Annotated in this window: 89 protein-coding genes, 1 tRNA gene and 2 pseudogenes (2 of these 92 cut by a window edge); 38 read left to right on the forward strand and 54 right to left on the reverse strand. The window is 38.5% G+C overall.

Going from position 1 to position 115,343, the window contains the following annotated elements:
- The 4 genes from pepT to PHO71_RS05660 all read left to right on the forward strand — a co-directional run.
- Positions 1-904 carry the 3' portion of a peptidase T gene (gene pepT / locus PHO71_RS05645; RefSeq protein WP_300200168.1) on the forward strand. It extends 320 nt beyond the left edge of the window, so only the last 904 of its 1,224 coding nucleotides appear in the window; its start codon lies beyond the left edge, outside the window; its stop codon occupies positions 902-904.
- Positions 905-950: 46 nt separating this feature from the next.
- A complete protein-coding gene (gcvT, locus tag PHO71_RS05650) occupies positions 951-2,036 on the forward strand; it encodes a glycine cleavage system aminomethyltransferase GcvT (RefSeq protein WP_300200171.1) in 1,086 nt (361 codons plus the stop codon).
- Positions 2,037-2,263: 227 nt separating this feature from the next.
- Positions 2,264-4,525: a cation:proton antiporter gene (locus PHO71_RS05655; protein ID WP_300200173.1), complete on the forward strand. Its 2,262-nt coding sequence runs from the start codon at positions 2,264-2,266 to the stop codon at positions 4,523-4,525.
- 55 nt (positions 4,526-4,580) lie between these two features.
- Positions 4,581-5,006 carry an HIT family protein gene (locus PHO71_RS05660; RefSeq protein WP_300200176.1) on the forward strand — a complete coding sequence of 142 codons (426 nt, stop codon included), beginning with the start codon at positions 4,581-4,583 and terminating at the stop codon, positions 5,004-5,006.
- A gap of 146 nt (positions 5,007-5,152) precedes the next feature.
- Here the strand turns inward: PHO71_RS05660 and PHO71_RS05665 are convergent, their stop codons facing one another.
- The 4 genes from PHO71_RS05665 to PHO71_RS05680 form a co-directional block, all read right to left on the reverse strand.
- Entirely contained in the window at positions 5,153-5,575 is a 423-nt protein-coding gene (locus tag PHO71_RS05665) for an RNA-binding S4 domain-containing protein (RefSeq protein WP_300200178.1), read from the reverse strand.
- Positions 5,576-5,614: 39 nt separating this feature from the next.
- On the reverse strand, positions 5,615-6,181 hold the full coding sequence (gene pth, locus PHO71_RS05670; RefSeq protein ID WP_300200509.1) for an aminoacyl-tRNA hydrolase: 567 nt from the start codon (positions 6,179-6,181) through the stop codon (positions 5,615-5,617).
- Positions 6,182-6,318: 137 nt separating this feature from the next.
- Positions 6,319-6,909: a 50S ribosomal protein L25/general stress protein Ctc gene (locus PHO71_RS05675; protein ID WP_300200181.1), complete on the reverse strand. Its 591-nt coding sequence runs from the start codon at positions 6,907-6,909 to the stop codon at positions 6,319-6,321.
- A 136-nt stretch (positions 6,910-7,045) separates the two neighbouring features.
- Positions 7,046-7,438: a PUR family DNA/RNA-binding protein gene (locus PHO71_RS05680; protein ID WP_300200184.1), complete on the reverse strand. Its 393-nt coding sequence runs from the start codon at positions 7,436-7,438 to the stop codon at positions 7,046-7,048.
- Between the two features lie 168 nt (positions 7,439-7,606).
- Between PHO71_RS05680 and nusB the strand changes: the two genes are divergently transcribed.
- From nusB to PHO71_RS05710, 6 genes are all read left to right on the forward strand, one after another.
- The gene (gene nusB / locus PHO71_RS05685; RefSeq protein ID WP_300200187.1) at positions 7,607-8,533 is read left to right on the forward strand and encodes a transcription antitermination factor NusB; all 927 of its coding nucleotides are present in this window, start codon (positions 7,607-7,609) and stop codon (positions 8,531-8,533) included.
- A 41-nt stretch (positions 8,534-8,574) separates the two neighbouring features.
- The gene (gene yajC / locus PHO71_RS05690) at positions 8,575-8,895 is read left to right on the forward strand and encodes a preprotein translocase subunit YajC (protein WP_300200190.1); all 321 of its coding nucleotides are present in this window, start codon (positions 8,575-8,577) and stop codon (positions 8,893-8,895) included.
- Positions 8,896-8,916: 21 nt separating this feature from the next.
- Complete coding sequence (locus PHO71_RS05695) at positions 8,917-9,930, forward strand: YbbR-like domain-containing protein (protein ID WP_300200193.1); 1,014 nt, start codon at positions 8,917-8,919, stop codon at positions 9,928-9,930.
- The gene (gene coaE, locus PHO71_RS05700; RefSeq protein ID WP_300200196.1) at positions 9,920-10,537 is read left to right on the forward strand and encodes a dephospho-CoA kinase; all 618 of its coding nucleotides are present in this window, start codon (positions 9,920-9,922) and stop codon (positions 10,535-10,537) included. The genes PHO71_RS05695 and coaE overlap by 11 nt, the downstream gene beginning before the upstream one ends.
- Before the next feature lie 20 nt (positions 10,538-10,557).
- A complete protein-coding gene (locus tag PHO71_RS05705) occupies positions 10,558-10,989 on the forward strand; it encodes a DUF5606 domain-containing protein (protein WP_300200197.1) in 432 nt (143 codons plus the stop codon).
- 476 nt (positions 10,990-11,465) lie between these two features.
- The gene (locus PHO71_RS05710; RefSeq protein ID WP_300200200.1) at positions 11,466-11,708 is read left to right on the forward strand and encodes a hypothetical protein; all 243 of its coding nucleotides are present in this window, start codon (positions 11,466-11,468) and stop codon (positions 11,706-11,708) included.
- A gap of 59 nt (positions 11,709-11,767) precedes the next feature.
- Here PHO71_RS05710 and clpB read toward each other — a convergent pair whose 3' ends face one another.
- Entirely contained in the window at positions 11,768-14,356 is a 2,589-nt protein-coding gene (gene clpB, locus PHO71_RS05715; protein ID WP_300200203.1) for an ATP-dependent chaperone ClpB, read from the reverse strand.
- Positions 14,357-14,739: 383 nt separating this feature from the next.
- Between clpB and PHO71_RS05720 the strand changes: the two genes are divergently transcribed.
- From PHO71_RS05720 to PHO71_RS05735, 4 genes and pseudogenes are all read left to right on the forward strand, one after another.
- Positions 14,740-15,327: a DUF6621 family protein gene (locus tag PHO71_RS05720; RefSeq protein WP_300200206.1), complete on the forward strand. Its 588-nt coding sequence runs from the start codon at positions 14,740-14,742 to the stop codon at positions 15,325-15,327.
- A gap of 18 nt (positions 15,328-15,345) precedes the next feature.
- Positions 15,346-16,242: a LysR family transcriptional regulator gene (locus PHO71_RS05725; RefSeq protein ID WP_300200209.1), complete on the forward strand. Its 897-nt coding sequence runs from the start codon at positions 15,346-15,348 to the stop codon at positions 16,240-16,242.
- Between the two features lie 167 nt (positions 16,243-16,409).
- Positions 16,410-16,784: pseudogene (locus PHO71_RS05730) on the forward strand (YccF domain-containing protein).
- A 121-nt stretch (positions 16,785-16,905) separates the two neighbouring features.
- Positions 16,906-17,898 carry a putative sulfate exporter family transporter gene (locus tag PHO71_RS05735; protein WP_300200212.1) on the forward strand — a complete coding sequence of 331 codons (993 nt, stop codon included), beginning with the start codon at positions 16,906-16,908 and terminating at the stop codon, positions 17,896-17,898.
- A 66-nt stretch (positions 17,899-17,964) separates the two neighbouring features.
- Here the strand turns inward: PHO71_RS05735 and PHO71_RS05740 are convergent, their stop codons facing one another.
- From PHO71_RS05740 to PHO71_RS05760, 5 genes are all read right to left on the reverse strand, one after another.
- Positions 17,965-19,761 carry a helix-turn-helix domain-containing protein gene (locus PHO71_RS05740; protein ID WP_300200215.1) on the reverse strand — a complete coding sequence of 599 codons (1,797 nt, stop codon included), beginning with the start codon at positions 19,759-19,761 and terminating at the stop codon, positions 17,965-17,967.
- A 515-nt stretch (positions 19,762-20,276) separates the two neighbouring features.
- Positions 20,277-21,311: a recombinase RecA gene (gene recA, locus PHO71_RS05745; RefSeq protein ID WP_300200218.1), complete on the reverse strand. Its 1,035-nt coding sequence runs from the start codon at positions 21,309-21,311 to the stop codon at positions 20,277-20,279.
- A gap of 25 nt (positions 21,312-21,336) precedes the next feature.
- Positions 21,337-21,789, reverse strand: coding sequence for a thioredoxin-dependent thiol peroxidase (gene bcp / locus PHO71_RS05750; protein WP_300200221.1), 453 nt, complete (start codon positions 21,787-21,789; stop codon positions 21,337-21,339).
- A 70-nt stretch (positions 21,790-21,859) separates the two neighbouring features.
- A complete protein-coding gene (locus PHO71_RS05755) occupies positions 21,860-23,053 on the reverse strand; it encodes a saccharopine dehydrogenase family protein (RefSeq protein ID WP_300200224.1) in 1,194 nt (397 codons plus the stop codon).
- 95 nt (positions 23,054-23,148) lie between these two features.
- Entirely contained in the window at positions 23,149-24,435 is a 1,287-nt protein-coding gene (locus PHO71_RS05760) for a hypothetical protein (RefSeq protein WP_300200227.1), read from the reverse strand.
- A 143-nt stretch (positions 24,436-24,578) separates the two neighbouring features.
- Between PHO71_RS05760 and PHO71_RS05765 the strand changes: the two genes are divergently transcribed.
- Positions 24,579-25,367, forward strand: coding sequence for an META domain-containing protein (locus PHO71_RS05765; RefSeq protein ID WP_300200230.1), 789 nt, complete (start codon positions 24,579-24,581; stop codon positions 25,365-25,367).
- Between the two features lie 85 nt (positions 25,368-25,452).
- Here PHO71_RS05765 and PHO71_RS05770 read toward each other — a convergent pair whose 3' ends face one another.
- Positions 25,453-26,709, reverse strand: a complete 1,257-nt coding sequence (locus PHO71_RS05770) for a DUF3472 domain-containing protein (RefSeq protein WP_300200233.1) — start codon at positions 26,707-26,709, stop codon at positions 25,453-25,455.
- Positions 26,710-27,006: 297 nt separating this feature from the next.
- Between PHO71_RS05770 and dnaK the strand changes: the two genes are divergently transcribed.
- Positions 27,007-28,917, forward strand: coding sequence for a molecular chaperone DnaK (gene dnaK, locus PHO71_RS05775; RefSeq protein WP_300200236.1), 1,911 nt, complete (start codon positions 27,007-27,009; stop codon positions 28,915-28,917).
- 580 nt (positions 28,918-29,497) lie between these two features.
- Here the strand turns inward: dnaK and PHO71_RS05780 are convergent.
- Genes PHO71_RS05780 through PHO71_RS05800 form a run of 5 tightly spaced genes read right to left on the reverse strand, consistent with a single transcriptional unit; the run spans position 29,498 to position 37,209 of the window.
- Positions 29,498-31,597: a hypothetical protein gene (locus tag PHO71_RS05780; protein ID WP_300200239.1), complete on the reverse strand. Its 2,100-nt coding sequence runs from the start codon at positions 31,595-31,597 to the stop codon at positions 29,498-29,500.
- 17 nt (positions 31,598-31,614) lie between these two features.
- A complete protein-coding gene (locus PHO71_RS05785; protein WP_300200242.1) occupies positions 31,615-33,456 on the reverse strand; it encodes a hypothetical protein in 1,842 nt (613 codons plus the stop codon).
- A 9-nt stretch (positions 33,457-33,465) separates the two neighbouring features.
- Complete coding sequence (locus tag PHO71_RS05790) at positions 33,466-34,899, reverse strand: hypothetical protein (RefSeq protein ID WP_300200244.1); 1,434 nt, start codon at positions 34,897-34,899, stop codon at positions 33,466-33,468.
- A 44-nt stretch (positions 34,900-34,943) separates the two neighbouring features.
- Positions 34,944-35,903, reverse strand: coding sequence for a FimB/Mfa2 family fimbrial subunit (locus tag PHO71_RS05795; RefSeq protein WP_300200247.1), 960 nt, complete (start codon positions 35,901-35,903; stop codon positions 34,944-34,946).
- Between the two features lie 58 nt (positions 35,904-35,961).
- Positions 35,962-37,209: a hypothetical protein gene (locus tag PHO71_RS05800; RefSeq protein ID WP_300200250.1), complete on the reverse strand. Its 1,248-nt coding sequence runs from the start codon at positions 37,207-37,209 to the stop codon at positions 35,962-35,964.
- A gap of 415 nt (positions 37,210-37,624) precedes the next feature.
- Between PHO71_RS05800 and PHO71_RS05805 the strand changes: the two genes are divergently transcribed.
- From PHO71_RS05805 to PHO71_RS05815, 3 genes are all read left to right on the forward strand, one after another.
- Positions 37,625-38,179, forward strand: coding sequence for a DUF4402 domain-containing protein (locus tag PHO71_RS05805; RefSeq protein WP_300200253.1), 555 nt, complete (start codon positions 37,625-37,627; stop codon positions 38,177-38,179).
- 65 nt (positions 38,180-38,244) lie between these two features.
- The gene (locus PHO71_RS05810) at positions 38,245-39,078 is read left to right on the forward strand and encodes a hypothetical protein (protein WP_300200256.1); all 834 of its coding nucleotides are present in this window, start codon (positions 38,245-38,247) and stop codon (positions 39,076-39,078) included.
- Positions 39,057-41,546, forward strand: coding sequence for a hypothetical protein (locus PHO71_RS05815; RefSeq protein WP_300200259.1), 2,490 nt, complete (start codon positions 39,057-39,059; stop codon positions 41,544-41,546). Before PHO71_RS05810 ends, PHO71_RS05815 begins: the two co-directional genes overlap by 22 nt.
- A gap of 155 nt (positions 41,547-41,701) precedes the next feature.
- Here the strand turns inward: PHO71_RS05815 and PHO71_RS05820 are convergent, their stop codons facing one another.
- From PHO71_RS05820 to PHO71_RS05835, 4 genes are all read right to left on the reverse strand, one after another.
- The gene (locus PHO71_RS05820; protein WP_300200262.1) at positions 41,702-42,715 is read right to left on the reverse strand and encodes an inorganic phosphate transporter; all 1,014 of its coding nucleotides are present in this window, start codon (positions 42,713-42,715) and stop codon (positions 41,702-41,704) included.
- Positions 42,716-42,730: 15 nt separating this feature from the next.
- Entirely contained in the window at positions 42,731-43,378 is a 648-nt protein-coding gene (locus tag PHO71_RS05825) for a DUF47 domain-containing protein (RefSeq protein ID WP_300200264.1), read from the reverse strand.
- An 84-nt stretch (positions 43,379-43,462) separates the two neighbouring features.
- On the reverse strand, positions 43,463-44,104 hold the full coding sequence (locus PHO71_RS05830; protein ID WP_300200267.1) for a DedA family protein: 642 nt from the start codon (positions 44,102-44,104) through the stop codon (positions 43,463-43,465).
- Between the two features lie 82 nt (positions 44,105-44,186).
- Positions 44,187-44,624 carry a hypothetical protein gene (locus PHO71_RS05835; protein ID WP_300200270.1) on the reverse strand — a complete coding sequence of 146 codons (438 nt, stop codon included), beginning with the start codon at positions 44,622-44,624 and terminating at the stop codon, positions 44,187-44,189.
- A gap of 176 nt (positions 44,625-44,800) precedes the next feature.
- On the opposite strand from PHO71_RS05835, the gene PHO71_RS05840 reads away from it, so the two are divergent.
- From PHO71_RS05840 to PHO71_RS05870, 7 genes are all read left to right on the forward strand, one after another.
- On the forward strand, positions 44,801-44,977 hold the full coding sequence (locus PHO71_RS05840; protein ID WP_300200273.1) for a DUF4250 domain-containing protein: 177 nt from the start codon (positions 44,801-44,803) through the stop codon (positions 44,975-44,977).
- A gap of 320 nt (positions 44,978-45,297) precedes the next feature.
- Complete coding sequence (locus tag PHO71_RS05845) at positions 45,298-45,834, forward strand: RNA polymerase sigma factor (protein WP_300200276.1); 537 nt, start codon at positions 45,298-45,300, stop codon at positions 45,832-45,834.
- A gap of 4 nt (positions 45,835-45,838) precedes the next feature.
- Complete coding sequence (locus PHO71_RS05850; RefSeq protein ID WP_300200278.1) at positions 45,839-46,198, forward strand: hypothetical protein; 360 nt, start codon at positions 45,839-45,841, stop codon at positions 46,196-46,198.
- 26 nt (positions 46,199-46,224) lie between these two features.
- Positions 46,225-46,800 carry a hypothetical protein gene (locus tag PHO71_RS05855; protein WP_300200512.1) on the forward strand — a complete coding sequence of 192 codons (576 nt, stop codon included), beginning with the start codon at positions 46,225-46,227 and terminating at the stop codon, positions 46,798-46,800.
- Between the two features lie 44 nt (positions 46,801-46,844).
- The gene (locus tag PHO71_RS05860; RefSeq protein WP_300200281.1) at positions 46,845-49,616 is read left to right on the forward strand and encodes an outer membrane beta-barrel protein; all 2,772 of its coding nucleotides are present in this window, start codon (positions 46,845-46,847) and stop codon (positions 49,614-49,616) included.
- Positions 49,617-49,745: 129 nt separating this feature from the next.
- Positions 49,746-51,317 (forward strand): ClC family H(+)/Cl(-) exchange transporter, encoded by a 1,572-nt coding sequence (locus PHO71_RS05865; protein ID WP_300200284.1) that lies wholly within the window; start codon positions 49,746-49,748, stop codon positions 51,315-51,317.
- A gap of 207 nt (positions 51,318-51,524) precedes the next feature.
- Complete coding sequence (locus PHO71_RS05870) at positions 51,525-53,015, forward strand: sulfatase (protein ID WP_300200287.1); 1,491 nt, start codon at positions 51,525-51,527, stop codon at positions 53,013-53,015.
- A gap of 311 nt (positions 53,016-53,326) precedes the next feature.
- On the opposite strand, the gene PHO71_RS05875 is transcribed toward PHO71_RS05870, so the two are convergent.
- The 3 genes from PHO71_RS05875 to PHO71_RS05885 form a co-directional block, all read right to left on the reverse strand.
- Positions 53,327-53,983, reverse strand: coding sequence for a hypothetical protein (locus PHO71_RS05875; RefSeq protein ID WP_300200289.1), 657 nt, complete (start codon positions 53,981-53,983; stop codon positions 53,327-53,329).
- 544 nt (positions 53,984-54,527) lie between these two features.
- Positions 54,528-55,367 (reverse strand): deoxyribonuclease IV, encoded by an 840-nt coding sequence (nfo, locus tag PHO71_RS05880; RefSeq protein WP_300200514.1) that lies wholly within the window; start codon positions 55,365-55,367, stop codon positions 54,528-54,530.
- 620 nt (positions 55,368-55,987) lie between these two features.
- On the reverse strand, positions 55,988-58,606 hold the full coding sequence (locus PHO71_RS05885; RefSeq protein ID WP_300200292.1) for a DUF4962 domain-containing protein: 2,619 nt from the start codon (positions 58,604-58,606) through the stop codon (positions 55,988-55,990).
- A 55-nt stretch (positions 58,607-58,661) separates the two neighbouring features.
- Here PHO71_RS05885 and PHO71_RS05890 point away from each other — a divergent pair, with 55 nt between their 5' ends.
- Positions 58,662-58,871: a hypothetical protein gene (locus PHO71_RS05890; RefSeq protein WP_300200295.1), complete on the forward strand. Its 210-nt coding sequence runs from the start codon at positions 58,662-58,664 to the stop codon at positions 58,869-58,871.
- A gap of 52 nt (positions 58,872-58,923) precedes the next feature.
- Here PHO71_RS05890 and PHO71_RS05895 read toward each other — a convergent pair whose 3' ends face one another.
- The 14 genes from PHO71_RS05895 to PHO71_RS05960 form a co-directional block, all read right to left on the reverse strand.
- The gene (locus PHO71_RS05895) at positions 58,924-59,877 is read right to left on the reverse strand and encodes an ROK family protein (RefSeq protein ID WP_300200298.1); all 954 of its coding nucleotides are present in this window, start codon (positions 59,875-59,877) and stop codon (positions 58,924-58,926) included.
- Between the two features lie 68 nt (positions 59,878-59,945).
- Positions 59,946-61,574, reverse strand: coding sequence for a Tat pathway signal sequence (locus PHO71_RS05900; protein WP_300200300.1), 1,629 nt, complete (start codon positions 61,572-61,574; stop codon positions 59,946-59,948).
- 138 nt (positions 61,575-61,712) lie between these two features.
- On the reverse strand, positions 61,713-63,332 hold the full coding sequence (locus PHO71_RS05905) for a sulfatase (protein ID WP_300200303.1): 1,620 nt from the start codon (positions 63,330-63,332) through the stop codon (positions 61,713-61,715).
- Positions 63,333-63,411: 79 nt separating this feature from the next.
- Positions 63,412-65,412 carry a heparin-sulfate lyase HepC gene (hepC, locus tag PHO71_RS05910; protein WP_300200306.1) on the reverse strand — a complete coding sequence of 667 codons (2,001 nt, stop codon included), beginning with the start codon at positions 65,410-65,412 and terminating at the stop codon, positions 63,412-63,414.
- A gap of 26 nt (positions 65,413-65,438) precedes the next feature.
- On the reverse strand, positions 65,439-66,725 hold the full coding sequence (locus PHO71_RS05915; protein ID WP_300200309.1) for a DUF4995 domain-containing protein: 1,287 nt from the start codon (positions 66,723-66,725) through the stop codon (positions 65,439-65,441).
- Positions 66,726-66,909: 184 nt separating this feature from the next.
- Positions 66,910-68,592 (reverse strand): RagB/SusD family nutrient uptake outer membrane protein, encoded by a 1,683-nt coding sequence (locus tag PHO71_RS05920; RefSeq protein WP_300200312.1) that lies wholly within the window; start codon positions 68,590-68,592, stop codon positions 66,910-66,912.
- 16 nt (positions 68,593-68,608) lie between these two features.
- Positions 68,609-71,758: a TonB-dependent receptor gene (locus PHO71_RS05925; protein WP_300200315.1), complete on the reverse strand. Its 3,150-nt coding sequence runs from the start codon at positions 71,756-71,758 to the stop codon at positions 68,609-68,611.
- Between the two features lie 21 nt (positions 71,759-71,779).
- The gene (locus PHO71_RS05930) at positions 71,780-74,065 is read right to left on the reverse strand and encodes a surface glycan-binding family protein (protein WP_300200318.1); all 2,286 of its coding nucleotides are present in this window, start codon (positions 74,063-74,065) and stop codon (positions 71,780-71,782) included.
- Positions 74,066-74,077: 12 nt separating this feature from the next.
- A complete protein-coding gene (hepC, locus tag PHO71_RS05935) occupies positions 74,078-76,186 on the reverse strand; it encodes a heparin-sulfate lyase HepC (protein WP_300200321.1) in 2,109 nt (702 codons plus the stop codon).
- A gap of 828 nt (positions 76,187-77,014) precedes the next feature.
- Positions 77,015-81,073, reverse strand: a complete 4,059-nt coding sequence (locus tag PHO71_RS05940) for a two-component regulator propeller domain-containing protein (protein WP_300200324.1) — start codon at positions 81,071-81,073, stop codon at positions 77,015-77,017.
- 98 nt (positions 81,074-81,171) lie between these two features.
- Positions 81,172-81,615 (reverse strand): ATP-binding protein, encoded by a 444-nt coding sequence (locus PHO71_RS05945; protein WP_300200326.1) that lies wholly within the window; start codon positions 81,613-81,615, stop codon positions 81,172-81,174.
- A complete protein-coding gene (locus PHO71_RS05950) occupies positions 81,599-83,527 on the reverse strand; it encodes a SpoIIE family protein phosphatase (RefSeq protein ID WP_300200329.1) in 1,929 nt (642 codons plus the stop codon). Before PHO71_RS05950 ends, PHO71_RS05945 begins: the two co-directional genes overlap by 17 nt.
- Positions 83,528-83,536: 9 nt before the next feature.
- Positions 83,537-84,490, reverse strand: a complete 954-nt coding sequence (locus PHO71_RS05955) for an ABC transporter substrate-binding protein (protein ID WP_300200331.1) — start codon at positions 84,488-84,490, stop codon at positions 83,537-83,539.
- A gap of 14 nt (positions 84,491-84,504) precedes the next feature.
- The gene (locus PHO71_RS05960) at positions 84,505-85,239 is read right to left on the reverse strand and encodes an anti-sigma factor antagonist (RefSeq protein WP_300200333.1); all 735 of its coding nucleotides are present in this window, start codon (positions 85,237-85,239) and stop codon (positions 84,505-84,507) included.
- Between the two features lie 227 nt (positions 85,240-85,466).
- On the opposite strand from PHO71_RS05960, the gene PHO71_RS05965 reads away from it, so the two are divergent.
- Positions 85,467-86,609: a helix-turn-helix domain-containing protein gene (locus PHO71_RS05965; RefSeq protein WP_300200336.1), complete on the forward strand. Its 1,143-nt coding sequence runs from the start codon at positions 85,467-85,469 to the stop codon at positions 86,607-86,609.
- Positions 86,610-86,790: 181 nt separating this feature from the next.
- On the opposite strand, the gene PHO71_RS05970 is transcribed toward PHO71_RS05965, so the two are convergent.
- Positions 86,791-88,161, reverse strand: coding sequence for a TrpB-like pyridoxal phosphate-dependent enzyme (locus tag PHO71_RS05970; protein WP_300200339.1), 1,371 nt, complete (start codon positions 88,159-88,161; stop codon positions 86,791-86,793).
- Positions 88,162-88,293: 132 nt separating this feature from the next.
- Between PHO71_RS05970 and PHO71_RS05975 the strand changes: the two genes are divergently transcribed.
- Positions 88,294-90,123: a TrkH family potassium uptake protein gene (locus PHO71_RS05975; RefSeq protein WP_300200342.1), complete on the forward strand. Its 1,830-nt coding sequence runs from the start codon at positions 88,294-88,296 to the stop codon at positions 90,121-90,123.
- Between the two features lie 4 nt (positions 90,124-90,127).
- Complete coding sequence (locus tag PHO71_RS05980; RefSeq protein ID WP_300200345.1) at positions 90,128-90,814, forward strand: TrkA family potassium uptake protein; 687 nt, start codon at positions 90,128-90,130, stop codon at positions 90,812-90,814.
- A gap of 88 nt (positions 90,815-90,902) precedes the next feature.
- Here the strand turns inward: PHO71_RS05980 and PHO71_RS05985 are convergent.
- Positions 90,903-91,034, reverse strand: a pseudogene (locus PHO71_RS05985) (CapA family protein); the annotation flags it as partial.
- A gap of 280 nt (positions 91,035-91,314) precedes the next feature.
- A complete protein-coding gene (locus PHO71_RS05990) occupies positions 91,315-93,753 on the reverse strand; it encodes a DUF4982 domain-containing protein (RefSeq protein ID WP_300200348.1) in 2,439 nt (812 codons plus the stop codon).
- Positions 93,754-93,861: 108 nt separating this feature from the next.
- Here PHO71_RS05990 and PHO71_RS05995 point away from each other — a divergent pair, with 108 nt between their 5' ends.
- The 4 genes from PHO71_RS05995 (at position 93,862) to PHO71_RS06010 (ending at position 96,917) form a co-directional block, all read left to right on the forward strand.
- Complete coding sequence (locus PHO71_RS05995; protein ID WP_300200351.1) at positions 93,862-94,416, forward strand: DUF4738 domain-containing protein; 555 nt, start codon at positions 93,862-93,864, stop codon at positions 94,414-94,416.
- A 123-nt stretch (positions 94,417-94,539) separates the two neighbouring features.
- Positions 94,540-95,718: a heparin lyase I family protein gene (locus PHO71_RS06000; RefSeq protein ID WP_300200354.1), complete on the forward strand. Its 1,179-nt coding sequence runs from the start codon at positions 94,540-94,542 to the stop codon at positions 95,716-95,718.
- Between the two features lie 204 nt (positions 95,719-95,922).
- Complete coding sequence (locus tag PHO71_RS06005) at positions 95,923-96,366, forward strand: PepSY-like domain-containing protein (protein WP_300200357.1); 444 nt, start codon at positions 95,923-95,925, stop codon at positions 96,364-96,366.
- Positions 96,367-96,401: 35 nt separating this feature from the next.
- On the forward strand, positions 96,402-96,917 hold the full coding sequence (locus PHO71_RS06010; protein ID WP_300200360.1) for a PepSY-like domain-containing protein: 516 nt from the start codon (positions 96,402-96,404) through the stop codon (positions 96,915-96,917).
- A gap of 197 nt (positions 96,918-97,114) precedes the next feature.
- Here PHO71_RS06010 and PHO71_RS06015 read toward each other — a convergent pair whose 3' ends face one another.
- Positions 97,115-98,323, reverse strand: a complete 1,209-nt coding sequence (locus tag PHO71_RS06015) for a hexokinase (protein ID WP_300200362.1) — start codon at positions 98,321-98,323, stop codon at positions 97,115-97,117.
- 291 nt (positions 98,324-98,614) lie between these two features.
- Between PHO71_RS06015 and PHO71_RS06020 the strand changes: the two genes are divergently transcribed.
- Positions 98,615-99,493 (forward strand): pirin family protein, encoded by an 879-nt coding sequence (locus PHO71_RS06020; protein WP_300200365.1) that lies wholly within the window; start codon positions 98,615-98,617, stop codon positions 99,491-99,493.
- A 380-nt stretch (positions 99,494-99,873) separates the two neighbouring features.
- Here the strand turns inward: PHO71_RS06020 and PHO71_RS06025 are convergent, their stop codons facing one another.
- The 4 genes from PHO71_RS06025 to PHO71_RS06040 form a co-directional block, all read right to left on the reverse strand.
- Entirely contained in the window at positions 99,874-100,518 is a 645-nt protein-coding gene (locus PHO71_RS06025; RefSeq protein WP_300200368.1) for a hypothetical protein, read from the reverse strand.
- A 660-nt stretch (positions 100,519-101,178) separates the two neighbouring features.
- Positions 101,179-102,387: an L-serine ammonia-lyase gene (locus tag PHO71_RS06030; protein ID WP_300200370.1), complete on the reverse strand. Its 1,209-nt coding sequence runs from the start codon at positions 102,385-102,387 to the stop codon at positions 101,179-101,181.
- A 16-nt stretch (positions 102,388-102,403) separates the two neighbouring features.
- Positions 102,404-103,456: a magnesium/cobalt transporter CorA gene (corA, locus tag PHO71_RS06035; protein ID WP_300200373.1), complete on the reverse strand. Its 1,053-nt coding sequence runs from the start codon at positions 103,454-103,456 to the stop codon at positions 102,404-102,406.
- 84 nt (positions 103,457-103,540) lie between these two features.
- Complete coding sequence (locus PHO71_RS06040; protein WP_300200376.1) at positions 103,541-106,039, reverse strand: Smr/MutS family protein; 2,499 nt, start codon at positions 106,037-106,039, stop codon at positions 103,541-103,543.
- Positions 106,040-106,173: 134 nt separating this feature from the next.
- On the opposite strand from PHO71_RS06040, the gene PHO71_RS06045 reads away from it, so the two are divergent.
- Positions 106,174-106,258, forward strand: a tRNA-Ser gene (locus tag PHO71_RS06045).
- A gap of 422 nt (positions 106,259-106,680) precedes the next feature.
- On the opposite strand, the gene PHO71_RS06050 is transcribed toward PHO71_RS06045, so the two are convergent.
- The gene (locus PHO71_RS06050; RefSeq protein ID WP_300200379.1) at positions 106,681-106,827 is read right to left on the reverse strand and encodes a hypothetical protein; all 147 of its coding nucleotides are present in this window, start codon (positions 106,825-106,827) and stop codon (positions 106,681-106,683) included.
- 19 nt (positions 106,828-106,846) lie between these two features.
- Positions 106,847-108,277 (reverse strand): SDR family oxidoreductase, encoded by a 1,431-nt coding sequence (locus tag PHO71_RS06055; protein WP_300200382.1) that lies wholly within the window; start codon positions 108,275-108,277, stop codon positions 106,847-106,849.
- A gap of 577 nt (positions 108,278-108,854) precedes the next feature.
- Here PHO71_RS06055 and PHO71_RS06060 point away from each other — a divergent pair.
- On the forward strand, positions 108,855-108,989 hold the full coding sequence (locus PHO71_RS06060) for a hypothetical protein (RefSeq protein ID WP_300200385.1): 135 nt from the start codon (positions 108,855-108,857) through the stop codon (positions 108,987-108,989).
- 634 nt (positions 108,990-109,623) lie between these two features.
- Here PHO71_RS06060 and PHO71_RS06065 read toward each other — a convergent pair.
- The 7 genes from PHO71_RS06065 to PHO71_RS06095 all read right to left on the reverse strand — a co-directional run bounded on the left by PHO71_RS06065 (position 109,624) and on the right by PHO71_RS06095 (position 113,826).
- The gene (locus PHO71_RS06065) at positions 109,624-110,592 is read right to left on the reverse strand and encodes a permease (RefSeq protein WP_300200388.1); all 969 of its coding nucleotides are present in this window, start codon (positions 110,590-110,592) and stop codon (positions 109,624-109,626) included.
- Between the two features lie 4 nt (positions 110,593-110,596).
- On the reverse strand, positions 110,597-111,619 hold the full coding sequence (gene arsB, locus PHO71_RS06070; RefSeq protein WP_300200390.1) for an ACR3 family arsenite efflux transporter: 1,023 nt from the start codon (positions 111,617-111,619) through the stop codon (positions 110,597-110,599).
- A gap of 3 nt (positions 111,620-111,622) precedes the next feature.
- Positions 111,623-112,087 carry an arsenate reductase ArsC gene (locus PHO71_RS06075; RefSeq protein WP_300200517.1) on the reverse strand — a complete coding sequence of 155 codons (465 nt, stop codon included), beginning with the start codon at positions 112,085-112,087 and terminating at the stop codon, positions 111,623-111,625.
- Positions 112,084-112,791, reverse strand: coding sequence for an aromatic aminobenezylarsenical efflux permease ArsG family transporter (locus tag PHO71_RS06080; RefSeq protein WP_300200393.1), 708 nt, complete (start codon positions 112,789-112,791; stop codon positions 112,084-112,086). The genes PHO71_RS06075 and PHO71_RS06080 overlap by 4 nt, the downstream gene beginning before the upstream one ends.
- The gene (locus tag PHO71_RS06085; protein ID WP_300200395.1) at positions 112,791-113,195 is read right to left on the reverse strand and encodes a nitrophenyl compound nitroreductase subunit ArsF family protein; all 405 of its coding nucleotides are present in this window, start codon (positions 113,193-113,195) and stop codon (positions 112,791-112,793) included. The genes PHO71_RS06080 and PHO71_RS06085 overlap by 1 nt, the downstream gene beginning before the upstream one ends.
- Before the next feature lie 8 nt (positions 113,196-113,203).
- Entirely contained in the window at positions 113,204-113,437 is a 234-nt protein-coding gene (locus PHO71_RS06090) for a thioredoxin family protein (protein ID WP_300200398.1), read from the reverse strand.
- Positions 113,438-113,505: 68 nt separating this feature from the next.
- Positions 113,506-113,826 carry a helix-turn-helix transcriptional regulator gene (locus PHO71_RS06095; RefSeq protein ID WP_300200400.1) on the reverse strand — a complete coding sequence of 107 codons (321 nt, stop codon included), beginning with the start codon at positions 113,824-113,826 and terminating at the stop codon, positions 113,506-113,508.
- 1,246 nt (positions 113,827-115,072) lie between these two features.
- Here PHO71_RS06095 and PHO71_RS06100 point away from each other — a divergent pair.
- Positions 115,073-115,343, forward strand: the beginning of a protein-coding gene (locus PHO71_RS06100; protein ID WP_300200403.1) for an Sb-PDE family phosphodiesterase. The gene runs 821 nt beyond the window's last position; 271 of the gene's 1,092 nt are visible here — the first part of the coding sequence; it begins with the start codon at positions 115,073-115,075; its stop codon lies off the right edge, out of view.

Raw genomic sequence — 115,343 nt, forward strand, 5'->3', positions numbered from 1 at the left:
AGAAAACATTGTTCTTTCTCCTGAACAGTTTCCCGAACTGCTTGATCATAAAGGAGAAGATTTGATTGTAACCAATGGTAAGACTCTGTTGGGTGCTGACGATAAAGCAGGCATTGCGGAAATTGTATCGGCAATGGTTTACCTGAAAAATCATCCTCAAATCAAGCACGGGAAGATCCGAATCGGTTTCAATCCGGACGAAGAGATAGGTGAAGGAGCTCATAAATTTGATGTAGAAAAATTCGGTTGCGAATGGGCTTATACCATGGATGGCGGTGAAGTAGGAGAGCTTGAATTTGAAAACTTCAATGCTGCTGCGGCTAAGATAATCTTCAAGGGACGTAATGTTCATCCGGGATATGCGAAAAACAAAATGATCAACTCTATTCGTGTTGCCAACAAATTTATTGCAATGTTGCCTTCACAGGAAGTTCCCGAACAGACTTCGGGATACGAAGGATTTTATCACCTTATAGGTATTCAAGGAGAAGTGGAGCAGACAACTGTTACTTATATTATCCGTGATCACAATCGTGAAAAGTTTGAAGACCGTAAAAAGGAAATGAAACGTACGGTTGAACAAATTAATGCGGAATATGGAGAAGGTATAGCTACGCTTGAATTGCGCGATCAATACTATAATATGCGTGAAAAGATTGAACCTGTAATGCATATTATCGACGTCGCATTTGCTGCAATGGAAGCCGTTGGTGTGAAGCCGAATGTGAAACCGATTCGTGGTGGTACGGATGGAGCGCAATTATCATTCAAAGGTTTGCCTTGTCCGAATATCTTTGCCGGCGGGTTGAATTTCCACGGACGTTATGAATTTGTTCCTATCCGAAATATGGAAAGGGCAATGAGCGTTATTGTGAAAATAGCCGAACTGGTAGCTTCTAAATAAATATCAATACGAATATTGAAAATACCTAATTCTTAAAATAATATCCATGAAAACCACTCCGTTTACAGAGAAACATATTGCACTTGGTGCTAAAATGCATGAATTTGCAGGTTATAATATGCCTATCGAATATTCCGGCATCATTGACGAACATTTGGCTGTTTGCAATGCTATCGGTGTATTTGATGTATCCCATATGGGAGAATTTTGGGTGAAAGGTCCTCATGCGTTGGCTTTTCTTCAGAAAGTGACTTCAAATAATGTGGCGACACTTACTCCGGGTAAAATACAATATACCTGTTTTCCAAACGAGGAAGGAGGAATTGTAGATGACTTGTTGGTATATCATTACGAACCCGAAAAATACTTGTTGGTAGTGAATGCAGCCAATATTGAAAAGGATTGGAATTGGTGTGTTTCTCATAACACGGAAGGAGCAGAATTGGAAAATTCATCGGACCACATGGCACAGCTTGCCGTGCAAGGTCCAAAGGCTATCCTTGCTTTGCAGAAACTGACTGATATTGATTTGTCTGCTATACCTTACTATACCTTTGCAGTAGGTAAATTTGCAGGAGAAGATAATGTGATTATTTCCAATACTGGATATACCGGTGCAGGTGGTTTCGAACTTTATTTTTATCCGGAAGTAGCTGATAAAATATGGAAAGCTGTTTTCGAAGCCGGTGAAGAATTAGGTATTAAACCTGTGGGGTTGGGTGCGCGTGATACTCTTCGTCTAGAAATGGGATTCTGTCTTTATGGTAATGATTTGGACGATACAACTTCTCCAATAGAAGCCGGCTTAGGATGGATAACCAAGTTTGTGGATGGCAAGGATTTTATCAATCGTCCGATGTTGGAGAAACAAAAAGCAGAAGGAGTTACCCGCAAATTGGTCGGTTTTGAGATGGTCGATCGTGGAATTCCCCGTCACGGCTATGAATTGATCGATGAAGAGGGAGAGAAGATAGGAGTGGTAACTTCCGGAACGATGTCACCTATCCGTAAGATTGGTATCGGTATGGGATATGTAAAACCGGAATATGGTAAAGCCGGAACCGAAATTTATATTGATATGCGTGGACGTAAATTGAAAGCAATAGTAGTGAAGCCACCATTTAGAAAATAAACATTATAGCTGATATAATAAAGAGTAGACGCAGGTGACGTAAATGATACGGATTTATTAGATTTAAGAAATTTATATAAAAGCCTGTTATTTGCGTCATTTGCATTTTGATGTATATGATTCTATATTCTGTTTTACATTCTAATATTCATTAATACTAAATATCTCCTTAAATGTTGTTTATACCATAGATTTATTTTAATTTTGTCAGCAAATAAGATAAATCGATGTCTCAATTACCTACACTTATAGCTGATCTGGCACTGATATTAATCTGTGCGGGTATCATGACCTTACTATTCAAAAAGTTAAAGCAACCTTTGGTGTTGGGGTATGTAGTGGCTGGCTTTCTGGCAAGTCCTCATATGCCATATACGCCTTCGGTAATGGATACTGCTAACATCAAGATTTGGGCGGATATAGGTGTTATCTTCTTATTGTTTGCACTCGGATTGGAGTTTAGTTTTAAAAAAATCGTTAAAGTAGGAGGTTCTGCTATCATTGCTGCTTGTACTATCATCTTTTGCATGATTTTAGTGGGCATAGGTGTCGGTATGGGCTTTGGCTGGCATCGTATGGATTGCCTGTTTTTGGGCGGTATGATTGCTATGTCCTCTACTACAATTATTTATAAAGCCTTTGATGATCTGGGATTAAGAAAAAAACAGTTTACCGGACTTGTCCTAAGTATTTTGATTCTGGAAGATATTCTTGCCATTGTATTAATGGTGATGCTTTCTACTATGGCTGTAAGTCATAACTTTGAAGGGACTGAAATGCTCGAAAGTATTGGTAAATTATTGTTCTTTCTCATCTTATGGTTTGTTGTTGGCATCTACCTGATTCCTGAATTTCTGAAACGTTGCCGGAAATTGATGGGAGAGGAGACATTATTGATTGTGTCCTTGGCACTTTGTTTCGGAATGGTTGTAATGGCTGCTCATACAGGATTCTCAGCTGCATTTGGGGCATTCATTATGGGGTCAATTTTGGCTGAAACGATTGAAGCTGAATCCATAGATCGTTTAGTAAAACCGGTGAAAGATCTTTTCGGAGCTATTTTCTTTGTGTCGGTAGGTATGATGGTGAATCCTGCAATGATTGTGGAGTATGCCATTCCAATTATAGTAATAACGATTGCCGTAATTCTTGGACAGGCTACGTTTGGCACATTTGGAGTGGTCCTTTCCGGAAAACCTTTGAAGACAGCTATGCAGTGCGGTTTTAGTTTAACACAGATTGGTGAGTTTGCTTTTATTATCGCTTCTTTAGGAGTGTCACTTCATGTGACGAGTGAATTTCTGTATCCTATAGTTGTAGCTGTTTCTGTTATTACTACTTTCCTTACTCCCTATATGATTCGTTTGGCAGAACCGGCTTCTACTTTTGTGGATGCTCATCTTCCCGCTTCCTGGAGGAAGATGTTGTTACGTTATTCTAACGGTTCTCAGACGGCAATGAATCATGAGAATCTTTGGAAGAAATTATTATTGGCAATGGTACGAATCACTGTAGTTTATTCAATTGTCAGTATATCTATTATTGCTCTTTCTTTCCGTTTTGTAGTGCCATTCTTTAGAGAGAATTTACCTCCATTATGGGCTTCATTGCTTGGTGCGGCATTTATAATTCTTTTTATTTCACCTTTTTTGCGTGCAATTATGGTGAAGAAAAACCATTCTGTAGAATTTATGACTTTATGGCATGATAGTCGGGCAAATCGCGCACCATTAGTCTCTACAATAGTTATCCGAATTATGATAGCGGCATTATTTGTCATCTTTGTCATATCAGGATTATTCAAGGCTTCCATCGGATTAGTAATCGGTGCTGCCGTATTAGTGGTATTATTGATGGTATGGTCACGTCGTCTGAAAAAACAATCGATCTTAATCGAACGACGCTTCTTTCAAAATCTGCGCTCCAGAGAGGTCCGTGCTGAGTATTTGGGGGAGAAAAAACCTGAGTATGCCGGACGTTTATTATCTCATGATTTGCATCTTGCCGATTTGGAAATTCCCGGAGAATCATCTTGGGCTGGAAAGACTTTGATGGAATTGAATTTGGGGAAAAGATACGGAGTCCATGTTGCTTCTATCCTTCGGGGAAAGAGAAGAATTAATATTCCCGGTGGCGTCGAGCGTTTATTCCCATTGGATAAAATACAAGTGATAGGGACGGATGAAGAACTGAACAAATTCAGTGAAGATATGCAGAATGGTGCGAAGATTGACTGGGAAGTATATGAGCAGAGTGAAATGAGTTTGAAACAGTTTATTATTGATGCTGATTCTATTTTCTTACACAAAACTATTCGCACGTCAGGTATTCGGGATAAGTATAGGTGTATGATTGTGGGCGTGGAACGGGAGAATGGAAATTTGGTGGCACCAGACGTGAATATGCCTTTTGAGGAAGGTGACGTAGTATGGGTAGTTGGTGAAAAAGAAGACGTGTACCAATTAATTAATCAAAAAGATGAGAAATAACAAGTAGGATAAAGGTTGAAAAGCTACTTTTGTCAAAACATAAAATAATAATATCATGAAAAGCGATTCGAAAGAATGTCTGTATTGTCAGAATAATGAAACGCAGCATAATCTAATGATTGAGATTGCGCAGTTAAGTGTGTCAAGGGTGTTTTTATTTAAGGAACAAACCTATAGAGGGCGTTGTCTTGTAGCCTACAAAAACCATGTGAACGACTTAAATGAGTTGAGTGATGAAGAACGTAATGCTTTTATGGCAGATGTGGTACGGGTAACTCTTGCTATGCAAAAAGCTTTCCAGCCGGAAAAAATAAATTATGGCGCTTATTCTGATAAGTTATCTCATTTACATTTTCATTTGGTTCCGAAATATGTAGACGGACCGGATTATGGGAGCACATTCCAAATGAATCCGGGTAAAGTCTATCTGACAGATATTGAGTATCGGGAATTAATTGAGGCTGTGAAAGTAAATTTGTAGTTTTGATTTGTAAATAGAGAAGAGGTTGTTGTTCTCCTTATTTGTTTTTTAAATGTGAATAACAGGGATAGAGATGAATGTTTTTTCAATCATTCTATCCCTGTAAATATTTGCTTAGATTTAGTATTCTGTGTTTGGAAGATAGTTTAATCTTCACTATCAAAATCAAATTCAAAATCAAAGTTATCCATAAATTCTGGAGTTGTAAATTCTTCCAGACTACGGCGATCTTTCTTTGTTGGACGACCTGTTCCATGGGCACGATCCACAAATCCGCTAATCTTGCTCATCTCTAATAATTCATACTGATCGGGAGTTGTTACATTTTCCATCATTTCCGGTACGAGCTTTGCACCGACACGTTTTTCGATAGTCTGTAATACTTTAAAGGAATAAGTGATAGGCGGTTTTCTTACTTGTATCACATCACCCGGTTTTACCATACGGGCGGCTTTTATCTGTGATCCATTCATGGTAACACGACCTTTTTTGCAGGCTTCAGCTGCAATTGTACGTGTTTTGAAAATACGTACAGCCCACATCCATTTATCTATTCTTGCTTCAGCCATAATATTAATTACAAATTAAAAGTTCTATGGACCAGGCAACTATTTCTTGTTGAACTGATTCATAGTAATATTGATTCCTGCAAGACAGAAGCTCTTGATAATTTCTCCTGCAGTTTCCAGACGTTCATCCATTGTTTTCCAATCTTCATCGGCAAAGTGTCCAAGTACATAATCCACTTGTCCTCCACGAGGAAAATCATTTCCGATTCCAAACCGAAGACGAGCATAGTCTTGTGTTCCTAAAGTTGCCGCAATATGTTTCAGCCCGTTGTGTCCTGCATCACTTCCTTTACCTTTTAAGCGTAAGGTACCGAAAGGTAGAGCCAAATCATCCACTATTACCAATACATTTTCCAATGGAATGTTTTCTTTCTGCATCCAGTAACGTAAAGCTAATCCGCTCAGGTTCATGAAAGTTGAAGGTTTAAGGAGGATTAGTTGGCGACCTTTGATAGAGAAGCTTGTGGTAAAACCATAACGTCCGTCGATAAAAGGAGGAGCATTGTTGATTCTAGCCATTGCATCTACAGTCATAAATCCGATGTTGTGTCGGGTTTCATGATATTCGGGGCCAATATTTCCCAAACCAACAATTAGATATTTTATCATTCTTTTTTTGAAGAAAAAAGGTTCTTAACTATATAAGAGAAACGCAGATTAACACAAACTAATGCAGACTGAACATCTGCTTTAATCTGCATTAATCTGCGTTTCAGTATATCTCTTTATGGGATAATCTCTAATTACTTGCCTGCTGTAGCTGCTGCACCTCTTGCTGCACGAGTCAATTTAACAGCACATACAACAGCTTCTTTAGCGCTAATCAGCTCAAGACCTTCAAAGCTCAGTTCACCAACTTTCACAGTTTTACCCAAACCTAAGTGAGAAACGTTGATAGTAAGCTTTTCAGGGATAATGTTGTATAACGCTTTCACTTTAATTTTACGCATCTGCAAAGCCAATTTACCACCGGCTTTCACACCTTCTGCAAGCCCCTCTAATTGTACCGGAACTTCCATTAAGATAGGTTTAGCTTCATCAATCTGATAGAAGTCTACGTGCAGGATAGTATCCTTTACCGGGTGAAATTGGATATCTTTCAGGATAGCGTTTACTTTTTTGCCATCGATATCCAAATCTATTACATAGATATGCGGAGTATAAACCAAATTACGAAGACCATCGTTAGTTACTTTGAAGTGAATCACTTCATTACCTCCGTAAAGTACACAAGGTACATCACCATTCTTGCGAATTTCTTTCAAAGCTCTTGCTTGTTCCGAAGAGCGTTCTGCAATTGTTCTTGCAGTTCCTTTTACTTCAATTGATTTCATTTCTTAAAAAATTGTGTTACTCTAAATTAAGTTAGTTTGCTTAATTCACCATCACACGATGTGGATTATCACACGATGTTGCAAAAAAGCGGTGCAAAAGTACAGTTTTTTTTTGAAATATCAAAGAGTTACCCTCTTAAAAGTCAATGTCAATTTTAATTTCATCGTTCAGCTTCTCGTCTTTTGCATCTTCTAAAAGAATTTTTTGCTGTTCTGATTCATCCAATAAACAATCAGAATCACTTGTCTTATTAAGATTGATGAAGTCGATAGCTTGTGTCAATCCTGACATGAACTTTTCAAAATCCTCTTTATATAAAAAGATTTTGTGCTTCTCAAAACTAATCTGAGAATCATCTCCTTCTCCCATTATCACTTTTTTGCTTTCCGTGATAGCCAGGAACATCTCATCTTTACGGTTTTTCTTTACGTCGAGGTAGTAAATACGTTTACCTGCTTTAATTGATTTGGAGAATACGATCTCCTTATCATTCATGTCTGCGCCCATTTTCTTTTTTAAATCTTCCATATCTTTCGGTACGTTTATAATCGGCTTCAAATTTGGATATTTTTTTTAAACTGTCAAAAGAAAAAGAGCAGAGAATGAAATACTGCATTAAAAAATGTGATTTATTAGTGGAAACTCATTAAAAATATCTACTTTTGCAGTTCGATAACAACAGTATTAAATTGAATTATGATCAACAGAGTTCTTATTCGTCTTAAGATTATACAGATCGTGTATGCCTATTATCAGAATGGTAGCAAAAATCTAGACTCAGCGGAGAAAGAGTTATTCTTTAGTCTTTCAAAGGCGTATGACCTTTACAACTATTTGCTAATGCTGATGATAGCATTAACAGAGTATGCACAAAAACGTATTGATACGGCAAAAGCAAAACTAGCACCTACTAGAGAAGAATTGTATCCTAACATGAAGTTTGTAGAAAACAAGTTTATTTCACAACTGGAAGTCAATAAACAACTGACAGAGTTTATAACCAATCAAAAAAGGACATGGGCTAATGATCAGGACTTCATTAAAGAGCTGTACGAGAAAATTGTAGAATCCGATATTTATAAAGATTATATGACTTCCGACGATAAATCTTACGAAGCCGACCGTGAAGTATGGAGAAAACTTTATAAGACATACATTTTTAATAATGAATCGCTCGATCAGGTTTTGGAAGACCAGAGTCTCTATTGGAATGATGATAAAGAAATAGTTGATACATTTGTCTTGAAAACAATTAAACGTTTTGAAGAGAAAAAAGGTGCTAGCCAAGAGTTGCTTCCTGAATTTAAGGATGACGAAGATCAGGAATTTGCGCGTCGTTTGTTCCGTCGTACTATTTTGAATTCAGATTATTATCGCCATCTCATTAGTGAAAATACAAAGAATTGGGATTTAGATCGTATTGCATTTATGGATATTATCACTATGCAAACTGCTTTAGCCGAAATTCTAAGTTTTCCGAACATTCCGGTCAGTGTTTCGTTAAATGAATATGTAGAGATTGCGAAGTTGTACAGCACAGCGAAGAGCGGTAGCTTTATCAATGGAACTCTTGATGGAATAGTTAATCAATTGAAAAAAGAAGGTAAATTGAGTAAAAACTAATACCTTTGTCCATATAATAGAAACTAAAAAACTGATTATTTATGAACTTATTGACTGTATTTATGCAAGCTCCCGTTTCGGCAGGAGGTGGAAGTATGATGTGGATCATGCTGATAGCAATGTTTGTTATTATGTACTTCTTTATGATTCGTCCTCAAAATAAGAAGCAGAAAGAAATAGCTAACTTCCGTAAATCTCTTCAGGTGAATCAGCAAGTGATTACTGCTGGTGGTATTCACGGAACAATTAAAGAGATTAATGATGATCATGTAGTCCTTGAGATTGCTCCTAGCGTAAAGATTAAAATAGATAAGAACTCTATTTTTGCTGATGCTTCGGCTGCTACTAATCAGCCTAAATAATAGGCTAGTAACTAAATGCCTATGTTAGATCGTAGGGAAATACGATATACATATTTAAAGCAATCTAAGAAAATTAAGGACCTCCTGCTTAGTGATAAGAGTAGGGAGTTCTTAATTTTTTTATTTTTCTTCCTGATAGCGGGTGGATTTTGGTTGCTTCAGACATTGAACAATGACTATGAAGCAGAATTCTCGATTCCGGTTCGGGTAAAAGATGTGCCCAATAATGTAGTGTTTACTTTGGAACCTCCATCCGAACTTCGTGTTCGGGTGAAAGATAAAGGAACCGTACTTTTAAATTATATGTTAGGGAAAAGTTTTTTTCCGGTTAATCTGAATTTTACAGATTATAAAGGGAAAAATAATCATGTAAAGATTCCGGCATCCGAATTTGAGAAAAAGATTTTCAGTCAGTTAAGTGCTTCTTCTAAAATTCTTTCGGTAAAACCTGATACATTGGATTACATCTATTCAACAGGTAAATCTAAAGCAGTCCCTGTGCGTTTTCAGGGAAATGTAACAGCCAGTCTCCAATATTATGTTTCAGATACGATTTATAGTCCCGATTCTGTATTGGCTTATGCTCCGGCGGGAATTTTGGATACAGTAATGGCTGCTTACACTCAGGATGTGGATCTGGAAAATATTTCAGATACCATTAGGCGTCAAGTTTCTTTGGCTTCCGTGAAAGGGGTGAAGTTTGTTCCTAATATAGTTGAACTGACTTTTCCGGTAGATATTTATACTGAAAAAACAGTCGAAGTTCCATTACATGGAGTCAATTTTCCGGCAGATAAAGTGTTAAGGGCCTTTCCTTCTAAGGTTCAGATTACTTTTAAAGTGGGAATGAAACGTTTCCTAAGTGTGAAAGCAAGCGATTTTGTAATAAGTGTTTCTTATGAGGAGTTACTAAAATTGGGTTCCGATAAATATACCGTTAAGCTAAAGTCGTTTCCTCGTGGAGTCAGCCAGATACGTATTGTGCCTGAGCAAGTTGATTTTTTGATTGAACAAGTTTCTTCTGATGGCAATTAAAATAGGTATTACCGGTGGTATAGGTAGTGGAAAAAGTGTGGTCTCCAGATTGTTGGAAGTAATGGGGATTCCTGTTTATATTTCAGATGTGGAAGCAAAGCGGATTACACTGACTGATGAGGTGGTGCGTCGTAGACTTAGTGTGCTGGTCGGAGAGGATATTTATCAAAATGGAGAATTAAACCGTACTTTGTTGGCATCTTATATGTTCGGAAATCCTGAGCATATAAAGAATGTAAATGGAATAATACACCCTCAGGTAAAAGAAGATTTTCGTCGGTGGAGTAGATGCTTTAGTACTGATAAAATTATTGGTATGGAGTCTGCTATTTTAGTCGAGGCCGGATTTAAAAGTGAAGTAGATTTCCTGATAATGGTATATGCACCATTAGAGATGAGGATAGAACGTGCCATTAAGCGTGATTGCTCATCGAAAGAATTGATAATGAAACGTATTCAGGCACAAATGAGTGATGAGCTAAAGCGAGAACAAGCTGATTTCTTAATTCTGAATGATGGTGAAATGCCTCTAATTCCGCAGGTTTTGGAGCTAATTTCTTTGCTTTCTAAAAATAATCATTACCTTTGCTCCGCAAAAAATAATTAATAAACAAAAGAATATATACTATGTTGAAGACTATCTTGTCCATCTCCGGAAAACCGGGATTGTACAAACTTATTTCGCAAGGAAAAAATATGTTGATTGTAGAATCAATCAGTGCTGATAAAAAACGTTTTCCCGCTTATGGTAATGAGAAAATTATTTCTTTGGGAGATATAGCAATGTACACTGATGATGCAGAAGTTCCTTTGTGCAATGTATTGGATGCAATGAAAATTAAAGAAAATGCGGCAGTCACTGCTCTTGACCCTAAGAAAGCTACTCCTGAACAATTGCGTGATTATCTGGCGGAAGTATTGCCGGACTTCGATCGTGATCGTGTATATGTAGCAGATATTAAAAAATTGATTTCTTGGTACAATCTTTTGATAACAAATGGTATCACAGAATTTAAGGCAGAAACAGAGGCTGAAAAAGAAGAAGCTACTGCTGAGTAATCTGTTGTATTTAGATAAAAAGTTAAAGCGTGATAATCATGTAATGTGATTATCACGCTTTTAGTTTTTTAAAGATGTATTTTCAAACAAAAGGTTGATTCTGCTGTTCTTTGGGTAATCTTGTCTTTGCATGAATATTTTCGGGTTTCTTTAGTCAAGAACCACTGTTTTTATTTATCTTTGTTGCTGTCCATGTATGCTGAGGTGTCAGTCATGGATATAGATAAGAATAAAGAATAAAAGCGTTTTTGGAATATTATTCTATACCTGGAATCTGGACAATTTCATGCTATTCAGGAATAATGAGACAGACGCTCATGCTCTGCTGTATATGCAAATATATAGTATTGAGCGTGGGCTGTTGTACATTATTTGAATAGCGGCAGTCCAGAGCCCCAAGTATGATAATTGCAGCAGTTCCCACGCTTTTTTATATTAAAGGCCTTCAAAGGGAGCTGGAAGGTAAGATACAGAGTATGCGGACAATAACTAATAAAGGGGTATGTGTCTCTCTTGATAATGGGACTTTATATGTGAGTGGCTTGTTGGTAGACACAATGCTATTTTTGTATGACTCTCAAGGAGAGCTATGTGGAAAATGTAAATTTATATTGCCTTCCATCACCTTAACTATTCCCAAGAAAGGTGCTTATGTTTTAGTGATGAGTCATCCTAATTGTCAGTCGGAAGTTAGAAGAATTATATATTCCGGGATATAAAAAAATGCCGATAAATCTTTGGGAGATATACCGGCTATTTTTATAAGATCATATAAATTTTAGTTTCGGAAGATTAGTCTGTCGCCACCGGAATCGACAATGATGGCTTTGCTGCGATCTACTTCCTGAGACAATAATTTCTTTGATAAGTCGTTTAGTAAGTAGCGTTGGATAGCTCTTTTGACCGGGCGGGCGCCAAATTCAGGATCATAACCTACCTTAGATAAAAAATCCAAGGCAGTATCTGTCATTTGTAGTTTTACTCCGTTTTCGGCAAGCATCTTTTGCACACCCTTAATTTGCAAGAGTACGATTTGCTTAATTTCCGGTTCTGTCAGCGGCAAAAACATAATCGTTTCGTCAATACGGTTTAGGAATTCCGGACGAATGTTCTTTTTCAACATATTCATCACTTCCTTTTTTGTCTCTTCGATTACCTCTTCCTTATTCGAACCATTCAATTTTTCCATTTGACTCTGGATATAGGAACTTCCCATATTTGAAGTCATGATAATGATGGTATTTTTGAAATTAACAACTCTGCCTTTGTTATCAGTCAGTCGTCCGTCATCTAATACCTGCAAGAGAATATTGAATACATCCGGATGTGCTTTTTCAATCTCATCAAACAGCACAACAGAGTAAGGCTTTCTACGAATCGCTTCAGTAAGCTGCCCTCCTTCATCATATCCAACGTATCCCGGAGGCGCTCCGACCAAACGTGAAACACTATGTTTCTCCTGATATTCACTCATATCAATACGAGTCATCATCGACTCGTCATCGAATAAGAATTCAGCCAATGCCTTAGCAAGTTCTGTTTTACCAACACCTGTTGTTCCGAGGAAGATAAACGAACCAATTGGACGTTTCGGATCTTGTAATCCGGCACGACTTCGACGTACAGCGTCTGCAACAGCTTCAATGGCTTCATCCTGACCAATTACCCGTTGGTGAAGTTCTTCTTCCAAATGCAGTAATTTATCTTTTTCACTTTGCATCATCTTGCTTACAGGGATACCTGTCCAACGTGAAACAACATCAGCAATATCTTCGGCATCTACTTCTTCTTTAATCATTGCCTTGTCACCTTGCATATCGTGCAACTTTTCCTGAGTATCTTCTATCTCTTTATTCAGTTCCTGAAGCTTACCATAGCGAATTTCGGCTACCTTACCATAATCTCCTTCCCGTTCGGCTTTATCAGCTTCGAATTTCAGATTCTCTATCTGAATTTTGTTTTGTTGAATTTTGTCCATCAACGTCTTTTCACTCTGCCATTTTGCTTTGTGAGACTTCTCCTGTTCTTTCAGTTCAGCCAATTCCTTGCCAATTATTTCAAGTTTCGGTTTGTCATTTTCTCGTTTGATGGCTTCGCGTTCAATTTCCAATTGTTTGATTTTACGTGAAATTTCATCCAATTCTTCTGGGACAGAATTAACTTCCATACGCAATTTAGCTGCTGCTTCGTCCATAAGATCAATTGCTTTATCCGGCAAGAAACGATCTGTAATATATCGACTACTCAATTCTACTGCTGCAATGATAGCATCATCTTTAATACGTACCTGATGGTGATTTTCGTAACGTTCTTTTAAACCACGCAGAATAGAAATTGTGCTTAAATTATCAGGTTCGTCTACCTGTACGATCTGGAAGCGGCGTTCTAAAGCTTTATCTTTTTCAAAATACTTCTGATATTCATCTAAAGTGGTTGCTCCAATTGAACGTAGTTCTCCACGTGCCAAAGCCGGTTTTAGTATATTGGCAGCATCCATTGCTCCTTCGCCTTTTCCGGCACCTACCAGGGTATGAATCTCATCAATAAACAAAATAATATCTCCTTCTGATCTCTTAACTTCATTGACTACTGATTTCAGTCGTTCTTCAAATTCACCTTTATATTTGGCACCAGCTACCAGCGCTCCCATGTCTAATGAGTAAACCTGTTTGTTTTTCAGGTTTTCAGGAACGTCACCTCTGAGAATACGATGTGCTAATCCTTCTACAATAGCTGTTTTACCTGTTCCTGGTTCTCCGATCAGTATCGGATTATTTTTAGTACGCCGACTTAATATCTGAAGTACCCGGCGGATTTCATCATCACGACCTATCACCGGGTCTAACTTACCGCTACGGGCAGCTTCATTAAGATTAATAGCGTATTTTTCCAATGATTGATAAGTGTCTTCACTGGATTGCGATGTTACTTTTTCTCCCTTTCTCAGTTCATTAATGGCATTGCCTAGTTCGTCTACTGTCATTCCTGCATCTTTCAGGATAGTGGAAACGGTACTTTTTACTTTTAGCAATGCCAATATAATATGTTCTAAAGAAACGAACTCATCACCCATTTCTTTTGAATACTGTGTAGCTTTTTGTAGTACTTCGTTAGATTCGCGGCTCAAGTATGGTTCTCCACCGGATACTTTGGGTAATGAATCAATTTGTTTATCTACTACAATAGCTATTTGCTGTCCATTCATCCCTAGTTTTTGGAAGATAAAGTTGGTAACGTTTTCGCCTACTTTCATCACTCCATATAAGAGGTGTACAGGTTCAATGACTTGTTGCCCTCGATTTTGTACAAGGTTTACTGCTTCTTGTACTGCTTCTTGAGATTTGATGGTAAAATTGTTAAAATTCATATTGTTGTTCTCCTTTCTTTTTCATGTTACTAATAACACATTAAACGGCGCAAAAGATTTGCCAAGTAGAAAAATGCGACAAAATATCATTTGTTATTAGAAGTTTAAAGACAAAATGACTTCTTTTAACTGGATGATGCTGACGAATTTGCTACAATATGTTACTAATATAGTTAGAGCGTTTTTACTAATTATTTGTTTCCAGACGTATATGTAGGACATACCGAGACGTACGAGTGGGTAATCCCGATATGTACGTTTGGGTAATACCTAGATGTACGTCTGAGGCAATCTGTTATTTAATGAGAGAAAATGAATCTTCTAGGGCTTAGATATAAAAGTAATGTAGTATCTTTATCCGCATTATTAATATAGTAATGTATATGACTGATAAACCTCAAATAAAGCTTTCGGAAACTGTAGTATTAATAGATGCTGCTTTTTTGAATTTTGTGATTATGGATATGAAAGGGTATTTTGAAAAGACTTTGCAACGTTCATTGCAAGAAATTGATCTTTCGATGCTGACTACCTATTTTACTTTAGATGCGGGAATTGTTGAAGGAAAGAATGAGGTACAATTTCTTTTTGTTTATGATAAAGATTCTGCTATGCTGCAACATTGTCAGCCCTCTAATTTAAAGAATGAATTGAATGGAGTCGCTTTTCAAAGTCCATATGGAGAATATTCATTTGCCAGTGTTCCTTCGGAAGGAATGGTTTCCAGAGAAAATTTGTTTTTAGATCTGTTGTCTATTATCTCCGATTCGACAGATGTTAAGAAAATGATCGTGATCTCTTTCAATGAAGAGTATGGAGATAAAGTAACAATGGCTCTAAATGAAATAAAGCAGAAAGAGGTAATCCAGTTCCGTATGAATGAACCGGAAACACCTGTAGAATATGAGTGGGATATGTTGGCTTTTCCTATTATGCAAGCATTAGGAATTAAAGCTGATGAATTACAATAATACTTAAAAAATAGTCCAGTGTCCGATTTTCGTCTAAAAGTTTTTCAGTGTGTAGCGAAGAATTTAAGTTTTACGAAGGCTTCGCAAGAACTGTTTATCAGCCAGCCTGCAATTACTAAACATATTCAGGAACTCGAGAATTATTATCAGGCACGTTTGTTTGAACGGCAAGGAAATAAAATCTCATTGACAGAAGCCGGAGAATTATTATTGAAACACAGCGAGAAGATTCTAGATGATTATAAGAAATTGGAATATGAAATGCATTTATTGCATAATGCATTTATTGGTGAATTACGGTTAGGGGCTAGTACAACGATTGCACAGTATGTTCTTCCTCCTTTATTAGCTAATTTTATTTCTCAGTTTCCTCAGATCAATCTATCTCTTTATAATGGGAATTCACGAGGGGTAGAGGTTGCTTTGCAAGAACATCGCATTGATTTAGGATTAGTGGAGGGTATTTTTCGTTTGCCTAATTTGAAATATACACTTTTTTTGCAGGATGAACTGGTAGCAGTCGTCCCCAATAATAGCAGTTTGGTAAAATCAGATGAAATAACTCCCGAAGACTTGTTGAATATCCCTTTGGTTCTACGAGAAAGAGGATCGGGCACATTGGATGTGTTTGAACGTGCTTTATTGAAACATAATCTTAAACTTTCTTCCTTAAATGTTCTTATGTATCTTGGTAGTACAGAAAGTATCAAGCTTTTTCTGGAACATACGGATTGTATGGGAATTGTTTCTATTCGTTCAATACATAAAGAACTTGTTGCGGGTAGTTTGCGTGTTATTGAAATACAAAAAATGGCGATGCATCGTGAATTTAATTTTGTTCAGTCGCAGGGGCAAGAAGGAGGATTGTCGCAGGTCTTTATGCGATTTGTGGCACATCATAGTAAAAATCTGTAGTTAGCTTTCAATTACTCATGTTTTATATGTTATGTTGCTAGCCTAAGTATTTTAGAATAAATGATGGCTTGAATTGCTTCGAGGGATTATATGTTTGTATATTTCTCTATCAAATTGTTTATATGTGAGTTGATGTATAAATAACTTTAGAAAAATAAAGAAAAGATATGGGTTGTTTAATGAATATTTTATGGTTATTACTTGGTGGCATTTTCACTGCAATAGAATATCTTATTGCAAGTATGCTGATGATGCTTACAATTATTGGAATTCCTTTTGGTATGCAGACATTGAAGTTGGCGGCACTTGCACTATGTCCTTTCGGAAAGGAGGTGCGGAGTAGAGAACGTTCAGATGGTTGTCTTTACGTAATGATGAATATTATATGGATATTTTAGGGAGGTATCTGGATATGTCTTTCACATTTAGTATTTGGTGCTATCTTGTGTATTACTATCATTGGTATTCCATTTGCTTTGCAACATTTTAAGTTAGCTTCGTTAGCATTGACCCCTTTTGGAAAAGAAATTGTAGATGCGTAAGTCTAGCGAAACTTACTTTCTCTCTATAACTAAATATTATACCACATAATAAGAAACGATTAGTCTGTCTGAATCATTTGCCGTACCTTTGCATCCGGATAATAAATTAAAGGTAAAAAATATGATTTCAACAGCTATAAAAACATTACAGGCAAAGAATAAGATAATTTATGTTGCTCTGCTTTCGGTTTTAACTTTTTTTCTGTTTTTAGATTATATTCCCGGTTTGCAAGCTTGGTCGGTATGGGTAACTCCTCCGGTTGCTTTGTTTCTTGGACTTGTATTTGCACTGACCTGTGGACAGGCTCATCCAAAATTTAACAAGAAAACTTCTAAATATCTGTTGCAGTATTCAGTTGTCGGACTGGGATTCGGGATGAATTTGCACTCTGCCTTAGCTTCTGGTAAGGAAGGAATGGAATTTACTGTTATTTCTGTGGTTGGAACTTTGGCTATTGGTTGGTTTATTGGGCGTAAGCTTTTCAAAATAGATAGGAATACATCCTATCTGATAAGTTCAGGTACAGCTATTTGTGGCGGTAGTGCTATTGCAGCCGTTGGTCCAGTATTGGGAGCAAAAGATAGTGAAATGTCTGTTGCGTTAGGAACTATTTTTATTCTGAATGCTATTGCACTCTTTGTCTTTCCGATGATCGGACATGCATTAAATATGGATCAGCAACAATTTGGTACATGGGCGGCAATTGCTATACATGATACTAGTTCTGTGGTTGGTGCAGGTGCTGCTTATGGCGAAGAAGCTTTGAAGGTAGCTACCACTATCAAACTGACTCGTGCTCTTTGGATTATTCCTATGGCATTTGCTACTTCATTTATCTTTAAAAGTAAAGGACAGAAAATTAGTATTCCATGGTTTATTTTCTTTTTTGTTTTGGCTATGGTTGTGAATACTTATTTATTAAACGAGGTTCCGGCATTGGGAGCTACTATCAATGGAATTGCCCGTAAAACACTAACGATTACAATGTTCTTTATTGGGGCTTCTCTTTCTTTGGATGTGTTGAAAGCTGTTGGCGTCAAACCACTTGTGCAAGGAATATTATTATGGGTCGTTATCAGTTTAAGTACACTTGCTTATATCTATTTCGTATAAAAGTCACTTGTTATAGTAAAAAATAAGAGGTCATTCTAGTCATTTTGGAAGGACCTCTTGCTATTCTCATCCTATTCTGTTTCTAAGATATCTCGTTGGAGAAACATGATAGAACTCTTTGAATCTTTTTCCAAAATATTTTGCATCACAATAACCTAACATAGTAGATATTTCACCAATACTGTAACATTGTTCTAGCAAGTAAGCTCTTGCTTTTGCCATTTTATAAGCTAACATATAGTCTGCTGGTGGGTTTCCTGTAATATCTTTCATTTTATTATAAAATCCAGTACGACTCATACCCATATCTAAACTTAACATATCGACTGTATATTTTTCAGATGAAAGATTTTCTTCAAGAAACTTTTCTACCTTTTTTATGAACTGAGCGTTTTCATCATCTTTGACAATATCTTCAGGATGATTGGCTAAAGTGGTATCTGACAATAGTTCTTTCATTTTGCTTTGTTGAGCAATCCGATTCTTTATTAGAATCTGGATGTCAGCTTGAAGTATGTAAATACTTACTGTACGTGCTTCTAATCTATCTGCTCCACTATTGATATGAGTGAAATAGTTTTCGCTATTGTTCTTATTTAGTAATAAAATGATTGGAGTATTGGACATTTCGGCATTCGATTTTATCTGGCTGCATAAATCATTTCCATATGTGCCATTGACTATCTCATCTATAATGATGGTATCGGGCCCTCGTTGGCAAACAAAAGAATATACCTTCTCTGGTTCTTCAAGAAGAGTTACTTGAGAAAAAGAAGAAAGTGCTTCACATAAATAATCGCTGTATTCTTTATCAGCCATCACTAATAAGATATGTGGAACTTTACAGGTTTTCGGAACCAATGGTATTTGTTCTATTGGGCTGATATCTACTGGGTATATCGCTTTATTGCTTTCTGTTTCGGACTTTTGGGTTACCTTGCATTTTTTCGTTTTGCAAAGATTGCGTATAGGAATGTAAACCTGAAAACTGATTATTTTTCCGTGTTTATTACCTTTCATTTTTCCACCGTGTAGATGTATTATCTTTCTGATACTTCGTAGGCTACCGCAACAGTATACTGGCAATGGTATTGAATTTAATGAAATTGTATTTTTATTATCTATTTGATGAAGAGGACAATTTGTTATTGTCAAGCTCCAGTAATCATTTAATTGTGAAACTATTATTTCTATGCGACCTTCGCAAGGAGTTGCGTCAATTATTTTGTGCAGAAGACATTGTAGTGCTACACTCAGAACAGTTTCATTCATCTGACATTTTAAATAGTTGAAATTCTTGCTGACTTCTAATTCTATCTGACGTGCATTTGCATATATGCGGCACTGATTGGTGACTGTATTTATAAAGGTATAAAGTTCAAATTCATTGTTTGAAATACCTAAATGTGTTTTTCCCTTTGTCTTATCCAATGTGATAATATTCTGATAACAGCCTATTACATGATTAGTATATCCGAGTATCTTTCCCATTTTATTAGATGTTGATTCGGATAATTCATTGGAGTCTATATCCTCTAATAATCTTTGTATTAGTGACAGCGGAGTTTGAGTCCTTTGAATAAGATTTAGTACAATTTCTAATTTCTCATGATAATGCAGCTTCTTGTTATGACTCATTCTGTGACGGGCCATTAAAGAAATTAGTAATGCAATGGTCACTCCTTCCAATGAGTAAGACCATGAAGCTTGCCATATTAATGGAGCCAAGATGGATTTTGAGTTTTCAGTTTGTTTTGTTGAATAATTAAAATGGTTGTTATCTTCTAATTGATGGGGGGAGTATATATAAGAAGAACTGGTTTGATGCGGATATAAAAATCCAGCGATAAATAATAGAAACATATACATAGGCCTCATGTAATAATTTAAATGAAAATTAAACAGCTTTCTTAGGGATAGATCATTTCCAGTGATATTTTGCTTAAATATAAAATATCCTTGTTAATAGCCTTCTCGATGCAAGTATAGAGCTTTTAATAGATCTCGATAGGGTATTATCTTTCAAAAAGTATGGGTAATATCTATCAATAAGTTTTTAAGTCGTTATTTAATACATCCTTTTAGTAAATATTCTAACTGAGTTGTAGATTGTAACTATGCTAATTGTTTTATATGATCGATCATATTTTCTTTTTGTTAGTATTGTTTATTCTGTTAAATGTTGTCGTTGGAAAATAAAGATGTTATTAGCCGGTAATATAATTTGAATGATGAGTAGAAATGTGGAAAAGGCTAAAAGAGAAAAGTTTTTGGGGGAGGAAAAAGATACTCAAAGAGCAAATAGGAAGGCTGTCTCTTAAAATGCAAGAGAGAGACAGCCTATAAAAGAATTTTTCTTACTCAAAATAGGCAACCGCTTATTTATGTTTCAGTGCTTCGAAAATCAACTTTTCCAGTTCTTCTGCTAGTTCTGGATTATCTGCGATACATTGTTTAGCTGCATCACGTCCTTGTCCTAACTTAGTGTCATTGTAGCTATACCATGAACCGCTTTTTTTGATAATTCCCAAATCAGAACCCAAGTCCACAATTTCACCAGAATGGGAGATACCTTCACCGAACATGATATCGAACTCTGCCTTGCGGAAAGGAGGTGCCACTTTGTTTTTCACAACTTTTACTTTAGTTAGTTTTCCGAGGATTTCTTCACCATCTTTAATTGGTTGGCCACCGCGGATATCAAGACGTACGGAAGCATAGAATTTTAGCGCGTTACCACCTGTCGTTGTTTCCGGATTGCCGAACATAACGCCAATCTTTTCACGAAGCTGGTTTATGAATACGCAAGTCGTGCGTGTTTTACTGACAGCAGCTGTCAATTTACGTAATGCTTGTGACATTAAGCGTGCCTGCAGACCTACTTTATTATCACCCATATCTCCTTCGATTTCGGATTTTGGAGTCAAGGCGGCAACAGAGTCAATTACGATGATGTCAATAGCAGAAGAGCGGATTAGCTGTTCGGCAATTTCCAATGCCTGTTCTCCGTTGTCCGGCTGAGAAATCCATAAATTATCAATATCAACGCCTAGTTTAGCAGCGTAGAAACGGTCGAAAGCATGTTCTGCATCAATAAAGGCAGCAATACCACCGGCTTTTTGTGCTTCGGCAATGGCATGAATAGCCAATGTGGTTTTACCGGAAGATTCCGGTCCATAGATTTCAATGATTCTACCTCTGGGGTATCCTCCTATGCCTAATGCCACGTTCAATGCAATAGAACCGGTAGAAATTACTTCTACTTGTTCAACGATTTCATCTCCCATTTTCATGATAGAGCCTTTCCCGAAGTTTTTCTCTATCTTTTCCATGGCAGCTTGTAAGGCTTTTAGTTTTTCGCTTGATGCCATTTTATTATCTGTTTCAAAATTAAGTTCGTCTTTTTTAGCCATACCTTATTATATAGTTAAATAAATTTTATTGATTTAATATCTGTGCGGCATGCTCTTTGGTTTTCACTTCTTTGGAAGTGATAATCCGTTCTATGATACCTTCTTCATCAATCAAAAAAGTGGTGCGGAATGCACCCATATAGGCACGTCCGTATAGCTTTTTCTCTCCCCATACACCAAATTCTTCTACCAATTTCTTATCAGTGTCAGCTATCAGAGTAAAAGGAAGATTATTTTTTTCAATGAATTTCTGGTGTGACTTTTCATTATCTACACTCACGCCGATTACTTCATAACCAGCTTTACGTAGTTCTGTATAATTGTCGCGCAGACTAGTAGCTTGCATCGTACAACCTGATGTATTGTCTTTCGGATAGAAGTATAATACAATCTTTTTCCCTTTGTAAGTACTTAAACGAATCTCTTCGCCTTTTTCATTGATACCTAAAAATTCCGGTGCTTTATCTCCTACATTCATAATTTAAATATTAGGATTTAAAAATAAAAAGGTTATTCTGCAATCATTCTTTATTCTTCGTTCTTCATTTTTACAGTTCCAGATCTTTATCGAATACCTCATGCCACGGTAACCCTTGTTTATTGAGCTGTTCCATGAACGGATCCGGATTGAACTCTTCTACATTGTTTACTCCCGGGCGCTTCCATTCTCCTTTGAAAAACATCATTGCCCCAATCATTGCCGGAACACCAGTGGTATAACTTACTCCCTGCATACCAGTTTCTTTATATGCTTCCTGATGGCTACAATTATTATAAACATAATATGTGCGCTCTTTTCCGTCTTTAATACCGCGTATACGGCAACCGATAGAAGTTTCGCCTTCGTAGTTTTCTCCCAAGTCCTGTGGGTTCGGTAATACGGCTTTTAAAAATTGGAGGGGTACAATTTTAGTTCCATTAAATTCGACCTCATCGATACGGGCCATACCGATATTCTGGATGACGCGTAAATGGGTTAAATACTCCTGTCCGAAAGTCATCCAGAAACGGGCACGTTTGATGGTTGGAAAGTTCTTAACCAATGACTCCAACTCTTCGTGATAGAGTAGGTATGAGTCACGCGGTCCGATGTTAGGATACGTCAAGTCTTTGTGAATTTCCAATGGACTGGTCGTTACCCATTTTCCACTTTCATAATAACGTCCGTTTTGAGTAATCTCACGGATATTGATTTCGGGATTGAAGTTAGTAGCAAATGCCTTATGATGATTTCCTGCATTACAGTCTACAATATCCAGATATTGAATTTCATCAAAATAATGTTTGGCAGCATATGCTGTATATATTCCACTTACACCCGGATCGAACCCACAACCCAGAATCGCAGTCAGTCCAGCTTCTCTGAAACGTTCATGATATGCCCACTGCCAGCTATATTCAAAATGAGCTTCATCTTTCGGTTCATAATTCGCAGTATCGAGATAGTTTACTCCTGCTTTCAAGCAAGCTTCCATAATAGTCAGATCTTGATAAGGAAGAGCAACATTGATAACCATTTCCGGTTTGAAATCATTGAAAAGTGTGACTAATTCGTCTACATTATCTGCATCGACTTTTTTCGTTTTTATATTGGGATTGCCTATTGCTTCAACAATTTTGTCACATTTTTCTTTTGTGCGACTGGCAATCATTATATCAGTAAATACCTCGGCATTTTGTGCCACTTTGTGTGCTACGACAGTGCCAACACCACCTGCACCAATAATAAGAACTCTACCCATTTCTTTAATTATGAATTAAAATTTAAGAATTAAGAATTGTTGATGGAGCAAATATACGGGATTATTTTCAGATAATCATTCGTAAGCATTGCTTTTTATTTGAAACGTTGTAAGGTGCCGTTTTCAAATTCCAATGTCATACTATTATAAAACCAAGTCTCGAAGCGGGTATCTTTTTTAAATCGTATTTCTACCGGATTGCCTATGGATAAACGGCATTCTTCTGCGTTCATTCCTTCTTCTAATTCGCCTCGGGAGATTATTGCCCAGCGTTCATTAGTGATGCCTGAATATTTTTGACGTATATCTCCAAAGCCGAAAATATCCTCAATATAATTTTCGTTTTTGATGATTATGTCATACTTAAGATCTACTTCTATTTGGTAAATTGCTCCATTTTCATCGTTCACTGATAGGATCGCTAATGTATTTGGAGCAGAGGAGGTTGCAATATCTTTTATATTTAAAATGGTATATCGAGGGATTTGTATCCGGGATTTCATAGGGCTGTTTTCAAATGAGGTAATCCTCTGTGCTTCTAGCATTTTTCTAGGATAGATAGTCAATCCTATATATTTGTTTTTTAATGCTTCGATATTATTTAAATTCTTATTAGTAAAGCTAATTGCATTAGAAAAGTATTTCATTTTTTTTTCTGCTTGGAAATTGTTTAAGTCCATACCAGAATTTGTCCGCGATAGAGCTAGTTCTAGATAATAAGAGTGCCCTTGATTATCTTTAAAGATAATTTTGACAGGGTATACTTGGTTACCAACTCCAACGGCAGTAATCGTTGCTTCCAAATTCGCAGGAATGGTTACATCCTGAAAACCTGAATAATTGTTTGCATCATCTATTCGTACGCTCTCAGATTGTATATATATTTTTCTTCCTACTAATAAGTCTTTAGCTGTGTCTACATCTTGTAAATATACCAATCCGTTGATACAAGCACGCGGATTCTTATCGCAAATTTCGTCTATTCGTATGTTTTTAAATTCATAATAATACTTTTTTCCTTCACAATCAAAAAGAAAACGTGTGGAATAGTTTGTCCCAAAAGATAATTCTTGAGATTTTTCTTCTGTACCTACAAACGTAAGTATTTTGTGTCTTAATATTTTGCTGTCTACTTCCTTTTCACTATCACATGAAGAAAGGATTGGTAAGAATTGATCACGTCCGGAAGGATTAAACATGAATTTTACTCCGGGAGTCCATTTACATATAAGTTGCAATGGAAAATTTTGCTTAATAAACTGCTTTTCGTCGCTAGTTGGAAGCTCTTGGTTGGCAGAGGTGGAGACAAGGTAATCATTTTGAGCTGCAATATTTGATATGCAACTGAAAAATAAAAGCAGAGTCAGTATGATTATTCTCATGGCTGTTTATTTTAAAATGAACTATGTAAATGTCCGTTTGTTTTATATTCAAAAGCAAATGTATGCATTTTATATTGTATTGAGTGATTTTTCTCAATCTTTTTGGTACCTTTGCCCACGATTTTAACTTAAACGTTATAAAAATGAAGAAAGTATTTGTTTCGATTTGCGTTGCAAGTGTAGCACTTGTAATGTCTTCATGCCGTTCAGTAGAAAAGGCACTTCCTATATCATCTATCAATGGTGAATGGAATATCATAGAAGTTAATGGTTCAAAAGTAGCTCCGGATGAAAGTAAAAATCTTCCGTTTATTGCATTTGATACGGCTACGGGCCGGATATCCGGTAATAGTGGCTGTAACCGTATGATGGGCAGTTTTGATGCAAATGCAAAACCAGGTAGCCTTGATCTTAAAGGAATGGCGAGTACTCGAATGATGTGTCCTGATATGACTACAGAAAATAATATTTTGAGTGCTTTGGGACAAGTGAAAGCATACAAGAAATCAGGTAAAAACAAGATGTATTTGTGTAATGCATCCAATCGTCCGATCGTAGTACTTGAAAAGAAAACGTCAGACGTGAAACTTTCAGTTCTGAGTGGTGAATGGAAAATTAAAGAAGTAAATGGCAAAGCAGTTCCTTCGGGAATGGAAAAACAACCTTTTTTGGCTTTTGATGTGAAGAAAAAAACAATTCATGGCAATGCCGGATGTAATTTGATGAATGGTGGTTTTGAAACAAATACTGATAATGCCAAATCTATTTCTTTCCCAGGAATAGCTACTACCATGATGGCTTGTCCTGATATGGAACTAGAAGGTAAAATATTGAAAGCGATGAATGAAGTAAAATCATTTGATGTATTATCTGGTGGAGGAATTGGATTGTATGATTCGAATGATGCGTTGGTTATTGTTCTAGAAAAATAAAAAAGATAAATAAAAGAAGAAAGGCTCATGTTATTTTGGTGACATGAGCCTTTCTTCTTTATATTATTGAATAGTCTGAGACTGATTATAGCTTATCTAACATTTCCCAATCTATTTCGGGTTCTTTGCCAGTCGGTTCACAATGGAATTTTGTTCCCATGGGAACGGATTCGTTGAAAAAACCACCCATTTTCAGGTAAAATTGATTTTCTTTTGCATTTCCTCCCTGATAATCTAATCGAACTTTTGCACTTGCTGTTGCATCGTGGGTGAATGTTGCTTCAGTTAGACGCGTCCACTTTCCTTCTTTACTTCGTGCCCACTGATTCCCAAAGAATACTTCACGTGATAGATATCCTTGTTCTGGGCTGAAATTCTCTAGGAAACTATGAGGATATTTGTACCATGTATTTGTCATTGGACGCAGGAAACTGGCTATAAGTCTCCAGCATTTTTCCTCTGTACCATAAAAATAAGCTGTATAGATTGTATTCCCGTTTCCGTCCGGTCTGACTTGCATTAAGAATTTATAAGTACTATCGGCTTTCCAAGGGTAATTCAGGTAACTTTGTCCACCGGAACCTTCATTCCCAAATTCTCCGATATTTACATCTTTACCTCGGCGTAACATTTTTATTCTCTGGTTTTCCGGAATCTTTTTAGGATCTTCTGTATCAAATGGACTCCATACAGAAAAAAGTATGCGTCGTTCTATTGGGGAATTGTATTGTATGCCGAAATATCCTTCGCTAAATCCGGTTACCATATAATAGCTATACATAATTTCACCTTTCTTCGGAACTGTAACTTCGTTATAAAACCATTCCGTATCTCCTTCCGGCAATGTATATCCTAAATGGACAGATGGACCGCGACGTCCCCAATACTCAGAGAAGTCTTTTATGTAATTGCTTTCTCCTGAGACATTGTCTACAATTAATTGTTGTATTTCACCAAATTCCTTACCTTCCCTTGATATACCTTGTAGATTGATTTGTATATAACCGGGTTGTAAGACGTTAATTCTTCCTACAGGGATTTTCGTAAATTCATTAGAATGGAGGTTTATTTTGAAAACCTTGTTTCCATAACTGACCTTAATTATAGAATGTCCTTTGGCGTACAATGACAAATCGGCTGTTGTCGGTTGATGTAGATAGAAGTAAATACTTGTAATACTTGCGGGATTTGTCCAGTTCGAAAGTCCGGCTTGTGTAATTTGGGCACCGTCGCTTTGAGTAGTTACATAACCATTACCTGCAACTCCGATTGTGAGTTGCTGATTTTGTGCAAATAATGCAGTACATATTAATGTAGCAAATAGACATAGTAAAGATTTCATTTTATTTTTGTTTTAGAATATGATGCTGCAAAAATAGGAAATTCTTTTCTTCATTGAACCAGAGGCGCTTGCATTTGTTTAAAGAATCAGTCGTCAGCTCGCTTATTGGTGAGGGAGGCGACATTGAATATATTGAAACTGTCTTTTTGGCAGATATTATGTCACGTATTCGTCTAATTCCTTTTTGGCACAAGGTTTGTCCTTTACTCAACGTCCGTTTGAGACGAGGCACTTGAAGAAAGGCACAAACCAACCGGACAAAAAGAAATTGAATAATAATAAATAAAAATAACAATCATGGGAAAAATTATTGGTATTGACTTAGGAACTACAAACTCTTGTGTTGCTGTATTTGAAGGTAACGAACCTGTAGTAATTGCGAACAGTGAAGGTAAACGTACTACTCCTTCTATAGTCGCTTTCATAGATGGCGGTGAACGTAAAGTTGGTGACCCTGCTAAACGTCAGGCTATTACTAACCCGCAACGTACTGTTTCCTCTATTAAGCGTTTCATGGGTGAAAATTGGGATCAGGTACAGAAAGAAGTTGCACGCGTTCCTTATAAAGTAGTGAAAGGTGATAATAATACTCCGCGTGTTGATATTGACGGACGTCTGTATACTCCACAGGAAATTTCTGCGATGGTTCTTCAAAAAATGAAGAAAACAGCTGAAGATTATCTGGGACATGAGGTAACAGAAGCTGTCATCACAGTTCCAGCATATTTCTCTGACTCTCAACGTCAGGCTACTAAAGAAGCAGGACAAATCGCAGGTCTTGAAGTAAAACGTATTGTAAACGAACCGACTGCTGCAGCTCTGGCTTACGGATTGGATAAGGCTCATAAAGATATGAAGATCGCCGTATTCGACTTGGGTGGTGGTACATTTGATATCTCTATCCTTGAATTTGGTGGTGGTGTGTTTGAAGTTCTTTCTACTAACGGTGATACTCACTTGGGTGGTGATGACTTCGACCAAGTAATTATCAACTGGTTGGCACAGGAATTTAAGAACGATGAAGGTGCTGACTTGACTCAGGACCCAATGGCACTGCAACGTTTGAAAGAAGCTGCTGAAAAAGCTAAGATTGAGCTTTCTTCTTCAACAAGTACAGAAATTAATTTACCATACATTATGCCGGTAAATGGTGTGCCTAAGCATTTGGTTAAGACTTTGACTCGTGCTAAATTTGAATCATTGGCTCACGATTTGATTCAAGCTTGTTTGGAACCATGTAAGAAGGCTATGAGCGATGCAGGTTTGAGTAATTCTGATATTGACGAAGTAATCTTGGTAGGTGGCTCTTCTCGTATCCCTGCTATTCAAAAGATAGTAGAAGATCTCTTTGGTAAAACTCCTTCTAAGGGAGTGAATCCGGATGAAGTAGTAGCTGTGGGAGCTGCGGTACAAGGTGCAGTATTGACTGATGAAATCAAAGGTGTTGTATTGTTGGATGTTACTCCGTTGTCAATGGGTATTGAAACAATGGGTGGTGTCATGACTAAATTGATCGATGCTAATACAACTATTCCTTGTAAAAAGAGTGAAACATTCTCTACTGCTGCCGATAACCAGACAGAAGTTACTATCCATGTGTTACAGGGTGAACGTCCGATGGCTGCACAGAACAAATCTATTGGGCAGTTTAATTTGACGGGTCTTGCTCCTGCTCGTCGTGGTGTTCCTCAGATTGAAGTTACATTTGATATCGATGCTAACGGTATCTTAAAGGTATCTGCTAAGGATAAAGCAACTGGGAAAGAACAGGCTATCCGTATCGAGGCTTCCAGCGGTTTGAGTAAAGATGAGATTGAAAAAATGAAGGCTGAGGCTGCTGCCAATGCCGAAGCAGATAAGAAAGAACGTGAAAAGATTGATAAGCTGAATCAGGCTGATAGCCTTATTTTCTCTACTGAAAATCAGTTGAAAGATTTGGGTGATAAGTTGCCAGCTGACAAGAAAGCTCCGATTGAAGCTGCTTTGCAGAAACTAAAAGATGCTCATAAAGCTCAGGATTTGGCTGCTATTGATACTGCTATGGCTGAAATCAACACAGCATTTCAGGCTGCAAGTGCTGAAATGTATGCACAGCAAGGCGGTGCCCAGGGAGCACAGGCTGACCCTAATGCAGGCGCAGGAACTGGTCAGCAGGATAATAAGCATGGAGATAATGTTCAGGATGCTGATTTTGAGGAAGTGAAATAAGGTAAATATAAATCCTATAAATAGAAGTGGCTGTGAATGATGAGTTTACAGCCACTTTCTGTATATCTATTAGAGGGTGTCTAAAGAAAATTATTCACCACCCAGTTTAATCTATTATTACAGAATAAACCTTCGATAAGGCTGTTGGCTTTCGTTCCACGAATAGGAATCACGACATATACCACGTGTTGATGGTGGAAATAGAGAACATGGAAAGGTTTACCGATGTGCAATATTGGGTCTCTTATATAAGTCTAGTTCCCATGCGTCATTTCAGAGGTTATAATGGAAGAATTGGTCGAACTAGTATTTGTAAGCACTCCATACATCGATACTTATTTCTGTTTTTTGTCTCATTTTTATACATCTTTTCTATCATAAGTTGTTTCAAAGCGAATTAAATTCACCTAGAGCGATCTTATTGATAACCCAAGCATATATTGGATAAGAAATATTTGGTGCATCATTGTATTTAGGGACTGATCCTAAAAACGATTTTCTATACTATCACTTCTCTGGAAATCTGTAGAAAGTGTAAAAAACGTTTTTTTTGAACTTTTGGGTCAGTCCCGTATCTCTTCTAAAGCAGTTTTTTCGTAATGGTCATAAGCGCTGAGGTCATTGTCGTTGTAGTTGAGTATGTTTTTCCGGTTCCAGAGGTGTACTGAAATGTGAGTACATCACCCATGTTTACCTCAAGATAGACTTGATAGGTACCAGTGGCACTTGTACTGAATATACCGACTACTTTTGTTCCCACAGAGGCAGTTATGGTTCCATTGTTAATTACTGAACTGGTAGAAGCAGTTCCATAAGTCAGAGTACCCGATAGGTTTACCAACTGATTTTTTAAAGCAATAGAATAATCCAGATAGTTGATACCAGTCAATCGGATGGTTTCGGCTATATTCTGCTTATTGGTGGTAAAGTTTATCACTTGTGCTCCTGCTACTGCTGTAGTATAAGTGTAGATGCCGCCTACAACAGTACCGCTTACCGGATTCAAGTTTGACGTATATATCTTAAAAGTACCAGCTGTAGGTACCGTAAACTTGAGTTGAACAGCATTCGTCACTCCAAAATTTACTGGATTAGGAGTGATGACCACATTTGAAAAGCGGTTAACAGCATTTGTATTTGAATAAGTAATCTGACCGCGTTGAAATAAATCAGCATCTATGAAAATTGTTTCCGCAGCATTGTTTGTATTGGTCTTGAAATTAATGGTCTGTTCACCCACTGCGGTAACTTTCCATTTATACTTATACAATCCATTTTCATGTATCACTTCAATATTGCCGAAACTTGGAGTCAGATAGGCCGAGGTGATGTAACAGTTGAACGGTAAAAGATAACTAGCCTCGCTAGGAATCGTAAACTTGAGCGTTGCAGGAGACTCCAGCACATTGCTTACCGCCGAAGGTGTCAGGTTTATATTGGTAAATGTGAATGGGGAGTGGAGCATCAGACGTATCGTTCGCGACAAATTGCCTGCTTCTAATTTGATCGTAGCAAAATAGGAAACCCCATTGGCGGGTACATTATTAATGTTGGCGGTAAGATTGCCTGTTGCCACATCGTACGAAACAGCTCCGTTTACTACCGGAAAATTGGGATCTTGAACCAATGTTACTGTAATAGAGCTATTCAGTGAAATCCCTGCTACCGTTTTGTAACTTGCATTTGCACGTAATGTTTGTCCATTTGATGTAAATGACACTACTGTTTTATCTACCGACAGAACAAATGATCCGTCAGAAATCGTAGGATAGGATTGTAATAGGACAGATGCCGAAATATTGTTTGATGCAGGTGAGTTTTGGGCGGTTTCTAAAGTCTGGTATCCAGGCAAAGTCACCCCTTGTATGATAATCTTGAACCATACATTCCGTTTTATGTCATACATATTTTTATTCGCATCGATGATGTCGATTTTATAATAGCAGGTCACCCCTGCATAGGTTCCCCGAATAATAACATAAGTGGGACTGTCTGTCACCGTCGAGTTTTTACGCTCGAAAGTATAAATGTCAGCAGATCCAAATGTACTTGCATCGGTAAAAGTAACTCCAGCGGGTTCGGTAATTACTGGATCGAAGGTACGGCTCACTGTATTGAACGGAGCTACACTACCGGCAGAAGCTTTATTGAACAAGGCGAAGGTGACGTTTGTCAGCGTTACGCTTGCTCTGTTTTCAAGCGAGAATTTCGCCATATTGCGAATAAGCGATATTGGTTGTGTAGTAAAAGAGTTGGTATTAATGCCTGAGGCCAGTACCATACGTTGCCAGAATATGAGGTCGGTAGATTGTAAAGATGCTACAATTTCTCCCTCGTCTTTCGTTACGGAAGCGGCATCGTTGAAATTATTCCAGTTGAAATTAGCAATAAAATGTATGATACGTTTATTGTTACTCTGGGGAAGAGTGACCACGAAATTAGTGCCACTGAGCGTTGCCTGATGACGGCTTATGAATCGTCCGTTTTCATCAAAAACCAATAGCCGGAGATCGGATATTAAATTCTCGTTGATGGCACGTGTGTCCACAGGTTGCTCTTCGGGGATGTCTACCTTAAACTTTAAAGTAATATCCTCACCCTCTTTGGCGAGTTTATCCTGAAAATCCTCACTTGTACAACTACAAAGTAGGAATATTAACATATAGAATAGATGCTTCATATTTGCTATTTTTCAATTTATTGTTCGTCTTTATATAGATCGTACACGGCTCTTACAAATGCGGTTCCGTTGATGTCGGTGCTAGTCCATGAGTTGTTTACAAAGTTGTAATAGTCATACTTATAAGCACTCCAGTAGGCATCACCGGTAAGTAACGCTTTTACGGCGCTATTGGGATCGTCTTGTATAAAATTGATCAGCTCTATTTCAGCTTTTGTTGGCATGCGCCAGCCGCTGCGGTAGATGTCTTCGCCGTATAGAAAACAGCGCGTCTGTGCCATGGTGTAGGCTACGCGAGTATACACCCCATATTGTGACGCAATAATAAAGCGGGGCGATACCATCTTATTGCCGATCGCAGTAGAATCTGTTTTGGAATATCCGTTAGTCGGATCTCCTAAGGTATAGGAACCGTCGGAACTGGGAACCAATGTGTTGACGGTGAACAGATTTAGGTTCGTACCACCTGTGAAAAATTCCGGTTTTATGTTACCGGTGGACAATCGGGCAGTGACGTATCTGGCCGGATATTGTACAATAGTGGCATTCAAACTCAATCCTTGATTATTGGTGACAGTAAATGTCATATTCTTAGGTACGTAATTGATCGGTATTGCACTATTAATCGTAATGGTACTTGTTGCAGCGTTGACAGTAAACGTTGGGAACTGAGACTGACCACTCGTATAGCTTACGTTAGATGCTGCACCGGTACTACTGTATTGCGTACAGGAAGCAGTCACATTAGTGACACTAACCGGTAAATCGGATACATAATTCAGTGTAAAAGTCGAAACATTGGGCATGATGATGTTATATTCGCTAATACCCAGATAGTGTTGGCTGACGGTTTGTAGCACTACTTCATAAGTAGTCCAGTCGGTAATTGTACAGTTACTATTGATGGATACGGTACCTGTTTCATTGTCCGTTCCATTGTTGTCAATATAGGCTACGACATCATATATCATATTTCGTTCAATTCGTCCCGTCTGAGGATTATTGGCGTATTTATTGATGGGTATGCGATAGTAATTCGATAGGTGTGATGAGTAAGGTAAATTCACCATCAGATAAGTTTCATTGGTTCCGTTAGTTCCCCAGTTGTTTTCATAACAATAGAAAGTAAATGTATTGGCAGGAGTTGCTGTCACATACGGAGAGTCATCATAGTCGCTTGTTGTCAAGGCATAGGGGGTACCATCCAGTAGTGAACCACTTTTGGCAAAGTGCCTGAGGGAAACTTGGGCTACGGTGGCAGCTGCAACCCCAGCTGTAGGTGACAGACTAAACTTCACTCTTATTTTTGACATAGCACGCTTGAGTGGCATATCCACAGATATAATAGGTGTAAGCGTGGTAGGATTTAATATGGCCGAGGATTTACCGTCCAGTACGAAATTACTTTGTATACCATTGCTAGTGACAGGCGACAGGGTACGCAGTGATTTTAGACTCCCCAGAGTGATGGATGACGGGATGGATACATTGGCTGGTAGATTGACAATTGTATAGATATCATAGGTGACATTAGCTGTGAAAAGAGTTCTGGAAGTGGTTAGCTCTTTTGTAAATACGCTGGTACCCTGAAACGACAATCCATTGAAAGACTCGTATTTGATGCAAGCTTGATTATCTGCTGCGTTTTGTGGAAAGAAGAATACGTGCATATTTTCTATCTTATTCTCATTCAGTCCATCGTTGCCTGGTTCTGTGGCGCGAGTATGTAAAGAAGGATTATAGGGCTGCATTTTTAACACGATGCGTCCATTGTCTTCACTGTACTTTTCGAGCTCGTTTTCATTCGAACAAGAGAATAGGAAAAATATCGAACAAATGGTATATAGTATACTTCTCATGATTATCGATTAATTATAGGATGCTACTTGCTTTATCTTTATTCTCGTATCCGTGCCTTCGTAGACACGTTGGGTTCCTACTATCGGATTGATTGGTATTTCATTGCCTTCTACTGTAATATAAAGCTCTGTATCACGTGATACTCCTGTCCATCTTTTTAAGGCTCTGACTGCAATCAGGTAAGGAACCCCGATTTGGGTAAACCCACTTGAAACGGTTGGAGTGGTGGTACCTGCTGTCGATGAAGTAAATCCGAAATCGAGCCCATTGTTAAGGGTTGCTGTCCAAGCAGCACCAACAGGAGCTTTGAGTTGAAACTGGAACACTGCATCTTCGATACCTCCTACATTTGTATTCATCGTTTTGCCATTGATACCTCCCCAAGATGTACCCCATGGACCAAATGTAAAATCATTGGCGGTAATGGGTCTTTCATATTCAATATTTGTCTGGTTCCAAGGAAGAACAGTCACATTGAGCACGATTTTAGAGTCTATATCCAGAACCGCTAATACCTGATATACATTGTTTTGTAATAAGGAGTATTTGTTGGCGGTCTGGTTATTATCAGTTAGGTATCCGGTGTACGTATGACTCACTCCGTTGGAATTTAGTTTTATTTCTAGGTAGGGAGCTGTTGCTTGTAGCGGAGACAATACCGTAACCAGATTTTGAAAACTGTAAAAATTAGCCTTTGCATTGGTAGGTTGCAAAACGGTTCCGTTGACATAAGATGATAGTGCCGATGTATTTGTAATAAGTTGGTTGTTAAACATAGGCGATGTCAGCATCTGCGCGCTGTTTACTGTATAGTCGAATTTAACTTCGCTGTTGAGTACTTGATTATGAAGTGTAATCGACTCTAATGTTACAACATTGGCTCCGAAATTTGTTCCCTTAAAAACATGCACATCTACCCGTGCCTGCAAACGACGTAGAGGTACGTTTACTATTCTCCCATTGTCACTGGAAGCGATAGAGATTGATTGCTTACCTACCATCAGCAACGATGCCGGCGAGAACCCGCTACCACTTTCGGTGATAATATTGTCCAATTGCTGTTTGCTGGTGGTTGTACTCAGCGTTATTACACTTCCATCACTTAACTTAAACGTTTTTCCTGCATAGTTAGCAATAAGATAGAGTATTTTAGTCCCAATCTGAGTTTGCAGAGGAATATCTCTGGTACTGGTGGGTGTAAAGGAAGGAAGAAGAACAGATCTTTCTAGCGTGAAAGATGCATCATTGTTGTATAAGTATATAGCCAGACTTCCGAAAGACTGATCTTGATTTATTGATGCCGGGTCATTGACGGCCAATGTGCTTACAGATAAATTTATCGACGCATTGTTTGTTTGAAACTTATCATCGGTGATACTCTCTGAGGTACAAGCTTCCCAGATGAGAGTGCTCAATAACAAGATGATCAATCTATTTTTCATGGCTCATTATATTACTTGTTGAATAATACTAAATCGTGATTACATTAATTATCGGGAATAATGTTAGTTATTTTCCATCCATTGATCGAAACTGTAATTTCAATACGATTCTCGTTTGATTTCAGGTTGATCTCAAAAACGAATTCATTTTCACGGTCTATATCCTCTTGTGAAGTATACTTAGGTATTAACAAGATTTGTTCAATCATGTTTTCCTGATAAATTATTTCCGAAGTGGCACTGTTTTTTATCACGAGCATAGGTCTTTGTCCTATTACTAGACGCATCATTTTCAAATCGGTCTCCATATAGTTGGGTTGTAAAATAGTGTTTATCGGAGTATATTTGAATATACCATGCTGACTGTCTATGCTATTGTCGAATTGATATCGGCCATTCAGTGCGGTGATATATACATCGAGTGGTCCATTAATAAAATTGGTTCCAGAGATTTTAACCTTAATCTTTTTGGTATCTTTGATCAGATCTACCGGTGTCACATCCTTGTTACTTATTGCTGATACAGCATGGGTAGCTAATCCGACATAGAGATCGTCTGGGGTATGGATTGGATATAGGTAATCTTCAGCACCCTTGATATTTTTTAATTCTGCACGAAAATCGTTTATATCAGTCACTCCCTTGCGGAGTGTCTGGTTTAGAGAGTTCATCTGGCGATCTAATTCTCCCGCCGAATAAGTATTGAAATCTCCACCATAAGCTACTACGCTGTATGTACCTTCGGGAAGAGGAATATGCATTACATAGTCATTCGTTAGCTGGCTTCCTTCTTCTGAGATATAATCAACATATTTATTCTGGCTGTCGAATATATAAACTGTGATTCGATGAACTTCAGAACCGAATAAATTAGCAAATTGATTATTCAGCGTATACCGGAAGCTAAGCAATAACTCACTTTTACACTCAGGTAAATCGTCTTTTATACACCCTTGTAACAGCAATATAAAAGCTATAACCAGATGGAATGATATACGTTTCATACTTTATATATTTATAGTTACCCCTCCATGACGGAGGGGTAAGATGATTTCTGAATGCTTAGTTCCAATCAGGATTTACATTATTAATTACCCAAGGAGCAACGGAAACAGTTGCTGTAACAGAGATGTTTGTCTCATAGGGTTGATTGGTTGCTTCATTGTGTGTAAACGTCAAGTTTTTGATGCGATATACATTTCCTTTCTTAAATTCGGGAACAGGATTTCCTAAATCATCTTTATACTTGGTTACAGTGACATATTGAGTGGTTAATCCCAATGGGTTGTCTACATAAGTAACATCTGTCAGTTTCAGGATTATATGAGGAACGTCTGCCGCAGAACCTGCCGGAACAGTAGTACTAGGACATATCTGATATCCCCAGGCTTTTTTGGGTGTAACAGCCGGATCGGTACTGGTTGAACCATTGGTTGGATCAGGATAGAAAGATAAAGCGTTTGCACCAAGAGGAGTACAATAAGTAGATAAAGCGTTAGCTACCCAATCTGATGGTCCAGCCGGACTACCACCTACATAATATGGAAAACTGGTGTTGGCGGAAGTGAAATAAGTGGCCCATGAAGTAGACCATCCTGCTTGACTTCTGATGTCGATTGGTGAACCAACCAAATAGGGAGTGCCACTTAACAGTACATCCTGGCGTGTGTTATTCACAAATACTCCCGACAGTTTGTATCCTGTGATATCTGCGCTGACGGCTGGTTGTCCGACACCGTTCTGATTTTGGCAGGTAGTTTGTCCCACTTCTACACGTGCTACCATAGGAGTCAGTGTGACTGCTGCATTATAGACATTGGTAGATACTTGAGTAAACGTCCCACTTTGTCCGGACATCGGTACGTTAGTAGCGTTGGCTTGCAATTGATCAATCCGCAGACGTGCGTCTGCGCTTGTAGTACCACTTACCATCGGGAAACTGGCACCGGCAGATGTTTTAATATTAGCGATGAAAAACAATGTGGTTGCGGTGTTGGGAACACCTGTAATGGTAACCGTCTTGTTGCCGGGGGTTGTCGAGGTATTGGCCAGTGCGGTTATTTCCGTTGCGGTGAGTTCGCGCTGATAAATGTTATTACCCGATGCATTAATAAAAAAGATCTTTCCAGAGCCAATGACTGCATACTCAGTATCTCCTTTTTGATCAGAAACACCTCTATTTAATGCTTCTTGTTTCAGACTAAGAGTAACTGTGTTTTCACCTGCTAAAGGTTGAGTATCCGTTGCTTCTTGCTCGCTACAAGCAAATAGAGAACTAGCCACTAAGGCTGTAAGTAGAATTTTTCTCATAATCATTTAGTTTTTAAATTATTTCAAAAAAACTTTCAAAGGTTGAAGGTTTATAAATTTTTTAATTCAACACACAACGTATCGAAAAGTTGCTTCCACTTCTCTTTTTTCTTTTGTGTTGCCTATTTATTAGTTTTTTTTGGCTTCTATTTTCTATATGTATCAAAAATTAACGTTTTGGATTTTGGGTATGATTTACTTCTGGTCAGTTGATTAATCATATATGACATTTGTAAGGTAGATTAAAGAATTATGGCGGTTTTATAAATAATATATATTTTTTGCTATTTTAATAAATAAAGAATTCAAAAACCAGAACTTTTTTTTTCTACGTTTTGTTGAGATAAACATAAGTGATAAATTAGATGAATTTGTCACTACACTTAATTTTTTAACTAATAAACTAAACTGAGACATGAAAAAAGAATTAATGACAATTGTAGTCGCCATAGCATTTTTGCTTGGAGGCGCTGGAATGAGTGTTGTGTATGCACAAAAAGTAGAATCTCAATCTTTTGGAGTGACTGCCCGACTGGCAAACCAGTTGAGTATTACCAAGCAGTCAGATGTTGACTTCGGTGGAATTTTTATTCCAGTAACAGCAAGTGCTACTGCAACGATGGATAAAGCCGGAACTGTAACTATCTCGAATGGAACAACCACTCTGTATAGCACAGAGTTACAACGTGCCGGTAGTTTTTACATTACTGCGGACAAAGCTGCCACTTATACGTTGCAATATCCCAATGTAGTGGAGCTTACACTTCCTAGCGGAGATTCCAAGCTGAATTACACTCCAAAATTGTTCAATAAGGCTGGAGATGTGATTCCTTCGTCTACTTCTACTGAATATCAAGTCGGAGAAGAACAGTATAAGTTGTACTCCATTGGTGGCGATTTGGTTATTCCGAATACGGCATTGTCAGGTATTCATACGGGTACTTTTGATTTGACTGTTACTTGGCAGTAGTATTTATGAATCAGTAATCGGGAATATGCGGTCACGTCTATTCCCGATATTTATAAAAATAAGATATGACAACATCTGTATGTAGACTTTCGCTTGTAGCAATGCTACTCATCGTTTCTTTCTCCACCTTTGCACAGGGAATACTCTTCTCAGAGAAACGAATTATTCTTAAAAATCAAGGTATATACACTCTGCAAGTCTGTAATCCCACAGAAGAGGCGCGTACTTTCCAGCTTTCTATTATTGATAAAACAGTGGATGTTCATCATAAACTAGTTGATATTCCTGACAGTGTTACATTTGCGAACTCTCTTAAAAATGAGGTACGCATTTTTCCTAAACGTATCACGCTTCCTCCAGGCGAATGTCAGGAAGTACAGTTGCAATTGCGTGGAGCCGGTATATTGACAGATGGAGAGTATCGTTCGTACCTACACTTTCTACCTCTATTGACACAGGCTGAAATAACTCCTGACAGTTTGAAGGCTAAGAAGAACGATGCCCCTTCCTTTGATATTATTATCCGTATTGGAGCTGCCATACCACTGATCTACCGTAAGAATGCTGCATTGGAAAATGTAGCCATTGATTCTGTCAGCTTAGTGCGCAATGATAAACAGGAACCGACGGCTATTTCTTTGTATATTCACCGTAAAGGTAATCGATCGACTTATGGTAGTATTGCTGTGTTTTCGGGAGAAAAAAATGAACTTGTTACTACGTATCCGCCTATTGCTATTTATCCTGAAGTGGTGGGAAGACGAGTGAATATACCGATCGCTAAAGAAAAATTGGTAGCATCACCTAACGGACAATATATGTTTAAAATAGTATATATTAACGAAGAAGACAAACAGCGCGAAGATGTACTTTGTGAATGGACGGGAGAAGTAAGGTAAAAAAAGTATGGATGTTGCTGGTTATCCACCTGATTCTATATACTCCCTCAGTAGTTCGTGCTGAAGATGAGATAGTTGTGTTCAAACTGATGGTGAATAATGAGGAGTTATCGCAGATTGAAACTATCTTTCGCTCAAACACTGTTTATGTAAGTGTATTAGAACTTATGGAGAAGTTGGGCTACTTTTACCAATATAATCAAGCCGACAGTCTTTTTGAAATGTGTTGTCCTGACAAATCGAATTGTTTCCAAATTCATGCCGATACTTTGTTTACAGGATCTGAAAAAAAAAATCTATCTGACTCTTTGTTGTTGGTCTATCCTGAAAATCTTTATCTACGTAGTGATTATTTCGAGAAACTATGTGGTATTCAGCTGGAGATCATTTTTCAATCGTTTAAAATCAATGTAAAGAGTACACACTCTTTTCCATTCGAAATTCTGCGCGAGCGGGAACTTCGACGGTATAACTTTAAGACTAATCGTGAAAATAAGTTGATAGGGGATATTGATTCCATTCCTCTTCGTAATCTATCATTTAATACGCTGGGCTATGCTGTCACAGGAAACTTTTCTAAAAAGGGGCTGGAGGGGACTGATTTATTGGTTAGTACCAATGCCGAAATACTGGGAGGCGCATTGAACTTAAACTATAATTACTCTGCGCAGAAACTAAATAACCGGCAGGAACTCAATTTCCGTCACATGTATGAGCTGAATCACCGTTGGATACGTCAATTCTCTGCATTTCGTCAATCGGGCACTTTGCTGATGTCTAACTTTGACGGATATGCAAATGGTATCTATCTGTCCAATGACAATGCTATGTTCTTCAATCGTCGATACTATCTCTACAAAAGTAAAACCCGCCCTAATGAGAATGTTGAAATATACAGCAATGGTGAGTTGGTTTCGTTTGTAACAGCTGATTCGCTGGGAAACTTTGAAGCCATTGTACCGGTAATGGACGGAGTGAATACGCTTTCGGCTGTAACGGTCAATGAATATGGTGAATCAGCTTCTGATCAGCAATCTGTATATATGTCCCCTGACCTGTTACCCAACAAGCAATTTCGTTACCAGTTCTCTTCCGGTATTTCGGACAGTGGAAAATTTTTTTCCGGAATAATTGTAGAATATGGACTGACTCCTTTTCTCACAGTGACATCTCGAATGGAAACAGTTACGAAAGGGAAACATTCCTCGTTGCTTGCCGGGGCCGGGTTTAAATTTTCTTTATGGCGATGGTTGCAATGGGGAGGAGAGTATTATCCTCAACTAAAATATAAATTATTACTCACAGGTAGTGCTTGCCGTTATTTAGGATACAATGTGACATACGAGCAATATCAAAAGGAACAGCGATTATTACCTTTGGCTCCATTACGCGATTTACGGGCGAGTATTAGTGGAGAAATTCCCTTTTTAAGTTTGAATAACAGTATTACTTTCTCTTTGCGTGATATCCAATACTCATCCACAGGTACATTTGCATCTTCTCTTCGTCTCAATGTATTTAGAGGAAACCTCCTATTTACGGGGCATGCTTCTACCGTTTCCCTGCAAAGTTTTTTATTCGAGAATTTCTCGTATGGACTCAGAATCGGATATAGGTTCAAACAGAATTTTTATAATGAACTATCTTATGATTATCAGGCTGGGATTAACGAGCATCTATTTCGCGATCGGTTTCAATTCAAACTCACCAAGCAATTGCAAGGATATGCCACGGCTGATTATTATGCTCGTGCCCGACTCGTCAATGTTGAACTAGGCATTACTTATCGGGTGTCGTGGAGTACATTCAGAGGAGGAATACGATCGAATTTTCCGGGGTGGAACATGAACGTTGGGGCCGAAGGTGCCATGCGGCTTTATCCCGACCGCAACATCGGATGGGAGAATCGGAACTCTTTGGGAGCTTGCCTCCATGTAGCTGTCTTTGCCGACACGAATGGGAATCAAGTTTACGATAAAGACGAGCCTATTATTCCGGAAGCAAAGGTATTGGTTAAAACGGGTGCTGAAGTGACTCGTAAGTCCACTGGCATTTATTTCCGGAATATTGCACCTGGTTATGCTTTTAAAGTACATATACCCAGGCAGCCTTTGACTGATATCAGTTGGCAGATTACTCCTTTTGAGAAGATACTCTATTTGTCGTCCGGGCAGTCGTACTCTTTGTATATTCCTGTGCAAGTAATTTCCGATGTATCCGGAGAAGTATATAGTATAGAGGCTGGAAAGCGAAAAAGTATCCGGGGAATGACTGTTAAGTTAGTGCGTCAGGGAGACAATTATACCGTTGAAGAATGTACAGATGAATGGGGAGGATACTACTTTAACGGTTTGACAGCAGGGACTTATGTAATAGAGTGCACGAGTGGGCAGCAGACAATTGTGATCCCGGAAGGAAGAGAAGGGATACAAATGGAAGGGGTTGATTTCAGGATCGATCAGAAATGAAACTCTTTTGATTAGAAAACACCAATTGATTGATCTGATTCTCGTTTATGTAAAGGAATAAACAAAGAATAGGCTGCACAAAAGATTAAGTACAGCCTGTTTTCAAATGTAGATAGAACTTTTTTGAATAAGTTATTTCAATAGATGTTTTATCTTTAAAATAAAGAAATAATAAAATAAATACCGGCAGCTAAGAGTCCACTGACAGGGATTGTCAGAACCCATGCTATCATTAAACTTTTTGTTACTCCCCATCGTACGGCTGATAAACGTTTGGTAGCTCCGACACCTATAATCGCTCCTGTAATGGTGTGAGTAGTACTGACGGGTATTTTCAACATTTCGGTAATATAAAGAGTAAAAGCACCGGCTGTTTCTGCAATGACACCTTCCAATGGAGTTACTTTAGTAATCTTAGTACCCATTGTCTTTACAATTTTCCATCCTCCGGACATTGTGCCTAATGAAATTGCTGTAAAGCAAGAAAATGCCACCCAATCCGGTAAGTCATTGATACTGTTTATTCCTATACCTATTCCCATTGAGTGGGCAGCTATCATTGCAGCGGCAATGATACCCATTACTTTTTGTGAGTCATTCAAGCCATGTCCTATGCTGAATAGGGCAGAGGATACGAGCTGCATCCTTTTGAACCAGACTTCAGCAGTGTGCGGGTGTGCCCGGCGACAAATATAAAGTACGAATAGTGTAAATCCAAAAGCGATGATCATTCCTATAAGAGGAGCCAGGAATATGAAAGCAGCAATTTTAAGAATGATACTGAGTTGGATCGCTTCAAAACCATGTGCCATGATAGCGGAGCCGGCAAATCCACCGATCAGAGTATGTGAAGAAGAGGAAGGGATACCTTTCCACCAAGTCACTAAGTTCCAGACAATAGCTGCAATAATTCCCGCTAGTATAATCGGCAAAGTTATGTATTGTTCTATAACTGTTTTTGATACAGTATTTGCAATACCGAATCCGCCAATTATATATTTGGCGATAAAAAAAGCGACGAAATTAAAGAAAGCTGCCCATATAACAGCCTGAAAAGGGGTAAGTACCCGGGTTGATACAATCGTAGCTATTGAATTTGCCGCATCATGAAAGCCATTGATATAATCAAATATCAAAGCCAGTATAATGATAATTACTAATAATTCCATGTGTTTCGCTCTGTTTTATGCGTACTTTACAATCAGGCTTTTTAATATTTTACCAACATGTTCGGCAGCATCAGTTGTTTTTTCAAGTTCATGCATAATCTCCTTGATTTTAATCAGTTCGATGCAATCCTTCTCTTCTTCGAATAATTTTTTGATGAAGAATTCGTATACATCATCCGCTTGATTTTCTATGTCATGCAATTTGGTACAGCATTCGCGAAGTGCTTTGGGGGCTTTACGAAAAGTTTCCAACTCATCCATAGCTTTACAGATATAGTAAGCTTCTTCTTGAATGAGTTTACTTAGTTCTTTGCCACTATTGGAGATCGGATGAGGATTGTAGATGGCGATACGTTTAGCACAACTGTTTATTCCATCAATAACATCGTCCATGCAGGAAGCCAAGTCATGAATGTCTTCACGATCAAAGGGAGTGATAAATGTTGTACTTAGTTCGTCAAGAATCAGATGTGTCAATCTATCTCCTTCGCGTTCAAGTTCTTTTATTTTCTTGTAGTAATTTGTCCGTTCATCGGGCAGGTCATGTTGTAAACTCTCTACCAGAATAGCTGAAGAGGCGGATAATACTTCTGACAGTTGTTTCAATAAAGGAAAGAACTTCGGTTCATGAGGAGTAAACCTATTAAAGAAAGAATTTTTCATACGTGTAAAGACATTAAATTATAATATTGTTTTTTATTTCAGTCAATGTGATTTTTGCCAAACACCAACGTGTGCCTGTATCGTTTATTTTTTTGATTTTAATTTAGCTCGTATTACTTCTACCAAAGCTGGTAGTATGGAAATAAAGATAATAGCTATAATCAGAAGTTTCAGGTTCTCCTGTACGAATGGTAGATCACCGAAAAGATAACCGGTATAACAGAAGATTACTACCCAAATAGCACCTCCAATCAGATTATACAGCATGAAATAATAATAGTGCATTTTCCCCATTCCGGCAACGAAAGGTGCAAAAGTACGTACTATAGGAATAAATCTGGCAAGTATAATCGTTTTGCCACCATATTTTTTGTAGAATTCGTGTGTCTTTTGCAGATGACTTTGTTTGAATATCCTGGAATTGGGATTGCTAAAGAGCTTTCGTCCGAAATAGTGTCCAATCATGTAGTTACATGAATCGCCTAATACTGCTGCAATAAATAAAACTATGACAAGTAAATGTATTTCGATAGTCATATCGGGAAGAGCAGCTATAGCTCCTGCTACAAATAGCAGAGAATCTCCTGGAAGGAAAGGGGTGACTACCAGTCCCGTTTCACAGAAAATTATTATGAATAAGATGACATATGCCCAAGTGTGGTAATCCTGCACTATACTGATCATATATTGATCTATATGGAGTATAAAGTCTAATATAAATTCCATTCTTTTGGTGATTGATTATTTTCAAAAAGGAAATCCTGATATGAAAAGGACAGAGTTTGTCCTGAGAGAAATAAAAGAATGGCTAAATAAGTATACGTTTCAGAGTATAAATATAGTATCTGTACGAGAGTCTGGTAGAATTTATATAGAAAGAGAGTTTTCCATTTGATTCTTTAGGTAATTGAGCTATTAGAAAACTAAGAATGAGGATTGTGATAGTAGAAATATTGAATCTGAATACTTTTGAATAAGAGAGTCCCGAGTATGAAAATGAATTTCCTAATATACCACTGTTGAGACTATAGTCGTATTCTTTGTTACCAGAATTGTAAGCAGAACTTTTTGTTGTGTATGATTGCTCGTCAGCAGACTCAGAAAACTGATGATTAGACTGGCTGTAAGATGGTGTACCCGTTACACCTGATTCCGTTTGAATCTTTTGCCGTTCTTTGTCAGGAACGGAATGAAGTACGGATATCAGAAGAATACCTAACAATATACAGAATATGTATCTTATCATAACGGCTACAAATGTAGAAACAATTTTTAAGCAAAATATATATGAAAGCATAATTAACAATTTCATTTAATGCTATTACAATTTAGAGTGAAGCGAAGGAAAGAATTTATAGAAAACAGTTAGGCTATTTGATACATATGCAGTAATTTTGTACCGGAATTAAATTTGCTATTATTATGGAATTGCCCAAAGACCCAATGATGCTGTTTAGCGTTATTAATATGAAACTGCGTGATTGCTATTCTTCACTTGACGAATTGTGTGAGGATATGCAAGTGGATAAGACCGAACTCGTCAATACACTAAAAGCTGTTGGTTTTGAATATAGTTCGGAGCATAATAAATTCTGGTAAACTTTTCCGGCAGGTTATAATATATACCAGATAAAAATTCTTTTAATAACCTTTTAAGTACTTGTTCATCATTTTATTATTTATCAAAGGCATCATCAGTTCGTGCTCTAGAGTATATTGTATAATATAAGCTAATTAACAACTCATATTTATCATTTGGTAAAGACATTTCCATTATTATACTCCTTTCTTCTATTATACTTCTCTCTTTTTTCATTATATCTCAAGATCCATCTATTAATAAAAGTGAAATCTCATCTTTCGGATTTAACTTCAGCCATTTTCTTCGTTCTAAATTGACAAAGCCCAGAAATGAATAAATGATAAACGAAATTAAAATCCGGGAAGCTTGTGCCTCCAATTGCGATAAAGGCTTCAAGTTACTGATGGATAACTTTCAAGAACCGATATATTATTATATCCGGCGGATAGTAGTATCTCACGAAGATGCTGAAGATATTCTGCAAGAGGTTTTTATCAGGGTATTCCGTCACTTGGATCATTTTCGTAATGAAAGTTCATTAAGTACATGGATATACAGGATTGCTACTAATGAATGTCTTCGTTTTCTGAATACTCGTAAAGAAGGAGTCATTTCTTCGGAAGAAGTACAAGAGGATTTGATTGGTAAACTGAAAGCTTCCGATTATGTAGATTATGAAAACGAATTGGCAGTGAAGTTTCAGGAGGCTATATTAAGTTTGCCGGAGAAACAACGGCTTGTTTTCAACTTACGCTATTATGATGAATTGGAATATGAGGAGATTGCACGCATTCTGGATAGCAAAGTAGAAACACTCAAGGTAAATTATCACTATGCGAAAGATAAGATAAAGGAATTTATATTAAATAGATAACATTATGGATAAAGATTTTGATTTTGACAGTATTGGTAAGCAGACTCCATATCGTACTTCCGATCATTTTTTCGAAAAAGTTCAGCAGAAAGTTATGGTGCGTACCGGCATTGAGCAACGTCGGAAAAAACGTCGGTTGCAGATGATCATCGCTACAACATTTGCTGCAGCCGCCATGTTGGTGGGAATCTTGTTTGTTCCATCATTCCTCCCGGTGGATTCTCCATCGTCGGATGCAAAAGTGTTAGCTATTGATCATGCTACAATTTCCACAGATCCGGTGGATAGTTGGATTAAGAATCTTTCAGATGAGGAGTTGGAAGAGCTCGTCAGCTTCTCTGAGAATGATATATTTTTAAATTAAGTAAGTGAATCAATTAAAAAGTTAGAATTATGAAGAAGTTTATGTATGTAGTGATAGCTACCTTGTTAATAGGTAGTCAGATAACCCTTTCTGCTCAGAATAAAGACAACAAGGAGAAGAAACAACGCCCTACACCGGAGCAGATGATGCAGATGCAGACTAATCAGATTATAAAATCGTTGATGTTGGATGATGCAACGGCTGCTAAGTTTACTCCTATATATCAGAATTATGTGAAAGAATTGCGTGAATGCCGCATGATGAACTATAAGTCAAGAGTGAAGAAAGATGCCGCTCAAGGTGCTGAGGCTGATAAAACTCCGAAACAGGCAATGACAGATGCAGACATTGCTAAAATGCTGAAAGACCAATTTGCGCAGAGCCGTAAAATGTTAGATATCCGTGAGAAGTATTACAAAGAATTCAGCAAGATACTTTCTCAAAAGCAGATATTGAGAATCTATCAGCAGGAAAAGAGTAATGCAAATAAATTCAGAAAAGAATTTGACCGTAGAAAAGGTCAGAACTCTGGCCAGAGACCCGGGCAGGGAGATCGTCAAAGACAACAAAAGCAGCATACTCAGCATCATTCACAGAAATAGGTGATTAGGTTTATTATAGTTTTATTTTACTAGATCAACACAAAGTGAGCATAGGCAGATATATCTATTCTTTTCGGTTTTATTTGATTACTATTTATGTCATATTACTGAATAGCGTGGATGTCTATGCACAGCCGGGCAGAGACAGTTTTGCCGGGCGAGTAGTTGATACAGAAACGCAACAGCCGGTATCGTTTGCTACGGTCCGGCTTTTGTCCTTTCCGGATAGTATCATGTTGGTAGGTGGCACTACTGATGATAAAGGGAAATTTAAATTAGCCTCTTCCAATTCGAAAACTATAAATGATTCCAAAACTGGAAAGATAGACTCTCTGCTTCTGCACATCTCTTTCGTAGGATATAAGTCTATATATCGTACCATTCTTGTTTCCCCGGAAGTACCTGTTTTTAATTTAGGAGATATTCATTTGTTTCCTGAAGGATTTATGTTGGCAGAAGCGGTGATTGTCGGACAAGCACCTATGGCTATTACAGAAGGTGATACAACTGTCTTTAACACATCTGCCTATCGTACTCCCGAAGGTTCGATGCTGGAAGATTTGGTGAAACAACTGCCGGGTGCTGAAATAGATGAGGATGGCAAGGTACTGATTAATGGTAAAGAAGTGAAGAAGTTTCTGGTAGATGGTAAAGAATTCTTTTTTGATGATCCGCAAGCTGCGCTCAAGAATCTGCCGGTTGAAATGATAGAGAAGCTGAAAGCTTATGAGAGGAAGTCCGATCTGGCACGTCTGACCGGAATTGATGATGGTGAGGAAGAAATGATTCTGGACTTGTCTGTGAAGAAGAACATGAAGCAAGGTTGGAGAGAAAACTTCATGGGTGGAATGGGAAGTAAAGACCGCTATGAAGTGGCTAACACATTGAACCGTTTCCGGGATAATTCCCAACTGACTGTTATCGGAAATCTGAATAATACCAATAATCAGGGGTTCTCAGAATTACAGAAAGAATCATCTAGTTCCAGTGGCAATGTGCGTGGTAAGAATGGTTTGACAACCTCCCGCTCATTAGGTGTCAATGGAATTTATAATTGGAAAAAGGTCGAATTTCGTTCAAACATCCAGTATATGGGTACAGATCGCTCTGAGAACAGTCGTACCATTATAGATAATTTTCTTCGCAAGGACAAATCAATTACAAATAGTACCAATAACTCTTATACAAAGAATCATAATTTAGTAGCCAATGCTTATTTGGAATGGAAGATGGATTCACTTACAACTTTAATCTTCCGTCCCCAATATAATTTAGCTAAGAACGACAGAGAAAATGAAGGTACTCAAGAAGGATGGGGAAATGATGTGTTATTGAATAAAAAAGAATCGTCCGGCACTACCCATAGTTCCCGTTACAATGTAGGAATGATGTTGCAATTCAGCCGTAAACTTAGTCGTTTGGGAAGAAATGTTGCCCTGAAAGTAGATTATGGTACAAACACTTCTTCTACCGACCGAAGAAATCTATCTACTACCCGTTACTTTAAAAATGACACGAAAAAGATTCAGAATCAGAAGATAGAAGATTCAGATGACGGATATAACTATCGGTTGCAAATGGTTTACGTAGAACCATTACCGTGGTTACATTTTCTTCAGTTCCGTTATAGCTACCAATACAAAGTAAGTAATTCCGATCGCTTTGTCTACAATTGGGACAAGGAACTAGAAGATTTTACTCCTGATTATGATGAAGATGCAAGCAACTGTTTTGAGAACCAATATAGCAATCATCTGCTGAATCTTTCAGTGCGTACCAATCGTAAGATGTATGACTATAATGTCGGAGCCGACATGGAACCGCAGAAGTCTGTCAGCCATTCTATTTTAAAGGATGCACCGGAGAATCAATTGGAAAGATCGGTTATTAATTTTTCTCCTACATTTAATTTTCGCTATAAGTTTTCTAAACGTACCCGTTTGCAGATCGTGTATAGAGGAAAGAGTCGCCAGCCTAATGTCCGCGACCTTCAACCGGTCGTCGATCAGACGAATCCGTTATATATCCGTGTCGGAAATCCATCGTTAAAGCCTTCTTATACAAACACTTTTACACTGAGCTATAACTCCTATAATACGAAAACCCGCCTTAATATGGCTACTGCTCTTTTGGCAGAGAATACAATTAATAGTGTCACCAATCAGGTCACCTATGATGATGAAACAGGAGTTCGAACTACCACTCCGGTCAATATGAATGGAAACTGGCAGGTCACGGGATCTTTCTCTCTCAATACTCCTTTCAAGAATCGTAACTGGCTATTTCGCACCAATTCTAATTTTCAATTCAGAAATCAGAATAGCTATACTACCATTAATAAAGAAGCACCGGTGAAAAGCACCGTACAACATCTGATGTTACGCGAGCGTTTGCAGCTTACCTACCGTACCAAACAGATAGAACTTTCTGCAAATGCCGGAATACGTTACAATAATTCTTATAATAATGTCCGCGAGGTACGTACGGAAACTTATGATTATCAGGTAGGGACTACCATGCAACTCTATCTTCCCTGGAATATGGAGCTATATAGTGACCTTAGCTATTTCATTCGTGAGGGTTATGGTTACGAGGGACTTGCCAGAGAAAACTATATATGGAATTGTCAATTATCGAAAGCATTTTTTAAAAAGAAACAATTACTACTTCGTTTTAAAATCTATGATATTCTGCATCAGAATACTTCTCAGGTACGTACAATTACCGCTACGTCTATCCGTGATGCAGATTATAATGCTTTAGGTTCTTATTTTATACTACATGCTATTGTGCGTTTGAATCTGATGGGAAAGTAAAGTTATGGTAGTCACATATAAAAAATCACTTTTATTTGAAAACTTCGATAAGATTTGATTGTTCTATGAGTCACACGTATCATATGATTACTCTATGTTGTGTGAACCGAATAATGAAAGATATGCCGGATGTTTCAACGTATAAAACAATTAAAAGATAAAAGTAACTGGCGCGTCATGAAACTGAAGTTGATTGATGCGCGACTTTATTTTGTCAGTATTTTTGTGGGATTACTGACAGGGCTTATTGCTGCACCATATCATTATCTACTTCAATTATTCTTTGATTTCCGTCACGATTTCTTTGATTCTCACCCCAAATGGTATTGGTATATTCCTCTTTTCCTGATCATGTGGGGAATTCTTGTTTTTGTATCCTGGCTGGTGAGAAAGATGCCTTTGATAACAGGAGGAGGTATTTCTCAGACTCGTGGAGTGATTAATGGACGTGTTTCTTATAAACATCCTTTTATTGAATTGATTTCTAAATTTGTGGGAGGAATCCTAGCGTTGAGCACCGGATTGTCATTAGGGCGTGAAGGACCTTCCGTACAGATCGGTTCTTATGTAGGATGTCTGGTTTCCAAATGGGGAAATGTGTTGGCAGGCGAACGTAAACAGTTGTTAGCTGCCGGTGCTGGCGCCGGATTGGCTGCCGCTTTTTCTGCACCATTAGCCTCTTCATTATTAGTAATTGAATCTATCGAACGGTTTGATGCTCCTAAAACTGCCATTACTACTCTGTTGGCAGGAGTTGTAGCAGGAGGTGTAGCTAGTTGGATGTTTCCAATGAATGCTTATGCACATATAGATGCCGTAGTACCTGCTTTAACATTCTGGGGACTAGTGAAGCTTTTTCTTTTGTTGGCGGCTATTATTTCTATAGCCGGAAAATTATTCTCTTTAGTGACACTCTACTTTAAGCGCATATATCCGGCTATCAAACATCCGGTGTATATGAAGATGTTATACCTTCTTTTTATCGCTTATTTAATTTCAATGACTGAAGTCAATTTGACGGGAGGTGGCGAACAGTTTCTACTTTCACAGGCGATGAATCCGGATACACAGATTCTTTGGATTACGTGTATGATGATATTGCATTTGGTCTTCAGCGTCTTATCTTTTTCTTCCGGTCTGCCCGGTGGGAGCTTTATTCCGACATTGGTGACCGGAGGACTTATCGGACAGATCATAGCTTTGATTTTAATACGTTACGGAATCATCAGCTATGAGCATATTAGTTATATAATGCTGATTTGTATGTCTGCTTTTTTGGTTGCCGTCATTCGTACTCCACTGACTGCTATTGTTCTGATTACGGAAATTACCGGTCATTTGGAAGTCTTTTATCCTTCGATAGTAGTAGGCGGGCTTACATATTATTTTACCGAAATGCTTCAAATCAAGCCTTTTAATGTGACGTTGTATGATGATATGATCCATTCACCCGTATTTCAGGCGGAAGCTCGGTATACTTTATCTGTGGAGATTATGAGTGGTTCCTATCTAGATGGGAAAATAGTTGATGAACTCCGTTTGCCGGACCGTTGTATCATTATTAATATTCATCGTGACCGGAAGGACCGGACTCCTAAAGCACAGCAATTAATGCCTGGTGACCAAGTGCAGATAGAAATGGATGCACAAGATATAGAGAAACTTTACGAACCGTTGGTCAGTATGGCTAATATTTATTAGTGACTATTTTTTAGTCATAATATGCGGAAAAATGTTTATCTTTGCTAATATAAACACAATAAAGAGATGGTATGAACGCACTCGGTCGTTTTTTGGCTCAGTTTAGTATGTGGCTATGGAAAATGTTCGGTGATTCTCATGTTATTATGAATACATCTCTTTCTTGTAATTCATCTTTGTTGCTTATAACGAAAAATATCTATTATTATGAATAAAATATGTACTCTGGCAGTCTCTTCTATTACGGTCATCCAACTGTCCGCTGTTGCACAGGAAAACCGACCCAATATTATTTACATAATGTCCGATGATCATGCTGCACAGGCTATCAGCGCTTATGGCAGTCGATTAGCTAAAGTACTTCCGACTCCTAATATTGATCGTATAGCCAATGAAGGTATCCGGATGAATAATTGTTGTGTGACTAATTCTATCAGTGCCCCTAGCCGGGCCTGCATTATGACGGGGCAATACAGCCATGTCAATGGGGTCTATACATTGGATGACGGATTGAAACCTGAACAAGATAACATTGCGAAAGAGTTGCAGAAGAGTGGTTACCAAACGGCCATTATTGGAAAGTGGCATTTAAAACATGAACCTTCCGGATTCGATTATTACAACGTATTGCCGGGACAAGGACGATATAAAAATCCGATTCTTATATCCAAAGAAGAGCGACAAGGACATACAGAAGCATTCGACAAAACTCCCGGTAAAATCTATCAGGGACATTCTACTGATGTGATAGCGGATCAAGCTCTTCAATGGTTGCAGCAGCAAAAGGGGAGTTCACAACCGTTCATGTTGATGTGTCATTTTAAAGCCCCTCATCGTTCATGGGAATATGCAGAGCGTTTTTCTGATCTTTTGAATGATGTGGAAATTCCTGAACCTCAGAATTTGTATGATACTTATGAAGGCAAGGCTTTCTATACTCAAATACAAAAAATGAGTCTTGAAGATATGAATAGATGGGATTTGAAGTGTAAATTGCCAACAAACTTGTCAAGAGATGAGTTTAGAAAATGGGCATATCAACGTTATATTAAGGACTATCTTCGTTGTATTGCAGGTATTGACGAAAATGTAGGTCGTATCCTCGACTTTTTGGATAAGAATGGATTGGCAGAGAATACTATCGTGGTTTATACTTCAGATCAGGGATTCTTTTTGGGCGAACATGGATGGTTTGACAAACGGTATATGCTGGAAGAGAGTTTGCATATGCCATTACTTATCCGTTATCCTAAAGAGATAAAGGCGGGAGTGAAGAATAATAGTATTGTCATTAATGCTGATTTTGCTCCTACGTTACTCGATTATGCAGGTATATCAAAACCGGACTATATGCAGGGTGAGAGTTTTAGGGAAATTCTTAAAAAAGGAGATAAACCTAAAGGATGGAGGGATGCTATGTATTATCGTTATTGGATGCACGGAGAGAATGCTCACTACACTGTAGCGAATTATGGTATCCGTACGGAACGTTACAAATTGATTTATTATTATGGGAAACCATTGGGTAAGAAGGGGACTTCTAAACTTGAATATCAGCCGGATTGGGAATTGTTTGACTTGAAGAATGATCCAATGGAAATGCGGAATATTTATCATGAGAAGAAATATCAAAAGTTGATTCAGAAACTTAAGAAGCGGTTGTATCAGTTGAAAGAGATGTATGGAGATAATGAGTAAAAAAGAAAGCTCCAATAAGTGAACTATCGTAATATATGTAAAAAATCAGTGGATTAAATCATGGGAGATGTTTGAAATAAAAGATGTAAAGTTTTAAATATCATCATGGTAAATTCATTAAAAGACTCATTTTAAAGCTGATCGTTTTATCCTAAGGTCTATTTCTTACAAATCGTTCTTCAGTAGAGGTTGTTTCCTTTTCGACTTTACATCTCAAACATAATCCTTAATTTTCATAAATTACCGACCATTTTTGACATCATTATTCGGATGTTGCATTTTTAACTTTAATCTGCATTAAAAACGAACCATTATTTGGGAGTGTTCTTTTCAATAAACGCTTCCACATTTTCTCGTTCGATAGAGTTATTAGTGACATCCAACATCATTTTCTGTAAATTCTTATTTTGAATATCCGATCCTCTATCGACTAACAACTGAGCAACCTTGAAATTGTTTGCCAATACTGCAGCAATAAGAGGGTGGTAAACAATAGAACACAATTGCTCTGTTATATCCTCTATTTTCCAGTAGCAATAACCATCTTTTTTATTCTCTGTCCCGTCGGGGTATGCTCCGTTGTCGAGAAGTAGTTTTACCATTTTATAAGATAGCTCTTTATCCTCTACAAATACTGCCTTTGAAATTGGAGTAAAAAACTCTTCGTCGTATATTTTATTAATGACTTGCTTCTGTTTTAGTATCAATTTTTCAAGCATCTCATAATTATTTTGGGCGATTGCTATATAGATTAAATCAAACCATAGTGTTCCCTGAGTGATCGCTTCCAGAGGATCAGCTCCCTGCTTTAACAGTTTTTCAACTTTAGCATAATCTCCATCAAAACAAGCCTTTCCGATTTCGGTATAGCTGTATCCGTCTTTCTCAAATACATATTCAGATTGACTCGGTTGGGCGATCCCCATTGATGTTAGTAACAATAATGCAATAGTATAAAATGTTTTCATGATATAGATTTGTTAGTAAATTTAATTTGTTGGCGTTTTTTTGATAAAAAGTTTGAATACTTTTTTGTAATGACTTATCCTAAAGCTCCCTGTAAATATAGTGAATTATTTGACAAGTTGAATGTCTTGATCGGTTGTTATTCTTGCTTCATATTCTCTTTGATATATATTTTAAGCAGAACCCCAAAAAAGTTCAGCATAGCCCCCAGTATCAGATCCAGAGTAAGAACTGCCATCCCACACAACTAAAATCTTCTACAATCACCATTTACAAGGCTTTTCAAAGAACGAACTTTAATTTTTAGTACCCATTAATGATAACAGAAGATAAAAATAGACATTCTTTTTGATATATTGTCAATCTATGTGTGTGTTTATAAACATAGTATGGAAATTTATTTTCCAAATTAAAAAGGAATATTTTGCGATTTTTTAGTTGTTTCTTCCTTGTATTCATGATGAATATAAAACGACACAAAGTAGCATCAATACCTACCTTGTGTTAGTGAATATGCCTGATGGCAAAGATAGTACTGAGAAGCGTTTATTCAACGCTTCTCAACCATGCTATTTCTTCCTTCCATTTTGTCTCGTCCGGTGTTTCGAGAATAAGTGGCATATTGTCGAATCTCGGATCTTTCATCAATTTCTCGAAGAATGGTTTACCAATCAGACCTTCGCCAATACTGTCATGACGGTCTACATGAGTACCTAATCCTTTTTTTGAATCGTTCAGGTGCATACCACGAAGATAATTAAAACCTACTACCTTATCAAATTCATCGAAAACTTTATCATAATCGGTCAGAAAGTCATATCCTGCGGTAAAAGTATGGCAAGTATCCAGACAGATTCCGACACGACTTTTATCCTCCACCCGGTCAATGATATACTTTAATTGCCAGAACTCATTTCCTAGATTACTGCCTTGACCGGCTGTATTTTCAATTACAGCAGTTACACCCTTGGTTTTTGCCAAAGCTAAATTGATACTTTCCGCAATGCGTGACAAGCAATCTTCTACGGATATTTTTTTGAGATCACTCCCGGGATGGAAATTGAGTAATTTCAATCCGAGTTGTTCGCAACGTTGCATCTCGTCCAGAAAAGCCGCACGGCTTTTCTCTAATCCCTCTTCTTCGGGATGCCCCAGATTGATGAGGTAACTGTCATGCGGGAGGATATACTCCGGTTGGAAACCGAATTTCTCACAATTTTCTTTGAAAAGTCGGATACTTTCTTCAGTTAAAGGCTTACTTACCCATTGACGTTGGTTCTTAGTGAATAAGGCAAAAGCATTTGCTCCTATCTCATGTGCATTGATCGGTGCATATTCGACGCCTCCGGACGCACTTACATGTGCTCCTATTTTTTTATTTCCCATCATTTCATTTATCAATTAAGTTGGAATTATAATAGTAACAAATCTCGTGCCAAATTGGTTATCGGAAAGGATTTCTGATCGATGCCTAAGTATAATGGAGGTTATACATAATATGAATACTTATTGGTTATTCCGTCGTTGATTACTTCTTCTCCCACGGGCTATTAATAAATAAGTTCCTTTCTATTAAGACTAAACTTCTTTTTCTCCAATAGAAAAGTTGTTTTCTATTGGAGAAAAACTATAAACGCAAGTTTTGATTGTATAAATGAAACTTGCGTTTATATAATCAGAAGTTTCATTTGTATAAACGGAACTTGCGTTTATAGATTGTTCTTTACTAAGAGAAAGTTTTCTATTAAAGATGAAAAAGTTTACTCTTAATAGAGAGGAATTTATCTATTAATACTTTAGCGATCAAGTAATATAGCTAATAGATCATGGGAAATATCTATTTGAGTAATGGTGGTAGGTGATAGATCGGGTGATAGGTTCATAAAGCAACCTATCACCTCTGAATTGCCTATGAACAGACTGATTCAGAAGAGTGGTGATAGGTTGATAGAGAAAATATAATAATCGTAAAGTATATCGGCTAATAATCTGTAATCGTATGAAACTTAAATCTCGAAATCAGGTAAATAGTCGGTCAATATTTTATTAATTTGTTTTCCTTCTATTTGGTCAGTGATGATTGTCGCACCTTGCTTTTTATTAGCATCATAATTCAGTGAAGCCTTTTCTTTCTTATTGGTAACACTGATAGCTGCTTTTCCTTTTTCTGTCAGATTACAATTGATTGTCCAGTCACCTACTTGAATGGTGTTACCTTTACGAACGACCTTCATATCCGGGCGATTGTCTCCATGTGTATCCATGATCGTCAGGAAGCGGGCAGTTTTGGAAGGAATAGTGGTGGAAGAGAAATGCCAATGATTAGGATATTTTACAGCTTTCCCTTGTGCATTTGTTACGTTTTTCCAGTTTGTCGGAGCGCAGAAGAAAGTATCTACAATGGCTTGTTCGGTTTTGGAAGAGGCAAACAGATGGGCAACAGAAACACCACCGGCCTTATTCTTGCCTGTAATCTTTACTTTATCAGGCAATTCTTGCATTTCCATCGGAAGCTCTACTGTATGTAGCAGATAACTCCAGGTGACAGGTTCTTTTCCTTCCAGTTCATCATAGATAACGTGAATACCGGTTTCGCCTAACTGGATGATGTGACGGCGGAACATATTGAGTTTATTTTCATCCCATCCTTTTTCCGGTGTGTATTGGGTTTCGGACAGTTCTCCACGTTTCAGCCATAACGGAGAAGTTATTTTACCATAAGCATTGGAAGCATCGCCTACCATATAAGATAACTTTTCTCCCTCGTACCAGCGTGGAATCCATCCATATCCTTCCGTGCCGATAGTCTGCGTCATTCCATTGACTAGAATACTATTGTGTGCACGGGTATTGCGATAAGAGTACATACAGTGATCGTCTGTGAATCCGGTGCGGTGTCCACTGCTGTAAAAGATTGCTTTGCCGCCGTAGAACGTATTGAAAGCGTTCTGATTGGCAAGTGCATGAGAGGTGGAGCCGTAGGGACTGGAACGAAAGGATAGCATAGCGTTTTTTTCGATATCGCCTAAAGAGGTGTGCATTGTTGCTATTCCGGTTTCATTGAATACCTTTGTCATGGGTAATTCTGCTAATGAATGCTTTTCTTTGGGAAGAGATTTATTCGTGGTGCAGCGATACCATGTAAGGTCTCCGGCTTTTCCCAGGAATGTTTTCTTCATAATATCTGGTTCCTTTTTCAGAATTGTGCGTACATAAGCGGCTGCCCAGGGATGATTGCATTCGCGTGCCAGAGCGTCGGCATATCCTACCCGCGTACCGTTCGGATTCATTTTCGTTTCGTGTGAATTACCGTGTCCGGCTGATTTGGAGAATGGGGGTTGATGATAGATAACGTATAAAGCGTTGTTGTTGTACCAAGGATCGGCAAAGAAATCAAATCCGCTGATTCGTGAGTAGAAAGCAGGGACTTCGATCAAGGTGCGGAGATTTACATGAAAGTAAGAATCACCGTTGTGCCATCCTCCATCTGTGTTGAGTCCCGGGAGGCGGGATACCCATTGATTGTAACAGTAGTCTACCCACGTAGAAGCTATAGGAAGTTCGCCGTAGGTGGCAAAAGCAGCCATATTCAGGATACGGAAAGTCATTTGCCATACATGATTGTCGGCGATGCGGTTTTCCAGATGATTAACGTATTCATGGTAGAACTTATTGCCGTTATCACGAATACTGTGTAGGAGTAGTTTTCTTTCGGAAGGAGTCAGTAAGTTGTACCAGGCATCATAAGCGGAAGTACTCATTGACAGGATGGTAGAAAGATTGAAGTCTCCGGCAAAGTATTGGTTGTTTTTCCATGAAAGAATCTCAGAAAGACGTTTGATTCCTTCGCGGTAGTATATTTCATTTTTAGTCAGTAGGTAGGCACGTACCATTGCTTCGATATTTGCTTCTTCGCGGTCTACAATTTTTCGACTTTCACGGATGATTGCCGAACGATACTGCACGATATTTGTCAGTTTGACAGCTTGTGTTGTATCAATTTCCTCTTCCAAATGTTTCAATGGTTGAGAGAGACATTTGTTTGCTTTCTCAATATATGCTTGTGCTTCCGGGTTGTTTTTGTTGCGTTCAATAATGTTGTCCCAGTCATTTGCATCGAGTAAAATACGAGGATGTTTGTGGGGTAAGTTAGCTAGCACTTTCTCCAAAGAAGGTGGATTGAAGATACGGGTGTCTTCGTCTACAAAGAAATGATAGACGGGAGACCATTCTTCTTTTCCGTCTTTATCAACATAGGCATGTTGCCAATACCATTTTCCTTTTCCGAAAAGCTTGAAAGGGTTGAAGAAAGCCCATTTTCTTTCAGCGGTAATGACTTCCGATTTAAATTCCGGGTCACGTGCTATGCGAATTCGGTAAGTGACTTCCGGTTTGTGATCATCTTCTTCCACGCCATCAAGTACTGCACCGAGGTGAGGATACTTGTCCGGCCACATAAAATGTGGTGGATTGACCGTAATGTGTTGTCCGTCTAGAGGAGATGGCATTTCGCGGACTTCATGCATCAAAGTCGGTTGGCTTAGATGTATGATACTTTTCTGTGCGTATCCTTTAACGGATAGTAGGAGGGTGCATATCAATAAATAATAGAATATCTGTTTCATGAAGAATTGTTTATAAATTGTGAAATTTCAATCTGCTTTTAGGCGGATTGCATCAATGTTAATTATTAAGTGCATCCGGAATGTGGATGATGAGCATATTGAGAATAAATGTTGGGGGTATGATGATGTAGAGAGAAGTAGCAAGCAGCCAATCAACATAGTTTTACGATGGTTGGGGGGATCGGAACTATGTGATATGGTTGCTTGCAGAACTTTGGTTAGTCATTCCATTCACTTTGGTCGTTATCGAGTGAAAAGAATGTAGCTAATAATTTTAAATAAGTAGTCAATAAGTTAAAGTATTGCAGCGTCTTTCTTTAATCTTCCCAATCAGAGAAAATAAGTGAGGCAGCACCGATACATCCCGCCTTGTTGCCCAATGAAGCAGCCATGATCTTGGTGTTTACCGCGCAGTCCGGTATTGCATAACGGAAGGCTTTCTCACTGACTTTCCGGATATAGAATTCTCCGGCTTCCGATAAACCTCCGCCGATTACAATTCTCTGAGGGCTGAATATATTGATGAATCCGGCAATGCCGTGTCCCAGAAAGTCGCAATGTTCGTCTAGCGATTGAGTGGCTATTTTGTTTCCTGCTTTATAAAGACGGACAATTAATTCTCCGTTGATTTCTTCGTTGGGATATGAGATTCCTGCTTCTGTTATCCGTTGGCGGAAGCGACGGACTAATGCTGCTGTAGAGGCATAGTGTTCCAGACAGCCCACTGAGCCGCAAGCACATTCTTCTCCATTGGCAATCAAAGGTACATGACCGAGTTCGGTTCCACGATTGGCGAAACCGTTGAATAGTTTGCCATCAATGACCACTGCACCGCCTATTCCCGTTCCTACTGTCAGGAAAACAACATGGGTTGCTCCTTTGCCGGCTCCAAATTGCACTTCGCCCAATCCCATGAGATTTGCATCATTACCGAGGGATGTTACAATGCCTGTGCGTGCTTCCATATGATCCGCCAAACGAATATTTTCCCAACCTTTGATATTTTCAGCACCTCCTATGATAATGCGATTAGTGTCATCTACAATTCCCGGAGTTCCGATGCCGATACCTCCGATATGAATCTTGTACGACTCTGCATACTCTGTTATATCATCAACTGCCACTTCCAACTGATGAATAACAGCGTCTGCCGATTCGTCAGCTCTTGACGGAATCTTACCCTCGAAATGAAATGTTCCTTTATTATCTATAAGTGCATATTTTATAGATGTTCCACCAAGATCAATCCCTATCGCATAATGTTTTTTCATTGCTAACTTATTTCTTTAACTATTAACTGCTTAACTATTATTTGATTATTCAACTACTACTTCATCAATCACACCCTTTCTGCCCAGATCGGAGAGCTCCATGCCCATTGCCCATCACGCTGGCGCACACGCACATAATAATAATCCGTGTCGCGTTGAGGTTCTTTATCTTCCATGAAGTGCTCAACAGTAAAACTGTTTTCCGGCATGGCACGGTTAAAGAGAATTGCTTCACTCAACCAACCGGTCATGAAATGAGAGCGTGCTCCTTCCAGTAGTTTGCCTAAGGTATGCTCAAACTTTTGGCCGTTAAAGTTAGCAATTATTTTTCCGTCTTTCGGCATTTCTACATAGAGAATTACAGCTTGCATGGCGGCAGTGGTTGTATTAGGGTTCTTACTGCTGTACATATCGAGTTCCGTATCTTTCTCTGTGGCAGATACAATGCGGTTTACGTGTGTATGGAACTCTGTTTCACCTTCTTGTGGAGAAGTGAAAGCTGCACCCCGGAAACAAGGAGTTACACTCAGAATTCGTCCTTTGTCTACTGCCAGTTTGCCTTGCCAGTGTACATATTCCTCTTCGCGGTTCCATCCAAAATCTACTTTCACTTTGCAGCGGATAGTCTCTTCTTTCGGAGCAACCGGAGTCAGCGGGCCGTTCATACGTGCCAGAATCTGACCGTTTTTAACGATATCCACATAATCAATGCAGCTTTCGCCCGTTACATTCAGATACATACGGCGGCTGTTTCCACGAACTACATCGCCCATCAAAGCATCGTTGAGGCGGAAGTCGATTAAAATCTTATCTCCTGTTGCCGCACAAACATGGCGGTTGCGAAGAGCTTCCCAGATTGCGTCACGTGTCAATGAAGGAGCCAATACGCCAATGCGTCCGTCACCATAACTTCCCGGATAACCGGAATGTTGGTCGGTAGAAGCCATGATACCGAATTTATGTCCCTGATCTAAACCATATTGAATAGTTCCTTCCCATTGGCGAGGTCCCATATCATGCAAATATGGATAATCGCCTTGGTCGCTTTCTGCCAAACCGTGACGTGAATACATCTCTACAAAAGGAGTAATATCTCCTTCGGTGAAGCATTTCCAGTTGTATCCGCGATAACCGCCTTGATACCCCATGTGGTGGGGAGTGACAAATACTTTATGTCCTTTCGCTCTTTGTTTCCAGTCTTCGATAGAAGTGCAATCAACCAGCGGTGCGTCCAAGTCGTAATTCAGAGCAACGTGGTCTCCGTGTTCCATGCTGTGAGCTTCGTAGCCGACAAAAGTAAGGAATTCGCCTTCTTTATTGTATTCGTTCGTCATTCGTACATATTTCTCATAGCCTCCTTCGCGTAACCGCTTGAAGGCTCCGGTATGATAGTCGATTACCCATTTCAGGCGTGGATCATTTTCTCCCGGAATATCCGGCCACATTGCATGAGGGGTGACACTGACAAAGTCTAACTGCCCTTTTGCTGCTTCAAAAGCATCGCGCATATCCCCGTGTCCGTAGGTAAGGTTACAGTGGTTGTGTAAGTCTCCCCAGTACATTTTCATATTACTTGGGGAAGGTATTGCTTTTTTAGCTTCTTTACTGCCTGCTGCGCAGGAGCCCAGCAAACTGCCGGAAGCTGCCAATCCTAGAAAAGACCAGCCCGTGTTTTTTATAAAACTTCTTCTATCCATGGTTTTATTTATTAATCGGTTATTCTATTAGCGTTTATATAGATTAAGAGACGGATACACTGATTATCTGTTGTCTGATCCGCTTGTTTGGAATCATTTCTGTTATTTGTTACCCGTCAATGGTATTATCATGAAATCTTAATGAGCATCCGGCTTTAGCGCATTGTCGGGATCACCTTTGTAAAGAACGATCTCTTTTTCTTCCGGATCAGTATCATTATATTGTTTCTGGGTATCCTGAAGTAATTGTATCAGTTCTTTTTGCTTCTCTGCATATTCTGTTTTTCCGAATACATTATTCATTTCTCTGGGATCAGCTTTCAGGTCGTACATTTCCCATTCATCAATATCATTGTAGAAATGAATCAGCTTAAAGTCTTGTGTACGGATACCGTAATGACGTTTCACCGAATGTTCTGCCGGATATTCATAATAATGATAATAAGCGGCTTTACGCCAATCTTTAGGTGTCTTGCCTTCGTTATCCAGAATCGGTTTCAGTGATTCTCCCTGAATGTCTTCCGGAATTTTAATTCCTGCATAATCGAGGAAAGTAGGAGCGAAGTCCACGTTCATGCTAATAGCATTACTGGTACTTCCTGCTTTAATGCTTTTAGGAAAACGGATGATAAGAGGCATACGCTGACACTCTTCGTACATAAATCGTTTGTCAAACCAACCATGTTCTCCAAGGAAGAATCCCTGGTCGGAGGTATAAACAATAAGGGTGTTATCCAATTCACCGATTTTTTCGAGATAATTGATCAGACGGCCGATGTTTTCATCAACAGCCAGTACCGTAGCAAGATAATCGCGCATATATTGCTGGTATTTCCAACTGATTAATGCTTTGCCTTTGAGGTTGTCTTTGCGATATTCTGCAATACGTTGTGCGTATGCAGAGTCCCATTTGTGCTGTACTTCTATCGGCATACGCTTGTAGACGCTGTACAGGCGGTTGGTGGTGTCTTTCAACATCTCCTCACGGGTAAGGAGTTTTAAGTCCCAGTCTTCCGTTAATGTATGCTCGATAGACATATCTTGTTCGCGTGCCGCACGTCCGCGTCCTTCGTAGTCGTCAAATAAGCTAGGCGGTTCGGGGAAAGTGGTGTTATTGAATATGCCTAAATGTCGCGGAGAGGGCATCCAGTTGCGGTGCGGAGCTTTCTGATGATACATCATGCAGAAAGGCTTGTTCTTGTCGCGGTTTTCAAGGAACTCGATTGCTTTGTCGGTGATAATATCGGTGGCATATCCTTTTTCTACTATATGTTTTCCGTTCTCCCAAAAGTCAGGATTGTAGTAATCACCTTGTTCATGCTGTCCGGTAAGGATACTCCAATGATCGAATCCTTGAGGTTCACTGATGAGATGCCATTTACCGACGATAGCTGTTTGATATCCGGCTTGTTGAAGGATTTTCGGGAAAGTCTGCTGGTCGCCGTCGAAGACACTGGCATTATCGGTAAAGCCATTTACATGGCTGAATTTTCCTGTGAGTACACAAGCACGTGACGGACCGGAAAGAGCATTGACAGCATAACAATTGTCGAACCGGATTCCTTCGTTGGCAATACGATCCATGTTCGGAGTCTGTATCAGGTTACCTCCGTAACATGACATTGCTTGGGTAGTGTGGTCGTCCGTCATCATAAAGATAATGTTGGGACGTTTGGTTTCTTTTTTTTTCTGATTACCGCAGGAAGCGAGGCTTAATGCAGCTAAGGGGAGTAGTAAGGTAGAGGCTCTGTTTATCATTGCAGCAATATTATTGGAGATGTATCAAAAGTATATCAGCACTTTTTTAAAAGCACTAATATACTTCTGACTCATCTTTTTATAGTTTGTATTTTAATGACTGTTTCTTTCCGTTTACTTTTACTTCTACTTCCAAACCATTTTCATCGAATGCTTTGTTCTTGAACTTAGCTGCAAATTTGGGGGCATCTGCGCTTTTCCGGGTTGGATAGATCACTGTGATGTAGCGTACTGCATCATCGTTGTCTTTTTTCACATTGAATGATACATTCATACGTTTAAAGCGTTTGCGATAAGCAGTAGAGCACCATCCCGGTTCTTTCTTCAAACTCATTCCTTCAGGACCGAAGCATTGTAATTTCATATTGCTTCCGTCTTCGAACTGGGTAGTGAAAGTCATGTCTTCACGGCTATTGGCAATTTCTCCTTTCGGCATCTGGTAATGAAGATTGATTGAACCTTTCGCACTACCTGCCAATTCGTCTACAATAACGAAGTAAGTATTATCGACGAAGAAAATAGAACGGCGGTGTTTCAGGTTTTTGTAGCTTGGATTTTCAGTAACCAACGTTTGGATATTACCTTCCGGTTGCCACAGTTTAGTAATTGATTCGGTAGTCTCCAGATTCTTGTTGTCCAATGTTACCGTGTTGTGTACACTAGTCTGGCGATGCCAGTTACGTTGTTCCATAACTTCCCCTTCTCCGGCATATACATATGAACCGGAATCCGGGAATAAGTTCTTACCGTTGAACCATAATTCGAATGTACCATTATCCGGCTGACAATGCCAGAATGCTTTCGGTCCGGCTTTTACTACCATCTGCGTGGCATCCATTCCCCAAGAGTTGCGAAATACGAAGAAACCGGATTTCAGGAATCCTTTTGATGCATAGTCGGGCAATGCACCTTCTTTGCCTTCAGTAGCAAAATAGAGAATTGTTTTGTTTTGGGGAAACAGTTTAGTCCAATCCTTGTAGTTTTTTAGCATTTCTTTCTTATCAGACAATTTGGCATCGCTGAAACACGGATTTGTATAATCCGGGAAAGAGAGATTGAGATAAAACATGATCATACTTTCAACAGTATCCAGATAGCTTTGTGGAAATTCATTGCGGAATCCGTTCTGATCGGCAATCTTGATTGCTTTGCAGAAAATATTGATAGCTGCAAGATGATAATGAGGATCAAGTTCGAATTGTCCTCCATCGTTGTATACCTGTACGTTGATTTCACGGTTCAGGATGTCAATTCCACTTTTTCTCCAAGCAGGAGCATCTTTGAATTCAGGGAAAAACGCACCGGCATAAATCATACGTTGAGCTTCAAACAATAAGTGATTTCCTTGGTCGGAGTAGTTACCCAGAATATGTATGGCGTGCTTGTGGTAGTTTACCAGAAACTCGGTCAGGAAATCGGGAGTGAAAGAGGGAGAGGGAAGGAATAATTGGAATTGAGAAGTCTGGTCTTGCAGACGGTTGCTCACTTCTAACGGACGCCATGCAAAACGTACGTTCTCTATTTCGCCTTTGATTTTACCGTCACTCAGTAACTCATATTCTTTTTTGTCCATCTTTACCAACGGATTCTTTTTGATCCAATCGATAAATTGAGAAGCCCATTCTTTTGCATACTTCTCGTCACCCGATACACGGTATGCTTTCCCCATCGGAGTAAACCATTTATGACGGTGCAGCTGCCAACGAAGTTCGTTGTCTTTTACGGGCCAGTATTGCCAATTAATATCTTCTCCGTAGTTGTAAGAAGGTTGATATCCTTTATGCACAAAGAATGTGTGTTTCAGTCCGTCATCCGCCCATTGCTGTTCTTCTTTGCCGATAGTTATTTTCGACAGGTTTATATCCGGAGTTTTCACATTTGTGCGGGCACGATAATAATCGAGCAGAGCTTTTGCAGCATCCTCGTCTTTGCCTTCCTGATGCAATGACTTTACCTTTTCCAGTCCTGGATAATCCAGGTTGAGAAGCGAAAATACTTCGCTTTTCAGCTCCTGGGCTTGCATTCTGCCTACCAAACAAGCAAAGGTTAGTAAAATGGTATATTTAAAAATCTTATTCATGATAAATCTGTATTATAGTTTGCTTATCAGATATGGTTGTAGTTGATGTTTTTCAAATCCATGAATCTCTTCAAGGCTTCCAAGTAATAATAATCAGCATAGTTTAGAGGAGTATCTATCTCTGAACCATTTGGCAGTGAGCCTGTGGAGTGCATCAGGATGAAACCTTGGTTCTCACCGACTTTTGCCAGATAAGCATCACTTGACAAGCTTTTCAGAATCTTCTCGGCATAATCCAGATATTTCTTTCCGTCGGGAACCATTGTACTTAGCTCGATCAGTGCAGAAGCGGTTACAGAAGCTGCGGAAGCATCACGCGGAGTCTCATTGGTGACGGGTGCGTCATAGTCCCAATACGGGATAGCATCTTCTGTTTTTACGCGGTCTATAATCATATCGGCTATCTTCACTGCGAAATTCAGGAAAGTGGTATCTTTTGTTTCGCGGTAGCAAGAAGCATATCCATAAACAGCCCAAGCCTGTCCGCGTGACCATGAAGAATCATCATTCTTGCCTTGGTGAGTTTGCTTACGTTCCACTGTGCCGTCGTTGTTGTAGCTTACTACGTGCCAGCAAGTATAATCGGGGCGGAAATGATGTTTCATTGTAGTGATGGCATGCTTTACAGCGAGGTCTTTGTATTTGCTGTTGCCGGTTGCCTTGGCTACATTGAATAATAGGTCAAGATTCATCATGTTGTCAATGATTACGGGAAAATTCCAGGTCCCGAAGTCCCAAGAACGGATAGCATTGATTGAGTCGTTGAAGCGTCCGCAAAGGTTATCGGCAGTTTCTCTCATCACTGCTGCTATTGTATCGTTAGGGGCAAGTCGCTCTGCATTGCCATAACTGCAATTAATCATGAATCCTAGGTCGTGAGTCCCTTTGTAATAACGTACCGGATTGAGCAGATTTGTATATTGAATTGCTTGTGCTTTCAGTGTGTCGTTTCCGGTCAGCTCATAAGCGTACCATAAAGAACCGGGGAAGAAACCGCTTGTCCAATCGTGGACACTGCAAAGTCGGCGTTTTCCTAGTTCTTCGGCAACAGGCTGTGCGCGAAGTGAGTCTTTGAAAGTCAATGAATCTCTTTCCAACTGGCGGCAGAGGAAATTCATATCATAACCTGTACGGATAGAACGTGGAAGCAGCCCGGTAGAATCAATTTCTTCTGCCGTGAGTTGCAGTTGTGCAGAAGCCGCGTCCAGTCCTTTCTTAATCCAACTGTAGTCTTCCTTTGGAGTTGTCTGGCACGAAGCGAGTGCGAGCGTAACCGAAGTAAAGAGAACAAGTTTCTTTTTCATGTTATTCATTTTAAGTGATTGTTTTTTGAAATTTTGTAACTGACACAAAAGTAGGGGATGAGTCTGACTTGGTGTGGCAGGAATGTTGAAAAGGCATTTAAATCGGACTTTTCAACTTTAAGTTTTGTTGAAAATGGTTTTAATATTCTCCAATATGCTTCGGAATAAAGCATATTGAAGAGAATTCTATGGTTTATTTCCAACCGGGATTCTGGTTGAATAATATGCATAAATCCATTTCGTGTTGTGGGATAGGAAGTAATTCGTGCTTGTTCTTCACCGTATATTGTTGAACAAGATATCTGAAACTATCGCCATCTGTTACCCACCAGTCAGCCAATGCAGAACGAGTTTTTTGAACGGTTTCGTAATAGATACCCCAACGTACTAAGTCCATGCGGCGATGGCCTTCAAATGCTAATTCATAGGCGCGCTCCTTTTGGATAGCTTCCCGGAATCCCTGTTCGTCCAACCCCTGTGGAATATCGCATTCGCTGGTATTACCCGGATATCCATATCCACGGCGGCGTACTTCATTGATAGCTGCATATGCTTCGGTGGTAGGTCCGTGTTTCCATTCGTTCAATGCTTCTGCATACAATAATAATACATCGGCATAACGAAGAAAATACCAATTGACGTTAGACCTGTCATTGTTTATCAGTTTTCCTGTTGTCACGTATTTTTCAATATCCCATTTGGCAGGGGTGAAGTTTTGTTTGTTTTTTTGTTCCTTGATAGGATCAGCATCTTTCGCATTTGCCACATCTTCTGAGTCTGTGGCTTTGGCTGCCCACAATATATGGTTATCATCGTACTTGTAATTAGCTATCGAGAGGTCACGACGTAAGTCATTTTTGTTTTTTTCTTCTCTCCAATCCAATACAAACGTATGAACTGCTTTCTGATTTCCAGCAGAACTTCCGCGAACACCTGCAATTGCAGTCGTTTTTACTCCGTTCCATTTTCCAATACGTCCCACAGGATCTCCGGAACCGGATACTGTTGGTGAATAGAATGAGATTTCAATGAGGCTTTCTGCCGGATTCCATACACCATTGCAGGTATTCTTCCACAATTGTTCGTAACTGGACAGTAAAGAGTGTTTTCCCGAATTAATGAGGATGCTTGCGGTTTTTGCAGCATCTTCCCATTTCGCTGTATTTCTTACGGGATATCCCGCCCAGGTAGCATATACTTTTGTTAATAAACCAAGTGCGGCCCCTTTTGAAAAACGGTATTGAGCACTTTCGCGGAGTTGGTCGTCTACGGCATAAGGCAAAACATCTGCAGCATAAAGTAAGTCGCTTTCAATAAACTCATAGACTTTGTCCGGTGTTGCCTGTACAAAGGTTGCAGGTGCTTGATGAGACATTGCTGTATTCGTCATCAAAGTGATATTTCCATATCTCCGTATTAATTCAAAGTAGAACATAGCCCGCAATGCTCTGGCTTCGGCAATATAAAGCGTGGCTAACTTTTTGTCTGTACTGGAATAATTTTGCATTTTATTAGAAATGCGTTCCAGGAAATCGTTTGCTCTGTATACTCCTTTATATAATACTTCCCATACTTGCTGCACTTCCATTTGTGTGGTAGGAAATGCGTTATTGGCTATGATACGATAGTTGGTAATGTCGGAACCTTCTCCTTGCATGATATCTGTTCCCATGTTGAACAAAAGAGAAAGATAGTAGCCGTATGCAGCATCTTCAACATTTGTGCGGTATACACCTAACAATACATCTTTTGCTTCACGGGCATTATTCATATAATTTTTCTTTTCCACTTCAGTTCTGTCCTCCTCTTGCAGTGAGCACGAGGATGGCAATATAAATAAAACCGACAGGGCTATATAATATATAATTTTTTTCATATCGTTTTTTTATGAATTAGAATTGTAAATCGATACCAAATGTGAATACTTTACTCTTTGGATAAGCTCCCCAATCCAATCCCGGAGTCATCGGACTGTTGCTTGCCGAGTTTACTTCCGGATCATATCCACTATATTTGCTGAGGCAGAACAGATTCTGTCCGGTTGCATATACACGTAGTTTGGAAACGAAGAATTTACGTGTCCATTTGTTAGGCAAGGTATAACCTAATGTAATATTCTTCAAACGAAGGAACGAACCGTCTTCGATAAAACGTGAGTATACATCATTTACAATATATCCGTCATAAGAAGGTACTTTGTTTGAAGCGTTTGTCGGAGTCCAGCGGTCGGCTACTTCAGCTAGAAGGTTTTTACGTTGGCTGTTACTTTGAGTTGCATACAAACGAGTTGCATTATAAACATCGTTTCCATAGTTGAACTGGAACATAACACTTAAATCAACGCCTTTATAGTTGAAAGTATTGGTGAAACCACCATACCATTTAGGCAGAGCATTACCGATGACTGTACGGTCATTAGTCGTAATGATTCCGTCACCATCCTGATCTTTATATTTAACTGCACCCGGTTTTAATTTGTTGGCTCCAAGACGGGCATTGTTGGTAATTCCTTCTTTCAGCACCAGTTTACCATCGGGGGTTGTGTTGAAATCCGAACTTTGATAGATTCCGTCAAACTCGTATCCATAAATCAAACCTAATGATTTTCCGACAGTTGCAATGTAATCATTGGCAGTGAAGTTGCTGTCAAAACCGGAACGTGCATACATTGACTCTACACCCGAAGCCAAAGATTTCAGTGAGTTCCTGATAAATGATATGTTGAAATTCGTTTGCCAGGTAAAGTCTTTAGTTTGGATATTGGTGCTGTTCAAACTGAGTTCGATACCTTTGTTCTGAATCTTTCCTACGTTTTGAATTTGTGAATCAAAACCGGTTACGTGTGCTAATGATTGTGCCAACAATAAGTCTTTAGTATTTTTGATGAAAAAGTCTGCTGTAAGATTCAGACGGCTGTCAAAGAAAGCAAGGTCTAGGCCCAGATTAACTGTACTTGAACCTTCCCATTTCAGATTTGAATTTCTTAATTGTTTAGGAGTCAGTACGGTAAGTGAGTTGTTCCCAACTCCATATTTACTGGCTTCATATAAATCCAAAGACAAATAATTTGAAATGCGGTCATTACCTACTGTCCCCCAGCCTAAACGAACTTTGAAGTTGGACAACCAAGTGAGATCTTTCATGAATGCTTCTTCAGACACACGCCATGCGGCAGAGAATGAAGGGAAATATCCCCATTTATGCTTGTTGGAGAATACCGTAGAACCGTCTGCACGAATGGTTGCAGTAAGTAAATAACGATTGTCATAGTTATAATTACTACGTGCAAAGAATGATAATAAAGTCTTATCATTGAAACTGCTTTCTACTCTACTAGGGGTAGCACCTAGACCAAGATTGTCGTTTTCCAGATTATCAAAAGGAAAATCCATTGATTCGCCCAGTAAGTACTCAGTACCTTTGTAAGAAACTTCATGACCTAACATGACATCATAGTTATGTTTTTTGATCTTCTGTTTCCAAGTGATGTTGTTGTAGTTAGTCCAACGTAAATCACGTCCCATCTGGGTACGTCCGTAAGGCTTCTGACCATTACGATAGGCTTCTTTGGAACCTTCTTTGTAGAATATATCAGTGCGGTTGTTAGTTGTATTATAAGTTCCCGCTGTTTTGAAAGTCAATCCTTTCATAATCTGCCAGGTTATAGAAGCATTACCCGACCACATTTCTGCACGTTTGTTGTTTGTCACAGATTCAGTCTGCATCACAGGATTAACCTGTGCGAGGCTTTCACCTGTTTCGAGCATTTCCGGGTCAATAGCAGTATGCAATAATTCATCATCAGTCAATTTCAAACCACCTGTTGGGCGGGCACTGAGAATTTGAGCCAGCATATTGAAACGACCGGAATCACCGGATGTTCCCACTCCTTTACGGTTGGTTTGTACATAGTTGATAGTAGCGTCGAATGAGAGGCTCTTATTTATTTTCTGATTGAAGCGTACCTTAGCTGTTGTTTTATCAAAGCCACTATTGTTGAAGATGCCATTTTCACCATAACGGGAGAAGGAAGCTGTATATTTGGTGTCATCATTGCCTCCTGAGATAGAGAAGTTATGATCTTGTGACCAAGTGGGATTAAACGTTTCACTTTGCCAGTCCACCCCTGATAGTCCGATATAATCATCTAGCGATTGATACTTATAGGGAATGCCGTTCTCGTCATTGCCCGACTTGTAATAACTGCCCAGAAGATCCTTATTCACTTCTCCCTGTAACTTAACGAATTCATAAGGAGAAAGAACATCCAGTGTCTTAGAAATTTTGCGATAACTGGCAGAGCCATTATAAGTAATCACCGGTTTCCCGCTTTTTCCTGATTTAGTTGTAATCATAACGACACCATTTGCAGCACGAGCGCCGTAGATAGCAGCAGATGAAGCGTCCTTCAATACTTCAATAGATTCAATATCCGAGTTAGACAAGTGGTCAATGTCGTCTACCTGAAACCCGTCTACAATATAAAGGGGAGAAGAATCACCTGTCAATGTTCCGACACCACGTATATTGATGCTGAAACCCGCACCCGGAGTACCGTCGGTCGAAGTGATTTGCACACCGGCAATCTGTCCTCCCAATGCTCCTGCTACAGAGCTGGTATGGAAATTGGCTATATCTTTTGCGCCAACCGAAGCAACAGACCCGGTAAGGTCACTACGTTTCATTGCTCCATAACCAACAACGATTACTTCGTCCAATGTTTGATTGTCCGGCATCATCTTAATGTTGATGGAGTTTTGACCATTGAATTTAAATTCCTGCGTTTGGTATCCGATATAAGAAATAGTGATGGTAGCACCCTTTTTTGCATTTACGCTAAAGTTACCGTCAAAATCGGTAATGCCTCCGGTGGCAGTTCCTTTCACCTGAATCGTTACTCCAATGAGTGGAGTGTTTGTTTCATCTACGACTACGCCTTTTACAGCTATTTCCTGGGCGTATACGCTGATTGTGAGAATCAGTGCCAAGAGGGTGAACCACCCTCTTGTGCTAATTGATTTAAATAGATTTATATAGTGCATAATATATAATATTGCAGTTTGTTATTTAACGTTCGTATCTAACCATATTACAAATGGGAAAGATTTGATACCTTTATCTTTCAAACCATTAGTTACACCTTCTGCCGAATAAGTCATCTGAGCAATGAAGAATCCGTTTGCCCAACCATGATCATACCAAACTGACGGGTTTACTACGACAGCGCATTTTCCGCTTGTACTGTTGTCTACATATGCTAAAGTCTTTTTGCTGGCAATGGTTTCTCCTGCTCCGCTATAATATGCAACAGGATCTTTTGCACTGGTACTGGCTTTCGAGTCATATTTATACCACAAGTTCTTCAAGAAAGGATTCGTTGAATCTTTAGCGTCCAAAGTTCCGGTTTCGTGTGATGTTCCATCCGGTTCGGGGCTGGGTAATGCTTCGTCATTTTCTGTACGTGCTCCACCCATATTATAATAGTAGAATGTACGTGCATAGTCCATTGTCAATTTAGAAACATCTGCCAGTCCAACAGCTTCCGGAGTGTTTGAACGTCCTCCAAGTTTCGGTGATACGTGCAATACAAAAGGAGTATATTCAATTCTTATACCATTATTTTCTGCTCTGGAGAAGTGTACAAACACAGGAACACTTCTTGTTACCGAAGTAGGATCACCGGCATCTCCGGTAGTTGCTGTTACTATTACTACATCTGCGAAAGACATATCTTTGTCATTCCAACCGGTAAAGGTCAATGCTCCGTTTCTGAATGTAGCACCTACTTTTCTTGCCTTTTGTACAGACCATGTCACTTTTACACCGCTCTTGATATCTGTTCTCGGAGTAATAGCTTCGATTTCGCCGGAGCTTCTGTAACGGAATTGATTAGCATATTCCTCTCCTTCCAGTGCTGTTCCTCCTGCTCCTAAGTTATTTCCAAATTCGATATAACTGAAGTAGTTGGGATTTTCACCTACGTTTAGAGTTAATTCTGCTATCGTTGGAGTAGCTTCATCGCTTTTTGCATTTGTTGCTTTTACTTTAACCACATAAGATTTGATTTCTAAGGTGTGGCCTTTTTTTGCGGAAACTTTACCTGTTACTTTATCTATTGACAGTTGGTTACTCAGTTCTGCCGGCAGGTCTACAAACTCAAATCTGGGATCGTCACCGCTAATGGTAGGTTCAGCTTCAAATGCAACAGCCTGAATAACTTCAGTTGCCGGGTAACTGAAATTGCTGATTGGTTCAATAAATTCTACTACTTCGAGAGTGAAAGCTTTGAAATCAACTCCTTCCGGACTGAAATCATTTACTACATGAACGGTTACTTCATATACTTCACCATGTTTGAAACCGTGTCCGGCAGCAACGGAGATAACTCCAGTCTTCGGGTCAATGTTAAATTTCTCTTGTGCACTTCCTGTTCCTTCAACTCCGATAGATGTGACAGACTGTATAGAGTAAACGACTCCTTCTAATGAGCCTTTCAGTACGGGGGCATCACTTTTGTAACTGGTATTAGCATCTTGTTGGCTCGCTTCTTCCAGTTTTCCTCTTTCTGTAGGATAAGTCAGCCCCAAAGGCTTAGAGATCACATTGATTTCCACAGCATTTTCGAAAATACCTTCTTCATCTTCTTCACCTACAACAGCCGTAGTCAGTTTTAAATCGAGTGTGTAAATTCCGGGTTCTATCTCTTTATTACCTTTTACTACCGATATTTTTCCGGTGTTATTGATAGCAAACAGTCCTGCTTTCTTATTATCGATTATTTCATCTCCTTTCCGCACATTTGCAATCAAATAGTTACGTATGCTGATATGTTCGCCATTCGTCGTTACTTGTGCAGTAGGAAGTTCTACGGTGCTCTCTGAATTGGTGATGTCATCGTATTCTACCTTTAACTGGCTCGGCTCTACGGTAATACCGTCCGGTACGGCTTTTAGGAAGTTTACTTCTACGATATCTTTAAATTCATAATACTGTCTTCCCGAAAGGCAGGAAATAGAAATCTTATAGATTCCTACAGATAAGTTTTTAGTATTTTCAATAGAAATCTCTCCGGTAGAAGCGTTGATCTCATAACTACTTTCTCCGTAGGGTTCTCCTTCTAATGTTACCTGTGTAATGGCAAAGTCAGAAGGTGCACTACCTTTGTATGTAGGGCTTGCAATGGTTCCTACCATGGACGGACCAATGTCGGTCATTCCAGTGTAATAGATAATAAACTTCGTGGAGTCGGTGGTCTCTGTTTCTGTACACGCACTATTAGCAATCACTAATGTGAACAGTATCAGGACTCCTAACAGTCTTGAAGTAAGGTGTTGCATTCTAGGTTTCATTTTATAGTATTATTAATTGAGTTCATAAGATAAAGGGTAATCAATTCCATTGATTGTCACATTTACAGAAGCACCTTTATTGCTGTATCCCTGATCTGTAAACCGGGCATCAATGGTGGTGGTATCCGTACTTCCGTTTACCGGGAGTATAACTGTGATATAACGTGCAGTTTCGTCTGCTTTTTTATCCATATCAATGGTATAAGATGCACGTTCGTTATAGTTGCCATCCACCAAATAGGCTATGCGTCCTGTAAAAGGTGAGCAGGTGATGTCTTTATTGGCAAAAGTGCGTACTACAATGTTGTTTCCATCTGCAAAAGCTGTGTGTACTCCGTTGTTTGCTTTGTCCACAACCACTTCACTATTACTACCTTCGCACAGGTTGAAACTCAGATTTACTTTATTTTCAGCAGTACCTATTCCTTCGTCCACTAATACGATAAATTTTTTATTTACATAGAATACTGCACGGCGGTGCTTAAAGTTATCATAGCCTTGGTTCTCGAATACTACCATTTCTGTAGTTCCTTCTTTTGAAGCTAGCAGTTTTCCGGCAGCAGCTTTGATATTTGATTTGTTCAATGACAAGGTATTATGTTTGTCGATACCACGGAACCAGTAACGCAGGTCGTTATTGCCACCACTGGTATAGTAAGTACATACGCCGGAATCCGGGAAGAAGTTACGTCCGTTATGGTAAAGCTCAAATGTTCCGTTATCCGCTTGGTTATGGCTGTATGCACTGAGAGAATTGGAGATATCATTGCTGTTGTTATTGCTGAAAATCATAACAGTAGAAGTTGGGTCCCAGCCATTACGCAGTACATAAAATCCGGCTTGGTCGAATAACTTCATATCGTTATTGGGTGTACGCCCATGAGCTGCTCCACCGTTGCCGGCAGTCTGCATATACTTCAGTTCTTCGCTGTCCGGGAACATTTCTACATATTGCTTGAAGTTTGTGTTCTTGAGGACATTCCGCGTACGGCTCCATGAGTCGTTGAACATAGGTACTACGTTATCAGAACCTTTTTTGAAATAGTTGGGGTAAGTGAAGTACATCACTACTTCGGCTGCTTTGCGAAGTGGCTCTGTAAAGTTAGAAGGAAGTTTGCCGGTCAATTGATTGGCTTCAGCCAGCTTCATTGCTTCGTAGAAATTGGCTACAATACCTGTATGGTAATGAAGAGACAACTCTTTATGCCATCCGTCACTTAAGATCTGACTTTGTACTTGTTCGCCAAGTATTTTGTATCCAGTGTTCATCCATGTCTCTGCATTCTTGAATTCAGGCATTAATGTTCCGGCATACGCCAGTGCGTTAGCTTGTGAAATAAGTATATTACCATCATTATAAGGGTATTCTACCAGGAAATCTGCTTGTTCTGCAAATTTCACCAGGAAGGCAGTAAGCCATTCGGGGGTAAAATTGATGGAATTCTTAAAGTATTCGATCAGCTGAACTTGTTCGCTGACACGGGTTGCTACTTGCAATTGCCACCATGAAGTTGTATTTGTTCCGGTTTCCGGTTTTGGATTATTTTCTATCCAGTTTTTGTAGACTTCTATCCATGATGATATATATTTCTCATTTCCGCTGACACGATAAGCTTTTGCCTGAGGTATGAACCATTGGTGACGGTGAAGTTGTTTCTGGTATTCATCCGATGCACCTTCCGGGGAAAACGCCCAGTTGATTGTTCCGTCTTTCTTTACGGAATAAGGTTTTAATGTTGCGGCATCTTCATAGAAGTTGTTCACATGAAGACGGTAATTGTCCATTGCATAATCAGCCTTTTTCTGGTCTGCTTCTGTAATAGTCACATTAATAAGAGATAAACCGGGATTGGTAACATTGGTTCTTGTTCTATAATATTCTAATAAAGAGTTAGCTGCATAATAGTATTCACCCGCTTCATAGAATGCTTTTACTTTTTCTAATCCGGGGTAATTGAGATTAATCATGTCGAATACTTTTGTATTAACGACATCATTCGGTTTAGTGTCGGGAAGCAGATCCACATCTATATTCCCGCCGGTTAATAGTTCATCGTCATCATCTGCGCATCCGGAAAATGCGAACAGAGCACAAAAACAAATAAAGAAGATGCTCTTCATACTTTATTAGGATTTTAATTATTAAAAGTTTTGTTTCACTGTGGACAAATATAGATTATTAAAATAGAAACGGTAATTGAGCTTGTTCACACTTTATTTAAAAATGAGTTTTTTGCTATTAATTCTGTTGAATACTATATCGTTTTTGTCTAAAAGTGATGATTTACTCTCTATAACTCTGTTTTTATGTATCATAATGTAACTTTGTTGAAATGGTTTAGGTATGTTTCTGTATGATTGGAACCGTATGTAAAGTTGTGATTTATACCTGCTTTTTTCAGTTATATATCAAATTTGTACAAAAGGACCCGCTGGTCTGGATAAATAATAGAACGAATTATTTGCTTCTGCTAAATGAATGGTTTGCTATATGAGGTTCATTTATGAATCTCTTCTATAAGAAGTGAGGGATTACGGTAGACTAACTCGGTAGAGGGTATACAGTAATTGCTGTGCTGCTTCTGTCTGTCTTGGCAGCTGCTGTACAGTAACTTGCTAATTCTATCGGGCATACTTTTAATAGGTATATGTATTAATATTAATGTCTTTAGAGTGAATTTATAAATTTTGCTTAAAATATATAGGTACATCTAATTGTTTCCCAAAAACTTCTCTTTGTTATCAAAGAGGGTTTGGAATACAAAGATATCACATGGACAAAGGATAATGTTCTATGAATTGCACTCAATCAATTATTCAAGTTTCGGAGCTGCTGCACTTCGTATGGATTGGGGGTGAATAAAAAGTTAAATGAGTATCATAAAGACATATTATTAAGCTTTTCACTCATCTCCAAGCTATGCAAAACACTTCCGAAATTTGAACCAATTATCCTTTTGATTTCTTAATATATTCTGTGGGCAAACAGCCAAAATATTTTTTGAAGCTGGTCGCAAAATACGATGGAGTATTGAAACCTACCATTGTGCTGACTTCTGCCACTGTGTAACGTCCGTCTTTTAATAACCGGGCAGCTTCACCAAACCGTATTTTCCGGATAAAATCAATTGTAGATTCACCTGTAATCGCTTTCAACTTTAAATGAAGATTAGAACGGCTCATATTCATTTCTCTGGCAAATTCGTCAGTAGAGAACTCAATGTTATCCATGTTCTTTTCTACAATAGTAACGGCACGTTTCAGTAAAGCCTCATCCATCGCATTGAATGTGATTTTCTCCGGTTCTACTTCTAACGACTTAGAGTATCGTTCGAGCATACGTCTGCGGGTACGCATCATGTTCTGTATCTTCGTTGTCAAAATGGCGAGTGAAAATGGTTTCGGAATGTAATCATCGGCACCTACTTGCAACCCTTCCATCTGATCTTTGATGTCACTCTTAGCTGACAGGATGATGACTGGTATATGGCAAGTACGAATATTCTGTTTCACATTCTTGCATAACTTAATACCATCCATTACAGGCATCATGACATCAGTGACAATGGTATCTACTTCATTATCTCTCAAGATTTCTAATGCTTCTTCACCATTTGAAGCTTCCAGTGTATTGAATAGCCCTACCAAACCGTTACTGAGGTAACGTCGGATTTCGGTATTATCTTCGACAATTAATATCGTCCCTCGTTTTTTGTCTCCGGATTCAATGGACTCACTTTCTACTTTCTCCGTGTCGATGAAGTACATCGTTTTGGAATTGGTAGAATATGATTGCTCTTCTTCCTCTTCTTCATTAGAAGATGCAAGCTCTGATGATTTATAAACAGATATATTCTGTGGCAGATAAACAGAGAAAGTACTACCTTTGCCTTCTTCACTCTCTAACTCGACATGGCCGTGATGTAAATCAACTAATCTTTGTATCAATGAAAGTCCGATTCCACTTCCTACGTGTTCGCTTTCTATCTGATAGAAACGTTCGAATACTTTCCCTTGTTTATTGAAAGGTATTCCAATGCCCGTGTCACTAACCTGCAAGATTAAGTTATTGTTTTCTTCTTTTAAAGTAACAGTGATGCTCTGTCCGCCTTTGGTATATTTGAAAGCGTTCGAGAGTAGGTTATTAACTATCAGTTCCAGATAATTAGGGTCAAAAAGAACCTTTTTATCCTCTAGTTCGGAATGAAGGGTATATGTGATTTTTTTGTGGCGTGCCAGTTTATCATAGAACAAGAAGTTGTCCTGTATCAATTGCTCGGCATTTCCCTTCTTCACTTTCAGTTCAAAAACTCCTAATTCCGCCCGTCGGTAATCCATCAACTGATTGACAAGATGCAACAAGCGATTGGCGTTTCGTTGGATATATTCCAATTGATTACGAGTCCAGCGGTCACTTATCTTATTAATGATATCTTGTAAGGGAGCTAGAATAAGAGTTAGCGGGGTACGAAGCTCATGAGAGATGTTGATGAAGAAGCGCATCTTCATTTGGTTAATCTCTTCCTGATGTTCTTTGTCCCTACGCTCTATTTCTAATTCAGCTGCCATACTTTTACGCATCCAGAAGAAACGGAACACGAAAGTGATAAACCCGATGAAAGTAGCTACAAATAGGAGGAATGCCCACCACGTTTTGTACCATACAGGTAAAACAATAATTTCGAGCATGGTAGGAATAGGATTCCATCTGCCGTCGCTATTGGCTGCTTTTACAAGGAAATTGTAAGTCCCTTGTGGCAGGTTGGAGTAAGAAACATCTCGCTTGTCAGTTAAGTAATACCATTCTTCATCGTAACCTTCCAGCTTATAGGCAAATGTGTTGTGTTTCCCTGAAATATAATCGGATACGACAAACTCCATGGAGAATGCTGTTTGCCAGGATTTCAGTGTGATACTCTCCGTTTCACTGATGTTTTTCGTCAGAATGCCGGTTTCGTCATCCGGACGTACTGTTTTGTTGAACAATTCCAATTTGGTAATTACTACCGGAGGAGTGTATGGATTGTCCAACAGCAATTCCGGACGGAAGGTAGTAATACCGTTGATACCTCCAAAATACATTTGTCCTGCTGCGGTGCGACAATACGAAGACGTAAACTGGTTACTCTGCAAGCCGTCTGATTCGGTGAAGTTACGGAATTTTTCTATTTCAGGATTAAAACAAGTAATCCCCCGGTTAGTGCTTAACCAGAGACGCCTGAAAGAATCTTCCAGAATGCCATATACTACATTGTTCGGTAAACCGTTGGCTGTTGTATATCGTTTAATTTGCTTTTCTTTTTCGTTGAAACAATAGATTCCTTCTCTGGTTCCAATCCAGAATACGCCATTAGCTGCCTCATAGATACAATTAGTAAAGGTTTGTGTAACAGGAGAATCAGAAAAAGTATCAACTCTTAGCAATTCATCTTTATCTTGTTTGTAGACAGCTATACCTTCTTCTCCACCTATCCATAATCTTTTTTTAGAATCCCGGAAAAGTGTTGTGATGCGTTTAGTAGTAAATGGTCTGCCATCTTTTTCTCTTTCAATTGTTGTGAAAGTATGCGTTTTAGGATTGAAACGAACTAATGCGCTTAGTGTACCTAACCACAAATTACCTTCTCCGTCCGGAAGTATGGCATATACATTTTCATCAATGAGCTGACTATTTTTTTGATTGAAATATTCCATCTTCCCACTGTTACGGTGGAGTACATTCAAACCTCCGGCGTGGGTTCCGATATAAACGAGAGAGTTCTTTTCATCCACATACACTGCTTTGATGTTATTGGAACCCATTTCCTGTTCGCGTTCATCTTCTTGCAAAGTGTAGTAAGTGAATTGACGGGTATTCGGATTATAAAGGTTTAATCCACTATCGTTTGTTCCTATCCATAAATTTTTATTCTTGTCCTCTACAATACAACTGATGACATTGTCATTTAAAGAATTTCTGTAAGGGATACGGCGAATATTAGTAAAACGGTTCCGAATGGGGTGATAATAATTTAATCCTCCGAAATAAGTACCCAGCCACATTCCACCTTGAGAGTCCATAAAAAGACTTCGAACGGAACGTTGAGAAAGACTGCCGCTCTCCACAGGATCACTGCTATAAGATACAAAAGAATCTGTACCTTCATGATAGATGTTCAAATCATTAAAGGTTCCGATCCAAAGCCGGTTCTGCGAATCTATTGCAAGCGAACGGATATAGTTGGAACTGATGCTTTTGGGATTACCGGGAGAATGGAGATAGTTCTTTACATCTTTTGTTTTTGGATTAACCAGAAAAAGTCCGGAACCTTCCGTAGCAATCCAGATACGAGTGGGAGATTGTTGCAGAATGGCTTGGATCTGTTTATTATCCAGTATCGGTGTTATTTTCTCCAGCGTACTTTCCGGTATAGAATAGCTGTAAAGACCTTCTGATATAGTACCGATATAGATTTGGTCACCTCGTTTACAAAGAGCGGATGCAACCAGTTTGTGCATAGATCCACTTAGAAAATCGTCCGTGAACTTGGATTCTTTTACATTGAATATTATTAATCCTTCAGCAGTGCTGATAAGTAGTTTATCCGGAGTTATTTCTGCAATCCCATTGACTTGCTGCTTTTTTCCGTTTTTCTCATAAGAAAAGTTTCTGAACCGGTCTTTTTCCTTATCGTAGTAAGACAAACCATCTCTAGTGCCAATCCAAACACGTCCACGACTATCTGTTTTTACAATCCGGGAAATATCGTTGGCTATGCTATTGGGGTCTGATTCATCGTGCTGATAAACAGTGAAAGCGTAACCATCATATTTATTCAATCCGTCATAAGTCGCAAACCACATATTTCCCTGTTTGTCCTGATCGATAGAAAATACAGTGCTTTGTGACAAACCTTCGTTAATAGTAATATATGAAAAAGTGATCTGTTCCTGTGTTTCGGCAAGAACAGGAACAACTCCTAGACATATGAAAAAAAGATAGATCGCAATTTTTCTTAGGTTACTCATTATCAGGGTTTAGATTAATAATGGGACCAAAGATAATCATATCTTTATGAATAAAATGTGAATTAAATATTAAAAACTGTTGCTACTTATTCCGCTTGTTAAATATCTTTTTTCATTATTAGATGATTCTCTCCGTCCAGTCGCTGATAGGAGACCTCATTCATGATACTGCGAATAAGGAATATTCCTAAACCGCCAATAGGACGCTCTTCAATAGAAAGTGATAAATCTACTTCTTCTACTTGTGTGGGATCAAAAGATAACCCATTGTCTGTGAGCAAGAATATTAGTTGATTTTCGGTAATGGTAACTTTTAATATGATGTCATGTTGCTCTTGGGGAGGATATGCGTACATGATAATGTTAGCAATGGCTTCTTCTAACGCCAAATTGATGTTCATAGTAGTCTCGACAGATAAAGAGAGTTCTTCTCCCAGCTCTTCTATAAAAATTGCTAATCCGGCGATCTCGCTTAATTGGTTGGAGATTCTAATTTCTTTTTCCATGGTTAATATTGTTGTTTTATTAGAATTCAGGTTCATAATGTATAAGTAAGATTGTTAAATCGTCGCTAGTCTCGGCCTCCTGTACGTGTTGTGCAACGGAACTTACTATAGTGTCTACTGTCATTCGTACATCTAATGTTGTATTCTCAGATAGTGTTTTTAATAACGTTTCATCGCTATACAACTCTTTTGCAATGTTTTCTGCTTCTGTTACTCCATCAGTATATAGGAATAGCTTGCTTCCTTTTTCCAAAATAACTTCTTCATCAGTATATACAAAGTCTTCGATAATCCCAGCAAAAATATGGGTCTTGAATCTTAAGAATGATGCTTGGCCTTCGGAAGTGATTAATATCGGTGGATTGTGTCCAGCGTTACAAAGTTTCATTACTCCGGTTTTCAAATCAAGTATCCCTACTATAAGGGTTACAAACATATTAGATTCATTGTTATCTGAAATTGAATTATTCATTTCCGTAACAATCTTTGCAGGTGATTGCTCTTTTTGGGAAAGTGTACGGAATAGACTACGGGTGATAGCCATGAATAATGAAGCCGGTACACCTTTACCGGAAACGTCTCCAATAAGGAAATAAAGGCGGTTGTCATCAATATAGAAATCATAAAGGTCTCCACCAACTTCTTTGGCAGGGTGTAGTACAGCATGCAAGTCTACGTCTTTACGGTCGGGATAAGGAGGAAATATTTTAGGTATCATCCCCATTTGTATTTCCCTTGCGATAGAGAGTTCACTTTCAATACGCTCTTTGCTCGCAGTTGTTTCGCGCAACTCACTGACATAGGTTGATAAAGAGTGTTGCATATAAATCAAAGAGTCATGTAAATCTTTGATTTCGTCATTTGAATGTACATCAGGAAGTTGGACATCAAAACGTCCTGTGGCTATTGCACGTGCTGATTCTGAGAATTTTTCCAACGGACGTACCAGTTTCCTGATGACACTATATACCAGCAAAAATAGTGCTAGTATACCTGCCAGAAATATATAAATAAGAGAACGGGAAGTTACATCCAGTTCATGAAGGATTATTCGAGCGGGACATACTGTACATACCGACCATCCGGTGTTAGATATATTGGTATAGAAAGCGAACAAATCTGTATTTTTATAGGTGTATTGTGTAGTTCCGGTGTGTCCTGCAAGCATCTCATGCCCAATCTGCTCTTTGGGAATATTTTCTTCTTCAAAAGCTTCAGAAAAAATGGTTTCATACATAATTTTGTTACGGTCGGGATGAGTCAGAAAACTGCCATTACGACTTAGCAAATAGGTATAACTGGATTCATAAGGACGAAGCTGGCTAATGGTATCGGTAAATAAGGAAAGAGATATATTAGCAGTGAAGATAGCATATATTTCTCCATTTTTGTCATAAAGAGGTTTTGAAAAAGTACTCATAATGATGTTACCACCTCCTTCATCATAATAAGGTTCGCTCCAATAGTCTTGCTTCAACAACTTAGGAATGAGATACCAATCCATGCATGGATAATCGTAATTCTGGCTACCTAACACCTGATAAGCAATTTCTCCGTCTTTCCCATTCCGGAAAGAAGCATAAGGCATAAAATATTTTCCTTTCTCTTTATAGTAATCAGGGACAAAAGCAATGCCACTACCTACAATAAGAGGATTATTCTTAACTACAGATGAGATAATCTGACGAAGCGAATCCGGATGATCCAGATTGTTCTCCACCATCCATATAGATTGGTTTACGGTTGTTTCTACCGACATTACTTGGCTACTAATTTGGGTAGCGATATTACTCAGCAGTCCATGTGTATATTTAATAGCATAGTTGGTAACTTTCTCCCGACTGAGGTTATAGAACAATACCATGATTGTAATAAACACAAACAATGTAAAAGAAAGTATATAGATACTTAACTTGGTAGCAAAAGAGTGAGGACGTACGTGTTTCATCTGGATGTCTTATTTTACAAAGTTATCATAGCTTAGATGAGGCATTTTTTGTATATCTGAAGGAAATAATATTTTAATAGCTTGCTCAAACTTTTCACGACTCAGATGATAAGTTCTCTTACTGCTTTCTCTTTCAACTTGCAGACGTAATATTTCTTCCAACATCTTACGTTGATGATAACGGTTGGTTCCAATATTGTGTTTGCTGATCTGGTCCATAACGATATCCAATGCTTTTTCAGGATGTTCATTTGCCCACTTCCAACCACGCATACTGGCATGAGCCAGTTTCTTAACGGTTTCCGGATGTTCCTTATAGAATTTTTCAGAGACGTAAAGCCCATCTTCCGGTAAATTGTATCCATAATCAGCAAATCGCAAAATGTGTGTAGAGTCTACTTCCATACCACATTCTTTTAGCTGTGGAAATTCATTATAACTTCCTACAAGGCAAATATCTGCCGCTTTGGAAAAAAATAGGTTGATTCCGCTGTTGAAGCGAATCCACTCTACTTGCAGATTATAATTTTCAGCAATCTGGTCGAGTAATTCCTCGCTCAAATGGTTCCATACAGCTATTTTTTTGTGCTGTAATGAGGAAATGCCTTTGAATGGAGTATGTCCCACTAACATTAAACTATTCTCTTGTGAAGTCTGTAGTATATTTACAATCTTGGCTCCTTTAGCCCATTCCATGAGGGCATATGATAAATTCATCACGGCAACTTGCGCTCGTCCTTGCTCTAAGTAAGAATACGAACTCTCGGAGAGGGAGGGATGTTGTACATGCACATCAAGTCCTTCCTCTTTATAAAAGCCCATTTTCTCGGCTACATAATATCCTGTAAACTGTGCCTGTGCAGTCCACTTAGGGGTCAGGATAATAGGCTGCGCTTTGGCTGTAGTTACTGATAAAAGACTAATTATCAGAAATAAAAAACACACTTTTAGTTGCTTTGCCATGAATGAAATCGGATTTAGCGGATTGTAAAAAGAGTAGAGCAACCGGTCATTTCAAATATTTTTAGAATTTCCGGTCTTATGGCTTCTATGACAAGACTTCCGCGGTGTTGCAGAACGCTCTTTTGTAGTACAATTAGACTACGCAGACCGGAACTGCTGATATAAGATAATCCTTCACAATTTAAGATAATGTCTGGATTAGAATCATTTAAAAGAGGTTGGATCACGCTATTAAACTCGTTAGTATTAGCGGTGTCCAACCTACCCTCTACGGCGAGGACTGTTACCCCTTCTATTTTGCAGAGGTTTGTTTTGAGTGTGGCTTCTTGTTTGAAATTGTTATCAATTTGTTTGATAAGGGTTAGTTGATTGCTTGTTCCGTTTGTATGATATTCAATTTTGTCCATTGTTCGGCGAATTAAGAAAAGTCCCAATCCTTCCGTTAGACGTTGTTCCAAAGATATTGTATTATCAGGTGATTCTTTAGCTGTAGGGTCGAAAGAAAGTCCTTCATCAATAATATAGAAAGTTAGCGTTCTGGGAGCGATATTTACTTTGAGGATAATATCACTACTTATACCTTTTGGGTATCCATGTTGGATAATATTGGTAACGGCTTCTTCGATAGCAAGATTTATACTCATTGTAATTTCCGAAGGTAACTTCAAAGACATCCCCATTTCTTCGATGAATTGGGTGATTCTTGTAATTTCATCTAGATTATTATCGATGATAATTTCTTTCTCCATATTTTTTAAATAACGTGTCATACATGTCTTGATCTTATTTAAGGGATAAGATCATGCAAATATATTCGTTGTACCCAGAATGACGAAATAAGTAGTGGGAAAATGCTTCCCATTTTGCTGATTTTCCCTAAAGTGGGACGTGTTTTTGCCGGTGAATAATGATTCTTTGTTTTTGTATTTGCCGAAAAGGTTTACTTTTGCATACCGATGACAAAACAAAAAATGAGATGGTTAATGTAATTGTATTATGTGTTGAATTATTGCTTGATGCAGCCGGAGTAGTTGCCGGGATTATTGTACTTAAACGTTCTGCAGATAATAGTCTTCAAAGAGCATGGGGAGTTTTGGCACTTTGTTTGGCAATGCTTCTTTTATGTGATAACCTTGAATGGATGTGGCTTTTTAGTCGGGGAATAGAAGTGATGATTCCTCGTTTTACAGAAGTTCCGATGAATCATCTCTCAATATGGCACATTGTTCGCGTGATTGTCTTTTTCCAGTTCTTCTCAATTTTTCCTCATATGTCTTTAAAGCCGGGATGGATGACTTGGAGTCGTGCCACTAATTATGCGATTCCTATTTTATTGATTATTTGTGTGGCTTGTTGTTATCATTTTTTTAATGGATATTATACAGAACTCAAATCTTTTAAAGATATTGTCAGAAATGTGCATAAACAAGATGTAATTGTCAGGCTGTCTTTGTTTGTTTTTAGTGTGATTACTCCTACCATTAATTTTCTTTTCCCTTATTTAAAAAAGTGGACTCCTGTCCGGCGTAAGCAAAGTAAAGCAATGATGATATATATGATTTGCTTTGGAGTAATAATGTCAGGCTATATTTGGTTGATGTTGGGTACTTCTGGGATATGCTTCAATCTGTTTGGCTATTTTGTAATTCTTCCCGTTATCTATCTGGACATAATGTATATTCGTAATGAGAATCCGCTCTCTCTGCCACCTGCGCCTGTCGAGGAATTGAAATCTGAAGAGATAGCAGCTATTCAGGAAATAGAAGTATCTCCTATTGTACTTGATTTGTGCAATAAGTTGCAACAATTTATGAAAGAGAATAAATCATTTACAGATTCTCAATATTCATTACAAAATCTATTGGATGATATAGGAACCAATGAAAATCGACTTGATAAAGCATTTCATTATGACGGTTTTTCAGGATTCAGGGATTTTATAAACTTTCATCGTTTACAGTTTTTTAAAGAACAAGCTACTTTAAACAAAGAGCTGACGGTGAAAGAGCTAATGTTTATGAGTGGTTTTACTTCACGTTCCAGTTTTTATCGGTATTTTGCAAGTATAGAGAAAATGTCTCCCAGTGAATATCTGGATAAGATAAAAGAGAATAGCTAGAATGTGTGTTAAAAGTACATTGATATTTACATAATAATTTGACTTAGAAGCTACTTTAAAAGCTTTGAATATGAAATCGCCCTCACTATGATATTATAGCGAGGGCGATTGTTTACTTTAGAAATTTTTAGGTTTCCTTACAGAAGATACTAAGTAAGCTTTGGTACCTTTATTTTCTTCTTTATTTGACTAAATCACCTATTTCATCAAGATTCTGTTGTATATCTTCGTCTGTAAGTGTATAGTTTACCAGATCACCGGCTAGATATTTATCATATGACGCCATATCAATCAATCCGTGACCGGACAGGTTGAACAGGATCACTTTTTCCTCTCCTTTTTCTTTGCAAGCATTCGCTTCACGAATAGCAGCGGCAATTGCATGACAAGATTCAGGAGCAGGGATAATACCTTCCATCTGTGCAAAGAGGCAACCTGCTTCGAATGATTCCAATTGTTGAATATCAACAGCTTCCATTAATTTGTCTTTTAATAACTGAGAAACAATGACACCTGCTCCATGATAACGAAGACCACCTGCATGAATATGTGCCGGAGCAAAATTATGTCCTAAAGTAAACATCGGAAGCAGCGGAGTATATCCGGCTTCATCACCGAAATCATATTGGAATTTACCTCTGGTCAGTTTAGGACAAGATGCAGGCTCGGCAGCTACAAAACGGGTTTTCTTTCCTTCCAAGATATTGTGACGCATGAAAGGGAAAGAAATTCCTCCGAAGTTGGAACCACCTCCGAAACATCCAATCACTACATCCGGATATTCACCAGCCATTTCCATTTGCTTTTCAGCTTCCAAGCCAATAATTGTTTGATGCAGTGTGACATGGCTAAGCACGGATCCAAGCGTATATTTACAGTTCGGAGTTTGTTGAGCCAATTCGATTGCTTCTGAAATAGCAGTGCCTAATGATCCCTGGTAGTTAGGGTGAGCAGTGAGAATATTTTTTCCGGCACGTGTAGACATAGATGGGGAAGGAGTAACTTGTGCCCCGAATGTCTGCATGATACTACGGCGATAAGGTTTCTGTTCATAGCTGATTTTAACCTGGTATACAGCAGCTTCCAAACCGAACACTTTAGCAGCATATGAAAGGGCTGCTCCCCATTGTCCGGCACCTGTCTCTGTGGTAATATTGGTTACACCTTCTTTTTTACAATAGTAAGCTTGTGCTAATGCAGAATTCAATTTATGAGAACCAATCGGACTAACGCTCTCATTTTTGAAATAAATATGTGCCGGAGTTCCAAGTGCTTTTTCCAGACCATAAGCACGTACAAGTGGAGTACTACGATAATATTTATACATTTCACGTACTTCTTCTGGTATTTCAATCCATGCATCAGTCTGGTTCAGTTCCTGATGACACAATTCCTCTGCGAAGATAGGATACATATCTTCAGCTTTTAACGGTTGTTTAGTTGCAGGGTGCAACGGCGGCATAGGTTTGTTTACCATATCAGCCTGTATGTTATACCAATAATGTGGAATTTCCTCTTCCGGCAGGATGTACCTCTTCTTTTTATCACTCATAATATTGTGTTTTTTTAGTTTTCCGTTGCCAAATGTAGATAAAATTTTTAAGATGTAGATATTTATGTCAACAAAGAATCGGTTTTGTTTGTTATTTTAGTTAAGTTTGCGCGACATAGAAAATAAATTGATATGAAGATTTATCATAAGTTCTTGTTATATCAGAATAAACTGCTAAAGCCTTACATTCGCTTTCTACTTGGATTAATAGAAGCTTTAACTTATTTGGCATCACTATTGTTGATTGTCGGCATTGTTTATGAACATGGTTTTCCTCTTTCTATCGAAGAAGTAGGGCAAATTCAGGTTCTCTATAAAACTGTATGGATTATATTTCTGGTAGATGTAACTTTACACATTTTATTAGAGTATAGGGATACGCGGAAGAGGTACCGAAGGCTGGCATGGATATTGAGTTGGCTGTTATATCTGACTTTGATTCCGGTTATCTTTCATCGTCCGGAAGAGGAAGGGGTGATATTACAATTCTGGAAATTCTTGGATGGGAAATTTTATCATCTGGTTTTATTACTGATTCTTTCTTTTTTAAATCTGTCAAACGGCTTAGTTCGCTTGCTGGGACGACGTACAAATCCTTCTTTGATTCTGGCAGTGAGCTTTTTGGTTATTATTTTAGTTGGAACAGGATTATTAATGCTACCTCGTTGCACGGTGAATGGTATTACTTGGGTTGATTCTTTATTCACCGCTACCAGTGCTGTGTGTGTGACGGGGCTTGTTCCGGTAGACGTATCGTCTACATTTACATCTGCCGGACTTGTGGTTATTATCCTGCTTATTCAGGTGGGAGGATTGGGGGTGATGACATTGACCAGTTTCTTTGCCATGTTCTTTATGGGGAATACTTCTTTGTATAATCAGTTGGTAGTACGCGACATGGTTAATTCGAATTCGATAGGTTCTTTGTTGTCTACCTTATTATATATCTTAGGATTTACGTTGGTCATTGAAGGAATAGGTATGGTATCTATCTGGTTTAGTATCCATGGCACTTTAGGAATGGATTTTCAGGAAGAACTAGCCTTTTCTGCTTTTCATTCTATTTCAGCTTTTTGTAATGCCGGCTTTTCTACCTTACCGGGTAATCTGGGAAATCCGATGTTGATGACGAATCATAATTGGCTATATATTTCCATTTCATTATTGATTATTTTGGGTGGAATTGGTTTTCCAATTCTTGTGAATTTTAAAGATATCATTATCTATCATTTAGGTCGTTTCTGGTATTTTTTGAAAACCCGTAAGTTGGCGAGACATAAGATACACCATCTTTATAATCTAAATACTAAGATTGTTTTGATTATGACTTTCCTGTTGCTTTTCTTGGGTACACTGGCTATTGCATTCTTTGAATGGAACGGCTCTTTTGCAGGAATGTCTGTTACAGATAAATGGACACAATCGTTTTTCAATGCTGCTTGTCCCCGAACGGCAGGATTTACCAGCGTCGATTTGGCTTCGTTGAGTGTGCAATCTTTATTGGTCTATTTAGGACTGATGTGGGTTGGTGGTGGAGCTCAGTCTACTGCCGGTGGTGTGAAGGTGAACGCTTTTGCAGTGGTTATTTTAAATTTGCTTGCTGTTATAAAAGGGTCGGAACGGGTAGAGGTTTTTGGTCGGGAACTTTCATTTGATTCTATCCGCCGTTCCAATGCGACAGTGGTAATGTCGTTAGGTACCTTGTTTCTCTTTATATTTATTTTAAGTATACTTGAGCCGGAAGTTTCAGTGATGGCATTGACTTTTGAATGTGTATCTGCTCTTAGTACCGTTGGGTCTAGTTTGAATCTGACTCCTGATTTGCGTGATGAAAGTAAGTTATTGGTCGCTTTGTTGATGTTTATTGGACGGGTGGGACTAATAACATTAATGTTGGGAATTGTCAAACAGAAAAAGAATACAAAATATCGTTATCCAAGTGATAACATCATAATAAACTAAAGAGATGAAATACATTATTATTGGTTTAGGAAATTACGGTCATGTATTGGCTGAAGAGTTATCAGCATTAGGACATGAAGTTATTGGTGCAGATATTAGTGAGAGCCGAGTAGATTCAATAAAGGATAAGATTGCTACAGCTTTTATGATTGATGCAACAGATGAACAGGCATTGTCTGTTTTGCCATTGAATAGTGTGGATATTGTGATAGTTGCCATCGGTGAGAACTTTGGAGCATCAATACGTGTCGTAGCATTACTGAAACAGAAACAAGTGCCTCGTATTTATGCTCGCGCAATAGATGCGGTTCACAGATCTGTATTAGAAGCTTTCAGCTTAGAAAAGATACTTACTCCGGAAGAGGATGCTGCACGTAGCTTGGTACAGGTGCTTGATTTTGGTACTAACATGGAAACCTTTCGTATTGATCCGGAATATTATGTTGTGAAATTTGCAGTTCCTGAGAAGTTCGTAGGATATTTTGTAAATGAATTGAATCTAGATGAAGAGTTTCATTTAAAACTGATTGGATTGAAGCGTGCGAATAAAGTAACCAATTGTTTAGGAGTTTCTGTGATGGAACTTCATATAAAAAATGAACTTCCGGAGAATGAGAAAGTTCACAAAGGTGATGAATTAGTCTGTTATGGAAAGTATCGGGATTTCCAGTCTTTCTGGAAAGCTATTTGATCGATTCTGGTTCCGGTCGGCAGTTTCTGATAGTTACAGGGTAGGTTTTTATATTATATTTGTTGGGTGTAAAATCCAGTTAAACAATTTACTTTGTCAAGCTTTGTGAAGCTTTAGGTTTACGTAAATCAAAAACAAAACTTCCTAAACTATGAAAGATCGGTTTATTTTTAAAATATTCTTCTTGCTGAATGACATGAGAATAATGTCCGACGATGGTATCTGCACCGGCTTAGATAAATCGGTAGGCTCCTTTTCTTTGAGTGAGAGTAGATTGATATTCTACTCCCCAATGTACAATATCCAAGATTGATAGATTATCAGCTTCTCCCATCAGGAATGTAAGTGCCATATAGACACTTGAATTGAAATAGATTGATAATATTTTCTGGATTTCCCATAAAATAACAATCTTGTTTGATAAATTGATTCTGTAGTAATTCTACTATTCTGACATTAATTCGTTCAATATTTTTTTTATTTACTATTGAATACAATAACTATTTGGAGGAATTGATTCGGATATTACTTCCTTTTATTCCCTTTGCTTTTGCATATAAGATAATTTCTCCATTAGTTTCTCCGGCTTGAATAATAGCTGTCAGCATTCCGTTAAATGCGTGCATTTTTGGAAGATGAAATAAATCTACGCAAGTCGGATCCCCATTAGCCCCTGCACGATATCTTCCTGCACCTTTTACTGAGAAGTTCACTAATCGATTGTCAGCAGGACAGAGGTTACCGTCCTTGTCTACTACTTTCACGGTCACATAAGCCAAGTCTTTTCCATCTGCTGCCAATTCATTCCGATAACTGACCAGTTCTAGGTGATGCGGTTTTCCGGCTGTATGAGTACTCTTTTCTGCAACTGCTTTTCCATTTTTGTCATAGGCTATAACTTTTACTTCACCCGGCTCATATACAGTATCCATCCACATCAAACGGTAGCGATTCTTTAGTGAACTGTTGTTTTTACTTTGTTTTCCATAACTTTTCCCGTTGATGAATAGTTCAACAGTAGGATAGTTGGTATATACGAATACAGGTGTTATCTCTCCTTCTCGACCCGGCCATGTCCAGTGAGGTAATATGTGAAGTGTTTCTGTATTTTGATTCCAGATGCTTCGATAGAGGTAATAACGGTCTTTAGGTAAACTTGCTAAGTCGATAATACCAAACATTGAACTGTGATTAAGAAAATTACCATCATATGGAGTCGGTTCTCCTAAATAGTCAAATCCGGTCCATACAAATTGTCCTATTGTCCAATGGAAATCATCTGCCAGTGCAAAGTCTTCGTCAGGAATATTGGACCAAGAACCAGATTCCACATCATAGGAAGAACATTGGTTATCATTGTATCTGGTATCTTTTTTCTCTTCTACCGGGAACTTGTAGACACCGCGTGAACTAAAAGTAGAAGCAGTTTCACTACCCAAAATTAGGTTTTGAGGAAGTTGGTCGTAACTTTCCTGATAGCGGTGGGTACGATAGTTAAATCCGGGTATATCTATCATCGCACCAAATCCATTTGAGAGTACACAACTAATTTGATCCATTCCGCATGTCACAGGACGGGTAGGGTCTTCACGGTGACAAATATCTTGCAAGAATTGGGCTACTTTATATCCTTCCGGGTTGCATTGGGTAGGTACCTCATTACCAATACTCCACATTACAACACAGGGATTATTTCGGTAGTTATGAAGCATATTTATCATATCGCGTTCTGCCCAATCATTGAAATAGCGGTGATAACCGTTCTCGCATTTGGCGATGTCCCATTCGTCAAAAGGTTCAATCATCATCATAAATCCCATTTCATCACACAAAGCAACGAGCTCAGGAGCAGGCATATTATGTGAAGTACGGATAGCATCACATCCCATATCTTTTAATAAAGTCAGCTGATGTTGAAGTGCTGCTGTATTTATAGCTGATCCTAAAGGTCCTAAATCATGATGATTGCATACACCCTGAAATTTTCGATGTTTACCATTGAGGTAAAAACCTTTATCGGCGATGAATTCAATACTGCGGATACCGAAGCGCGTTGTATAAGTATCTATCAACTGCTCTTTTGCATAAATTCTAGAAACTGCTTTATAAAGTATAGGAGCTTCCGGCGACCAAAGTTGGGGAGTGTCTACGATAAAATTTTGGTCAAATGCTTGTTGATGGTTGATACAACCTTTGTTTTCTTTTCGTGCAACCACTTTACCTTCGGGTGAAAGTATTTCCGTTTCTATTCGTATTTCATGACTACCGGCATTCTCAATTTTTGTTTGCAGATGTATGGCTGCAAATTCTTTACTTACATGAGGAGTTGTTATAAAAGTACCCCATACTGGGATATGTATTTTTTCTGTTACAATCAGATGTACATTTCGATATAATCCCGCTCCAGGATACCAGCGCGAAGACTGTGGGTGATTTTCTAAGCGTACAGCTAGTATATTATCTTTTCCATCTTTATTTAATAAGGAAGTAACGTTACAGTGGAAAGAGTTATAACCAAAAGGCCAAAAACAAGCCTCCTTACCATTTATATAAATGTGAGCTTCGCTCATAGCTCCGTCAAACAGAAGAGTAACTTCTTTGTCGGAAGGAGCATTGAATCGAGTCCGATACCATCCAATCCCAACGTATGGTAGTCCGCCTGTACGTCCTGTTTTTAAAGAGGCCTTACTTTCGAGATTCTGTGTGATGGCTACATTTTGGAGGTCATTATTGATGTCGAATGGTCCGTAGATTGCCCAATCATGTGGGATAATGACCGATTCCCATTCAGAGTCATTAAAGTCGGTTTGTTGAGCTTCAGGAAAGTCGCCTTTGATGAACTTCCAACCTTTTTCGAGTAAAGTCTCTGTGCGTTGGGCATGTATGATGCAAGCAACACCTAGTAGTAATATAGTTAGTAACCATTTTGTGTATTTCATATTCACTTAGTTTTCTTGATTGCAAATGTAGGAAAAAAGTGAATTATATTTGTAAATCTCCCCTTCTTTTTGTTCCTTTGCCATATAATTTAAACGGATTAATCGAAGATGAAAAAGTTTATTTATCTGCTTATGTTACCGATATTTGCTGTGTTAGCAGCTTGTGGTGGTAAGAGCGGGAATGCAGATGGTAATTCAAATATGGCGTTGCAGGATAGTGTAGATGCACATGGCATTCAACGTATGCAGGACTCAAAGGCAGAGGTCGATATTAAATTCAAGGGAAAGGACTATCATTCTTATGTTTCCCGTACTCCCGATGAGAATCTGCCCCATGTGGCAAATGAAATGGGGGATATTTATATGGATAATAAAATAGTAGTGCGTTTGACCCAGGGAGATGCTTCTGTTTTTAATAAAACATTTACAAAAAATGATTTTTCAGATGTTGTAGATGCAAGTTTCTTATCAAAGTCTATTCTTGAAGGGGTCGTTTATGATAAGACTACTGCGCAAGGTATTGTATATGCAGCAAGTGTTTGCTATCCGCAAACGGATTTATATATTCCGCTTTCCATAACTATTACTTCCGATGGAAAAATGAATATTGAAAAAGTAGATATGCTTGAAGAGGAATATAAAGAAGAAACTCCCAATAATTAATTTTATAACTCCTTTGTACATTAGAATTACACAAATGTGAAAGCATTTGAAACAAATGATAGGCAGCCTTTATGGTTGCCTTTCGTATTTTTGTATCGTTAGAAAAACAAAATACAAATTGGAATGAAGAAAAATATTTTTGCTATTTGCATATTGGCAGCAGGATGTACGGCACTGATTGCGCAGACTAAAAATAATAAAGACTTGGTTCCGTTGAGGGAACGGGTAAATGTACAAGTTGATTCGGCACGTAACAGTCAAATTATTGATGATTGTTGGGTAGCGGTTGGAACAAATAAACCTCATGCTATACAACGGGATTTCACCCGGCTGTTTAATGGAAAACCTTCTTATCGTTTTGAACTAAGAACTGAAGATAATACATTGGAGGGGTATGGAAAAGGTGAGACAAAAGGGCGCGCAGAATTCTCTTATTGTTATGCAACTTCAGAAGATTTTAAAAGACTTCCTGCTGATACTTATGAAAAAGCACAGATAACAAAAACTGTTTATCACCATGGAAAGGGTATATGTCCGCAGGGAGCATCCCGTGATTACGAATTTTCAGTGTATATACCTTCCACTTTAAATAGTAATGTTTCTACTATTTTTGCTCAATGGCATGGAATGCCAGATCGTACTTTAGTACAAACTCCTCTGGGAGAAGTTAAAAAGCTGACAGTTGATGAGTTTATGGATTTGGATAAGACTACTTTCTTTAAGAAAAATATGGGACATGAAAAAGTAGCTAAATTAGATAATCAAGGAATTCCGGTGAAAGACAAAGATGAGAATCCGGTATATAAGGTAGGTAAACCAAACGGTTGGTTGGTAGAACAAGGAGGATATCCACCATTGGCTTTCGGCTTTTCCGGAGGATGGTTTTATATTAAAGCAAATTCGGATCGTAAATGGCTGACTGATAAAGATGATCGTTGTAATGCAAATCCTGAAAAAACTTTGGTTATGAGTCCTGTAACATCTGAATATAAGGTATCTACTATTGCATATAAAATGCCTTTTGCGGATTTTCCGAAAGATTGCTGGATCACGTTTCGGATTCATATCGACTGGACGGTGTATGGCAAAGAATCTGAAACGATTGTAAAACCGGGAATGCTAAATGTGGAGATGAGTTATGAGGAAAAAGGTAAAAAGATAAGTAAGCATATTGTCGATAGTGAGAAAATCATGATCGGACGTAATGATGATGATGGATATTATTTTAAATTTGGTATCTACCGTGTAGGTAATAGTACAATTCCGGTATGTTATAATTTGGCAGGATATTTCGAAAAGTAGTGTATTTGAATGATGAAGAGAACATGAGTATCCGGATGCTTTAATAGGTATTCGTATTTTTTATGTTTAGAACTTCAATGATGAAAGTTAAAGAAGCAAAAAAAGATTCTCTTCATTGATTATTCCTAAATCTTTCCAGAATCTGTATCGTTATTTGCAGTATAAACCATTTAGGTATAGTATTAACACTAAAAAATAACGATTATGAAGAAAATTTTATCTTTGCTTGTGTTGGCTATCGTAGCCATACAGTTTTCATTCGCCGGTGATATAATAACAAAAGACATGAACCAGTTACCACTTCCGGCGCGTAATTTTATTAATCAGCACTTTGGTAAACCTCAGGTAGCACATATTAAGATTGACAAGGATGTGTTGGAAGCTACAAAATATGAGGTATTGTTGATGAATGGTACTGAAATAAATTTTGATAGTAAAGGAAATTGGGAAGAGGTAAGTGTGAAGAAAGGGAAACTTCCTGCAAGTGTTGTACCGGCGTTTGCTTCTAATTATTTGAAAGCACACAATTTTGCTAATGAAGGTGTGCGGAAAGTAGAACGTGACCGTAAGGGATATGAAATAGAATTATCCACCGGTGTGTCTTTTAAGTTCGATAAGAAAGGAAAGTTCTTGAAAGCGGACGATTAAATGAAAAGCATATAACCTAAACCGAGTATGTAATTATGTTGAGATTTAAATTTAGCGTGTGGATGATAGTATATGTATTGTTTGCTCTTTCATTCAGCGCGTGTAGTGATGATGATAATGATGATATATATGTTCCGCCTTCCAATATTGTGGAAGCATTAAAACAATTATATCCCAATGCCCAGAATGTAAAATGGGAGATGAAAGGCGAATATTATGTGGCCGATTGTTGGTTGAGCGGTGATGAATTGGACGTCTGGTTTGACGCAAATGCCAATTGGGTGATGACGGAAAACGAACTGGACAGCATTGATCAACTTGTGTCGGCTGTTTATAAAGCCTTCCAGAATTCAATTTATAATTCTTGGGTTGTGACAGATGTATATGTCTTGACGTTCCCGCAGACTTTGACTAAATCTGTTATTCAAGTAAAGCAAGGTGATCAGAGACATGCCTTATATTTTACCCAAGATGGTGGACTTGTACTTGATAAGAATATTAGCAACGGGGATGATACTAATTGGCCATCGTCTCTAAACCTAGATGAATAATATAAGAATGTTGTATATAAACAATTTGCATAATTTTTCCAGGTGCTGATTTCACAGTTCTTTTACTAACTAAAACCGTGTAATTAGCGCCTGGATATTTCATTATGATAGTCTGCTTTTAATTTTGATACGTTCTTTTTAACATAAATAGTAGGAGAATAATCTTTTGGATTACCTCTATTGAAATGTTTCTGTACTTAAGCGAGCGCTGCGATACCCGTTCCTATCAGATTCGCGTTATTTATACTGTTGATATGGACAACTACATCTTTTAGATTAAATTCGTTAAGAAGTTCCTGTAGTTTTTCCATCACAAGAATATTATAATTTTTGTCTTTTCTGTTCTCACTCCAGAAAAGACTCCCTTCGGCGACAAGGCAAATCTTTCGTATATCTTTATTATATGATTTCAACAACAAGATCAATCCTGCGAGGGACGCAGCGACCAATTGTGCTGATCTGTTATAAATCCAATGTGCAACTTGCACATATACTTCCTTATGGATATCCGGATAGTTCATGATAGCTGTGAGTTTCTGTGCATCGAATTTCTCTTCGAATTCGTCTAAAGGAAAAGTTGCTTTCAATATGTCTCCCAAATACATACCAGACACTGCTTTTTCAAAACGCTGTTTTCCTAAGTTGCCGAAAATTGTATCTACTGTATCATCTACCGTAGTTAAGAATGGAGGGTGAAAATTACCTGATTCGAGATTAACCGGAATCAAGCCTTGTATATTATATGTTGAATCTAGTTTTTTTATTTTATCAGCAGGAATAAAAGTAGCCATATTTGTACCTGTTCCTACAATCAAGCCAATATAAGCATCGTAACTGTTATCTGTAAGTCCGGCAAACAAACTGGCTATAGTATCGTTTAGTACTTTAATGCCCGTAAATTTGATTTTATTTCTTTTGTTCAAATAATCAAGAAGAGGTTTCCCTACATATTGTCCTATCATCTCTTTTATTTCTACCCCTTTTGTCCAACGTAATAATTTCGCGTCACCTCCCCGAACAGATTCTGTGGGATATGAAAAACAATAGCCGATTGGCATTTCTTCATCGCGTTTTATTCCTATAATCATATCGGTTAATTCTTTGAACAGCTCTTCACGGGTATATCCGGGTAATTTCATGACTGACATATCTTTTTTCCAACCGTTGTTGGGGTGAATAGTCGGTACTCCTTTACTGAAATCAACAATTGCTACTCTGTAGTTTGTACCTCCTAGGTCAAGGACCAATGCTTTTCCTTTGATATTGGTAGTTTTAGGGGTGATAAACGTAGGAATACATTGTATTTCCTGATTTTCTGCATTTAATCCTTCTTCAACTTTCTTACTGAATGAGCGAGCTATGTCTTTGAGCTGATCATTGTCCAACATAAAAATATTCTTCTCCATAAGTCGATTCTTTAATATATAATTTATCATTATTAATGAATAACAATTCCAAAAGCAAATTTGCTCGAAGTAGTGATAATATTAAGTTCAATTTTCATCTTTCGTGAATACTTTGGAATAAGCAGAAGAAATGAAATATTTAAACGTATGAAGTAGATATGAAAATAGTAAAAGTGGTGTGTAAGAATGTACCAATCTGGTTCTAAAAACGTGCTATGAAAACAAAATAATTCTTCTATGTGTTGAGTATCTGTATGAAGTAGTTATTTTTAATAAGAAAGGACGTTTGTTATGGCACAGAAGAATGTAGAACTAGTGATGACACCGGGTGAAGTTCACTGGGTAGGCGATGGTTTTAGGGTGCATAATTTTATTCCCAGCCGTTTTCATTTGGAAAGAGAACGCATGGACCCGTTTATTTTGCTGGATTATAATTCGGAATATGAGTTTACACCTGCTCCTAAACCTATGGGGGTAGGGGTGCATCCGCATCGGGGTTTTGAGACAGTCACCATTGCTTATCAAGGTAAAGTAGAACATCATGATAGTTATGGTGGTGGCGGTGTTATTGGTGAAGGCGATGTGCAATGGATGACAGCTGCCAGTGGCGTACTTCATAAAGAATTTCATGAAAAGGAGTGGAGCGAACAAGGAGGTTTGTTTCAGATGGTACAGCTTTGGATAAATCTACCGGCAAAGTTTAAGATGGGACATCCACGTTATCAGGCTATCCATAATTCGGATATGTTAAAGGTGGAGTTGCCTAAGAATTCCGGCTTTGTAGAAGTGGTAGCCGGAGAATATGAAGGGAAACGGGGACCCGTAGATACATTTAGTCCTGTGAATCTAATGAATGCTCGGTTGAATAAAGGTGGAAAAGCCATATTTTCCTTTCCGGCAAATTATAATACTGCACTATTAGTGATTAAAGGACGTCTTTTTGTCAATAAAACCGTGGAAGCCCCTGTAGATCATTTTGTACTTTTTGAGAATGTGGGCGATACTTTTGAAATTGAGGCGACCGAAGATACTGTAGTACTTGTGATAAGCGGTGAACCTTTGAATGAGCCGATTGTAGCGCATGGCCCTTTTGTGATGAATACCAAGCGTGAAATTATACAAGCATTTGATGACTTCAATCAAGGAAAGTTCGGGTATTTGAAAGATTAGTTTTTTTGTATTTTTGTTTATTTGATCAAAAAAACAAATCCCAATGTGATAACATCTCCTTTTCCTGTAGAAACTACTCCTACAAACCAACAGTTTGAAAGTGATACTTTCGTGACCCTAAATGGTAAAATTTAGCAGATAACAGGTATCAAATATACCAGTCTGATTCTGGTTTTTGATAGAAAGAATATTTATGTAGATCTGGTATTGGATTACACAGACTTTTCACAACAGCCAAAAGCAGATGTGATTTTGATTACACATCAACATACAAGTGTATAAGCAGATATTGTTGTAGGTGTAAGATGTTTTATGTTCAAACCTATAGATAAGGCTGTTCTCTTGAAATATATGTATGTTTTATTTTTACCAGCAGCTTCTTATAGCCGCGAATATACTAATTCCAGCCACTTCACACATCGCATGAAAATGGATACGTGTTGTGTAGTTTCCTTTTTTGTTACTTGTTTCTTTGTTGTTTGCTCTTTTATTATTTGTTTCTTTTCATGTGTTTTTACCGGTTTGTGCTCTGTGTTTTCCTTTTTCTCCTTCAAAAGTATAGCTATCTGATCACACAATTTTATGTTTTCCAACTGTAATTGGTGGCATAGTCTGTTATAATCTAATAACTTGTTTTTTAGCATATTCCGTTCCTGCATCAGCCGAAGATTGACAGATCCCTTGGCTGTGAGTGCTCCGTTATTTATCTTTTTATTCAAATTCCACACTGTACGGTGGAATAAATTTGCTACTTCCACGGGTGTCATACTGTGGGCGGCAGCAATGTCTTTCAGTTTATGCCCTTTCAGGATGGAGCAAAAGATTTCACGTCTTCTATCGTCGGCGATCAACAGTGCTAAAGCCTTTATCACCACCGGATACAAGTTGAAACATTCGCTTTGTAAACGAATGTAGAGTTCCGCTTCTTCGTATTTGAGCATCTCGTTTCGGATAGCTTCATCCGCATTTTGGATTAGTTTTTCGAGATTAGTTCTTTTAAGTGCCAACGTTTCTTCTAGATCCATATCGTTCTCATTATGTTGATTATCTTTAAAAAACGACTAGGTGCCTATGCATTTTCTCAAAATGGGGGATATGGGAATAATAGAAAAAGAAAAGCATGGACGCTGTTGTCGTTTCACTACCTGTACAGAGGTGCTGGCAATACCTTAGCAGTGATAGCGATAAACAACAAACGTCCATGCCAATTTTATATATAGAAATTCTATATAACAACTGACATGGAATATCTGTTATACCACTTCTCACTGTTTTTAAAGTGCCAACTTTCTGTACAGAGAAGTAATATGTTAATATTCCAATAATTATAAAAAACATTCTTTCTCCAATAATCACGTCACGCTGACGGGGAAAAAGGTATATGCAAAGATAAGTGTTTATTTTGAGATTTGTACGAAAAGAGGAAATAAATCATTTACTTGTTCATTTTTAATATAAGAAGTCGAAATAATTTTTTGTATAAAGAGTGAATATCCTAATCTTTATGATTCTATATAGAGAAGATAGTGTAGTTCTATTATTTAATCAGGACAGGTCCCTAATGATTTATTATTAGGGGCATCACTATGCCCCTAACTTTTGAAAACAGTAACTTCAAATACGTTCGAACCGAAATTTTATGTATTTATAAATATAAAATAGAAAACTAGGAATTAAACAATGAATTACATTTGTTGATAATCTTTTGCTAAGCCTCCTTCGCTGGTTTCCTTATAAAGTGAAGGTAAGTCATGACCGGTTTGTTTCATGACCTGTACTACTTTGTCGAAAGAGACACGATGCATTCCATCTGTAAAAGCAGAGTAAAGATTTGCATCTAATGCACGAGCAGCGGCATAGGCATTTCGTTCGATACAAGGAATTTGTACCAAACCACAGACTGGATCACAAGTCATTCCCAAATGATGTTCCAATCCCATTTCTGCTGCATACTCTATTTGTGCCGGGCTTCCTCCGAATAATTGATTTGCTGCTGCTGACGCCATTGCACAAGCAACACCTACTTCTCCCTGGCAGCCTACTTCGGCTCCGGAGATGGAAGCATTGAATTTGACGATATTTCCAACTAGCCCTGCGGTAGCAAGTGCACGTAATATGCGTATATCGCTAAACTCACGACTTTTTTGCAAATGATAGAGCACCGCCGGCATTACACCACAAGAGCCACAGGTAGGAGCCGTTACTATTTTTCCACCGGACGCATTTTCTTCGCTGACTGCTAAAGCATAAGCAAAAACAAGACCTCTTGATTGCAGAGATTGCTTGAATCCGGTAGCACGTATATAATAAGTAGAGGCTTTCCTTCTCAGATTCAGTGGACCGGGTAGTACACCTTCTGCTTCTAATCCACGATGGATGGCATCTTTCATCGTATTCCATACTTCAGCCAGATAATCCCAGATGTCTTCATCCTCACATTCTTTTACGTACTCCCAATAACTCTTTCCGGTATGCTCACACCAACCTAGTATTTCAGTCATACTATTCATGCCATAAACTTCCCGGCTTTCAATGGTTGGATTGTCATTGTTTTCAGCCAACGCACCTCCTCCGATGCTGTAAACGGTCCAATTCTCCAAAACCTTATTTTGAGTGTCTGTTGCAGAGAAAGTCATTCCGTTAGGATGGAATGGTAAAAAAACTTTGGGTTGCCATACGATTTCTACAGGGGCAGTTGGTTCCAAAGTATCTATAATAGCTACATCTGTCATGTGTCCTTTCCCGGTGGCAGCTAAACTACCATAAAGTGTAACTTTAAAAGAAGCAGCATTCGGGTGACGTTCCAGAAACATTTCAGCAGCTTTGCGGGGGCCCATCGTGTGGCTACTGGAAGGACCTGTTCCTATTCTGTATAATTCTTTGATTGATTTCATGCGTTATGGTGCAATATTAATACCATTTCTTTATTCTGAAGTACAAATATACGACAATACCGATAACTACCATGAGAACCCAGGCAAATAAATATCCATATTGCCAATCAAGTTCCGGCATCCATTTGTAATTCATACCCCATACTCCAACCAGAAAGGTAAGAGGAATAAAAATTGTGGATACAACTGTCAGGCGTTTCATAATGTCGTTCATTCGTAAATCGTTGTTCGATATATATAGATCGACTAATGAAGATAATGTTTCCCGACAGATTTCAATAGTTTGCAATACAAATTGTAAATGGTCGTTCACATCATTGAAAAAGGCACGGTTTACTTTGTGAATAAGCTGGTTATCTGCTCGCAAAAGTTTCACATATTGTTCTTTTAACGGAAGAATGGCTTTTTTCATTAACATATACTGGCGGCGGAGTGCTTGAATCTGTATACCGATATCATTTCCATTCGTTATTGTAAGGAGTTCTTCTTCTAAGTCTTCCAAAGCATCGTCGATAGACGATATGATAGAAATGTAATTACCCATTATGCTGTTTAATAACACACTAAGTAGATAATCGTTTGGACGGCTACGTATTTTTAATACATCATTACGTAAAGCAGTATTAACATCATCGAAGAAATCTGTTTCTTTCTCGAGAAAAGCGAGTACATAGTTATTTCCCAGAACAAGGCAGACTTGTTGCTGAAGTAGTTCATCCAGTTCATCTTCTTCTTTATGCTCATTGGGATAAAATATCTTAGCGATGAGTACTATGTGATTATCATGCTCTTCAATCTTGGTTGGATGGTCTGCATTCAGTATATCTTGTAGGACCAGAAAATCTATTTCAAAGTGACTGCATATTTCACGGATTGTTTCAGTATTTTTCATTCCATGAACTTGCAGCCAATTTATTTTCTCATTATTTAATGTATTCTTGACGGCTTGAAATGTGTCACCGGAAACTTCTTGAATCTCGGTGGAATTATAAGTGCAGAGATGGAGGTGGGTAGGGGTAACACTATCTCCGGTGTAAATAAGCTTTTCGCTTAATAGGTTATTCTTCATGCTTTATTCTTGTTTTAGAAAACCACTAGCAAAGTTAGTAGTTTTCTAAAAGAGAACAAGTTATTTATAGAATTTGTTTACTGTTTATTCAAAATCGACTACGGTAATTCCTACTCCTCCGAATTGTATATGTTCATCAGCAAAATGGCTTACTCCCGGAACGGTAGACAGATATTGGCGAATGAGTGTACGGAGGATACCCGTTCCTGTTCCGTGAAGAATGCGAACACGTTCCATACCAACCAATATAGCATCATCAATAAAATAAGTGACAGCTTGTAACGCTTCATCTCCTCTCATTCCGCGAACATCAATGTCTTGTTTGAAACTAAGTTTCTTTTCGTACATCTGATCGTGTGTCTGTGTACTGACAAATGTACTTTTAGCGATTCCTTCTGTTTGCGGAACAGCATTAGTATGTTCCAATCGGTCTAATTTTACTGTGGTCTTTATACTTCCGAAACCAACAACTGCATTTTTACCATTAATTTCCATCACTTGTCCGACACTTGTCTGGCCTTTGATTTTTACATTTTCGCCTACTGTGATAGGAATTATTTTAGGAGTTACGGGTGAAGAAGATATATCTTTAGGTTCATTTTTCTTATTTTTCTTTCGTTCTTGCTTCTCCTTAAGTTTCTCCATCTTTTGCGCAATCTTTCCTTCTTTCTCTTTTGAGGAAAGTGATTCCAGAGAAGTACGGAAATCAGTTAGTTCCTGGCGTACCAGACGAGTCTTTTCTTTTTCGGCTTGTGCCTCTTTTATTGCACGGATTGTATTTTCAATACGCGCATTTGATTCTTGCAGCATCCGTTCTGCTTCTTCTTTCGCTTGGCGGATAATTTCCTTTCGTGATTTCTGCAATTCCTCCATTTCTGTCTGATAACGGGCAATCGTGTCTTCCATGTGCTTCTCCCGTTGTCGTATTGTTTGGCGTTTTCCTTCCCAATAACGTTTATCGCGTACAATATCCTGAAGATATTTATCTGCATTGATGTATTCGCTTCCTACAATTTCCGAAGCATCTGCAATTACATCTTCCGGTAAACCGATCTTTCGGGCAATTTCCACAGCGAAAGAACTTCCTGGATTACCTATTTGTAACTGGAACAGAGCTTGCATCAAATGACGATCATAAAGCATTGCTCCATTGACTACCCCTTCATGATCTTCGGCAAAATGTTTCAGATTTTGATAATGGGTAGTGATTACACCAAATGTTCCTTTCTGGTTAAAACGTTTCAATACAGCTTCGGCAATGGCTCCTCCGATCTGTGGTTCTGTACCCCCTCCAAATTCATCGATCAGAATCAAACTGCGTTCATTGCAGTTTTTCATCATGATTTTCATATTAGTCAGATGTGAGGAGTATGTACTCAAATCATCTTCAATGGATTGCTCATCGCCAATATCTATAAAAATACTATTGAACATCCCTGTGTGGCTACGTTCGTGCATTGGAACTAACATTCCGCATTGGAGCATATATTGTAATAAGCCAACTGTTTTCAGACATACCGATTTACCTCCGGCATTCGGACCGGAGATAATTAAAATACGCTGTTTCTGATTAAGTTCTATATCCAGTGGAACGACTTTTTTCCCATGTTTAACTAATGAAATCTGTAATAAGGGATGTATTGCCATTGTCCAATCGAGTAATTGCTCATTTTCAAGTGCTGGTTTCAAACTATTAGTTTGTATGGCAAAATAGCTTTTAGCACGAATGAAATCAATCTCTGCCAGAAATTCATATGATTGAAGAATTTCCGGAATGGAAGGACGTAAAATATTGGAGAACTCAATCAGAATACGAATGATTTCTCGTCGCTCATCTCCTTCGAGTTCACGGACACGATTATTGGCTTCTACTACTTCAGCCGGTTCGATAAAAACCGTTTTTCCACTGGCGGACTCATCGTGTACGATTCCCTTTATTTTTCGCTTGAGTCCGGGTGCAACTGGTATTACCAAACGTCCGTCACGCATTGTTGGAGTCACGTCTTTATCTACATAACCTTCTGATTGTGCACTACGAAGGATGTTATTTAGCGACCGTGAGATACTTCCCATGGTGCTTGTTAGTTCCCGACGGATACGTGCTAATTCGGTTGATGCATTATCTTTTATTTTTCCGTATTTATTGAGAATACCATCTATCTTTCCGATAAGTTGTGGAAATACAGCAATGTCCCCTGCTAACCTTCTTAGGGACGGGTAAAGACACGCATTTTCTTCTTCATCTTCATTCTTATGTAAAAAGCGCACAATATTTCTGATTGTTTCTAATGAACGGCGAAGATCAAACAATTCTTGTTCATCTAAATACATACCTTCTATCCGTACCCTTTTCAGTGAGGGGCGGACATCAAAAAAGAATTGATCAGGAAATCCATCTTCTTCCTGAATGATGCGCACAAATTCAGTTATCTGATTTAATTTCTCTTCTACTTCTTCGTAGTGTTCTGAAAAAATCATTTCTGAAACCCGCTCTTCACCTAAAGTACTGAGACACTTTTCTTTCAATAACTGTCTTATTTGGTCAAACCCTATCTTTTGCTCAAAATTCTGAGGATATATCATCTCTTTCTTACTTGTAATAGGCTACAAAAATACGATTAATTTGCGAAAAAAATATCAGAATGTTTGCAGATTTAAAAATGATTCGTACCTTTGCACCGCTTTCAACGGAAAGTATTTCTGATTTAAGAAGTTTTGGAGAGGTGGCAGAGTGGTCGATTGCGGCGGTCTTGAAAACCGTTGTACTGCGAGGTACCCGGGGTTCGAATCCCTGTCTCTCCGCTGAAACCCTAAGACAAATAGGGTCAAAAATAGGACAAGTCCTACAATATCAACGTATTGTAGGACTTTTTTTATTGTTTCTTGTCGGGGGTAAAAGACACAAAATAGACCCTTTCGGACAGAGTTCAGTAACCAAATCGTAACCTACACTTTCACCATAATTGCATCATAAACGCACTGTTCGCAATCAGTGGCATCGGTTATTTGTTAGACTTCAAAGCCTAAGATGGGCATTTCAACCCCATTGTTTAATTTCACGGTTTTCATATCTGTCTTTTTTATAGTTTTTCTCTGGTGCAAAGATAGATGGAGATATGCTATTGATAACTACACAAATTACGGGTAGTTGTGTTCATATTACCGATTGCTTCATCTGCCCCTTCGTTTGCATAAAAGAATGTAAATTGATTACTAATAATGAGTCACCCTGTGGCAAAAAGTGCTCGGATTACCCCGCTTAGTTGTTTAAAGAACTGGTTGAAGTTGTTGGACATATTGAAGCTCACTTCGTAAGTAATCTGCTGCATCATTTTGTCGCCATCGGCAAACAGTTCGGCAGCGGATTCCATTGTTTATAATCGAGTTCATTCAGCTTCTGTCGGAAGCAATATTCTCCGCCATACCTTTAAAAATAAATGCATGAAAGGGTAAAACCGAATACCAATAAATACGCCCCCACAATCCTAGAGGACGGAATGTGGCTGTTTGTACCAATTCATCACGGTCGTTGATTTTAAATTCCAGCCAAGCCTCACCCGGAAGTTTCATCTCAGCATAAAGCAACAATCGCCTTTTAGCCTCATCAGCAACCAATACTCTCCAAAAGTCTAAGGCTTCACCGGCTGATAGTTCCGTATCATTTTTTCTTCCGCGCCTAATTCCGATACCTCCGACCATTTTATCCAGAAAGCCACGAAAATTCCATAACCAATTGGCATAATACCAACCACGTTTTCCGCCGATAGCAAATATATTCTTCAAAGTAGCATCCGGATGATCTGTTTTGACTATTCTTACATCGCGGAAGCATCCTTTTGTCGGAACTGAGATATATGCAGATATACCTTTCATTAAAATGTGGCTACTCAAGGCATCAGTCCAACTCGATAATACTAGGTTTTGATCTATCTTATCAAATGCCAGTGCTATAGCTTCCTTATAAGGAATAAGCTCTTCCGGAAACATTTGGTGAAGATTGTTGGGTTTACACACTACTTCAACATGCATACTCTTTACCAGATTTTTAGCCAGTGAAAAATTGGTTGAAGTAACAAAATATAACCAATAAGAAGATAACTTGGGAGTCATAACAGGTACAACAAAAATGCGGCGTTTCAATCCACGGACTTCCGCAAATTGCAATAACATCTGCTTAAACGTTAATACATCAGGCCCTCCAATATCAAAACTTTGGTTGTAGGTTTCTTCTCGAAGCAATATTGCTGACAGGTATTGAATTACGTTGCGAATAGCTATAGGCTGGCATTTGGTGTTGAGCCAGCGGGGGGCAATCATGATAGGTAGTTTCTCTACCAAATCGCGCATTATCTCGAAAGAAGCGCTACCCGATCCTATGATTATTCCAGCTCTCAAGGTTGTCAATGCCACATTACTGTTTGCCAGAATGTTTTCTACATTTTTACGTGACTGCAAGTGTTTCGACAAGTAATCATCATTTACAATCCCACTCAGATAGATCACTTGTTGAGCCTTTGTCTGCTCTATCCGTCTAACAAAATTCTTTGCAGATTGTTGCTCCATCTCACTAAAATCACCGGAGGAAGTTGCCATAGAATGTATCAGGTAATATGCAACATCTATATCCAATGGAATATGGTTCAATGATTCAGGTTTCAAAAAGTCCACTTCAATCTTTGTTACTTGCCCTGCCCATTCTTCTTCAATGAGGAATCTTTTCAGATCGCGCACACAACATACAATTGTATGATTGTTACCGACAAGAATCGGCAGAAGCCGTTGAGCAATATATCCGGTTGCACCCGTCAACAATATCTTCATAGCAAATGATTTCTTTTACAACAAGGATAGACCTGCTATTGTTTATTCAATTGATTGCAGTTCATTGGTTTTTTCATACTTGTTTTAGCTACATGGCCGAGATTTATATACTATAAAAGTACTCTAAGTAGCATCATATAGAATCTGCCACTTTTCATGTTGTCAATTTTACCCGATTATCTATTCCATGATGGATACAAAGATGGATGGAGAGATGCAACTGATTACTAAACAAATTACGGATCTGTATCTGCACCGAATGAATCGGAAGCCACATCCTAGGCTTTCTTCGAAAGGGGGCTGTTAAAGTCGGGAAAATGAATGGCGGTTTATTGCTTTTCCGACACTTACTACAGGGTGTGAAAGCTCTCCGGAGAGTTTGAGAGGCAAATGATACTCTGTTGTTGATTCATAGTCCCGATAAGTAATGAAGTAAGCAGCTTTTCACAAATTAATACTGTGATTTCGATACAAAAGAATGCGCATTATCAGATTATTTATATATTTTTGTGTTTCCGAAACCGCCATTTCGGAAATGGCGGTTTCGAAATGGCGGTGTTTTTTAATCGTTTTAGATATGAAATTTTACAATAGAGAGAAAGAAATAGGTCGGCTTTATAAGATTGGTCTGGCATCCCAAAACAATGTACAATTGACCGTTGTAACAGATCGTCGTATTGGTAAGACGCAATTAATACTTAAAAACAACTGAGTAGGAACTTAATCGAAAAGTTTGCAAATTCACTTTTTAAAAATAAATCTGTAAAACGGTAGCTATTATAAGCTGCAATCAGAACTCTTCATCTTGTCTTTTTCCAGTGTGAACCCTCCACATTAAGAGATGAATTTAGAATCGGAGTCAGTGTTTCGTTCTCGGTGAAATGGGTACTTATGGGCTCTTCACGGACAAACAAGGTCATGCAGTAAACTGTATCGCTCAAAATCTCCAACCTCGTGTGTCCTAAACCCTATGGCATTTATACCACTGAAATGAAAACAATCCACCCGATAGAAAATTCGCATAAACTTTAAGAAGACAGATGATAAAAAGGTGGATTTGTATACTCCTGAAATTATAGAAGAATGTTAGGACCTGCCGGAGTTTGCAAAGAACTACTTAGACCATTCGGCTTTTACCTGTGATTTGTTTATGACTGATTACTGTCATACAAACGAAAAACTATTTTCAACGTTAGCTAAAACACTTGAAAAATATCACGGATAACGAGACAAATGGCTGAAAACTCAAAAATAAAAAAGAAAATCTGACAGGAGAAATCTTGCCGGATTACTTTCTTTTTGCGGCCTGTGCGGGAAAGAAACCAGCAAAGGAGCCTTTAGATTTCTCACATTATCCAATTAAACAAATATCCCGACAAAATAATAAACAGTGTCACCACCCCAAAAAAGATAGCAATCAACCGCCACGTCATTACCTTTTTGAGCATGGTAGCTTCGGGAATAGATAGCCCTACGACTGCCATCATAAAGGCAATAGCTGTACCGATAGGCATACCTTTCGCCACGAAAACCTGTATAACAGGAACTATTCCCGCCGCTCCGGCATACATCGGAACGCCAAGAATCACTGCCAATGGCACGTTGTACCACTTATCTGCTGATAGGTATTCCTCAAAAAAGCCTTCAGGTACAAAGCCGTGCATAGCAGCTCCGATTGCGATACCGATTATCACGTACAACCATACTCCACGGACGATACTCCAAGCATCCTTAATGATAGTCGGAACACGTTTCATAAAAGGTACGCGCTCTGCTTCCCACTCTTCACTTTCAGACTCAGATTGCGCTTGTATCTGCTGTACCCAAGGACTCAAGTATTTTTCGAGTTTGAACTTTTCAAGTACCCATCCGCCTATAACTCCTAAAAGAATACCACTAATGGCATAAACCAATGTGGCTTTCAGACCAAACGTACCCAGAAACATCGCAATAGCAACTTCGTTTACTAGCGGTGAAGTGATAAGAAAGGCAAATGTCACACCCAATGGAATCCCACCTTTAACAAACCCTATAAAAAGTGGAATAGATGAACAGGAGCAAAACGGAGTGATTGCTCCGAACAAAGCCGCAAACAGGTATTGAAACCCATACAACTTGCGCGTGGTGAGGAAATTGCGCAAGCGGTCAATAGGAAAGTAAGCGTTTATTACTCCCATAACTACACTGATGGCAAAGAGTAGCAACAGAATCTTTATCGTATCGTAGAAAAAGAAATTTATTGCTATTCCTAATCGGGATGTAGCATCTAAACCGAATATGTGATAAACTAACCAGTCTGCAAATTCTTGTATCATTCTGTTATGCGTTAAAATATTTACGAGTATTATTTGCTATGCGAACTAACATCAGCATGATTGGGACTTCAACCAGCACACCGACTACTGTTGCTAATGCCGCCCCTGATTGTAACCCGAACAGCGAAATAGCTACGGCGACCGCCAATTCAAAGAAATTGCTTGCGCCAATCATTCCTGCCGGAGCAGCTACCGAATGTGGCAATCGCCAAACCTTAGCCCAGCCATAAGCCACAAAGAAAATCAGTACCGTCTGAATAATGAGTGGTACAGCAATCAATAGTATATGTAACGGATTGGCAAGGATTGTTTCACCTTGAAACGAAAAGAGTATTACGAGTGTAAGCAGTAGTCCGGCAACGGTAATGTTGTCGAACTTTTTTAGGAACACATTATTAAAGTAATCAACTCCCCATTTCCGTATCACTGTCATTCGCGTAAGAACACCGGTTGCAAGAGGTATAACCACAAATAAGGCAACAGACAGTAACAGGGTATCAAATGGTATTCCCACACCACCGACACCAAGCAGGAACGCTACAATCGGAGCAAATGCCACAAGGATAATCAGATCATTTACAGCAACCTGTACCAATGTATAAGCAGCATCGCCTTTGGTAAGGTAACTCCATACAAAAACCATAGCAGTACAGGGAGCTGCGCCGAGCAGTACCGCACCTGCCAAGTATTCGTGTGCAAGTTCCGCCGGAATCAATGCTTTAAATATCACGTAGAAGAACAACCATGCTATGCCAAACATCGTAAAAGGCTTGATTATCCAATTCGTAACACACGTTATGACAATACCTTTCGGATTGCGCCCTACGTTACATACACTTTGAAAATCAACTTTGAGCATCATCGGGTATATCATTAACCATATCAATACAGCAACAGGTATCGACACATTGGCATACTCGAACCGTCCGAGTATTTCGGGTATTGCTGGCAGGAATTTGCCGATGGTTATACCCACAGCGATGCAGAGTGCTACCCAAAGGGTAAGGTATTTCTCAAAACTTCTCATCCTCTATTCACATTTGCAGAAATAATTAGCTCCACAAGGACAAGACGGCTCATCCATTAACTCATCGGTGTAGAATTTGTGGAACTTACGGCGTATCTCATCTCTGACACGGCGAAACTCACTTTCCACAAATTCGGGTGTTCCTGTTGCGTGCGAGGGATCATCAAATCCAAAGTGCAAACGCTGTTTCACTTTGCCTGTAAATGCAGGGCAGCTTTCATTTGCTCCGCCACAGACAGTTATCACATAGTCCCATTCTTCGGCAAGGTATTTCTCTACCGGATCGGAGGTATGAGACGATATATCTATTCCTGCTTCCGCCATTGCTTTGATAGCACCTTCATTGAGTTTGCCTGCAGCTTTTGTTCCTGCTGAGCAAACAACCAGTTTTTCATCAAACGACTGTAAAAAACCATGTGCCATTTGACTGCGGCAACTGTTGCCTGTATATAATATCAATACTTTTATAGCCATAATATGATTGCGTAATAAATTCCCACTGCAATAAAAAGCAAGGCAATAACAAAGTTCATCCATTTTTGAAAAGTCTGCATACAATGGTAAAACTTTCCAAGTCCCGCCATACTGTATGCTAAAATCCACGCCACAACAATAACCGGAAGTCCGGTTGCGATGGCAAAAGCAAACGGTAACAAATAACCACCTGTTTCAGCAGCCGACATCGGTATCAGCATTCCAAAATAAAACACTCCGCTTGACGGACAGAATGCCAGCGAGAACAAGATACCCAACAGTAATGCTCCGATACCACCACGTTTGCCCAGTTTTTCGCCACCGCTATTAAATCCTGCTTGAGGCAGATTGAGTTTGCTACCAAATAACATAAACAATCCGATAAGAATAAGAGCCGGAGCAATTACTATTTCACCATACTTGCCTATGGTCTTTTGGATAGCATAAATACTTGCGCCCTCACGCAATATGGGAATAAGGATAAAACCAATCCCGGCGTAGGTAATAATTCGTCCGAGCGTATATAGCATACCATTCCAAAAGATGCGGTGACGGCTCTCTATATCTTTACTGATGAAACCTATTGCAGTAATGTTGGTAGCCAATGGACAGGGGCTTATAGCCGTCAGCAGTCCCAGCAGAAACGCCGTAACTAGTGGAACAGTACTACTATCCAAGAGATTTTGCAACCACTCCATTATTTTGTGATGTTATTGATTGCTTCAATTAACTTTGTCTTGAATACTTCCGGTTGTCCTTTGGCATAACTGAATCCCATGTCAGTCAGATTTTCGACCTTACCGTTACGGTCGAGTATCAAAGATGACCAAGTAACTTCGTATTTGTCCGCGATAGCTTCGTTTTCCGTTTTCGATAGATTGATGACTTTCATCACTATCTTTTCGTTGGCCAAACTATCCAGCACTTCTTTGGTTAGTTTCTCGATGGCATTGCAAGTAACACAACGTTGTTTACCGTGAAAATAGAGTACCTTAGTTACATCCCCTTGCTTAGTATCTGTTGCCACTTGCGTCTTCGATGCACTTCCGCCACATGAAAGTAAGGAAGTGGCGATAATAATCAAGATAAAAATACGTTTCATAAACCGAATTATTTGGTTATCAGTTCTTTTACTTCGGAAATAGATAACTTTTTACCCGATGATACTACTTTTCCATCTACAACCAATCCCGGCAATCTCATTACATTATAGGACATGATTTTCATCATATCTTCTTCCTTTATCACTGTGGCATCCACTCCCAATTCGGCAACAGCCTGTTTGGTGGTTTCGTAGAGTGCTTTACACCCTGCACAACCTGTTCCTAAAACTTTAATTTCCATGATATATTCTATTTTAATTTGTAATTCGCAAAACTACGAACGTATACGACAAAAAATATATAATTGACTTATTCGCAACAGCCGTTTCCGGGGTTGCAGCCACACATAAATTCGTCCATTAGCTGCTTTGCCAGCACCCAATTTTCCTTATTGATGCAATATTTCACTTTTGGAGGCTGAATTTCACCTTGAATCAATCCGGCATCTTTCAACTCCGCAAGGTGCTGTGAAACGGTGGCTTTTGCAATCGGAAGCACCTCGTGTATGTCACCAAAGAAACAGGTTTCCTGCGATGCTAAGAATTTTAGTATTGCAATACGAGCCGGATGCCCCATTGCTTTTGCAAATCGGGCTAACTGCTCTTCTTCTTGTGTATATTCCTTTGTCATATCCTTTTTTTATGTTCGCAAAGTTACGAACAATATTTTTATTATGCAAAAAGCCAATATATTTCTATCACTGGATTTTCTTATTAAAGCAATTTTTATTTTCGGCATCCAATTGGAAGACTCGGATCAAGTTACGTCCTCTTGTCCGATTTAAATTGATTCCTCTTGTCCACTTGAAACTGTACCTTCAAATGGATAGAGAGTGATGAAAAAATCACTATTATACAATTTTTCTTATTATAGTTCATTTTTAATTAGCTATGTTTCCTGAATTGACTTTAAATGCCGTATTGTTTTTGAGAAAACCTGATACCTTTAGTCTCTTTCAGCAATGCAATAGATCATTTTGTTTATTTGTTTAATGTCGTAATGTTTTCAGTAATGGTAGAATTGTGTCTATCTGCTATAAAATAAGCTAATTTACTTTCTTGTATTTTTCTTCGTTTTTCTCTTCTAGCGTTGTGATCTGCATAATTTGCATAAAATATGCAGTTTTTTACATAAAAACATTGTATTGTTTGCATAAAAACACCGTAAACTTTGTATAAAACATAAGGATGATGTAACCAAAAGCTCCGCATTGTGTAACCAAAAGCTCTGCATTATGTAACCAAACCTCCCGTTTACCGACATCATTTCCGGAATATGTATGTATTTTGTACTTTTCTTCCTGATTATTTTCTATTTCTTCTTTTTCTACTGGTAAATATAAATAAGCAAAAAGATATAGAACTTAATGTTTGATTGTTTTTTTGAATTATAATGTGATAATCATATGTCTAAGTGCTGTTAATGTTGCTGTGTTTGAAGACTAATGAAAGGTGTATATGAGCGTAGAATGAAGAATTACTGGCAATCCTTATTAGCGGTCCAAAATAAGCGATTCCAACCGTATCACATATTGCAAATTGTCAAAAAGCAAAATGATTCATTATCTATTCCTTACAAATGAAAATTCAAAAAAAATATTAGTCTGAATTTAGCGAAATTCTATATGCTTAAAATAATAAATATTTGGTTACTCCAACTCTTTTTATTTAAATCGTTTCACATTCTGTTAAAAACGGTAACATTTGTGTTTCTTTCCCGTGACGTCTCCGTTAAGCTTTTGACTCCTGTATTGCCTGTTTTATTTTTGCTTCTACATTTGTGGCATGATGCTCAGGGGCCTTGTCTCTTACTATTTATCAACAGTCAAATAGGGGCATTCTTTAAAAATGTAATTGTCTAATTTAAAATAACAAAAATGAAAATTAAGAAAGTATTGATTGGAGTTCTACTATTAGTGATGTGTTTCATGAACGCACAAGCGCAGCGCCGCAATGAGATTCGAGTTCCCAATTTAGATGGATATACTACCTTAAAGTGTGATTTTCATATGCATACTGTTTTTTCAGATGGTTTGGTATGGCCTACCGTACGTTTAGATGAGGCTTATAGAGAAGGATTGGATGCTATTTCCTTGACAGAACACATTGAATATCGTCCTCACAAGAAAGATATTGTAGCAGATCATA

It is taken from the genome of Bacteroides sp. (assembly GCF_028690125.1).
Lineage (GTDB): Bacteria > Bacteroidota > Bacteroidia > Bacteroidales > Bacteroidaceae > Bacteroides.

Bases quoted from the DNA above. Each gene is read 5' to 3' on its own strand.
- gcvT (WP_300200171.1), top strand. From the start codon at position 951: ATGAAAACCACTCCGTTTACAGAGAAACATATTGCACTTGGTGCTAAA.
- PHO71_RS05655 (WP_300200173.1), top strand. From the start codon at position 2,264: ATGTCTCAATTACCTACACTTATAGCTGATCTGGCACTGATATTAATC.
- PHO71_RS05660 (WP_300200176.1), top strand. From the start codon at position 4,581: ATGAAAAGCGATTCGAAAGAATGTCTGTATTGTCAGAATAATGAAACG.
- PHO71_RS05665 (WP_300200178.1), bottom strand. From the start codon at position 5,575: ATGGCTGAAGCAAGAATAGATAAATGGATGTGGGCTGTACGTATTTTC.
- PHO71_RS05675 (WP_300200181.1), bottom strand. From the start codon at position 6,909: ATGAAATCAATTGAAGTAAAAGGAACTGCAAGAACAATTGCAGAACGC.
- PHO71_RS05680 (WP_300200184.1), bottom strand. From the start codon at position 7,438: ATGGAAGATTTAAAAAAGAAAATGGGCGCAGACATGAATGATAAGGAG.
- nusB (WP_300200187.1), top strand. From the start codon at position 7,607: ATGATCAACAGAGTTCTTATTCGTCTTAAGATTATACAGATCGTGTAT.
- yajC (WP_300200190.1), top strand. From the start codon at position 8,575: ATGAACTTATTGACTGTATTTATGCAAGCTCCCGTTTCGGCAGGAGGT.
- PHO71_RS05695 (WP_300200193.1), top strand. From the start codon at position 8,917: ATGTTAGATCGTAGGGAAATACGATATACATATTTAAAGCAATCTAAG.
- coaE (WP_300200196.1), top strand. From the start codon at position 9,920: ATGGCAATTAAAATAGGTATTACCGGTGGTATAGGTAGTGGAAAAAGT.
- PHO71_RS05705 (WP_300200197.1), top strand. From the start codon at position 10,558: ATGTTGAAGACTATCTTGTCCATCTCCGGAAAACCGGGATTGTACAAA.
- PHO71_RS05710 (WP_300200200.1), top strand. From the start codon at position 11,466: ATGCGGACAATAACTAATAAAGGGGTATGTGTCTCTCTTGATAATGGG.
- clpB (WP_300200203.1), bottom strand. From the start codon at position 14,356: ATGAATTTTAACAATTTTACCATCAAATCTCAAGAAGCAGTACAAGAA.
- PHO71_RS05720 (WP_300200206.1), top strand. From the start codon at position 14,740: ATGACTGATAAACCTCAAATAAAGCTTTCGGAAACTGTAGTATTAATA.
- PHO71_RS05735 (WP_300200212.1), top strand. From the start codon at position 16,906: ATGATTTCAACAGCTATAAAAACATTACAGGCAAAGAATAAGATAATT.
- PHO71_RS05740 (WP_300200215.1), bottom strand. From the start codon at position 19,761: ATGTTTCTATTATTTATCGCTGGATTTTTATATCCGCATCAAACCAGT.
- recA (WP_300200218.1), bottom strand. From the start codon at position 21,311: ATGGCTAAAAAAGACGAACTTAATTTTGAAACAGATAATAAAATGGCA.
- bcp (WP_300200221.1), bottom strand. From the start codon at position 21,789: ATGAATGTAGGAGATAAAGCACCGGAATTTTTAGGTATCAATGAAAAA.
- PHO71_RS05755 (WP_300200224.1), bottom strand. From the start codon at position 23,053: ATGGGTAGAGTTCTTATTATTGGTGCAGGTGGTGTTGGCACTGTCGTA.
- PHO71_RS05760 (WP_300200227.1), bottom strand. From the start codon at position 24,435: ATGAGAATAATCATACTGACTCTGCTTTTATTTTTCAGTTGCATATCA.
- PHO71_RS05765 (WP_300200230.1), top strand. From the start codon at position 24,579: ATGAAGAAAGTATTTGTTTCGATTTGCGTTGCAAGTGTAGCACTTGTA.
- PHO71_RS05770 (WP_300200233.1), bottom strand. From the start codon at position 26,709: ATGAAATCTTTACTATGTCTATTTGCTACATTAATATGTACTGCATTA.
- dnaK (WP_300200236.1), top strand. From the start codon at position 27,007: ATGGGAAAAATTATTGGTATTGACTTAGGAACTACAAACTCTTGTGTT.
- PHO71_RS05780 (WP_300200239.1), bottom strand. From the start codon at position 31,597: ATGAAGCATCTATTCTATATGTTAATATTCCTACTTTGTAGTTGTACA.
- PHO71_RS05785 (WP_300200242.1), bottom strand. From the start codon at position 33,456: ATGAGAAGTATACTATATACCATTTGTTCGATATTTTTCCTATTCTCT.
- PHO71_RS05790 (WP_300200244.1), bottom strand. From the start codon at position 34,899: ATGAAAAATAGATTGATCATCTTGTTATTGAGCACTCTCATCTGGGAA.
- PHO71_RS05795 (WP_300200247.1), bottom strand. From the start codon at position 35,903: ATGAAACGTATATCATTCCATCTGGTTATAGCTTTTATATTGCTGTTA.
- PHO71_RS05800 (WP_300200250.1), bottom strand. From the start codon at position 37,209: ATGAGAAAAATTCTACTTACAGCCTTAGTGGCTAGTTCTCTATTTGCT.
- PHO71_RS05805 (WP_300200253.1), top strand. From the start codon at position 37,625: ATGAAAAAAGAATTAATGACAATTGTAGTCGCCATAGCATTTTTGCTT.
- PHO71_RS05810 (WP_300200256.1), top strand. From the start codon at position 38,245: ATGACAACATCTGTATGTAGACTTTCGCTTGTAGCAATGCTACTCATC.
- PHO71_RS05815 (WP_300200259.1), top strand. From the start codon at position 39,057: ATGGACGGGAGAAGTAAGGTAAAAAAAGTATGGATGTTGCTGGTTATC.
- PHO71_RS05820 (WP_300200262.1), bottom strand. From the start codon at position 42,715: ATGGAATTATTAGTAATTATCATTATACTGGCTTTGATATTTGATTAT.
- PHO71_RS05825 (WP_300200264.1), bottom strand. From the start codon at position 43,378: ATGAAAAATTCTTTCTTTAATAGGTTTACTCCTCATGAACCGAAGTTC.
- PHO71_RS05830 (WP_300200267.1), bottom strand. From the start codon at position 44,104: ATGGAATTTATATTAGACTTTATACTCCATATAGATCAATATATGATC.
- PHO71_RS05835 (WP_300200270.1), bottom strand. From the start codon at position 44,624: ATGATAAGATACATATTCTGTATATTGTTAGGTATTCTTCTGATATCC.
- PHO71_RS05840 (WP_300200273.1), top strand. From the start codon at position 44,801: ATGGAATTGCCCAAAGACCCAATGATGCTGTTTAGCGTTATTAATATG.
- PHO71_RS05845 (WP_300200276.1), top strand. From the start codon at position 45,298: ATGATAAACGAAATTAAAATCCGGGAAGCTTGTGCCTCCAATTGCGAT.
- PHO71_RS05850 (WP_300200278.1), top strand. From the start codon at position 45,839: ATGGATAAAGATTTTGATTTTGACAGTATTGGTAAGCAGACTCCATAT.
- PHO71_RS05865 (WP_300200284.1), top strand. From the start codon at position 49,746: ATGTTTCAACGTATAAAACAATTAAAAGATAAAAGTAACTGGCGCGTC.
- PHO71_RS05870 (WP_300200287.1), top strand. From the start codon at position 51,525: ATGAATAAAATATGTACTCTGGCAGTCTCTTCTATTACGGTCATCCAA.
- PHO71_RS05875 (WP_300200289.1), bottom strand. From the start codon at position 53,983: ATGAAAACATTTTATACTATTGCATTATTGTTACTAACATCAATGGGG.
- nfo (WP_300200514.1), bottom strand. From the start codon at position 55,367: ATGGGAAATAAAAAAATAGGAGCACATGTAAGTGCGTCCGGAGGCGTC.
- PHO71_RS05885 (WP_300200292.1), bottom strand. From the start codon at position 58,606: ATGAAACAGATATTCTATTATTTATTGATATGCACCCTCCTACTATCC.
- PHO71_RS05890 (WP_300200295.1), top strand. From the start codon at position 58,662: ATGTTAATTATTAAGTGCATCCGGAATGTGGATGATGAGCATATTGAG.
- PHO71_RS05895 (WP_300200298.1), bottom strand. From the start codon at position 59,877: ATGAAAAAACATTATGCGATAGGGATTGATCTTGGTGGAACATCTATA.
- PHO71_RS05900 (WP_300200300.1), bottom strand. From the start codon at position 61,574: ATGGATAGAAGAAGTTTTATAAAAAACACGGGCTGGTCTTTTCTAGGA.
- PHO71_RS05905 (WP_300200303.1), bottom strand. From the start codon at position 63,332: ATGATAAACAGAGCCTCTACCTTACTACTCCCCTTAGCTGCATTAAGC.
- hepC (WP_300200306.1), bottom strand. From the start codon at position 65,412: ATGAATAAGATTTTTAAATATACCATTTTACTAACCTTTGCTTGTTTG.
- PHO71_RS05915 (WP_300200309.1), bottom strand. From the start codon at position 66,725: ATGAATAACATGAAAAAGAAACTTGTTCTCTTTACTTCGGTTACGCTC.
- PHO71_RS05920 (WP_300200312.1), bottom strand. From the start codon at position 68,592: ATGAAAAAAATTATATATTATATAGCCCTGTCGGTTTTATTTATATTG.
- PHO71_RS05925 (WP_300200315.1), bottom strand. From the start codon at position 71,758: ATGCACTATATAAATCTATTTAAATCAATTAGCACAAGAGGGTGGTTC.
- PHO71_RS05930 (WP_300200318.1), bottom strand. From the start codon at position 74,065: ATGAAACCTAGAATGCAACACCTTACTTCAAGACTGTTAGGAGTCCTG.
- hepC (WP_300200321.1), bottom strand. From the start codon at position 76,186: ATGAAGAGCATCTTCTTTATTTGTTTTTGTGCTCTGTTCGCATTTTCC.
- PHO71_RS05940 (WP_300200324.1), bottom strand. From the start codon at position 81,073: ATGAGTAACCTAAGAAAAATTGCGATCTATCTTTTTTTCATATGTCTA.
- PHO71_RS05945 (WP_300200326.1), bottom strand. From the start codon at position 81,615: ATGAACCTGAATTCTAATAAAACAACAATATTAACCATGGAAAAAGAA.
- PHO71_RS05950 (WP_300200329.1), bottom strand. From the start codon at position 83,527: ATGAAACACGTACGTCCTCACTCTTTTGCTACCAAGTTAAGTATCTAT.
- PHO71_RS05955 (WP_300200331.1), bottom strand. From the start codon at position 84,490: ATGGCAAAGCAACTAAAAGTGTGTTTTTTATTTCTGATAATTAGTCTT.
- PHO71_RS05960 (WP_300200333.1), bottom strand. From the start codon at position 85,239: ATGGAGAAAGAAATTATCATCGATAATAATCTAGATGAAATTACAAGA.
- PHO71_RS05965 (WP_300200336.1), top strand. From the start codon at position 85,467: ATGGTTAATGTAATTGTATTATGTGTTGAATTATTGCTTGATGCAGCC.
- PHO71_RS05970 (WP_300200339.1), bottom strand. From the start codon at position 88,161: ATGAGTGATAAAAAGAAGAGGTACATCCTGCCGGAAGAGGAAATTCCA.
- PHO71_RS05975 (WP_300200342.1), top strand. From the start codon at position 88,294: ATGAAGATTTATCATAAGTTCTTGTTATATCAGAATAAACTGCTAAAG.
- PHO71_RS05980 (WP_300200345.1), top strand. From the start codon at position 90,128: ATGAAATACATTATTATTGGTTTAGGAAATTACGGTCATGTATTGGCT.
- PHO71_RS05990 (WP_300200348.1), bottom strand. From the start codon at position 93,753: ATGAAATACACAAAATGGTTACTAACTATATTACTACTAGGTGTTGCT.
- PHO71_RS05995 (WP_300200351.1), top strand. From the start codon at position 93,862: ATGAAAAAGTTTATTTATCTGCTTATGTTACCGATATTTGCTGTGTTA.
- PHO71_RS06000 (WP_300200354.1), top strand. From the start codon at position 94,540: ATGAAGAAAAATATTTTTGCTATTTGCATATTGGCAGCAGGATGTACG.
- PHO71_RS06005 (WP_300200357.1), top strand. From the start codon at position 95,923: ATGAAGAAAATTTTATCTTTGCTTGTGTTGGCTATCGTAGCCATACAG.
- PHO71_RS06010 (WP_300200360.1), top strand. From the start codon at position 96,402: ATGTTGAGATTTAAATTTAGCGTGTGGATGATAGTATATGTATTGTTT.
- PHO71_RS06015 (WP_300200362.1), bottom strand. From the start codon at position 98,323: ATGGAGAAGAATATTTTTATGTTGGACAATGATCAGCTCAAAGACATA.
- PHO71_RS06020 (WP_300200365.1), top strand. From the start codon at position 98,615: ATGGCACAGAAGAATGTAGAACTAGTGATGACACCGGGTGAAGTTCAC.
- PHO71_RS06025 (WP_300200368.1), bottom strand. From the start codon at position 100,518: ATGGATCTAGAAGAAACGTTGGCACTTAAAAGAACTAATCTCGAAAAA.
- PHO71_RS06030 (WP_300200370.1), bottom strand. From the start codon at position 102,387: ATGAAATCAATCAAAGAATTATACAGAATAGGAACAGGTCCTTCCAGT.
- corA (WP_300200373.1), bottom strand. From the start codon at position 103,456: ATGAAGAATAACCTATTAAGCGAAAAGCTTATTTACACCGGAGATAGT.
- PHO71_RS06040 (WP_300200376.1), bottom strand. From the start codon at position 106,039: ATGATATATCCTCAGAATTTTGAGCAAAAGATAGGGTTTGACCAAATA.
- PHO71_RS06050 (WP_300200379.1), bottom strand. From the start codon at position 106,827: ATGGAATCCGCTGCCGAACTGTTTGCCGATGGCGACAAAATGATGCAG.
- PHO71_RS06055 (WP_300200382.1), bottom strand. From the start codon at position 108,277: ATGAAGATATTGTTGACGGGTGCAACCGGATATATTGCTCAACGGCTT.
- PHO71_RS06060 (WP_300200385.1), top strand. From the start codon at position 108,855: ATGAAATTTTACAATAGAGAGAAAGAAATAGGTCGGCTTTATAAGATT.
- PHO71_RS06065 (WP_300200388.1), bottom strand. From the start codon at position 110,592: ATGATACAAGAATTTGCAGACTGGTTAGTTTATCACATATTCGGTTTA.
- arsB (WP_300200390.1), bottom strand. From the start codon at position 111,619: ATGAGAAGTTTTGAGAAATACCTTACCCTTTGGGTAGCACTCTGCATC.
- PHO71_RS06080 (WP_300200393.1), bottom strand. From the start codon at position 112,791: ATGGAGTGGTTGCAAAATCTCTTGGATAGTAGTACTGTTCCACTAGTT.
- PHO71_RS06085 (WP_300200395.1), bottom strand. From the start codon at position 113,195: ATGAAACGTATTTTTATCTTGATTATTATCGCCACTTCCTTACTTTCA.
- PHO71_RS06090 (WP_300200398.1), bottom strand. From the start codon at position 113,437: ATGGAAATTAAAGTTTTAGGAACAGGTTGTGCAGGGTGTAAAGCACTC.
- PHO71_RS06095 (WP_300200400.1), bottom strand. From the start codon at position 113,826: ATGACAAAGGAATATACACAAGAAGAAGAGCAGTTAGCCCGATTTGCA.